General features: G+C 60.9%; 112 protein-coding genes, 3 tRNA genes, 1 pseudogene and 1 riboswitch (1 of these 117 only partly in view). Of the genes and pseudogenes, 76 read left to right on the top strand and 40 right to left on the bottom strand.

Annotation, left to right across the window (positions count from 1 at the left end):
* The 21 genes from mutS to HGP16_RS16995 form a co-directional block, all read left to right on the top strand.
* Positions 1–925, top strand: the 3' end of a protein-coding gene (gene mutS, locus HGP16_RS17095; RefSeq protein WP_205926613.1) for a DNA mismatch repair protein MutS. It extends 1,733 nt beyond the left edge of the window; only the last 925 of its 2,658 coding nucleotides appear in the window; its start codon lies off the left edge, out of view; it ends in the stop codon at positions 923–925.
* A 25-nt stretch (positions 926–950) separates the two neighbouring features.
* Entirely contained in the window at positions 951–1,247 is a 297-nt protein-coding gene (locus HGP16_RS17090; protein ID WP_246703517.1) for a hypothetical protein, read from the top strand.
* Positions 1,248–1,510: 263 nt separating this feature from the next.
* Positions 1,511–4,426 (top strand): [protein-PII] uridylyltransferase, encoded by a 2,916-nt coding sequence (locus HGP16_RS17085; protein ID WP_168841213.1) that lies wholly within the window; start codon positions 1,511–1,513, stop codon positions 4,424–4,426.
* Entirely contained in the window at positions 4,423–6,024 is a 1,602-nt protein-coding gene (gene murJ, locus HGP16_RS17080) for a murein biosynthesis integral membrane protein MurJ (RefSeq protein WP_168841212.1), read from the top strand. The genes HGP16_RS17085 and murJ overlap by 4 nt, the downstream gene beginning before the upstream one ends.
* Positions 6,025–6,157: 133 nt before the next feature.
* Positions 6,158–6,967, top strand: a complete 810-nt coding sequence (locus HGP16_RS17075) for a DUF1963 domain-containing protein (RefSeq protein ID WP_168841211.1) — start codon at positions 6,158–6,160, stop codon at positions 6,965–6,967.
* A gap of 76 nt (positions 6,968–7,043) precedes the next feature.
* On the top strand, positions 7,044–7,436 hold the full coding sequence (locus HGP16_RS17070; RefSeq protein ID WP_168841210.1) for a VOC family protein: 393 nt from the start codon (positions 7,044–7,046) through the stop codon (positions 7,434–7,436).
* Between the two features lie 111 nt (positions 7,437–7,547).
* Positions 7,548–8,612: a tryptophan--tRNA ligase gene (gene trpS / locus HGP16_RS17065; RefSeq protein WP_168841209.1), complete on the top strand. Its 1,065-nt coding sequence runs from the start codon at positions 7,548–7,550 to the stop codon at positions 8,610–8,612.
* A 74-nt stretch (positions 8,613–8,686) separates the two neighbouring features.
* Entirely contained in the window at positions 8,687–9,178 is a 492-nt protein-coding gene (locus HGP16_RS17060; RefSeq protein ID WP_168841208.1) for a universal stress protein, read from the top strand.
* A 117-nt stretch (positions 9,179–9,295) separates the two neighbouring features.
* Positions 9,296–9,862: a NifU family protein gene (locus tag HGP16_RS17055; protein ID WP_168841207.1), complete on the top strand. Its 567-nt coding sequence runs from the start codon at positions 9,296–9,298 to the stop codon at positions 9,860–9,862.
* 24 nt (positions 9,863–9,886) lie between these two features.
* Complete coding sequence (gene tsaB, locus HGP16_RS17050; RefSeq protein ID WP_168841206.1) at positions 9,887–10,543, top strand: tRNA (adenosine(37)-N6)-threonylcarbamoyltransferase complex dimerization subunit type 1 TsaB; 657 nt, start codon at positions 9,887–9,889, stop codon at positions 10,541–10,543.
* Between the two features lie 2 nt (positions 10,544–10,545).
* On the top strand, positions 10,546–11,040 hold the full coding sequence (locus HGP16_RS17045) for a GNAT family N-acetyltransferase (RefSeq protein WP_168841205.1): 495 nt from the start codon (positions 10,546–10,548) through the stop codon (positions 11,038–11,040).
* A 39-nt stretch (positions 11,041–11,079) separates the two neighbouring features.
* Positions 11,080–11,508: a Fur family transcriptional regulator gene (locus HGP16_RS17040; RefSeq protein WP_168841204.1), complete on the top strand. Its 429-nt coding sequence runs from the start codon at positions 11,080–11,082 to the stop codon at positions 11,506–11,508.
* A gap of 30 nt (positions 11,509–11,538) precedes the next feature.
* The gene (locus tag HGP16_RS17035) at positions 11,539–12,336 is read left to right on the top strand and encodes a 1-acyl-sn-glycerol-3-phosphate acyltransferase (protein WP_168841203.1); all 798 of its coding nucleotides are present in this window, start codon (positions 11,539–11,541) and stop codon (positions 12,334–12,336) included.
* A gap of 60 nt (positions 12,337–12,396) precedes the next feature.
* Complete coding sequence (gene miaB, locus HGP16_RS17030; RefSeq protein WP_168841202.1) at positions 12,397–13,809, top strand: tRNA (N6-isopentenyl adenosine(37)-C2)-methylthiotransferase MiaB; 1,413 nt, start codon at positions 12,397–12,399, stop codon at positions 13,807–13,809.
* 30 nt (positions 13,810–13,839) lie between these two features.
* The gene (locus HGP16_RS17025; RefSeq protein ID WP_168841201.1) at positions 13,840–14,892 is read left to right on the top strand and encodes a PhoH family protein; all 1,053 of its coding nucleotides are present in this window, start codon (positions 13,840–13,842) and stop codon (positions 14,890–14,892) included.
* Positions 14,893–14,910: 18 nt separating this feature from the next.
* Positions 14,911–15,417 (top strand): rRNA maturation RNase YbeY, encoded by a 507-nt coding sequence (gene ybeY, locus HGP16_RS17020; RefSeq protein ID WP_168841200.1) that lies wholly within the window; start codon positions 14,911–14,913, stop codon positions 15,415–15,417.
* Positions 15,418–15,442: 25 nt separating this feature from the next.
* Positions 15,443–16,615, top strand: coding sequence for a hemolysin family protein (locus tag HGP16_RS17015; protein WP_168841199.1), 1,173 nt, complete (start codon positions 15,443–15,445; stop codon positions 16,613–16,615).
* 282 nt (positions 16,616–16,897) lie between these two features.
* Positions 16,898–18,499, top strand: coding sequence for an apolipoprotein N-acyltransferase (gene lnt, locus HGP16_RS17010; RefSeq protein ID WP_168841198.1), 1,602 nt, complete (start codon positions 16,898–16,900; stop codon positions 18,497–18,499).
* A 151-nt stretch (positions 18,500–18,650) separates the two neighbouring features.
* Positions 18,651–19,070: a helix-turn-helix domain-containing protein gene (locus tag HGP16_RS17005; protein ID WP_168841197.1), complete on the top strand. Its 420-nt coding sequence runs from the start codon at positions 18,651–18,653 to the stop codon at positions 19,068–19,070.
* Between the two features lie 187 nt (positions 19,071–19,257).
* Entirely contained in the window at positions 19,258–20,511 is a 1,254-nt protein-coding gene (gene metK / locus HGP16_RS17000; protein ID WP_168841196.1) for a methionine adenosyltransferase, read from the top strand.
* Complete coding sequence (locus tag HGP16_RS16995; RefSeq protein WP_168841195.1) at positions 20,508–21,209, top strand: tRNA (guanine(46)-N(7))-methyltransferase TrmB; 702 nt, start codon at positions 20,508–20,510, stop codon at positions 21,207–21,209. Before metK ends, HGP16_RS16995 begins: the two co-directional genes overlap by 4 nt.
* 162 nt (positions 21,210–21,371) lie before the next feature.
* Here the strand turns inward: HGP16_RS16995 and HGP16_RS16990 are convergent, their stop codons facing one another.
* Together HGP16_RS16990 and HGP16_RS16985 are read right to left on the bottom strand one after the other, a co-directional pair.
* On the bottom strand, positions 21,372–21,629 hold the full coding sequence (locus HGP16_RS16990; RefSeq protein WP_168841194.1) for a DUF1150 family protein: 258 nt from the start codon (positions 21,627–21,629) through the stop codon (positions 21,372–21,374).
* Between the two features lie 158 nt (positions 21,630–21,787).
* On the bottom strand, positions 21,788–22,219 hold the full coding sequence (locus HGP16_RS16985) for an Hsp20 family protein (RefSeq protein WP_168841193.1): 432 nt from the start codon (positions 22,217–22,219) through the stop codon (positions 21,788–21,790).
* A gap of 231 nt (positions 22,220–22,450) precedes the next feature.
* On the opposite strand from HGP16_RS16985, the gene HGP16_RS16980 reads away from it, so the two are divergent.
* Complete coding sequence (locus tag HGP16_RS16980; RefSeq protein ID WP_168841192.1) at positions 22,451–23,395, top strand: nucleoside hydrolase; 945 nt, start codon at positions 22,451–22,453, stop codon at positions 23,393–23,395.
* A 79-nt stretch (positions 23,396–23,474) separates the two neighbouring features.
* On the opposite strand, the gene HGP16_RS16975 is transcribed toward HGP16_RS16980, so the two are convergent.
* The 3 genes from HGP16_RS16975 to HGP16_RS16965 all read right to left on the bottom strand — a co-directional run bounded on the left by HGP16_RS16975 (position 23,475) and on the right by HGP16_RS16965 (position 28,187).
* A complete protein-coding gene (locus tag HGP16_RS16975; RefSeq protein WP_168841191.1) occupies positions 23,475–25,808 on the bottom strand; it encodes a methyl-accepting chemotaxis protein in 2,334 nt (777 codons plus the stop codon).
* Between the two features lie 191 nt (positions 25,809–25,999).
* Positions 26,000–26,899: a ribokinase gene (locus HGP16_RS16970; RefSeq protein ID WP_168841190.1), complete on the bottom strand. Its 900-nt coding sequence runs from the start codon at positions 26,897–26,899 to the stop codon at positions 26,000–26,002.
* A 103-nt stretch (positions 26,900–27,002) separates the two neighbouring features.
* Complete coding sequence (locus tag HGP16_RS16965; RefSeq protein WP_168841189.1) at positions 27,003–28,187, bottom strand: DNA recombination protein RmuC; 1,185 nt, start codon at positions 28,185–28,187, stop codon at positions 27,003–27,005.
* Positions 28,188–28,373: 186 nt separating this feature from the next.
* Between HGP16_RS16965 and def the strand changes: the two genes are divergently transcribed.
* The 5 genes from def to truA all read left to right on the top strand — a co-directional run bounded on the left by def (position 28,374) and on the right by truA (position 31,482).
* Positions 28,374–28,889, top strand: a complete 516-nt coding sequence (gene def, locus HGP16_RS16960; protein ID WP_168841188.1) for a peptide deformylase — start codon at positions 28,374–28,376, stop codon at positions 28,887–28,889.
* Positions 28,890–28,954: 65 nt separating this feature from the next.
* On the top strand, positions 28,955–29,245 hold the full coding sequence (locus HGP16_RS16955) for a FitA-like ribbon-helix-helix domain-containing protein (protein WP_168841434.1): 291 nt from the start codon (positions 28,955–28,957) through the stop codon (positions 29,243–29,245).
* Positions 29,242–29,661, top strand: coding sequence for a type II toxin-antitoxin system VapC family toxin (locus HGP16_RS16950; protein ID WP_168841187.1), 420 nt, complete (start codon positions 29,242–29,244; stop codon positions 29,659–29,661). Before HGP16_RS16955 ends, HGP16_RS16950 begins: the two co-directional genes overlap by 4 nt.
* A 70-nt stretch (positions 29,662–29,731) precedes the next feature.
* On the top strand, positions 29,732–30,679 hold the full coding sequence (fmt, locus tag HGP16_RS16945; protein WP_168841186.1) for a methionyl-tRNA formyltransferase: 948 nt from the start codon (positions 29,732–29,734) through the stop codon (positions 30,677–30,679).
* Entirely contained in the window at positions 30,679–31,482 is an 804-nt protein-coding gene (gene truA, locus HGP16_RS16940) for a tRNA pseudouridine(38-40) synthase TruA (protein WP_168841185.1), read from the top strand. The genes fmt and truA overlap by 1 nt, the downstream gene beginning before the upstream one ends.
* Before the next feature lie 16 nt (positions 31,483–31,498).
* Here truA and HGP16_RS16935 read toward each other — a convergent pair whose 3' ends face one another.
* The 3 genes from HGP16_RS16935 to dapD all read right to left on the bottom strand — a co-directional run bounded on the left by HGP16_RS16935 (position 31,499) and on the right by dapD (position 34,294).
* Positions 31,499–32,098 carry a hypothetical protein gene (locus HGP16_RS16935; RefSeq protein WP_168841184.1) on the bottom strand — a complete coding sequence of 200 codons (600 nt, stop codon included), beginning with the start codon at positions 32,096–32,098 and terminating at the stop codon, positions 31,499–31,501.
* Complete coding sequence (gene dapE / locus HGP16_RS16930; RefSeq protein WP_168841183.1) at positions 32,085–33,278, bottom strand: succinyl-diaminopimelate desuccinylase; 1,194 nt, start codon at positions 33,276–33,278, stop codon at positions 32,085–32,087. The genes HGP16_RS16935 and dapE overlap by 14 nt, the downstream gene beginning before the upstream one ends.
* Before the next feature lie 158 nt (positions 33,279–33,436).
* On the bottom strand, positions 33,437–34,294 hold the full coding sequence (gene dapD, locus HGP16_RS16925; RefSeq protein WP_168841182.1) for a 2,3,4,5-tetrahydropyridine-2,6-dicarboxylate N-succinyltransferase: 858 nt from the start codon (positions 34,292–34,294) through the stop codon (positions 33,437–33,439).
* 214 nt (positions 34,295–34,508) lie between these two features.
* Between dapD and HGP16_RS16920 the strand changes: the two genes are divergently transcribed.
* Entirely contained in the window at positions 34,509–35,381 is an 873-nt protein-coding gene (locus HGP16_RS16920; RefSeq protein WP_168841181.1) for an LOG family protein, read from the top strand.
* 61 nt (positions 35,382–35,442) lie between these two features.
* On the opposite strand, the gene HGP16_RS16915 is transcribed toward HGP16_RS16920, so the two are convergent.
* Positions 35,443–36,054, bottom strand: coding sequence for an EF-hand domain-containing protein (locus HGP16_RS16915; RefSeq protein WP_168841180.1), 612 nt, complete (start codon positions 36,052–36,054; stop codon positions 35,443–35,445).
* Positions 36,055–36,181: 127 nt separating this feature from the next.
* On the bottom strand, positions 36,182–36,886 hold the full coding sequence (locus HGP16_RS16910; protein WP_168841179.1) for a pyrimidine 5'-nucleotidase: 705 nt from the start codon (positions 36,884–36,886) through the stop codon (positions 36,182–36,184).
* 217 nt (positions 36,887–37,103) lie between these two features.
* Here HGP16_RS16910 and HGP16_RS16905 point away from each other — a divergent pair, with 217 nt between their 5' ends.
* On the top strand, positions 37,104–37,874 hold the full coding sequence (locus HGP16_RS16905; protein ID WP_168841178.1) for an isocitrate lyase/phosphoenolpyruvate mutase family protein: 771 nt from the start codon (positions 37,104–37,106) through the stop codon (positions 37,872–37,874).
* Positions 37,875–37,922: 48 nt separating this feature from the next.
* Here HGP16_RS16905 and argB read toward each other — a convergent pair whose 3' ends face one another.
* Positions 37,923–38,810, bottom strand: coding sequence for an acetylglutamate kinase (gene argB / locus HGP16_RS16900; protein ID WP_120662855.1), 888 nt, complete (start codon positions 38,808–38,810; stop codon positions 37,923–37,925).
* Positions 38,811–39,208: 398 nt separating this feature from the next.
* Here argB and HGP16_RS16895 point away from each other — a divergent pair, with 398 nt between their 5' ends.
* The 3 genes from HGP16_RS16895 (at position 39,209) to HGP16_RS16885 (ending at position 41,124) form a co-directional block, all read left to right on the top strand.
* The gene (locus HGP16_RS16895) at positions 39,209–39,748 is read left to right on the top strand and encodes a sigma-70 family RNA polymerase sigma factor (RefSeq protein WP_168841433.1); all 540 of its coding nucleotides are present in this window, start codon (positions 39,209–39,211) and stop codon (positions 39,746–39,748) included.
* Positions 39,745–40,458, top strand: a complete 714-nt coding sequence (locus tag HGP16_RS16890) for an anti-sigma factor domain-containing protein (protein WP_168841177.1) — start codon at positions 39,745–39,747, stop codon at positions 40,456–40,458. The genes HGP16_RS16895 and HGP16_RS16890 overlap by 4 nt, the downstream gene beginning before the upstream one ends.
* A 108-nt stretch (positions 40,459–40,566) precedes the next feature.
* Positions 40,567–41,124: a fasciclin domain-containing protein gene (locus HGP16_RS16885; protein WP_168841176.1), complete on the top strand. Its 558-nt coding sequence runs from the start codon at positions 40,567–40,569 to the stop codon at positions 41,122–41,124.
* 73 nt (positions 41,125–41,197) lie between these two features.
* Here the strand turns inward: HGP16_RS16885 and yihA are convergent, their stop codons facing one another.
* Both yihA and HGP16_RS16875 read right to left on the bottom strand, forming a co-directional pair.
* A complete protein-coding gene (gene yihA / locus HGP16_RS16880; RefSeq protein ID WP_168841175.1) occupies positions 41,198–41,857 on the bottom strand; it encodes a ribosome biogenesis GTP-binding protein YihA/YsxC in 660 nt (219 codons plus the stop codon).
* A gap of 122 nt (positions 41,858–41,979) precedes the next feature.
* Positions 41,980–42,492, bottom strand: coding sequence for a DUF6428 family protein (locus HGP16_RS16875; protein ID WP_168841174.1), 513 nt, complete (start codon positions 42,490–42,492; stop codon positions 41,980–41,982).
* Between the two features lie 42 nt (positions 42,493–42,534).
* On the opposite strand from HGP16_RS16875, the gene HGP16_RS16870 reads away from it, so the two are divergent.
* The 4 genes from HGP16_RS16870 to arsK are packed head-to-tail and all read left to right on the top strand — an operon-like array spanning position 42,535 to position 45,208.
* Positions 42,535–42,888 (top strand): helix-turn-helix transcriptional regulator, encoded by a 354-nt coding sequence (locus HGP16_RS16870; RefSeq protein WP_168841173.1) that lies wholly within the window; start codon positions 42,535–42,537, stop codon positions 42,886–42,888.
* Positions 42,889–42,913: 25 nt separating this feature from the next.
* Positions 42,914–43,615, top strand: a complete 702-nt coding sequence (locus tag HGP16_RS16865) for an MIP/aquaporin family protein (protein ID WP_168841172.1) — start codon at positions 42,914–42,916, stop codon at positions 43,613–43,615.
* Positions 43,612–44,040, top strand: coding sequence for an arsenate reductase (glutaredoxin) (arsC, locus tag HGP16_RS16860; RefSeq protein ID WP_168841171.1), 429 nt, complete (start codon positions 43,612–43,614; stop codon positions 44,038–44,040). The genes HGP16_RS16865 and arsC overlap by 4 nt, the downstream gene beginning before the upstream one ends.
* A complete protein-coding gene (arsK, locus tag HGP16_RS16855) occupies positions 43,997–45,208 on the top strand; it encodes an arsenite efflux MFS transporter ArsK (RefSeq protein WP_168841170.1) in 1,212 nt (403 codons plus the stop codon). Before arsC ends, arsK begins: the two co-directional genes overlap by 44 nt.
* A 91-nt stretch (positions 45,209–45,299) precedes the next feature.
* Here arsK and yidC read toward each other — a convergent pair whose 3' ends face one another.
* Genes yidC through rpmH form a run of 3 tightly spaced genes read right to left on the bottom strand, consistent with a single transcriptional unit; the run spans position 45,300 to position 47,663 of the window.
* Positions 45,300–47,102 (bottom strand): membrane protein insertase YidC, encoded by a 1,803-nt coding sequence (gene yidC, locus HGP16_RS16850; RefSeq protein WP_168841432.1) that lies wholly within the window; start codon positions 47,100–47,102, stop codon positions 45,300–45,302.
* On the bottom strand, positions 47,102–47,503 hold the full coding sequence (rnpA, locus tag HGP16_RS16845; protein ID WP_168841169.1) for a ribonuclease P protein component: 402 nt from the start codon (positions 47,501–47,503) through the stop codon (positions 47,102–47,104). The genes yidC and rnpA overlap by 1 nt, the downstream gene beginning before the upstream one ends.
* A 25-nt stretch (positions 47,504–47,528) precedes the next feature.
* Positions 47,529–47,663, bottom strand: a complete 135-nt coding sequence (gene rpmH, locus HGP16_RS16840) for a 50S ribosomal protein L34 (RefSeq protein ID WP_149632926.1) — start codon at positions 47,661–47,663, stop codon at positions 47,529–47,531.
* Positions 47,664–48,082: 419 nt separating this feature from the next.
* Between rpmH and HGP16_RS16835 the strand changes: the two genes are divergently transcribed.
* From HGP16_RS16835 to HGP16_RS16825, 3 genes are all read left to right on the top strand, one after another.
* Positions 48,083–50,092: a methyl-accepting chemotaxis protein gene (locus tag HGP16_RS16835; protein ID WP_168841168.1), complete on the top strand. Its 2,010-nt coding sequence runs from the start codon at positions 48,083–48,085 to the stop codon at positions 50,090–50,092.
* A gap of 172 nt (positions 50,093–50,264) precedes the next feature.
* A complete protein-coding gene (locus tag HGP16_RS16830) occupies positions 50,265–51,785 on the top strand; it encodes a sensor histidine kinase (protein WP_168841167.1) in 1,521 nt (506 codons plus the stop codon).
* 125 nt (positions 51,786–51,910) lie between these two features.
* Positions 51,911–51,987, top strand: a tRNA-Arg gene (locus tag HGP16_RS16825).
* A gap of 155 nt (positions 51,988–52,142) precedes the next feature.
* Here HGP16_RS16825 and HGP16_RS16820 read toward each other — a convergent pair.
* Positions 52,143–52,583 carry a MarR family winged helix-turn-helix transcriptional regulator gene (locus HGP16_RS16820; protein ID WP_168841166.1) on the bottom strand — a complete coding sequence of 147 codons (441 nt, stop codon included), beginning with the start codon at positions 52,581–52,583 and terminating at the stop codon, positions 52,143–52,145.
* A gap of 61 nt (positions 52,584–52,644) precedes the next feature.
* Between HGP16_RS16820 and HGP16_RS16815 the strand changes: the two genes are divergently transcribed.
* Positions 52,645–53,088 (top strand): SgcJ/EcaC family oxidoreductase, encoded by a 444-nt coding sequence (locus HGP16_RS16815; RefSeq protein ID WP_168841165.1) that lies wholly within the window; start codon positions 52,645–52,647, stop codon positions 53,086–53,088.
* Between the two features lie 264 nt (positions 53,089–53,352).
* Here HGP16_RS16815 and HGP16_RS16810 read toward each other — a convergent pair whose 3' ends face one another.
* Positions 53,353–54,909: an MDR family MFS transporter gene (locus HGP16_RS16810; protein WP_168841164.1), complete on the bottom strand. Its 1,557-nt coding sequence runs from the start codon at positions 54,907–54,909 to the stop codon at positions 53,353–53,355.
* Positions 54,906–55,355, bottom strand: a complete 450-nt coding sequence (locus HGP16_RS16805; protein ID WP_168841163.1) for a MarR family winged helix-turn-helix transcriptional regulator — start codon at positions 55,353–55,355, stop codon at positions 54,906–54,908. Before HGP16_RS16805 ends, HGP16_RS16810 begins: the two co-directional genes overlap by 4 nt.
* A gap of 150 nt (positions 55,356–55,505) precedes the next feature.
* Here HGP16_RS16805 and HGP16_RS16800 point away from each other — a divergent pair, with 150 nt between their 5' ends.
* Positions 55,506–55,982 carry a BA14K family protein gene (locus tag HGP16_RS16800; protein ID WP_409526846.1) on the top strand — a complete coding sequence of 159 codons (477 nt, stop codon included), beginning with the start codon at positions 55,506–55,508 and terminating at the stop codon, positions 55,980–55,982.
* A 46-nt stretch (positions 55,983–56,028) separates the two neighbouring features.
* Here HGP16_RS16800 and HGP16_RS16795 read toward each other — a convergent pair whose 3' ends face one another.
* Positions 56,029–56,955: an oxidoreductase gene (locus tag HGP16_RS16795; RefSeq protein ID WP_168841162.1), complete on the bottom strand. Its 927-nt coding sequence runs from the start codon at positions 56,953–56,955 to the stop codon at positions 56,029–56,031.
* 217 nt (positions 56,956–57,172) lie between these two features.
* Here HGP16_RS16795 and HGP16_RS16790 point away from each other — a divergent pair, with 217 nt between their 5' ends.
* The 6 genes from HGP16_RS16790 to HGP16_RS16765 all read left to right on the top strand — a co-directional run bounded on the left by HGP16_RS16790 (position 57,173) and on the right by HGP16_RS16765 (position 63,511).
* Positions 57,173–57,871: a class I SAM-dependent methyltransferase gene (locus HGP16_RS16790; protein WP_168841161.1), complete on the top strand. Its 699-nt coding sequence runs from the start codon at positions 57,173–57,175 to the stop codon at positions 57,869–57,871.
* Positions 57,872–57,883: 12 nt separating this feature from the next.
* Entirely contained in the window at positions 57,884–58,537 is a 654-nt protein-coding gene (locus HGP16_RS16785) for a TetR family transcriptional regulator (RefSeq protein WP_168841160.1), read from the top strand.
* A gap of 243 nt (positions 58,538–58,780) precedes the next feature.
* Positions 58,781–59,662 (top strand): aldo/keto reductase, encoded by an 882-nt coding sequence (locus tag HGP16_RS16780; RefSeq protein ID WP_168841159.1) that lies wholly within the window; start codon positions 58,781–58,783, stop codon positions 59,660–59,662.
* Between the two features lie 547 nt (positions 59,663–60,209).
* Entirely contained in the window at positions 60,210–61,514 is a 1,305-nt protein-coding gene (locus HGP16_RS16775) for an alpha/beta hydrolase (protein WP_205926599.1), read from the top strand.
* A gap of 234 nt (positions 61,515–61,748) precedes the next feature.
* Positions 61,749–62,459, top strand: a complete 711-nt coding sequence (locus HGP16_RS16770; RefSeq protein WP_168841157.1) for an SDR family oxidoreductase — start codon at positions 61,749–61,751, stop codon at positions 62,457–62,459.
* A 14-nt stretch (positions 62,460–62,473) separates the two neighbouring features.
* The gene (locus HGP16_RS16765) at positions 62,474–63,511 is read left to right on the top strand and encodes a 4-hydroxyproline epimerase (protein ID WP_168841156.1); all 1,038 of its coding nucleotides are present in this window, start codon (positions 62,474–62,476) and stop codon (positions 63,509–63,511) included.
* 194 nt (positions 63,512–63,705) lie between these two features.
* On the opposite strand, the gene HGP16_RS16760 is transcribed toward HGP16_RS16765, so the two are convergent.
* Positions 63,706–64,140, bottom strand: coding sequence for an RbsD/FucU family protein (locus tag HGP16_RS16760; protein WP_168841155.1), 435 nt, complete (start codon positions 64,138–64,140; stop codon positions 63,706–63,708).
* Positions 64,124–65,371 carry an ROK family transcriptional regulator gene (locus tag HGP16_RS16755; RefSeq protein WP_168841154.1) on the bottom strand — a complete coding sequence of 416 codons (1,248 nt, stop codon included), beginning with the start codon at positions 65,369–65,371 and terminating at the stop codon, positions 64,124–64,126. Before HGP16_RS16755 ends, HGP16_RS16760 begins: the two co-directional genes overlap by 17 nt.
* 246 nt (positions 65,372–65,617) lie before the next feature.
* Here HGP16_RS16755 and HGP16_RS16750 point away from each other — a divergent pair, with 246 nt between their 5' ends.
* From HGP16_RS16750 to HGP16_RS16725, 6 genes are all read left to right on the top strand, one after another.
* A complete protein-coding gene (locus tag HGP16_RS16750) occupies positions 65,618–66,643 on the top strand; it encodes a sugar ABC transporter substrate-binding protein (RefSeq protein ID WP_168841153.1) in 1,026 nt (341 codons plus the stop codon).
* Between the two features lie 176 nt (positions 66,644–66,819).
* Positions 66,820–67,884, top strand: a complete 1,065-nt coding sequence (locus HGP16_RS16745) for an ABC transporter permease (protein ID WP_168841152.1) — start codon at positions 66,820–66,822, stop codon at positions 67,882–67,884.
* Positions 67,860–68,669 carry an ATP-binding cassette domain-containing protein gene (locus HGP16_RS16740; protein ID WP_205926598.1) on the top strand — a complete coding sequence of 270 codons (810 nt, stop codon included), beginning with the start codon at positions 67,860–67,862 and terminating at the stop codon, positions 68,667–68,669. The genes HGP16_RS16745 and HGP16_RS16740 overlap by 25 nt, the downstream gene beginning before the upstream one ends.
* Entirely contained in the window at positions 68,666–69,298 is a 633-nt protein-coding gene (locus tag HGP16_RS16735; protein ID WP_168841151.1) for a nucleoside triphosphate hydrolase, read from the top strand. The genes HGP16_RS16740 and HGP16_RS16735 overlap by 4 nt, the downstream gene beginning before the upstream one ends.
* 252 nt (positions 69,299–69,550) lie before the next feature.
* Positions 69,551–70,591, top strand: coding sequence for a dihydroorotase (gene pyrC, locus HGP16_RS16730; protein ID WP_168841150.1), 1,041 nt, complete (start codon positions 69,551–69,553; stop codon positions 70,589–70,591).
* 198 nt (positions 70,592–70,789) lie between these two features.
* Entirely contained in the window at positions 70,790–71,941 is a 1,152-nt protein-coding gene (locus HGP16_RS16725; RefSeq protein WP_168841429.1) for a GGDEF domain-containing protein, read from the top strand.
* A gap of 40 nt (positions 71,942–71,981) precedes the next feature.
* On the opposite strand, the gene HGP16_RS16720 is transcribed toward HGP16_RS16725, so the two are convergent.
* Together HGP16_RS16720 and HGP16_RS16715 are read right to left on the bottom strand one after the other, a co-directional pair.
* Positions 71,982–72,461, bottom strand: coding sequence for a DUF1772 domain-containing protein (locus HGP16_RS16720; protein WP_168841149.1), 480 nt, complete (start codon positions 72,459–72,461; stop codon positions 71,982–71,984).
* A 2-nt stretch (positions 72,462–72,463) separates the two neighbouring features.
* Positions 72,464–73,288 carry an SDR family oxidoreductase gene (locus HGP16_RS16715; protein WP_168841148.1) on the bottom strand — a complete coding sequence of 275 codons (825 nt, stop codon included), beginning with the start codon at positions 73,286–73,288 and terminating at the stop codon, positions 72,464–72,466.
* 99 nt (positions 73,289–73,387) lie between these two features.
* On the opposite strand from HGP16_RS16715, the gene HGP16_RS16710 reads away from it, so the two are divergent.
* The 3 genes from HGP16_RS16710 (at position 73,388) to HGP16_RS16700 (ending at position 75,866) form a co-directional block, all read left to right on the top strand.
* Positions 73,388–74,038 carry a TetR/AcrR family transcriptional regulator gene (locus tag HGP16_RS16710; protein ID WP_168841147.1) on the top strand — a complete coding sequence of 217 codons (651 nt, stop codon included), beginning with the start codon at positions 73,388–73,390 and terminating at the stop codon, positions 74,036–74,038.
* 125 nt (positions 74,039–74,163) lie between these two features.
* Positions 74,164–74,862: an orotate phosphoribosyltransferase gene (locus HGP16_RS16705; protein WP_168841146.1), complete on the top strand. Its 699-nt coding sequence runs from the start codon at positions 74,164–74,166 to the stop codon at positions 74,860–74,862.
* Positions 74,863–74,939: 77 nt separating this feature from the next.
* Positions 74,940–75,866 carry a carbohydrate kinase gene (locus HGP16_RS16700; RefSeq protein ID WP_168841145.1) on the top strand — a complete coding sequence of 309 codons (927 nt, stop codon included), beginning with the start codon at positions 74,940–74,942 and terminating at the stop codon, positions 75,864–75,866.
* 131 nt (positions 75,867–75,997) lie between these two features.
* Here HGP16_RS16700 and pgi read toward each other — a convergent pair whose 3' ends face one another.
* Both pgi and HGP16_RS16690 read right to left on the bottom strand, forming a co-directional pair.
* Positions 75,998–77,623, bottom strand: coding sequence for a glucose-6-phosphate isomerase (pgi, locus tag HGP16_RS16695; protein WP_168841144.1), 1,626 nt, complete (start codon positions 77,621–77,623; stop codon positions 75,998–76,000).
* 173 nt (positions 77,624–77,796) lie between these two features.
* Positions 77,797–79,494 (bottom strand): long-chain fatty acid--CoA ligase, encoded by a 1,698-nt coding sequence (locus tag HGP16_RS16690; protein WP_168841143.1) that lies wholly within the window; start codon positions 79,492–79,494, stop codon positions 77,797–77,799.
* Positions 79,495–79,842: 348 nt separating this feature from the next.
* Here HGP16_RS16690 and HGP16_RS16685 point away from each other — a divergent pair, with 348 nt between their 5' ends.
* Positions 79,843–80,235, top strand: coding sequence for a PRC-barrel domain-containing protein (locus HGP16_RS16685; protein WP_168841142.1), 393 nt, complete (start codon positions 79,843–79,845; stop codon positions 80,233–80,235).
* Between the two features lie 60 nt (positions 80,236–80,295).
* On the opposite strand, the gene HGP16_RS16680 is transcribed toward HGP16_RS16685, so the two are convergent.
* A complete protein-coding gene (locus HGP16_RS16680) occupies positions 80,296–80,691 on the bottom strand; it encodes a VOC family protein (RefSeq protein ID WP_168841141.1) in 396 nt (131 codons plus the stop codon).
* Positions 80,692–80,984: 293 nt separating this feature from the next.
* Here HGP16_RS16680 and HGP16_RS16675 point away from each other — a divergent pair, with 293 nt between their 5' ends.
* Positions 80,985–81,368 (top strand): YciI family protein, encoded by a 384-nt coding sequence (locus HGP16_RS16675; RefSeq protein WP_168841140.1) that lies wholly within the window; start codon positions 80,985–80,987, stop codon positions 81,366–81,368.
* Between the two features lie 49 nt (positions 81,369–81,417).
* Here HGP16_RS16675 and HGP16_RS16670 read toward each other — a convergent pair whose 3' ends face one another.
* From HGP16_RS16670 to HGP16_RS16655, 4 genes are all read right to left on the bottom strand, one after another.
* Positions 81,418–82,167, bottom strand: coding sequence for an ABC transporter permease (locus HGP16_RS16670; RefSeq protein WP_168841139.1), 750 nt, complete (start codon positions 82,165–82,167; stop codon positions 81,418–81,420).
* Entirely contained in the window at positions 82,164–83,102 is a 939-nt protein-coding gene (locus tag HGP16_RS16665; protein WP_246703520.1) for an ABC transporter ATP-binding protein, read from the bottom strand. Before HGP16_RS16665 ends, HGP16_RS16670 begins: the two co-directional genes overlap by 4 nt.
* Before the next feature lie 5 nt (positions 83,103–83,107).
* Positions 83,108–84,274, bottom strand: coding sequence for an ABC transporter permease (locus tag HGP16_RS16660; RefSeq protein ID WP_168841137.1), 1,167 nt, complete (start codon positions 84,272–84,274; stop codon positions 83,108–83,110).
* A gap of 121 nt (positions 84,275–84,395) precedes the next feature.
* Positions 84,396–85,304: an ABC transporter substrate-binding protein gene (locus tag HGP16_RS16655; protein WP_168841136.1), complete on the bottom strand. Its 909-nt coding sequence runs from the start codon at positions 85,302–85,304 to the stop codon at positions 84,396–84,398.
* A gap of 447 nt (positions 85,305–85,751) precedes the next feature.
* Between HGP16_RS16655 and HGP16_RS16650 the strand changes: the two genes are divergently transcribed.
* The 3 genes from HGP16_RS16650 (at position 85,752) to HGP16_RS33770 (ending at position 88,011) form a co-directional block, all read left to right on the top strand.
* Complete coding sequence (locus HGP16_RS16650; RefSeq protein ID WP_168841135.1) at positions 85,752–86,978, top strand: LysR family transcriptional regulator; 1,227 nt, start codon at positions 85,752–85,754, stop codon at positions 86,976–86,978.
* A gap of 93 nt (positions 86,979–87,071) precedes the next feature.
* Positions 87,072–87,305: a hypothetical protein gene (locus HGP16_RS16645; protein ID WP_168841134.1), complete on the top strand. Its 234-nt coding sequence runs from the start codon at positions 87,072–87,074 to the stop codon at positions 87,303–87,305.
* Positions 87,306–87,618: 313 nt separating this feature from the next.
* Positions 87,619–88,011 carry a hypothetical protein gene (locus tag HGP16_RS33770; RefSeq protein ID WP_205926597.1) on the top strand — a complete coding sequence of 131 codons (393 nt, stop codon included), beginning with the start codon at positions 87,619–87,621 and terminating at the stop codon, positions 88,009–88,011.
* Positions 88,012–88,072: 61 nt separating this feature from the next.
* Here HGP16_RS33770 and HGP16_RS16635 read toward each other — a convergent pair whose 3' ends face one another.
* The 5 genes from HGP16_RS16635 to HGP16_RS16615 all read right to left on the bottom strand — a co-directional run bounded on the left by HGP16_RS16635 (position 88,073) and on the right by HGP16_RS16615 (position 91,491).
* Positions 88,073–88,372, bottom strand: coding sequence for a putative quinol monooxygenase (locus HGP16_RS16635; protein WP_168841133.1), 300 nt, complete (start codon positions 88,370–88,372; stop codon positions 88,073–88,075).
* 155 nt (positions 88,373–88,527) lie between these two features.
* Positions 88,528–89,406 (bottom strand): glycosyltransferase family 2 protein, encoded by an 879-nt coding sequence (locus tag HGP16_RS16630; protein WP_168841132.1) that lies wholly within the window; start codon positions 89,404–89,406, stop codon positions 88,528–88,530.
* Between the two features lie 240 nt (positions 89,407–89,646).
* Positions 89,647–90,129, bottom strand: coding sequence for a hypothetical protein (locus HGP16_RS16625; RefSeq protein ID WP_168841131.1), 483 nt, complete (start codon positions 90,127–90,129; stop codon positions 89,647–89,649).
* Positions 90,130–90,317: 188 nt separating this feature from the next.
* Positions 90,318–90,393 (bottom strand) — tRNA-Thr (locus HGP16_RS16620).
* 138 nt (positions 90,394–90,531) lie between these two features.
* Complete coding sequence (locus tag HGP16_RS16615) at positions 90,532–91,491, bottom strand: NAD(P)H-dependent flavin oxidoreductase (protein ID WP_168841130.1); 960 nt, start codon at positions 91,489–91,491, stop codon at positions 90,532–90,534.
* A gap of 371 nt (positions 91,492–91,862) precedes the next feature.
* Here HGP16_RS16615 and HGP16_RS16610 point away from each other — a divergent pair, with 371 nt between their 5' ends.
* Positions 91,863–93,101 (top strand): hypothetical protein, encoded by a 1,239-nt coding sequence (locus tag HGP16_RS16610; RefSeq protein WP_168841129.1) that lies wholly within the window; start codon positions 91,863–91,865, stop codon positions 93,099–93,101.
* A 127-nt stretch (positions 93,102–93,228) separates the two neighbouring features.
* Here the strand turns inward: HGP16_RS16610 and ppk2 are convergent, their stop codons facing one another.
* On the bottom strand, positions 93,229–94,110 hold the full coding sequence (gene ppk2 / locus HGP16_RS16605; RefSeq protein ID WP_168841128.1) for a polyphosphate kinase 2: 882 nt from the start codon (positions 94,108–94,110) through the stop codon (positions 93,229–93,231).
* A 244-nt stretch (positions 94,111–94,354) separates the two neighbouring features.
* Here ppk2 and phoR point away from each other — a divergent pair, with 244 nt between their 5' ends.
* The 7 genes from phoR to phoB all read left to right on the top strand — a co-directional run bounded on the left by phoR (position 94,355) and on the right by phoB (position 102,011).
* Entirely contained in the window at positions 94,355–95,611 is a 1,257-nt protein-coding gene (phoR, locus tag HGP16_RS16600) for a phosphate regulon sensor histidine kinase PhoR (protein ID WP_168841127.1), read from the top strand.
* Positions 95,612–95,795: 184 nt separating this feature from the next.
* Complete coding sequence (locus tag HGP16_RS16595) at positions 95,796–96,830, top strand: substrate-binding domain-containing protein (RefSeq protein WP_168841126.1); 1,035 nt, start codon at positions 95,796–95,798, stop codon at positions 96,828–96,830.
* 63 nt (positions 96,831–96,893) lie between these two features.
* Complete coding sequence (gene pstC, locus HGP16_RS16590) at positions 96,894–98,375, top strand: phosphate ABC transporter permease subunit PstC (RefSeq protein WP_168841125.1); 1,482 nt, start codon at positions 96,894–96,896, stop codon at positions 98,373–98,375.
* A complete protein-coding gene (gene pstA / locus HGP16_RS16585; protein ID WP_168841124.1) occupies positions 98,372–99,706 on the top strand; it encodes a phosphate ABC transporter permease PstA in 1,335 nt (444 codons plus the stop codon). The genes pstC and pstA overlap by 4 nt, the downstream gene beginning before the upstream one ends.
* A gap of 13 nt (positions 99,707–99,719) precedes the next feature.
* Entirely contained in the window at positions 99,720–100,535 is an 816-nt protein-coding gene (gene pstB, locus HGP16_RS16580) for a phosphate ABC transporter ATP-binding protein PstB (RefSeq protein WP_168841123.1), read from the top strand.
* Between the two features lie 51 nt (positions 100,536–100,586).
* Positions 100,587–101,297: a phosphate signaling complex protein PhoU gene (gene phoU, locus HGP16_RS16575; protein ID WP_149632977.1), complete on the top strand. Its 711-nt coding sequence runs from the start codon at positions 100,587–100,589 to the stop codon at positions 101,295–101,297.
* Between the two features lie 30 nt (positions 101,298–101,327).
* Positions 101,328–102,011, top strand: coding sequence for a phosphate regulon transcriptional regulator PhoB (gene phoB, locus HGP16_RS16570; protein ID WP_004128368.1), 684 nt, complete (start codon positions 101,328–101,330; stop codon positions 102,009–102,011).
* Between the two features lie 91 nt (positions 102,012–102,102).
* Here phoB and HGP16_RS16565 read toward each other — a convergent pair whose 3' ends face one another.
* On the bottom strand, positions 102,103–102,636 hold the full coding sequence (locus HGP16_RS16565) for a GcrA family cell cycle regulator (RefSeq protein ID WP_168841122.1): 534 nt from the start codon (positions 102,634–102,636) through the stop codon (positions 102,103–102,105).
* A 421-nt stretch (positions 102,637–103,057) separates the two neighbouring features.
* Between HGP16_RS16565 and HGP16_RS16560 the strand changes: the two genes are divergently transcribed.
* From HGP16_RS16560 to HGP16_RS16550, 3 genes are all read left to right on the top strand, one after another.
* Positions 103,058–104,257 carry an aspartate aminotransferase family protein gene (locus HGP16_RS16560; protein WP_168841121.1) on the top strand — a complete coding sequence of 400 codons (1,200 nt, stop codon included), beginning with the start codon at positions 103,058–103,060 and terminating at the stop codon, positions 104,255–104,257.
* A gap of 161 nt (positions 104,258–104,418) precedes the next feature.
* Positions 104,419–105,336, top strand: a complete 918-nt coding sequence (gene argF / locus HGP16_RS16555) for an ornithine carbamoyltransferase (protein WP_168841120.1) — start codon at positions 104,419–104,421, stop codon at positions 105,334–105,336.
* Between the two features lie 48 nt (positions 105,337–105,384).
* Positions 105,385–106,374 (top strand): Hsp33 family molecular chaperone, encoded by a 990-nt coding sequence (locus tag HGP16_RS16550; protein ID WP_168841119.1) that lies wholly within the window; start codon positions 105,385–105,387, stop codon positions 106,372–106,374.
* A 110-nt stretch (positions 106,375–106,484) separates the two neighbouring features.
* Here the strand turns inward: HGP16_RS16550 and apaG are convergent, their stop codons facing one another.
* On the bottom strand, positions 106,485–106,877 hold the full coding sequence (apaG, locus tag HGP16_RS16545; RefSeq protein WP_120662911.1) for a Co2+/Mg2+ efflux protein ApaG: 393 nt from the start codon (positions 106,875–106,877) through the stop codon (positions 106,485–106,487).
* Between the two features lie 611 nt (positions 106,878–107,488).
* Here apaG and HGP16_RS16540 point away from each other — a divergent pair.
* A complete protein-coding gene (locus HGP16_RS16540; protein ID WP_168841118.1) occupies positions 107,489–108,202 on the top strand; it encodes a DNA helicase in 714 nt (237 codons plus the stop codon).
* Positions 108,203–108,269: 67 nt separating this feature from the next.
* On the opposite strand, the gene HGP16_RS16535 is transcribed toward HGP16_RS16540, so the two are convergent.
* On the bottom strand, positions 108,270–109,457 hold the full coding sequence (locus HGP16_RS16535) for an O-succinylhomoserine sulfhydrylase (protein WP_168841117.1): 1,188 nt from the start codon (positions 109,455–109,457) through the stop codon (positions 108,270–108,272).
* Between the two features lie 44 nt (positions 109,458–109,501).
* Positions 109,502–109,580, bottom strand: a riboswitch (SAM riboswitch).
* Positions 109,581–109,758: 178 nt separating this feature from the next.
* Here HGP16_RS16535 and HGP16_RS16530 point away from each other — a divergent pair.
* The 3 genes and pseudogenes from HGP16_RS16530 to HGP16_RS16520 form a co-directional block, all read left to right on the top strand.
* The gene (locus HGP16_RS16530; protein WP_168841116.1) at positions 109,759–110,853 is read left to right on the top strand and encodes a 2'-deoxycytidine 5'-triphosphate deaminase; all 1,095 of its coding nucleotides are present in this window, start codon (positions 109,759–109,761) and stop codon (positions 110,851–110,853) included.
* 58 nt (positions 110,854–110,911) lie between these two features.
* Positions 110,912–110,985: transfer RNA gene (locus HGP16_RS16525), tRNA-Gly, on the top strand.
* 278 nt (positions 110,986–111,263) lie between these two features.
* Positions 111,264–111,621, top strand: a pseudogene (locus tag HGP16_RS16520) (hypothetical protein); the annotation flags it as partial.

Genomic DNA, 111,621 nt, shown 5'->3' with positions numbered 1-111,621 from the left:
TTGCCGGCCTGCCGTCGATGCAAGCCGCATGTTTGCCATCGAGGGCGGCCGTCATCCTGTCGTCGAGCAGGCCTTGCGCCGTCAGGCCGGCGGCCCGTTCGTCGCCAATAATTGCGATCTTTCGCCGCAGGCCGACGGCAAGGACGGCGCCATCTGGCTCCTGACTGGCCCGAACATGGGCGGTAAGTCCACCTTCCTGCGCCAGAACGCGCTGATCGCCATTCTCGCGCAGATGGGCTCCTTCGTGCCCGCCACGTCAGCCCATATCGGCATTGTCGACCGGCTGTTCTCGCGCGTCGGCGCTTCCGACGATCTGGCACGGGGACGTTCGACCTTCATGGTCGAAATGGTCGAGACGGCGGCGATCCTCAATCAGGCGACCGAGCGTTCCCTCGTCATCCTCGACGAGATCGGTCGCGGCACCGCGACCTTCGATGGCCTTTCCATCGCCTGGGCCGCCGTCGAGCATCTGCACGAAGCCAACCGATGCCGCGGCCTATTCGCCACGCATTTCCACGAGTTGACCGTCCTGTCGGAGAAGCTCGGCCGGCTCTCCAATGCCACCATGCGCGTCAAGGAATGGGACGGCGACGTCATCTTCCTGCACGAGGTCGGGCCGGGGGCGGCCGATCGCTCCTACGGCATTCAGGTAGCGCGTCTCGCGGGCCTGCCGGCTTCGGTCGTGGCACGCGCCCGCGACGTTCTGACGCGGCTTGAAGATGCCGACCGCAAGAATCCGGCAAGCCAGCTCATCGACGATCTGCCTCTCTTCCAGGTGGCCGTCCGCCGGGAGGAGGCGAGCGGCCGGCGAGAGCCCTCCAAGGTCGAGGAACGGCTGAAGACGCTCGATCTCGACGATCTGACGCCGCGTGCCGCTCTCGACGTGCTCTACGAGCTGAAGAAAACCCTCACCAAGACCGGCTGATCATAGGCGATATTCCAAGGACAACATGATGTATCTCGAAGTTCTTCTCGCCGAAGTCCGCATTCTGGGCGAGCGCTTCTCTCCGATTGCCGCGCGCGGCAAGATCTGTGGCGAGGGTGAGCCCCCGGACTGCGAATCCGATCGCGGCCTCCTCGACATCACCCTGTCCTGCAGCCGCATTTCCGACATTTGTTCGAAGATCGCGAAAGCCGGCTATTGGGAATGTGAACGCGAAATGGTGACGCAGATCGGCGCCCAATCGCGAAACATATTGCATAGCTTGAACGAGCTCAGGCGGGTGATCGAGCCGGCAAGGCCCTAAAACCGCCGGTTTCTGCGTCGATTGCCGTCACGCTTCGTCAACTTTGGCCTAGAGCGGATTCAGATTTTAAGTCTGTTCGACCTAAAATCTGAATCCGCTCTAGAAACAAAGCAGTAGAGCATGATGTCGTCCGAAAACCGATCACACTTTTCGGCATCATGCTCTAGCAGAAATCTAGGAATCGTCGATTCCATGCAGTCTACCCTCGAGCGATCCGCGCGTAGAATGCCTGTGTTAATCGCCGGCCAAAGGGGCTATAGCGCATGCAGACGAGAAGACAGGCGCGCCGGCAACGCGTCGCCGTCAGTGAACAGAAAGCCGATCGGCAGAGCATGGAAACGCATCATATCGATTTTTCGACCATTCTCGACGTATCCGCGCTGAGGGCGGAATGCGAGGCTCTCGCCAAACGCGGTCTGGACAAGAATGAGGAGCGTTCCGCTCTACTCGCGCTGTTGAAAAGGGCGAGCCAGGACGGACGCGAGGCGGCGCGGCGATCGCTGATCGCGGAAGGCGGCGGCCTCGATTGCGCTTACCGGATTTCCTGGCTGCAGGATCAGATCATCACCATCCTCTACGACTTCACCGTCCGTCACGTCTATCCGAAGCAGGCGGGCGCCTTCTCCGTGACGGCGGTCGGCGGCTATGGCCGCGATACGCTGGCGCCGGGATCCGATATCGATCTTCTCTTCCTCTTCCAGCCGAAGCCCGAGAGCGATACGCACAAGGCGGTCGAATTCATCCTCTATATGCTTTGGGACATGGGCTTTAAGGTCGGTCACGCCACGCGCACGGTCGAGGAATGCATCCGCCAGGCCAAGTCCGACATGACGGTGCGCACGGCCATTCTCGAAACCCGCTATATCTGCGGCAACGCTCCGCTGGAGCGCGAACTGCAGGCGCGTTTCGACAAGGAAATTGTCACTAATACCGGCCCGGAATTCATCGCCGCCAAGCTCGCCGAGCGTGACGAGCGCCACCGCAAGGCCGGCGACACCCGCTATCTGGTCGAGCCCAACGTCAAGGAGGGCAAGGGGGGCCTGCGCGACCTGCACACGCTGTTCTGGATCTCGAAATATTATTACCACGTCCGCGACACAGCCGAACTGGTGAAGCTCGGCGTGCTTTCGAAACAGGAATACCGCCTCTTCCAGAAGGCCGAGGATTTTCTTTGGGCCGTGCGCTGCCACATGCATTTCCTGACAGGCAAGGCGGAAGAGCGGCTTTCCTTCGATATCCAGCGCGATATCGCCGAAGCGCTTGGCTATCACGCCCGTCCCGGCCTTTCGGCGGTCGAGCGCTTCATGAAGCACTATTTCCTCGTCGCCAAGGATGTCGGCGATCTCACGCGCATCCTTTGCGCGGCGCTTGAGGACAAGCAGGCGAAAGCCACCCCGGGGCTCACCGGCGTCATCAGCCGTTTCGCTAACCGTTCGCGCAAGATAGCCGGCACCGTCGAATTCGTCGAGGATCGCGGCCGCATCGCGCTTGCCAATCCCGATGTCTTCAAGCGCGATCCGGTCAGCCTCATCAGGCTGTTCTTCGTCGCTGACATCAATGGCCTGGAATTCCACCCGGATGCGCTGAAACGCGTGACGCGATCGCTGAACCTGATCGACAATGATCTGCGCGAGAACGAAGAGGCGAACCGCCTGTTCCTGGCGATCCTGACCTCGAAGCGCGATCCCGCGCTGATCCTGCGCCGGATGAACGAGGCCGGCGTGCTCGGCCGTTTCATCCCGGAATTCGGCAAGATCGTCTCGATGATGCAGTTCAACATGTATCACCACTATACGGTGGACGAGCATCTGATCCGTGCCGTCGAGGTGCTGTCGGAGATAGACAAGGGCAAAGCCGAGGATATTCATCCGCTCACCAACAAGCTGATGCCCAATATCGAGGATCGCGATGCTCTCTATGTCGCCGTCCTATTGCACGATATCGCCAAGGGCCGCGAGGAGGACCATTCGGAAGCCGGTGCCGCAGTTGCACGCAAGCTCTGCCCGCGCTTCGGCCTTTCACCGAAGCAGACGGAGCTGGTGGTCTGGCTGATCGCCGAGCACCTGACCATGTCGATGGTTGCCCAGACGCGCGACCTGACCGACCGCAAGACCATCATTGATTTTGCTGACCGGGTGCAGTCGCTCGACCGGCTGAAGATGCTGCTGATCCTGACCGTCTGCGATATCCGCGCCGTCGGCCCTGGTGTCTGGAACGGCTGGAAGGGGCAGTTGCTGCGCACGCTCTATTACGAGACCGAGCTGCTGCTCGCCGGCGGTTTCTCGGAAGTGTCGCGCAAGGAGCGGGCGGAAGCCGCCGCCAAGGCGCTGGAAGCGGCGCTGGACGATTGGGGTCAGAAGGCTCGCAAGGCCTATGTCAAGCTGCACTACCAGCCCTATCTTCTGTCCGTGCCGCTGGAAGACCAGATCCGCCACACGCGGTTCATCCGCCAAACCGACAAATCGGGCCAGGTCCTGGCGACGATGGTGCGTACCGACAGTTTCCACGCCATCACCGAAATCACCGTGCTGTCGCCGGACCATCCGCGCCTCCTGACCGTCATCGCCGGCGCCTGTGCCGCTGCCGGCGCCAATATCGCCGACGCGCAGATCTTCACGACGGCTGATGGCCGTGCCCTCGACACCATCCATGTCAGCCGCGAATTTCCCGACGATGCCGATGAGCTGCGCCGGGCCGGCACCATCGGCAAGATGATCGAGGATGTTCTGGCCGGCCGCAAGCGGCTGCCGGAAGTCATCGCGACCCGGACGAAGAATCGCCGCAAGAACAAGGCTTTCGTCATCCCGCCATCGGTGATCATCACTAACAGCCTCTCCAACAAGTTCACGGTCATCGAGGTCGAATGCCTCGATCGCCCCGGCCTGTTGTCGGAAATAACGGCTGTTCTCTCGGACCTCTCGCTCGATATTCAGTCGGCGCGCATCACCACATTCGGCGAAAAGGTCATCGACACCTTCTATGTTACCGATCTCGTCGGCCAGAAGATCTCCAACGAGAACAAGCGAGCCAACATCACCGCGCGCCTGAAGGCGGTCATGGCGGGCGAGGAGGATGAAATGCGCGAGCGCATGCCATCGGGCATCATCGCGCCCGCTGCCACGCGTGGCGTCGCCGTCGAAAAGTCAGACCCTGAGAAGAAAGCCGGTTCCGCCGCATGAGCCTAGTCAAGAAATTCATCACGGTCGGTGGCGCGACGCTTGGCAGTCGCATCTTCGGCTTTGCCCGCGAGACGCTGATGGCCGCCGCCCTTGGCACCGGGCCGATGGCCGACGTCTTCTACGCTGCCTTCCGCTTTCCGAACCTCTTCCGTCGCCTGTTCGCGGAAGGCGCCTTCAATGCCGCCTTCGTACCGCTCTTTGCCAAGGAAATCGAGGCGAACGGCATCGACGGCGCAAAGCGCTTCTCCGAGGAAGTGTTCGGCGTTCTCTTCTCGGTCCTGTTCCTGATCACCGTCGTCATGGAACTGGGCATGCCGCTCCTGGTGCGTTGGGTCATCGCGCCTGGTTTCGCCGACGATGCCGAGAAATTCGACCTGACGGTCCGGTTGGCCGCCGTGATGTTCCCCTATCTCATGTCGATGTCGCTGACGGCGATGATGAGCGGCATGCTGAATTCGCTGCATCATTTCTTCGCCGCCGCCGTGGCTCCGATCTTCCTAAACCTGGTGATGATCAGCGCGCTGTTCTACGCGATCTACTACGGCGCCGATCCGCTGAGCACCGCCTGGTACCTGTCCTGGTCGGTACTGGTGGCAGGCGTGCTGCAGCTGGCCGTCGTCTATATCGGCGTGCGTCGTGCCGGCATCAATATCGGCCTGCGCTTTCCGCGCTTCACGCCCAATGTCAAGCGGCTCCTGCTTCTTGCGATCCCAGCGGCCATCACCGGCGGTGTCACTCAGATCAATCTGGTGATCGGCCAGGCGATTGCCTCGGGCAAGGAAGGTGCGATCGCCGCCCTGCAATATGCAGACCGCATCTACCAGTTGCCGCTCGGCGTCGTCGGCGTCGCGGTCGGAATCGTGCTTCTGCCGGAGCTGGCGCGTTCGCTGAAGTCGGGCCATATCAAGGAAGCCGCCAATATCCAGAACCGCTCGATCGAATTCGTGCTGTTCCTGACGCTGCCAGCCGCTGTCGCCCTGTGGCTGCTCTCCGACGATATCATCCGAGTACTTTACGAGCGCGGCGCCTTTAATGCGAACAATACAACGCTGGTCGGCTCCATCCTCGCCATCTTCGGCCTGGGCCTGCCGGCTTTCGTGCTGATCAAGGCCTTGCAGCCCGGCTTTTATGCCCGCGAAGATACGAAATCGCCGATGCGCTACACGGCGGTCGCCGTCGCCGTCAATTCGGCGCTGTCCATCCTGCTTTTCCCGGTGCTGGCCGAACGCGGCATTGCGCTCGCCGAGGCGGTTGCCGGATGGCTGAACGCTGTACAGCTCTTCGTTACGCTCTATCGCCGCGGGCATCTCGTCTGGGAATGGTCGCTGGCGCGACGCACCGCCATGCTGCTCGTCTCCTCCGCCGTCATGGGTGGCGTCATCGTATATTTGTCTCATCGGTGGGAGCCGCTTCTGGGGTCCAGCTCGACGCTGCTCACCAAGACCGGCGTCCTGGGCTTGCTCATATTGATTGCGATGGCGGTTTATTTCATTGTCGCCTTCCTGATCGGCGGCGTGGACTTGGGCATGATACGCCGCAATTTGAAGCGCAAGCGCCCGGCGCCAGCGCCGGATGCGAAGGCGGTGAACGGAGAATGATAGGGCCACTTCGCGCCGCAATGTGGGGAGAAGGTGGCTTGGCGGGATCGAATGGAGTAAGTTTGCTCTGGCGACAAGCATCGCTATCCTAAGTTGTTGACCGCAAGATGGCGTGTCAATTCGGAGCGGTGAGATGGATGCACTGGGATGGCTGAGATCGATCTTCGACTTTCGTGAACGGCGAAAGGAGCAGAAGGCCCCGCCTATGGAAGGCCCATCAACTGATCTTGAGATGCAGGCAGCTCTTCAAACATTGCAGCAGATGGTTAAGCCTGCTGTCTTTGGCGAAATCGGCGGCGAGAAGCCGCAGAAGGACAATAGGGCCTCGAGCTGGTGGGGTGGAAACTTTCTCGGCCGACAAGACGAGGTAACACCTGTCTGCGAGAAGTCGGGGCGGGAGATGCACCCGCTTGTTCAAATCCGAGTGGATGAGCTTCCCGAGATCCCACCTACATTATCGAATCTGATGCTTCTGAACATGTGGGTGGATCTGGAGGACGTTCCGTTGGATGATGTGGAGAATGGCAAGGGCTTTGTCATTCGAACTTATTCCGCCATTTCGGATTTGGTTCCTATCGGTCCGGGCTACCGGGAAAGCCAGAGCCTTCCGACTTTTCCGCTTCGGTGGCGCTCAACTGCCCTGGAGCAGCCAAGCTGGGACGATATTGCGTTCAAGATTCCAAGCAACGTCGCGCGATCCAACGACTCGAAATGGTTTTTTGAAAGCCAATACGTGATTGAAACCGATAAGTATCGCGGGACATGCCCTGTCAAGCTTGGCGGCTGGCCTACCTGGATTCAAGGCGAAAACTGGCCCGATAAAGCAGAGCTATGCCTTCAGATCGATAGCACCGACAAGGGGCGCTTCTACGTTGGGGACTCCGGATCGCTATATCTGTTCCGAGTACCAGACGGCTGGGCAATCAGATCAGACTTCTACTGACAAACCCGTTTTATGGGTTTTTTCGAGCCAAGAATCGTCGTTAATGCTGCGTGCAAGGAAGTAACACGGAGTTTCCATGCCCCAATCCATTTTCCTCGTCGCCCTGGTTGTCGATGACTACGATCGCGCCAAAGCCTTCTACTGCGATGCCCTTGGCTTCGATTGCCTGCAGGACGAGGTGCAGCCGGAGGGCAAGCGCTGGGTTGTCGTCAGGCCGAAAGGCGGGGAAGGAGCAGCGTTATTGCTCGCCCAGGCCGCCAACGACAGCCAGCGCGCCGCAATCGGCAACCAGGCGGGCGGCCGGGTCGGCTTCTTCCTCAAGACTGACGATTTCGCCCGTGACCATGCCGCGATGCTGGCCAAGGGCGTCACGTTCCGGGAAGAGCCGCGTCATGAGGTTTATGGCACGGTGGCGGTCTTCGCCGATCCCTATGGCAATACTTGGGACCTGATCCAGCATTCTTCCTGAGACTCCGGCACATAGCCTCTTGATCCCCATCGATCCCGCGTGCATAAGCCGCTCGAAACCAAGGGTCGAGCCCCGCTCGCCCAGGCCCTCCACAAGCCTTTCGAGGACGACATGACCGAATTCAAGCCGCTCGTATTCTCCGGCGTTCAGCCCACGGGCAATCTCCATCTCGGCAATTATCTCGGCGCGATCCGCAAATTCGTGGCCCTGCAGGAAAACAACGACTGCATCTATTGCGTCGTCGACATGCATGCGCTGACGGCTCAGCTCGTCCATGACGACATGCCGAACCAGACGCGCTCGATCACCGCGGCCTTCCTTGCTGCCGGCATCGACCCGGAAAAGCATATCGTCTTCAATCAGTCGGCCGTGCCGGGACATGCCGAGCTTGCCTGGATCTTCAATTGCGTCGCCCGCATCGGCTGGATGAACCGCATGACGCAGTTCAAGGATAAGGCCGGCAAGGACCGCGAGCAGGCCTCGCTCGGACTTTACGCCTATCCGAGCCTGATGGCCGCCGACATCCTGCTCTATCGCGCCACGCATGTTCCTGTTGGAGACGACCAGAAGCAGCATCTGGAGCTGACCCGCGACATCGCCATGAAGTTCAATCTGGACTACATGGAGCATATCCGACGCACGGGCTACGGCATCGACATCACCGTGGGCGACGAGCCGGTGCATGCCTATTTCCCGATGGTCGAGCCGCTGATCGATGGTCCGGCGCCGCGTGTCATGTCGCTGCGTGACGGCACCAAGAAGATGTCGAAATCCGACGCTTCGGACCTGTCGCGCATCAACCTGCTCGATGACGAGGAAAATATCTCGAAGAAGATCCGTAAGGCCAAGACCGATCCGGATGGCTTGCCAAGCGAAATCGCCGGCCTCGCCGGCCGCCCCGAGGCAGACAATCTGGTCGGCATCTATGCGGCCCTTGCCGACAAGTCGAAGGCGGATGTCCTGTCCGAATTCGGCGGCCAGCAGTTCTCCGTCTTCAAGCCAGCGCTGGTCGATCTTGCCGTGCATGTGCTCTCGCCGATCACCATGGAAATGCGCCGCCTGATGGCCGATCCGGGCCACATCGACGCCGTATTGCGCGATGGCAGCGCCCATGCCCGTGCCCGCGCCGACCTGACCATGAAGCAGGTGCGCGACATTATCGGCTTTCTCTATTGATGTTGTCGTAATAGAGGGCTCCCGTTGCGAACGGGGGCTTGCAAAACATCGCCTTCGGGTGTCAGAGTCAGCTCATGGTATCCACACGACTTTCACGACTCGAAGGCCATCGCCGCAAGTTCATGGCGGTCATCGATGGCACGCCCGAATGCCAGCGCGCCGTCCATTATGCCGGCCGGCGTGCCAAGAATTCCAATGGCGGCCTCGTTTTGCTCTATGTGATCCCCGAAGGCGATTTCCAGCAATGGCTTGGCGTCGAGGAGATCATGCGGGCGGAAGCGCGCGAAGAGGCCGAGTCGGCGACCGCGAAGGCGGCGCAGGCCGTCCGCGAAAATATTGGCATCGACTCGGAGATCGTCATTCGCGAGGGGTCGGCCGTCGAGCAGATCAATGCGGTGATCGAGGACGACCGGGACATCGCGCTTCTCGTGCTTGCCGCCGGCTCGGCCAAGGAAGGCCCAGGCCCGCTCGTCTCGTCGATTGCCGGCCGTGCGGCCGCCTTTCCGATCCCGGTGACGGTGCTTCCGGATACGCTCAGCAACGAGGAAATCGACGCGCTGAGCTGATGTGCACGTGCCATTTCTTGAGAAACACTGTCTTGAATAGAATGGCCAAAAGGCCTATTTTCTTTTGAAATATTCTAAAGTCGGGACCGGGCGTCTGCCCGCCGCATGGAGATCAAGATGTTCATTCAGACCGAAGCGACGCCGAACCCCGCGACCCTCAAATTCCTGCCGGGCAAGGTTGTCATGGAAAATGGCACGGCCGAGTTTCGCAGTGTCGAGGAAGCCGAGGCTTCGCCGCTGGCCGCCCGCCTCTTCGAGATCTCGGGCGTGACCGGTGTCTATTTCGGCTATGATTTCATCTCGGTCTCCAAGGAAAGTCAGGAATGGCAGCATCTGAAGCCCGCTATCCTCGGTTCGATCATGGAGCATTTCATGTCCGGCAAGCCGGTCATGGGCTCTTCTTCGGTGTCTTCGGAAGTGCAGGATGCCGGCGGCGAATTCTTCGATGAGGGCGACGAGGCAATCGTGCTCACCATCAAGGAATTGCTCGATACGCGCGTGCGCCCGGCCGTTGCCCAGGATGGCGGCGACATCACCTTCCGCGGCTTCCGCGACGGCAAGGTTTACTTGAACATGAAGGGGTCCTGCGCCGGCTGCCCGTCTTCCACGGCGACGCTGAAGCATGGCGTGCAGAACCTTCTGCGCCATTTCGTCCCGGAAGTGCAGGAAGTCGAAGCCGTCTAATCCCGGCCTAGCGGAAAAATTGACATGATCGTACTGGCGCTCGACACGGCAGGTGTGGATTGCGCTGCCGCTGTGTATGATAGCGGCAGTGATTCTGTGATGGGGGAGGTCACGGAAACGATCGGACGAGGGCATGCCGAGCATTTGATGCACGTTGTCGACGAGGCGCTGGCGAAAGCCAATATAGCGCTTTCGGCGGTCGGGCGTGTCGTCGTGACCGTCGGCCCCGGTTCCTTCACCGGCATCCGCATCGGCGTAGCCGCCGCTCGCGGTTTTGCGCTCTCCCTCAATGTTCCTGCGGTTGGCGTCACGACCCTTGAGGTCATGGCGGCGACCACGCGAGAGCAGAATCCGGGCAAGTCGGTTCTGGCTGCCATCGACGCCAAGCGCGAGGAGATCTATCTCCAGGGCTTCGATGCCGACGGCAACCCGCTGGACGAGGCTCGGGCCGTGACGATCGACGAAGCGCGGGCGATTGCCAGCACCTTCGATGGCATCGTCACCGGAACGGCTGTCGTCCGGTTGCGCGACGCGCCGCCGGCGGAGCGGCCAGACGCATTTCCGATTGCCGTCGTCGCCCGGCTGGGCGCTGGCAAGCCTGCCGGCGAAAAGCCGAAGCCGCTTTATCTTCGCGGACCCGATGCCAGACCGCAGGCCGGATACGCAGTTGCCAGGCAATAGACATGCTCGAATCCTACCTGACCTTGAAAGCCGAATACGAAATCGTTCCGATGGAGATGAAGGATTGCGCCGAGGTGGCGCTTCTGCACGGAGAGCGGTTCCCGCGGGTCTGGGACGAGAGTGAGTTTCAGAGCCTCCTCGGGCAGGAAACGACCTTTGGCTTCGTCGCCCGCCAGACCAACGCCATCCTGAAGAAGGCGCTTCCTGGCTTCGTGCTGGCGCGGCATGTGGCGGGCGAAGGCGAGATCCTGACGATCGCCGTCAACGCCAAGCTCGGACGCTCCGGCCTCGGCTGGAGGCTGATGCAGGCTGCCCTTCGTGAGGCCCGCAGTCGCGGCGGAGAAGCCATGTTCCTGGAAGTTGACGGCGGCAACCAGCCGGCGCTTGGCCTCTACCGCAAGCTCGGCTTCGAAACCGTCGGCGAGCGCAAGGCCTACTATGTCGGCGAAAACGGCCAGAAGTCGACGGCGCTTGTCATGCGGCGTGTTCTTCGCTAGTCCGTTGTCACAGTCCAAACAGACCGAAGACCGCGATTGATGGAAGACGCCGTAAAATCCCTGGAGGAGCTTTGCGCCGAGCGCGGCATGCGCATGACGGAGCAGCGCCGGGTCATCGCGCGCATCATCGAGAATTCCGGGGATCACCCCGATGTCGAGGAGCTCCACCGGCGTTCCGTCGAGGTGGATGCGAAAATCTCGATCTCGACGGTCTATCGCACCGTCAAGCTCTTCGAAGATGCAGGCCTTCTTGCCCGCCATGATTTTCGCGATGGACGGTCCCGCTACGAAACCGTGCCGGAAGAGCACCATGATCACCTGATCGACCTGAAAAGCGGCAAGGTGATCGAATTCCACTCGCCGGAGATCGAGGCGCTGCAGGAGCGTATTGCCCGCGAACACGGCTTCAAACTCGTCGACCACCGGCTGGAGCTTTACGGCATCCGGCTGAAGAAGGACGAAGGTTGACGTGAAGGCTTTCATGCAGGAGCGAATGATTTGATGACCTGGCTGCGCATCGGCTGTGCCGCCGTGGTCATTGGCGTCGTCAGCGCCGCGATGCTGCCGCTGCAGATCCTTTGCCTGCGCTTCGACTGGAAGCTCAGACGCTATCTGCCGCGCTATTGGCATCGCATCGTCTGCTACTGGCTTGGCGTGCGCATCCATGTGGTCGGCAAGATGGAGACGAGCCGGCCGTTGATGCTGGCGTCCAACCATTCGTCCTGGCTCGATATTCTCGTCCTGTCGGCGGTGGCCGATGTCTCCTTCATCGCCAAGTCGGAGGTGCGGGATTGGCCGATCTTCGGCCTGTTCGCGCAGTGGCAGAAGAGCGTGTTCGTCGAGCGCGAGCAGAAGCGCAAGACCGGCGAGCAGGTGAACGAGATCGCCGACCGCATGGCCGATGGCGAAATCATGGTGCTGTTTCCGGAAGGAACCACCTCGGACGGCAATCGGCTGCTCGAGGTCAAGTCCTCGCTGTTCGGCGCCGCCGCCGCGGCACTGCCGAAGGCGCCGGATGCCGTCGTGCATGTCCAGCCGGTTGCCGTCGCCTACACTCGCGTCCATGGCACGGCGATGGGCCGCTATTATCGCCCGCTGACGGCATGGCCAGGTGACATCGAGCTCGTGCCGCACCTGAAGGGCATCATCCAGTGCGGCGCCATCGATGTCGACGTCTGCTTCGGCGAAGCCGTCGATTATCGTGCCGGCACCAACCGCAAGGAAGTCAGCGCCACCATTGCGCGGCGCATCCGCACGATGCTCGCCAGCCGGCTGCTCGGCCGCGAGATCGCCTGATTTCCAGGTGATTCCAACTTTTTCGTTTTCTCCGAAAGCAAAAGCCACTACATAGCGGCCATGACCAAGGACAGCCTAACTCTCGACGCCCCGGTGACCGATGCCTTGCAGCTCGGCCCCCGCGACGGCTCCAACAGCCGCAAGGTCTTCATCAAGACCTATGGCTGCCAGATGAACGTCTATGATTCCACGCGGATGAGCGATGCGCTCGCGCGCGACGGCTATGAGTCGACCGAGGACATGGAAGAGGCCGATCTCGTCCTATTGAACACCTGCCATATCCGCGAGAAGGCGGCCGAAAAGGTCTATTCCGCGCTCGGCCGCCTGCGCGAGATGAAGAAGCGCAAGGCCGCCGACGGCCGCGAAATGATGATCGGCGTCACCGGCTGCGTCGCGCAAGCCGAGGGCGAAGAGATCCTGCGCCGCGCGCCCGCCGTGGATGTGGTCATCGGCCCGCAGACCTATCATCGCCTGCCGGATGCGCTTCGCCGCGCCAAGGAAGGCCAGCGCGTCGTCGACACCGAATATGCGATCGAGGACAAGTTCGAGCATCTGCCGATCGCCGAAAAGGCGAAAATCCGCGCCCGCGGCGTCACCGCCTTCCTGACGGTGCAGGAAGGGTGCGACAAGTTCTGCACCTTCTGCGTCGTGCCATATACCCGCGGCTCCGAAGTCTCCCGCCCGGTCGCCCAGATCGTCGAAGAGGCTGAGAAACTTGTGGATGGCGGCGTGCGCGAAATCACGCTGCTCGGCCAGAACGTCAATGCTTGGCATGGCATCGGCCCGAAGGGCGAGGCCTGGAGCCTGGGCGATCTTCTCTATCGCCTGGCTGAAATCCCCGGTCTCGCGCGTCTGCGCTACACCACCAGCCACCCGCGCGACATGGACGATCGGCTGATCGGCGCGCATCGCGACCTGCGCACGCTGATGCCTTACCTGCATCTGCCCGTCCAGGCCGGCTCGGATCGCATCCTGAAGGCGATGAACCGGCGGCATACGGCTGCGGAATACCTCACGCTCGTCGAGAAGATCCGCGCTGCCCGGCCTGACATCGCCTTGTCCGGCGATTTCATCGTCGGTTTCCCGGGGGAGACAGACCAGGATTTTGAGGATACATTGAGACTGATCGAGGAGGTGAATTATGCACAGGCCTTCTCGTTCAAATATTCCACGCGGCCAGGTACGCCCGGCGCGGAGTTGAAGGATCAGGTGCCCGAAGAGTTCAAGACCGAACGACTGGAGCGTTTGCAGGCATTGTTGCTGAGGCAGCAGCATGCGTTTGCCGAGGCTTGTGTGGGCAAAACAGTGGATATCCTTCTGGAAAAGCCGGGCCGGATGCCGGGCCAGTTGATTGGACGCTCTCCCTGGCTGCAATCTGTGAATGTTGATGCAAAAGCATCGCAAATCGGTGACATTATTAACGTACGAATCACCGGAACCAGCACCAACAGCCTTTTTGCTGAATTGCTCTAGGTTCCGGACGGGCACAAGGAGCCGCACCGCTTGAACGGACAGGAATTGGTTTCTTCTTCATCGCGCCAGCCCCGCACCGCGAGCGACGCCAATCACTTCACTCTGACGTTCGAGAACAATCGGTTCGCCAGCGAACTTTTCGGGCAGTTCGACCAGAATTTGAAGTTGCTCGAGGAGCGGCTCGGCATCGATGCCCGCGCCCGCGGCAATTCCGTCGTCATAGCAGGGGACGTGCTGGCCACCAATCAGGCGCGCCGCACGCTCGATTACCTCTATGACAAGCTGCAAAAAGGCGGCAATGTGGAGCGTTCCGATGTGGAAGGGGCAATCCGCATGGCGGTTGCCGCCGACGACCAATTGACACTGCCGACCATGGAGAGAAAAGCCAAATTGACGATGGCGCAGATTTCGACGCGCAAGAAGACGATCATCGCTCGCACGCCGACCCAGGACGCCTATATGCGGGCGCTGGAGCGTTCCGAGCTCGTTCTTGGCGTCGGCCCCGCCGGTACCGGTAAGACCTATCTCGCCGTCGCGCATGCCGCCCAACTTCTGGAGCGCGGCGCCGTGGAAAAGATCATCCTGTCGCGCCCGGCCGTCGAGGCAGGCGAGCGTCTCGGCTTCCTACCCGGCGACATGAAGGAAAAGGTCGATCCCTATCTGCGTCCACTCTATGATGCGCTCTACGATATGATGCCGGGCGACAAGGTCGAGCGTGCCATCACCGCGGGCGTCATCGAAATCGCGCCGCTCGCCTTCATGCGCGGTCGTACGCTTGCCAATGCCGCAGTCATCCTCGACGAGGCGCAGAACACGACCTCCATGCAGATGAAGATGTTCCTGACCCGCCTCGGCGAAAATTCGCGGATGATCGTGACGGGCGATCCGAGCCAGATCGACCTGCCGCGCGGCGTCAAGTCCGGTCTGGTGGAAGCGCTGCAGCTGTTGGACGGCGTCGAGGGCATTTCCATCGTCCGCTTCAAGGATACGGACGTCGTCCGTCATCCGCTGGTGGCGCGCATCGTTCGGGCCTATGATTCCACCTATGCCGCAAAGGCAGAGGAAAGCGATCCGCAGATCTGATCTGCGGTGCGGAAACCGATGGCCGAACTCGATATACAGATCAGCGTGGAGGAGGGCGACTGGCCCTCCGATGAGGAGTTGCAAGTCCTGGCCGAGCAGGTGCTGGGAGCCGCGGCCGCCTATTTGAAGACGCATGAAAAGCAGCCTTTTCCGAAAACGGCGACCGAATTGTCGCTGGTGTTCACAAACGATGCTTCCATTCGCGAAATCAATGCGGAGTGGCGCTCGCAGGACAAGGCGACGAATGTCCTTTCCTTCCCGGCCTTCCCGCTTGAGCCCGGCGGCAAGCCCGGCCCGATGCTTGGCGACATCATCATCGCCAGGGAGACGGTGGAGCGCGAGGCGGTCGATCTGGAAAAGAGTTTTGACGACCATCTGGCGCATTTGATGGTGCATGGTTTCTTGCATCTCTTCGGCTACGACCATATGAATAATAGCGAAGCCGAAAGAATGGAGGGGCTGGAGACTCGCATTTTGGCTGGTCTTGGCCTATCTGATCCCTATGCGGGACAAGACCCCATTTGATCTGAACCCTGTCTGACCAGGAACAATGAGCGACTTTACGACAAGATCGGCCCCCGAGGCCAAAGACGGAGCCGAAGCGGCCTCCTCCGACGAGGCAGGCAGTAGTAGCAACGGCAAGCGATCCCATTCTTCTTTCTGGGCGCGCGCTGCGCGTATCCTGCGACCGGCACAGGACTCCGCCCGGCTGCGCGAGGATCTCGCCGACGCATTGATGACCAACGCCGCCGATGATGATGCCTTTTCGCCCGACGAGCGCGCAATGCTGCACAATATCTTGCGCTTCCGCGAGGTGCGCGTCGAGGATGTCATGGTGCCACGCGCCGATATCGAGGCGGTCGATCAGAATATCACCATAGGCGAGCTGATGATCCTCTTCGAGGAAAGCGGCCGCTCGCGCATGCCTGTCTATGCCGAGACGCTGGATGATCCGCGCGGCATGGTGCATATCCGCGACCTGCTATCCTATGTCGCCAAGCAGGCGCGCAACAAGCGCCGTGCCGGCAGCGCCAAGGCGGCAGCCGCCGCAACGGGCACGCCCGCAGCCGAAAAGCCGGCGCGCTCGACCAAGCCGAATTTCGATCTTTCCCGGGTCGATCTGCAGAAGACGCTGGCCGAGGCCGGCATCATCCGCAAGATCCTGTTCGTGCCGCCCTCCATGCTGGCTTCCGATCTCCTGCGCCGCATGCAGGTCAACCGCACGCAGATGGCGCTTGTCATCGACGAATATGGCGGCACGGATGGTCTGGCCTCGCATGAGGACATCGTCGAAATGGTCGTCGGTGACATCGACGATGAGCACGATGACGAAGAAGTGATGTTCAAGCGCGTCTCCGAGGATGTTTTCGTAGCCGATGCCCGCGTCGAGCTAGAGGAGATCGCTGCGGCGATCGGCTCGGATTTCGACATCAGCGAGCAGGTCGACGAGGTGGACACGCTTGGTGGCCTGATCTTCTCCGCTCTCGGCCGCATTCCGGTGCGCGGCGAAGTGGTGCAGGCGCTTCCGGGCTTTGAATTCCACATTCTCGATGCCGATCCGCGCCGCATCAAGCGGGTGCGCATCACGCGCAAGCGTCATGCCGCTCGCCGCCGGCCGACCGTCAAGCTGGAAGGGGAGGCAGGCGCGCCCGAGCGCGATTTGCCGGCACCGGAAACAATTGCCGAGGAAACCTCGGTCGGGTCCAACACCGCCAGCCACTAGCGCAATTCCGGGAAAAGCACGTAGCGGTTTCCGTCCGGAATTGCTGAAAACAAGAGGCTGAAGCCTTTTCACGATTCGAAGAAAAGCGGAAAGCTTCTAAAGCACGTCGCGGTCTTTCAGATTCGCTTCCCACGCTCTAGGTCTTTGATTTTGCGCATGGCGTTGTCGCGAAATCGCTGCACACTTTTACGCAACATGCTCTCGCTGCCACTTCAGCGGGACAAACCGCTGCATTTTTGAAAGACTGCGGCCAGTTGATTCGCAGTTGAACGGAGCTGGCGCATGGAATGGCTTTCGGGCCGGGTGATCCTCGTCTGGGGTTTCAAACGTGCGTTGCTTGTTGTTCTTGCCGGTGCCATCGGCGTCCTGGCGCTGCCGCCTTTCGGCTTTTTCGCCGCGATGTTCGTCTCCTTCACGCTGCTGGTCTGGCTGCTGGACGGCGTTGCCGCAGGCCCTGACAGTGGGCTGCTCGGGCGGCTGTGGCCGGCCTTCTTCACCGGCTGGCTGTTCGGCTTCGGCTATTTCGTTGCCGGTCTCTGGTGGCTCGGCCACGCACTGCTGATCGATGCCGACGAGTTCGCCTGGGCCTTGCCGCTGGCGATCCTCGGCTTGCCCGCCTTTCTCGCGGTTTTCTATGGCGTGGCGACCATGCTTGCCCGTATCCTGTGGTCCGATGGCATGGGGCGCATCACCGCGCTCGCCTTCAGTTTCGGCATCCTGGAATGGCTGCGCAGCTTTCTGTTCACCGGCTTTCCCTGGAACGCCATCGGCTATGGCGCCATGCCCATTCCGCTGATGATGCAGTCGGCGCATGTGATCGGCGTGCTGGGCGTCACCGTGCTCGCCGTCTTCGTCTTCGCGGCACCGGCATTGCTCGGCACACGCCAGGGGCGACTGCCGGGGATCGGCCTTGCCGTCGTCATCGCCGCCGCGCATTTCGGCTATGGCTATTACGCGCTGAACCTGTCGCAAGCGCCGCTGGCCGATGGCAAGACGGCGCCGGTCGTGCGCATCGTTCAGCCTTCCATCGACCAGGAAACCAAGATGGACACGGCTGCCGATCGCGCCGCCATCTTCGACAGGCATCTGGCGCTTTCGGTTCAGCCGCCGGCAAACGGCGGCAAGCGGCCCGACATCATCGTCTGGCCCGAGACTGCTGTGCCCTTCATCCTGACCGATAACCGGGATGCGCTTGCTCGCATCGCGGATCAGCTCGAGGACGATCAGGTCCTGATCACCGGCGCCGTCCGCGTCGAAGACATGGGGCCGGGTGTCGAGCCTCGCTACTACAATTCGATCTACGTCATCGACGGCCGCGGCCAGATCATCGGCGCTTCCGACAAGACCCATCTTGTGCCCTTCGGCGAATACGTGCCCTTCGAACACATCCTCAGCTATCTCGGCATCGAGAATGTCGTGGAACTGCCGGGAGGTTTTTCCGCAGCTGCCAAGCGGCAACTGCTGACCTTGCCCGATGGCCTCAAATTCTATCCGCTGATCTGCTACGAGATCATCTTTCCGAATGAGATGACACCGGGGATCCGGCAGGCCGATGCCATCCTCAATGTCACGAATGATGGCTGGTTCGGCGACACACCGGGTCCATACCAGCATTTCCTGCAGGCAAGGGTGAGGGCGGTGGAGCAGGGGCTGCCACTGATTCGAAGCGCCAATACCGGCATTTCAGCTTTTGTCGATCCATATGGGCGTGTGCTTTCTGGTATTGGTTATAATCAACAAGGCTTCATAGATACCACTTTAGGTGGCGCAACCCTGTCGCGCATAGACGACAAAGCCAGGGAAATATACTTTTGGTTGATTGTCGGGGTAGTCGGCATGATGGCTTTGATTTCACGCATGGGTTTTATTTCCAGGGTGAATTGACCAAAAAACCCTAAAATTGCATAGTGCTTAGTGTCCGCCTTTCGAACGTAAACTGGAGGCCTTGGGGGCGTCGGCTGCAACGTGGCGTTATAGGGGTGGTGAAGGGTACCGGGTGGCAGGTCCTGAATTCAACCTATGTTAGGGTATTATGATGATTGAAAACAAAAAGAAGCCGAACCCCATCGACATCCATGTCGGTAGCCGCATACGCCTCCGCCGCACGATGCTTGGCATGAGCCAGGAGAAGCTCGGCGAAAGCCTGGGAATTACGTTTCAACAGATTCAGAAATACGAAAAAGGCACCAACCGCGTTGGCGCCAGCCGCCTGCAGAACATCTCCAGCATTCTCAATGTCCCGGTTTCCTTCTTTTTCGAGGATGCGCCGGGTGAGCATTCGGCCTCCGCCGGCGGCATGGCCGAGGCATCCAGCTCCAACTACGTCGTCGACTTTCTGTCCTCTTCCGAAGGATTGCAGCTCAATCGCGCCTTCGTGAAAATTTCCGATGGCAAGGTCCGACGCAAGGTCGTCGAGCTGGTCAAGGCGCTTGCAGCCGAGGCGGACGCCGAATAGCCCTTCGAAGCAAGGCCGAACCGGTAAAATCGAGAGGCGGTCATTTTGGCCGCCTTTTCCGCATTTACGGCAAAATTTTATCACTTTGACCGAGATATAAAGATATATTTATGTCCTTGTGTGGCTTGTTTTTCGAGCTGGAGGCGAATATCAAAAGCAGAGATTTGTTCTTTGAGGGGAATCCCGCATGCGCGCGAATTATCTGTTTACGAGTGAGTCTGTTGCCGAAGGTCACCCGGATAAAGTCTGTGACCGCATCTCCGATGAAATTGTCGATCTGGTTTACCGCGAGGCCACGAAGACCGGCGTGAACCCCTGGACCGTGCGCATCGCATGCGAGACCCTCGCTACCACCAACCGTGTCGTCATCGCCGGCGAAGTTCGTCTGCCGCCGAGCCTGATGAAGAAGGACAAGGACGGCAACGACGTCATCAATCCTTCGAAGTTCAAGGCCGCAGCCCGCCGCGCCATCAAGGATATCGGCTACGAGCAGGACGGCTTCCATTGGAAGAAGGCGCGCATCGACGTGCTCCTGCACTCGCAGTCGGCCGACATCGCCCAGGGCGTTGACAATGCTGCCGACCAGCAGGGCGACGAAGGCGCCGGCGACCAGGGGATCATGTTCGGCTACGCCTGCCGCGAAACCCCGGACCTCATGCCGGCACCGATCTACTATTCGCACAGGATCCTGCAGCTGTTGGCTGCCGCCCGCAAGAAGGGCGATGGCGACGTCGCCAAGCTTGGCCCGGACGCCAAGAGCCAGGTGACGGTGCGTTACGTGGACGGCAAGCCGTCGGAAGCAACCTCCATCGTGCTTTCCACCCAGCATCTCGATGATAGCTGGGATTCGAAGAAGGTTCGCTCCGTCGTCGAGCCCTATATCGTCGAAGCGCTCGGCGATCTGAAGATTGCCTCCGATTGCAAGTGGTACATCAACCCGACCGGCAAGTTCGTCATTGGCGGCCCGGACGGCGACGCCGGCCTCACCGGCCGCAAGATCATCGTCGACACCTATGGCGGCGCAGCCCCGCACGGCGGCGGCGCCTTCTCGGGCAAGGACACCACCAAGGTCGACCGTTCCGCAGCCTATGCCGCTCGCTATCTCGCAAAGAACGTCGTTGCCGCCGGCCTCTCCGACCGCTGCACGATCCAGCTGTCCTATGCCATCGGCGTTGCCCAGCCGCTGTCGATCTATGTCGACCTGCACGGCACGGGCAAGGGCGTCAGCGAAGACCAGGTTGAAGCGGCCATCCGCAAGAACATGGACCTTTCGCCGACCGGCATCCGCCGTCACCTCGATCTCAACAAGCCGATCTATGCCAAGACCTCGGCCTACGGTCATTTCGGTCGCAAGGCCGGTCGTGACGGTTCCTTCTCCTGGGAGCGTACGGACCTGGTCAAGGCTCTCAAGGAAGCCGTAAAGCTCCGGGAAGCCGCATGATCGATACTGAGCGCCGGTCGCGGGCGACGGAAGCATTCTTCGGCCGGCGCAAGGGTAAGGCCTTGCGCGGCCAGCAGGCTGAAAAGCTGGAAGCATTGCTGCCACAATACATCGTGGATCTTTCCGCCCCGACGCCGCAGCCGCCGAATGATCTTTTCCCGGTGCCGACCGAGCGTCTGCGCCTGGAAATCGGCTTCGGTGGCGGCGAGCATCTGATTCACAGGGCGCTCGAGCAGCCGAAGACCGGCTTCATCGGCGTGGAACCCTTCGTCAATTCGATGCAGAAGCTGCTTGCGCGTGTCGATGAAGCCGGCGCGCACAATATCCGCGTCTACAATGACGACGCGACGCAGGTGCTGGATTGGCTGCCGGACAACTGCCTCGACCAGATCGACCTGCTCTATCCCGATCCCTGGCCGAAGAAGAAACACTGGAAGCGCCGCTTCGTTTCCCAGGTGAACCTTGCCCGCTTCCATCGCGTCCTGAAGCCTGGGGCTCTCTTCTGCTTCGCATCCGACATCGACACCTATGTCAACTGGACGCTGCAGCATTGCCATGCGCATGGCGGCTTCGAATGGACCGCCCGGAATGCCGCCGATTGGCTGACGCCCTATGTGGGCTGGCCCAGCACGCGCTACGAGGCGAAGGCTCGGCGCGAGGGGCGCTCGTCCGCCTATCTGACCTTCAAAAGGGTCTGATTGCTCGTTTCCCAGGGCGAAAATTTGAGATCTCAGTGACCGCATCATCCCGTACGGACAGCCACTCGAGGCGGTCTGGATCATGCGCATGCGTCGCAGGATGGGGCCGGTTCGATGCGGTCCTTGCAAGCGATGAAGTTCACCGCCGGGCGACGCTTCAGGTCAGTGCAGGCTGACCGTCTTCAGTTCGTCTTCCGCCGCACGATAGAATGTGCTGGAGCGATTGTCCGTTAAAAGGATCGGCGTGCCGTCGGCGCCGAAAAGTGCCCAGAGATCGACATCAGGGTCGATGCTCGGCGCTTCCGGGAAGCAGCGGGATACTTCGGACCAGTCCATTTTTCTGATGTAGGCGACCTCGCCGGCGCCGATATTGGCAAGCTCGGTTTGGGTCAGGCGGGCGGTAGCTTCTTTCAACAACATGCTCGTACCTCCAGTATGAGGGACCAACGGCCCCAGAGCATGATGTCGAAAACTATAATCGGCTTTCGGACGGCATCGTGCTCTAGCTATTTGATTCTAGGCCGGATTCAGATTTCAGGGCGATTCGACCTAAAATCATCCGGCTCTAGGCCGTTGTTCTACTGTGAGACCGAAATGTTAATTTTCTTTACTATACGGTCCGGTTCCGGCCGGATGAGATCGACGGAGAGCAAGCCGTTCTTTAGCGTGGCGCCGAGCACCTGCATGCCGTCGGCAAGCACGAAGACGCGCTGGAATTGCCGGGCGGCAATGCCGCGATAGAGATAGTCGCGCTCACCCTGTTCGATCTGGCGTCCGCGGATCAGAAGCTGGTTTTCCTCTGTGCTGACATCGAGTTCCTCTTCCGAAAAGCCTGCGACCGCGAGCGTGATGCGCAGCCGCTCCGGCTCGCCCGACAGGCGGTCCGCACGCATCCGTTCGATATTGTAAGGGGGGTATCCGTCACTGACCTTGGAAATCCGCTCCAGCGTCTTTTCCATGGTATCGAAGCCCAGAAGTAGCGGGCTGGCAAAGGGAGTCGTCCGGCTCATCGTCTCAAAGTCCTTGGGTGTCAAGCGACCGTTCCGGACCTGATTTTCAGCACCCGGTTGTCCCTAATATGGGAGTACGCGCCTGTGAGTGCAAGCCATCGCATCTTCGCATTTGCGAGATGGAATTCCGCCGTGAGGATTCGTTTCGTCACATGGCCTTCGAGCGCTTGACAAAGCCGGACCGGACCCGCGACAAAGCCTGTCGATCGTTACCGGAGGAAAGCCACAGATATGACCGAACCCAGAAAAATCATCATCGACACCGACCCCGGTCAGGACGATGCCGCGGCGATCTTCCTCGCCTTCGGTAGCCGCCAGGAGATCGACGTGCTTGGCATCACCACGGTCGCCGGCAATGTGCCGCTGCGGCTGACGAGCCGTAACGCCCGCATCGTTTGCGAGCTCTGCAATCGCCGCGACGTCAAGGTTTTCGCCGGCGCCGATGCACCGCTGAAGCGCAAGCTGGTCACCGCCGAGCATGTACATGGCAAGACCGGCCTCGACGGCCCGGATCTAGCCGAGCCGACGATGGAGCTGCAGCCGGGCCACGCCGTCGATTTCATCATCGACACGCTGCGCAAGGAGCCGGAAGGGGCAGTCACCCTCTGCACGCTCGGACCGCTGACCAATATCGCGATGGCCTTCCAGAAGGCACCTGACATCGTCGCGCGGGTGCGCGAACTTGTCATGATGGGCGGCGGCTTCTTCGAGGGCGGCAACATCACGCCGGCCGCCGAATTCAACATCTATGTCGACCCGGAGGCGGCAGATGTCGTGTTCCGCTCCGGCGTGCCCATCGTCATGATGCCGCTCGATGTCACGCATAAGCTGCTGACCCGAAAGGATCGCGTCGTCCGCATCGCTGCCGTCGGCACTCCGCCGGCCAAGGCCATGGTGGAGATGCTGGAATTCTTCGAGCGCTTTGACATCGAGAAATACGGCTCGGATGGCGGCCCGCTGCACGACCCGACCGTTATCGCTTATCTCCTGAAACCCGAGCTGTTCAAGGGGCGCGAGTGCAATGTCGAGATCGAGGTAACGTCGGAGCTGACGGTGGGTATGACGGTTGTCGATTGGTGGCACGTCACTGACCGCAAGCACAATGCCAAGGTTATGCGCGATGTCGATGCCGACGGCTTCTTCGCGCTTTTGACGGAGCGGTTCGCCCGTATCTGATCGAGACTATCTGATCGGGATCAACAGAAAGGCCGCCGGATCGCTCCGGCGGCCTTTTGATTCATCAAACTAAGCCGGCTTAGAATTCTTCCCAATCGTCCTGGGCAAGCGCATTGGCACCCTGGGTCTGAAGAACGGGCTTGCGCGTCGGCGCGGCTGCCCTGCGCGGAGAGACAGGCGCCCGCATCTGCTGGGCGGTGGCCCGCAACGCGCCGGCATTGTCCTGAGCGGCGCCTACGGTGCGGAACCGTGCGACGAGGGCCTTCAGCGTCTGGGCTTCCTCGGCAAGCGCCACGCTGGAGGCAGTGGTTTCCTCGACCATCGCGGCGTTTTGCTGGGTCACCTGATCCATCTGGTTCATGGCGGAGTTGATTTCCTTCAGCCCGATGGCCTGCTCGCTCGCGGAGGCGGAGATCTGGCGGATCAGGCCGTTGATCTCCATCACCTGCTGGGCGATCTTGTGCAGGGCATCGCCTGTGCGGCCGACCAGATCCACGCCTTCCTTGACCTGCCCCGCCGAAGCATTGATCAGGGTCTTGATTTCCTTGGCGGCGTTGGCCGAGCGCTGGGCGAGCTCTCTAACTTCCTGCGCAACGACGGCAAACCCCTTGCCGGCTTCACCGGCACGGGCGGCTTCGACGCCGGCGTTGAGCGCCAGCAGGTTGGTCTGGAAGGCGATCTCGTCGATGACGCCGATGATACGCGACACTTCCAGCGACGATTGCTCGATGCCATGCATGGAGGAAATGGCCCGCTGGACGATCTCGCCGGAACGCTCGGCATCCTTAGACGCGGCATTGACGCTGCTTGCGGCGGTGCGGGCGTTTTCGGCGCTCGAATTGACCTGCGCGGTGAGCTGGTTGAGGGCCGCCGCCGTCTCTTCCAAGCTTGCCGCTTGCTGCTCGGTGCGACGGGCGAGATCCGAGGCGCTGTTGCTGATTTCGCTGGTGCCGCCGCCGATATTGCCGACGCTGACATTGACGGTGTGGACGGTTTCTTCGAGGCTTGCCAGCGCGGCGTTGAAATCCTGCTTGAGCTGGGCGTATTCGCCCGGGAAGTCGTCCGTGATCCTTTGATTGAGATTGCCCTTCGAGAGTTCGGCCAGGCTTTGTCCCAGAATGCTGACGATCTGGCGCTGCAGCGCGACGCTCTCGCCGCGTTCGGCTTCCGAACGGCGACGCTCGCCCTCGGCAGCCAGACGCTGATCGTTGGCTTCGCCTTCGAGGCGCTTGGTATCGGCCAGCTTGAAGCGGAAGCCTTCCAGCGCCTTGGCGACGGAACCGACTTCGTCGGCGCGGGCCTGACCGGCAACCGGCTCGGCGTAGTTGCCGGCGCTGAGGCGTTTGACGCTGGCGACGAGACCGGCGAGCGGCGTCTGCACGAAGCCGCGCACGGCGGCATAGAGAGCCAGCATGACGGCGGCGAGCACAAGGATGCCGGCGACGATCATCATATAGGTCTGGTCACGCACCGGCGCTGCGATCGCACTGTGCGGCACGTCGATGAGGACGACCCAGGTCGCGTTGAGGCCCGGAACGGCGAAGGGGTAGACGACGCGATCGAATTCCTCGCCGCCGTTTTCCGAAAGGTTCCTGAGCAGGTTTGCGGAAGAGGAAGTCAGCGCTGCCTTGATGGTGTCCGCGCCGGAGCCGTTATAATCCTTCATCAGCAGGTCGGGGGCCGGCGCAACGAGCCACTTGTTGTCCTGGGAAACCAGCAGAACGCGACCCGTGCCGAAAGGTTGAAGTTTCTGCAGCTTGGTGGAAAGCGAGGCAAGAGAGATATCGACGCCTGCGATGCCGATCAGCTTACCGCCGGACATTACCGGATAGGCGATCGAGCTCATGGTCGTCGGGACGTCGGTGCCCTGGGCGAGGTAGGGCGGGGTAATCGCACCCTTGCCGCTATCGGCTGCAAGCTTCCACCAGGCGGCCGTGTAATCGTTGTCGAAAGTGGAGAACTGGATGCCGCCATCCTTGGTCTTGGACCAATAGGGCGCGAAGGCACCCTTGTCGTTGACACCTTCATCCTTGTTGTTGGCGAGTTCCGTCGTCTTGCCGTCCAGCGCGCCGAGCTGCTCGCAGAACCAGCTGCCGAAGGCAAAGGCATTCTGTTCGACATTCGCCTTGAGGATGTTGATCATGCCCTTGCGATCGAAGGTATGGCCTTCGTGGCCGCGGCCGATGATGGCAGCCATGGAGCGGGCGGCGCTGGCCATTTCGCCGACATTGGCGGCGATCTCGTTGGAGATGGATTTGGCCTCGGTATTGGCCTGATCCATCGTCAGTGCCTCGACGCGATCGCGAGTCTGGGAAATCAATAAAAAGTTGGAAACCAGCAACACGAGCGCAATCGCCAGCCCGGTGACCAAGATCAGCTTGGCCGCAAGCGACTTCATACGAAAGATAAACATCATTTCCTCGAAAAAGCGATGCGTCGGATACACATTATCCAGATGCAAAGTCGGCGCAGGATGGCCCTGTCATGGGACCGCCGTTAAAATCCTGCCGCAGCCGGAAGGCCATACACGCCAGGCCAAAGGAGAATGATGTGGAAGCGCAAAAATTTAATTAATTGCGCTTCGCAAGGTCACGAAATTTACTCTTAAAGTTTTTCGGCGACTTCGCTTGCAACCGGAATGGATGGCTGCGCGCCCGGCTTCAGGCAGGCCAGCGAACCGGCGACGGCGGCACGGCGCAGGCTGGCCTTGAAATCCAGACCTTGATCAAGGCTCGCGGCAAAATAGCCGCAGAAAGTGTCGCCGGCGCCGACCGTATCGACCGGCTCGATGACGAGACCCTTGGCACGCGAAACCTCGCCGTCACGGATGGCGATGACACCGTCGCCGCCAAGCGTGACGATCAGGATCTGCCCGGTTTCGCCATGCAGGCGGACGAGGGCTGCTTCTCGCTCGGCCGCCGACATATTGTCCTGGCCGGCCAGTCTTTCGAATTCCGTCTCGTTGGCGATGACGATATCGGCAAGCCGGCCGAGGCGGGCCGCCTCCGGGATCAGAGGAGCGAGATTGAGCACTGTACGCACGCCCTTGGCCTTCGCCGCATTCAGCGCCATCTCGACGGCGGCGACGGGGATTTCGAGCTGAAGCATCAGCGTATCGCCAGGGTTCAGTGCGGCGACGGCCGCGGCTACGTGTTCGGCGGTATTCGTGCCGTTGGCGCCTGGAACGACGGCAATCATGTTTTCGCCGTCGCCGCCCACCAGGATGAGGGCCGTGCCGGTCGGCTCGAATACGCGCCTGACGGCGGAAAGATCGGTGCCTGCGGCATCGAGCAAGGCAAGCGCAGGTTCCGCAAAGCCATCATTGCCGACTGCTCCGCTGAGGCGGACCGTTGCCCCGGCCCGGCGTGCCGCGAGTGCCTGGTTGGCACCCTTGCCGCCGGCGGCGGTGGAAAAGCCGTTGCCGGCGACGGTTTCGCCCGGCTTCGGCAAACGATCCGTGGTGGCGATGAGGTCCATGTTGATGGAGCCGAAAATAGTGATCATGCGGTGTCCTGCCCTGGGTGTTGATCCCGCATGATCCTGCCCGAAGGCTGCCTTATGTCTTAGTGGATCATGCATCGATTGGGCGCGACACTGCCCGAAGCGATCAGTCCTCGTCAACTACCCTGAGCTTGAGTTGGCTCGTGCGGTTGTCGACAGGCTTGGGCCTGTCCTCCACGCGCGCCTTCACCGGTTCTTTTTCTTTCGCGGTCTCGAATTCCAGCGCCTCTATTCGCTCGCCGCGCCTTGTCAGCTTGTCGGCCGAGGTGACGATCATGTCGACATCCTTCTGCGCCATGGCGAAATGGCCCTGGAGCTTGCGCACGCGTTCGTCCAGCCGCGAAAGATCGTCCATCAGATGCGCCACTTCGCTTTGGATGACATGGGCCTGCTCGCGCATGCGCTGGTCCTTCAGCACAGCCTGAATGACCTGAATCGACAGCATCAGCAGCGAAGGCGAGACGATGACGATGCGCGCGCGCTGGGCCTTCTGCACGATCGCCTCGAAATTCTCGTGGATCTCCGCGAAGATCGATTCCGAGGGCACGAAGAGAAAGGCCGTGTCCTGGGTCTCGCTCGGGATAAGATATTTCTCGGCGATATCGCGGATATGCAGCTCCAGATCCCTGCGGAATTGCTGGGCCGCAATCCTGCCGTGATCGGGATTGGCCGCAGCACGGATGGCGTTCCAGGCTTCCAGCGGAAACTTGGCATCGACAACAAGCGGGGGCGAGCCGTTCGGCATGCGAATGGTGCAGTCCGGCCGCGAGCCGTTGGAAAGGGTCGGCTGGAATGCGTAGGCGCCCATCGGCAGGCCATCGGCAACAATAGTCTCCATGCGCGCCTGGCCGAAGGCGCCGCGCGTCTGCTTGTTGGACAGGATGGCCTGCAGGCCGACGACATCCTTTGCCAGCGACTGGATATTGATCTGTGCCGCATCGATGACGGCGAGCCTTTCCTGCAGCCGGCGCAGGTTTTCGTGCGTCGAGCGCGTCTGCTCGCCGATCGTTGCCGTCACCCGTTGCGACATGCCGTCCAGACGCTGCCCGATCGCCTGATTGAGCTCGGCCTGCCTGGAGCCGAACACTTCGGCCATGGTGGCAAGCCGCCCCTGCATCTCCGCCTGCGACCGCAGCAGCGCGGTCATCGTATGTTCGGCGTCGAGCTCATCGTCCTCCGCTCGCGCTCTGCCGCGGACGAAAAGGGCGATCACTGCGATAGCAAGCATGATGACGAGGCCGGTTAGAACCTGGACCGTGGAAATGGCTTGGCCGAAGATGATAAAGGACATGAAACCTGGCGCGCTGGTGAAGTACTCATCGGCACCATAGCAAAATTGTCGCGAATATCCAGATCAAAACGTGAACAGAGTTTTCGGGTCATTTGCGTTGATCCGGATGGGCGGCGTTGAAAAAACACGTCCTCGCAGCCATCTTGACGATTCCATCGCACAACAAGATGCGTTATGGGAAACGTCATGACGATCAAGCCACTTATCATTTTGCCCGATCCGCTGCTCCGCCAGGCTTCGAAGCCCATTGAGCGCATCGATACCGAAACTCAGCGCCTTGCCGACGACATGCTGGAAACCATGTACGACGCGCCGGGCATCGGCCTTGCGGCGATCCAGATCGGCGTTCCCCGCCGCATGCTCGTCATTGACGTCGCGCGCGAAGGTGAAGAGAAGAAGCCGTTGGTCGTCATCAATCCGGAAATCGTCGCCTCGTCGGACGAGCGCTCGGTCTATGAGGAAGGCTGCCTTTCCATTCCGGATTACTATGCCGAAGTGGAGCGTCCGGCACGCGTCACCGTCAAACATCTCGACCGCAACGGCAAGGAGCAACTCACCGAGGCCGATGGCTTGCTGGCAACCTGCCTTCAGCACGAGATCGATCACCTGAACGGCGTGCTCTTCATCGACTATATTTCGCGCCTGAAGCGCGAAATGGTGATCAAGAAGTTCACCAAGGCGGCCAAGTCGAAAGCTCTCTGAGCTCCAGCCATTGAAAGATCGGCTTGAAACGCCTATGATATCATTGATATCAAATGGAGGCGCGAATGAGTGATCTTTTGATTCGCGATATTTCCGAGCCGATGAAACAGAATATCGCAGAACGGGCAAAGCAGGCGGGACGCAGCCTCTCCGAAGAAGCAAAAGAACTTTTGCAAAAGGCTCTGGTCGCAGAGAAAGCCGCAACGGAGAGCCCCCGATTGTCTGCCTGGGATCTTTTGCGGCCGATTCTCTACGACGGCGATGATAAGGCGGGGGTGGAATATGCCCGTATCATGGATGAGATCGAAGCGGAGAGAAAGAAGGATTTCGGCCGTCCGGTCGAGGACTTTGAATGATCCTCCTTGATACGAATGTCATTTCCGAATTGGAAAAACCTGCACCCGATCAAAATGTTACAATCTGGATGAAGGCTCGGTCAAGCACGGAGCTCTATCTTTGCGATGTCGTGGTGATGGAGCAGTCCTACGGCGCGGAGCGCTTTTTACTTCGCACGCGATCTGATCGCTACGTGCGAATTTTCAATGCGTTGCTTCAGTCGTTTCAAGGCAGGATACTTCGGTTCGATCAAAATTCCGCTATTGAGACAGGACGTATTCGCGCGCATCGTCAGCGCTCGGGGCATCAGATTTCCGTGCAAGACGCCATGATCGCCGCCATCTGCCTCGCGAGCGGGGCGACCTTGGCGACGCGCAACACAAAAGACTTCGAAGGGCTTGATCTCAAGCTCATAAACCCGTTTGAAGGCGGCTAGCGTTTGACCCCGCGGTGCGTGCAGCTACTGCCGGGTTGCTCGAAACCGATATCTTAGCCGGATGGATCGCATGTCGCTCAACATCATTTTCATGGGAACGCCCGAATTCTCCGTGCCGACATTGCGGTCCCTGATCGATGCCGGGCACAAGGTTGGCGCCGTTTATACGCAGCCGCCGCGTCCCGGTGGCCGGCGGGGGCTGGATCTGCAGAAATCGCCGGTGCATCAGGCGGCTGAGCTGTTGGGGCTGCCGGTGTTCACACCGGTCAACTTCAAGGATCCCGACGAGCGCCAGCGCTTCCGCGACCTGGATGCCGATGTCGCCGTCGTCGTGGCGTATGGACTGCTGCTGCCGGAGGCGATCCTGACCGGCACGCGCCTCGGCTGCTATAATGGTCATGCCTCGCTGTTGCCGCGCTGGCGCGGTGCCGCCCCCATTCAGCGGGCGATCATGGCCGGCGACGCCAAGACCGGCATGATGGTGATGAAGATGGACAAGGGGCTCGATACCGGGCCAGTTGCGCTCACATGCGAAGTCGAGATCGGCGACACCATGACCGCTGGCGAGCTGCATGACAGGCTGATGCTTGTGGGCGCGGAGGCGATGGCCGAGGCGATGAACAAGCTGGAGCATGACGAACTGCCGCTGATCGCCCAGCCGTCCGAAGGCGTTCTCTATGCCGCAAAGATCGATAAGGGCGAAACCCGCATCGATTTCGGCAAGCCGGCGGTGGATGTTCATAATCATATTCGCGGTCTGTCGCCGTTTCCCGGCGCCTGGTTCGAGGCTGAAATCGCCGGCAAGTCCGAGCGCATCAAGGTGCTCGGCTCGGAATTGGCCGAGGGCACAGGAACCTCCGGCCAGGTGCTGACGGACGATCTCGTCATTGCCTGCGCCTCTGGTGCGATCAGGCTGACGAAGCTGCAGAAAGCTGGCGGCAAGCCCTTGGCGGCAGCCGACTTCCTGCGCGGCACGCCGATCGCGCCGGGCACCGTGCTCGCCTCGGAGCAGGCCTGATGCCGCGCTACAAAATGACCGTCGAATATGACGGCATCCCCTATGTCGGCTGGCAGCGCCAGGAGAACGGCCCATCCGTCCAGGGCGCGATCGAAGGCGCCATCCTGTCGTTGACCGGCGAGACGGTTTCGATCCGCGGGGCGGGGCGCACGGATTCCGGCGTGCACGCCATGGGTCAGGTCATGCATGCCGACCTCTCCAAGGACTGGAAGACCTATACGCTGCGCAATGCGCTCAATGCCCATTTGAGGATGGCCGGAGAGAAGGTCGCCATTCTCGATATCGTTGAGGTCGATACAAGCTTCGACGCGCGCTTTTCGGCCATTCGCCGCCACTATCTCTATCGCATCATCGCCCGCCGCGCGCCCCTGGCGCTGGAGGCCGGCCGCGCATGGTGGGTGCCGAAGGACATGGATCACGAGGTCATGAATGCCGCGGCGCAGACCCTTGTGGGACTGCACGATTTCACCACCTTCCGCTCGGCGCATTGCCAGGCAAACAGTCCGGTGCGCACGCTCGACCGGCTGGATGTGACGCGCAGCGGCGAGCTCATCGAGATCCGCGCCACGGCGCAAAGCTTTCTGCACAATCAGATCCGTTCCTTCGCCGGCACGCTGAAGCTGGCGGGCGAAGGCAAATGGACGCCCGACGATGTACGCGCGGCGCTGGAAGCCAGGGATCGCAAGGCCTGCGGCCCCGTCGCCCCGCCGGACGGGCTCTATTTCATGCAGGTGGATTATCGCGACGATGCCGGTTTGCCTGGCGAGGGCGAGAATGCCGACGGTGGCGAGGATATGCCGTAGTCCCGTTGCGACTGCCTCAAATCGGCGGATAGACCCCGAGGAAGCGCTGCAGGAAATCCGTCAGCAGCAGGTTTGGAATGAGCAGCATCAGCGTCAGCGTGCCGACGAAAAGCGGATGCGTGCCGCAGATCATCCTGAGGATACGCGCCAGCGCAAAGATGGTAGCCATGGTCAGCGCCAGCGATAAAAGCGCTGCCAAGCCCTTCGAGCCGGGAACGAAGACGATCATGGCGACGAGCAGTGCGTTCAGATAATTCGCCGGCACGAAAAGCCAGTTTACGGTAACGACGATCGGCGTGAACTTGTCGCCGAAACGGAAGACCAAAAGCAACAAGCCGGCGAGAATGGGCGGTATCAGCCAGTTCGCAGCCTCGACCAGTGCCAGGCGCAGAAAGAAGGCGAGACCGGTGGATGTTTCGGGCGGCATGGCGGTCAGATAGGCCTGCTGCCACCATAACCATGAAATGCCGATCGACGGCAGGCTCCAGAGAATGGCCCAGAAGGAGCGCAGCATGCCGCGGTCCGATATGTCCAGATACTGAAAGCCGCGCGCATCCATGCGGATCAGCAGCCATAGGCCGGACAGGTAATATTGGACTTCCCTAAAGGTCGGCATTCTCGAACCAGCGCTGGATGAAGGTCTGGTAAATCTCGGTCAGCGTTTCGAGATCCGAGAGCGCCACCCGCTCGTCGACCATATGCATGGTCTGGCCGACGAGCCCGAATTCCACGACAGGGCAGTAGTCCTTGATGTAGCGGGCATCCGACGTGCCGCCGGTGGTCGAAAGTGCTGGCCTTTGGCCGGTGATGTTTTCGACGGCAGCGGAGAGCGAGGCGATCAGCGCATTGTTGCGCGTCAGGAAGACCTGGCTCGGGCGTTCGGACCATGTGATGTCGTATTTCGTCGGCGGCCGACCGGGGCGCAGCGTCTCGTCGGCGGCCGCCGCGTCCAGGCGGGCAAGGATTTCGGCCTTCAGCGTATCGGCGGTCCAGGTGTCGTTGAAGCGGATGTTGAAGGCGGCGGTTGCCTTGGCGGGGATGACGTTGGTGGCGGTATTGCCGACGTCGATGCTCGTCACTTCGAGGTTCGACGGCTGGAAACTGTCCGTGCCCGCGTCAAAGGGCGGATCGAGCAGCGCTTCCGTCAGCTTGATGATGCTGCGCACCGGATTGTCGGCGAGATGCGGATAGGCGGCATGGCCCTGCACGCCGTGAACGGTGATGAAGCCGGAGATCGAGCCGCGGCGGCCGATCTTGATCATGTCGCCGAGCCGGTCGGGATTGGTCGGCTCTCCGACGAGCGATGCATCCCACGTCTCGCCGCGCTCGGCAGCCCATTGCAGCAGCTTGACCGTGCCGTTGATTGCCGGTCCCTCTTCGTCGCCGGTGATCAGGAAGGAGAGCGAGCCGGCAGGCTTGCCGTTCTTCTCGATATGGCGCGCCACGGCCGCCACGAAACAGGCAATGCCGCCCTTCATGTCGACGGCCCCGCGGCCGAAAAGTTCGCCATCGGCGATTTCGGCGGCAAAGGGCGGGTGGCTCCAGGAGGCGGCATCGCCGACCGGAACGACATCCGTATGTCCAGCAAACATCAGATGCGGCCCATCCGTGCCGAGCCGCGCATAGAGGTTTTCGATATCGGGCGTTCCCGGCTCGCTCGCCGTCATGCGCTCGACCTTGAAGCCAAGTGGCAGCAGCATGTCGGCAAGCGCGGTCAGCGCACCGCCTTCGGCCGGGGTGACGGAGGCACAGCGAATGAGGGTCTGCAGATTGGAGACAGGATCGGTAACGGTCATCGGAGGCAACTTATCCGGCGGGAAATGGCAAAGCGATGGCAAAGGATCGGCGACGAGTCGAAATTCTTTGCCGCGATTCCAGCAATCGCACAGGCATGCTCACCCGGCAAGCATGAGGGAAGCGCGATGTGACGATCGCGCTTCCAAAATCTTACAATTCAATCGCGCAGCAGCTCGTTGATGCCGGTCTTCGAGCGGGTCTTTTCGTCGACGCGCTTCACGATGACGGCGCAATAGAGGCTGGGGGCCGGCTGGCCGTTCGCCATGGTGTTGCTGCTCGGCAGCGAGCCGGCGACGACGACCGAATAGGGCGGAACTTCGCCATAGGTGATCTCGCCGGTGGCGCGATCGACAATCTTGGTCGACTTGCCGATAAAGACGCCCATGCCGAGCACGGAGCCCTCGCGGACGATGCAGCCTTCGACGACTTCGGAGCGGGCGCCAATGAAGCAATTGTCCTCGATGATCGTCGGGCCGGCCTGCATCGGTTCCAGCACACCGCCGATGCCGACGCCGCCGGAGAGGTGCACGTGCTTGCCGATCTGCGCGCAGGAGCCGACCGTCGCCCAAGTGTCGACCATGGTGCCTTCGCCGACATAGGCGCCGAGATTGACGAAGGACGGCATCAGGATGGCGTTGGGAGCGATATAGGCGGAATGACGCACGACGGCATTCGGCACGGCGCGGAAGCCGGCGTCGCGGAAGCGGTTCTCACCCCAGCCTTCAAACTTCGAGGGAACCTTGTCCCACCAGGTGGCATTGCCGGGGCCGCCTTCGACGATCTTCATGTCGTTCAGGCGGAAGGAGAGCAGAACCGCTTTCTTGAGCCATTGGTTGACGGTCCAGTTGCCGTCCGCACCGCGCTCGGCCACGCGAACCTTGCCGCTATCGAGGAGATTGAGCGCCGTTTCGACGGCCTCGCGGACTTCGCCGCGCGTCGAGGTGTTCACATTGTCGCGATTGTCAAAGGCAGCCTCGATGGACTTTTCGAGGGAGGCGAGATCGTTAGCGCTCATGGGAATTCCTTAAAACGTCAGTGCCTATCGTGATTTCCGGCAAGGGTCCGGAAGCGGTCGATTGGTCCTATAGCATGGAGTTTGAAAATGGAATGTCTTTTCCGCGCCGATTGAGCTTGGATTCAAGGCGTTGTAGGGGCATATGCAAGAGCTTGGCTACTCTCGCCCGCACGCGGGAACGGCCCGTCATGATCGATTCGAAAGGCATGAATAGATGAGCAAGGCGAAGAACGGCAGGCTGAGGCGTAAGGACGGGGTTTGGGACCCGTTGAAGACGAGCTCGGCGGACAAGAAGCGGGCCGAGTCCGTGCCGCGCACGCCGCAGTCGATGTCGCCCTCCTACCGGCTTGCTTATGCGGACGAGGATTTTCTGTGCCGTGAGGAACTGCGGCCGATCCGCCTGCAGCTCGAATTGCTGAAGACCGAAATGTATCTGACCGAACGCGGCATCAATTCGACCGTCGTCATGTTCGGAGGCGCGCGCATTCCCGCGCCCGGCACCAATGCATGGGCCGCGCGCAACGATGTGCAGCGCGCCAATCTCGAGGCCGCATCGGTGTATTACGAGGAGGCGCGCAAGTTCGCCCGGCTCTGCTCGCGCTATTCCGCCGGCTTCGACTTCCACGAATATGTCGTTGTCACCGGCGGCGGCCCGGGCGTGATGGAAGCGGGCAATCGCGGTGCGGCCGAAGAAGGAGCGCCGTCGATCGGCCTCAACATCGTGCTGCCGCATGAGCAGGCGCCGAACGCCTATGTGACGCCGGAGCTCAGCTTCAATTTTCACTATTTCGCCATCCGCAAGATGCATTTCATGGTGCGCGCCAAGGCGATCGCGGTATTTCCGGGCGGCTTCGGCACGCTCGACGAATTGTTCGAATGCCTGACGCTGATCCAGACCGGCCGCATGGAGCGCCTGCCGCTCATTCTCTTCGGCGAGAAGTTCTGGCGCAGCATCGTCAATTTCGAAGCGCTGGCCGAATTCGGCACCATTGCGCCTGACGATGTAAACCTGATCAGCTTCGTTGATACCGCCGACGAAGCCTGGAAGATCGTCGCGGATTTCTACGAGCACGATAACGGGCACTGACGACGAAAGCCCGCCATCGCAAAGGCGAGGGCGGGCTTTCGGATCGGGTTGATCGATCGGTTTACAGCAGCGGCCGGTTCGGCATGTCGTCCAGCGAGATCGCGCCGTCATGGTTGCGATCCATGCGGTCGAAGAGCTTGTTGGCGGCGTCTTCGGCTTCCTGCTTGCTGATCTGGCCGTTTTCATCCTTGTCGATGCGATGGAAGAGCATCATGCCGCGCATCAAGCCTGCTTCGTGCATGAAGCGGCCATGCGGCCTGTGATGGCGCGGGCCGTTATTGTCGGCCTGAGCCTCGTCACCCTTGCTCTGATCGTTCTGGGCCTGGTCGCCATCTGCCTTGGCGTGCTCGGCCTTCCATTCCTTGATGCGTTCCTGACGATAGGCGCGTAGTTCGCCGGGGGTGATCTCGCCGTCGTGGTTGGTGTCGATCTGGTCGAAGATCTTGTCGACGCCGGCCTTCACCTCATCCTTGGTGACCTTCGTGTCGCCAGGCTGGCCGAATTGTTTCAACATGCGCACATAGACGATTTCCGGCGAAAAACGAGGTCCATGCCAGCGTCCGCTATGCTCGCCCCGTGCCTCGTCGCCCTGCGCTGCAAAGCTTGCCTGGGCGGCGGCACCCACCAGAAGGGCTGCGGAAAGTCCTGCAAGAAGAAATTTTTTTCCGTTCATCGTTTTTCCTTTCGTGTCGAGGAATGGTCAAACGATACGGCTGGCGGTCGAAAACGACCAATTAAACCTCTGTAAGGCGGATGAAACTTTGGTAACCCCGCCCTAATGAATGGTTAAATCCCTGATGTTAAATCAACGTCTTGAGGAAGCTCGTCAGGTCGTCGGTCACATAGTCGATGTGATCGTCCTCGCCCGTGGTGCGCTCCCACCATTCGACGACGGTCGTCTCGAGGTTTTGGGGCACCAGCAGCACGGTTTTCATGCCGAGCGCCTTGGGCACGGTCAGATTGCGCGGCAGGTCTTCGAACATGGCCGCCCTCTTCGTGTCCACGCGGTTGAGGCTCATGAACTTATCATAGGTCGAGCCTGCGGGTTTCGGCACGTAGTCGGCCGCAACGATATCGAAAATGTCATCGAAACCGTCGAGAATGCCGAGCGCGCCGGCCGTCGCTTGCGCATGTTTGACACTGCCATTGGTGAAGATGAACTTGCGTCCCGGCAGCGCCTTGATGGCGGCGGCCAGTTCCGGCTGGGGCGTCAGCGCCGAATAGTCGATCGCATGGGCCTTTTCCAGGAAATCATTGGGATCGATACCGTGATGGATCATCAATCCCTGCAGGGTCGTGCCGTGCTCGAGGTAATATTGCTTCTGCAGCTTTCGCGCTTCTTCCCTATCCATCTGCAAGAGGGCGGAGACATAGGCGGTCATGTTCCTGTCGATCTGCGCGAAGAGATCGACATGATGCGGATAGAGCGTGTTATCGAGATCGAATACCCAATCGCGGATGTGGGAGAAATCTGATGGTTCGGATAGTGTTTTTGTGTGGCTCATGGAAAGCTTATCGCACGCCCTCTCCCGGGAGGGGAAGGAAAATATGCGTGCTGCAACATACGGGTCATATCGAGGAGTTTGCCGTCCACTTCGATACCCACTATGATTTTACTATTGATTTCCGGGCTTTTACTCTATCCTTCATGTGAGGGAGGGCTTACGCTCTCTCGGGTTGTGGAGAGAGATTCGCCCGGCCGGGCTTTTCGGAGGGGATGCGATGAGTCAGGTGGAAAAGGCGCAAGAATTCGCTCAGCTGCACCGCAAAGGTGAGCCGGTGATCCTTTTCAATATATGGGATGCGGGCTCTGCCAAGGCCGTCACTGAGGCGGGCGCGAAGGCGCTGGCGACGGGAAGCTGGTCGGTCGCTGCTGCCAACGGCTTCGGCGATGGCGAGGCGATACCCTTGTCACTGCTGGCGGTGACCGCCAAGCTGATCTCGGTGACGAGCCCGTTGCCCTTGTCTGTCGATTTCGAGGGTGGCTATGCCGTCGAACCCGAAGACGTCGCCGCCAATGTCGAAAAGATCATGGATCATGGCGCCGTCGGCATCAATTTCGAAGATCAGGTCATCGGCGGCCACGGCGTTCATCCCGTCGAGACGCAGGCGGCGCGCATCCGCGCAATCCGCGAAATGGCCGATCGCCGCGAGATGCCATTGTTCATCAATGCCCGTACCGATCTGTTCCTGCAGGAAACCGATACGGCGCATCATCAGCTCCTGCTGGATGACGCCTTTCGTCGCGCCGATGCTTTTGCCGAGGCCGGTGCCAGCGGCTTCTTCGCGCCGGGGCTCGTCGATCCGGAATTGATCGGCGCGCTCTGCGAACGCTCCCCTCTGCCCGTCAACATCATGGTGCGTCCGACGACGCCTGATAACGAGACCATGGCAAGGCTGGGCGTCAGCCGCATAAGCTATGGGCCAGCGCCGTACCGATCGGTCATGGGAATGTTGAAAAGCGAGGCCGAAGCCATCTACCGGCCGTCCTGAACGGCCTGGCGGCGCCCCACAGCTCTTCCGCGGGGCGCCTGAACCCTTTCACGGAACGATCAGCGTACCGGCACCGTGCTCGGTGAAGATTTCGAGCAGCACGGAGTGAGCCGTCTTGCCGTTGAGGATGACGACACCCTGAACGCCCGCCTTGATGGCGTCGATGCAGGTCTCGACCTTCGGGATCATGCCGCCGGAAATCGTGCCGTCGGCGATCAGCGCGTGGGCCTGCGCCACGGAAAGCTCCTTGATGAGCTGACCCTGCTTGTCGAGCACGCCCGGAACGTCGGTCAAAAACAGCAGGCGCGTGGCGCTCAGCGCGCCGGCGATCGCGCCGGCAAAGGTGTCGGCATTGATGTTGTAGGTCGCGCCGTCGCGCCCGGGGGCAACCGGCGCGATGACCGGGATCATCTCGGACTTGGCGAGCAGATCGAGCAGGGTGCGGTCGACTTCGACGACTTCGCCGACGAAGCCGAGATCGAGCACGCGCTCGATGTTGGAATCCGGATCCTTGATGGTCTTGTGCGCCTTCTCGGCGAAGACCATGTTGCCGTCTTTGCCGCAAAGACCGATCGCCCATTCGCCGGTCTGGTTGATCAGCGCGACGATTTCCTTGTTGATCGAGCCGGCAAGCACCATTTCAACGATCTCAACCGTCTTCTGGTCGGTGACGCGCAGTCCGCCTTCGAATTTCGATTCGATGCCCATCTTCGTCAGCATGGCGCCGATCTGCGGGCCGCCGCCATGGACGACGATCGGATTGACGCCGGATTGCTTCAGGAGGGCGATATCGGCGGCAAAGGCCTTGCCGAGTTCGACGTTGCCCATGGCGTGGCCACCATATTTCACGACGATGGTCTTGTTTTCATAGCGCTGCATGTAGGGCAGCGCCTGTGCGAGCAGGTTGGCTTGGAGTTCGCTTTGGGCTTCGGACATGGTGCACCCTTCGGAATTGTTCGCGGGCCTTTTATCTCAAGTTTTTGACAGAGGGAATAATGATAACGGGATTAAAGCATGTCGCGCAAAAGTGTTCAGCGGTTTTGCGATAACGACATGCGCCAAATCAAATATCTAAAGCGCGAAAAGCGTATCTGAAAGATCGCGCCGTGCTTTTAGAGCGTGATGCTGAAAAGTGTAGGCGGTTTTCGGACGACATCACGCTCTACTTCTTTGATTCTAGAGCGGATTCAGATTTTAGGTCGAACAGACCTAAAATCATCCGGCTCTAGTTGACGCTATGTCACATGAGCGTCGCCGAAATTGATGGCCTTGGCACGTTTGCCGTGGGAGAGTTTTCTTCTAAAGATGGTGCAGGCGTCACCCCGGGGGGGTGGATGGCGAGCGAGGAGATGGAAGCGCTGATCGGTCGCGTTGCCATGCGCGATCAGAAAGCCTTTGTTGTGCTCTATAAACACAGCAGCTCAAAACTTCTTGGTGTTTGCCTGCGTATTGTCGGCAACAGGGCGGATGCGGAAGACGTTTTGCAGGAGGTCTATATCAGGATCTGGCAGCGCGCCGAGCAGTTTACAGCCTCGGAAGGGCCGGCGATGCCCTGGCTGACGACAATCGCGCGCAATCGGTCCATCGATTTCGTCCGCGCCCGCAAGCCCGTGGCCGACGAAATAGACGCAGCCTACGATCTTGCCGACCTGGAACCCGGCCCTGAAGAGCAAGCAATCGTGAAGGGAGAGGGAAGGCGGATTGACAGGTGCATGGAAGAGTTGGAAGCTGATCGCGCACGGGCCGTTCGCAGCGCCTATGTCGAGGGCTTGAGCTACCAAGAGCTCGCCGACCAACACGCTGTGCCATTGAATACTATGCGCACCTGGCTGCGCCGAAGCCTGATCAGACTGAGAGAGTGCATGGACCGATGAGTACGCCCGATCAAAGCAAGGGAGGCCGCTCCCGCGATGAAGTCCTGGCCGGAGAATATGTGCTTGGCGTGCTTTCCTTGGAGGACCGGCAGAAGGTCGAGCGCCGCATGCGCAGCGACCGTCAATTTGCCGCCATCGTCAGCCGCTGGGAGCAGAACCTATCGGAATTCAACGAAGAATACGACGCGGTGACGCCTGGGGCCACCGTGTTTCCGAAGATCGAAAAGAGGATTTTCGGGGAGGCGGCACTCGGCGCCCATCTTTGGAATTCGCTGATGCTTTGGCGTTCGGTCGCCTTCGGCTCGTTGTTCGTGGCAGCCGGCGTGCTCGTCTTCGCCATCACGAATGAAGGCGTCTTGCGGCCTGCCCCCGGCAAGCAGCTCACCGCATCCCTTTCCGGCCAGAACAGCCCTATCAATCTCCTGGCCAATTACGACGTCGCCAATGGGCGTCTGAAAGTGACGCCGATCGCCGCCGGTAAACCGGAAGAGAAATCGCTGGAGTTGTGGCTGATTCGCGGTAGCGATCCTGCCGAGGCCCTGGGTGTCCTGCCGCAGACTGGCGACGGCGAAATCATTCTGCCGCCGGAACTTCACGGCAGATTGACCGAAGGCGCGATCATCGCCGTCAGCGTCGAGCCCTTCGGCGGCTCGCCGACCGGCAAGCCTACGGGCGATGTCGTCGCCTCCGGTACGATCCATTTGCCTTGATGAACGGCGTATTGCGGAAACGCCGCTGCGGCTGAAACTCTTTTCAGCGCGCTCCGTATCTTCTTCCGACCCCGCTTGATCGGGGCAATAGAGGGAAGAGGAGACGTCATGACCAAGACCGTGTTTTGCGTTGCCGCCGTGGCGGCAATGCTGTCTGCCGCAACCAGCCTTGCCTATGCCAAGGATCCCATGGTGGGCGGTGCTGCGATGTTTGCCAGCAAGAACATCATCGAGAATGCCGTAAATTCGAAGGATCACACGACATTGGTCGCGGCCGTGAAGGCTGCGGGCCTGGTCGGCACATTGGAAGGCAAAGGCCCTTTCACGGTCTTTGCCCCCACCAACGAGGCTTTCGAGAAATTGCCATCCGGTACGGTGGAGACGTTGCTGAAGCCGGAGAACAAGGAAAAGCTGGTGAAGGTGCTGACCTGCCATGTCGTCGCGGGCGATGACATGGCCGCCGCCATCAGGAAATGGGCGAAGAGCAAGGGTGGTGAGTATGATCTGAAGACAGTTGGCGGCTGCACGATCAAGGCCATGGCTCAGGGCGGCAGGCTGACTTTGACCGACGAGGCCGGCGGAACCGCTCAGATAACCATCGCCGACGTCAAGCAGTCGAACGGCGTGATCCATGTCGTCGATAAGGTGTTGTTGCCGAAAATGTAATCCTTCGCGGCAACACGGCCGCCGTTCTCCAAAGCGGGGTAGGGAGCGGCGGCCTCATCCGTCGATGCGGGCGTCAGACGTCGATCCCGACCGTCAGCCCGATGGCCTCGCGCAATTCCTGAAGTCCTACGCCTTTTTCCGAGGAGGTGGCGAGGATGCCGGGATAGGCAGCGGGGCGCTTGCGGATTTTTTCGGCGGTATCGGCGAGCAGCTTCGGTATGCCCGCTTCCTTGATCTTGTCGGTTTTGGTGAGCACGATCTGGTAGGACACCGCGGCCTTGTCGAGCAGGTCCAGAACGTCCGCGTCGTTCTTCTTGATGCCGTGGCGGCTGTCGATAAGCACATAGACGCGCTTCAGCGTCGTGCGTCCCCTCAGATAGTCGAAGACGAGCTTCGTCCAGGCATCCACCTGTTCCTTCGGCGCTTCCGCATAGCCGTAGCCCGGCATGTCCACCAGCGCCATCGGCGGCAGGTCGGCGCCTTCTCCGGAAAAGCCGTCGGGCACGAAATAGTTGAGTTCCTGCGTGCGGCCCGGCGTGTTGGACGTGCGCGCAAGCCCCCTATGCCCCACAAGCGCATTGATCAGCGACGACTTGCCGACATTGGAGCGTCCGGCGAAAGCCACTTCCAGCGGCCCTTCCGGCGGCAGAAACTTCATCGACGGCACGCCGCGGATGAAAATCCACGGACGCCCGAAAAGCGGCTTGTCGTCTTTGGTCGTCTGATCTGCCATTCTCTCGATCTTTGCTTGGTTCCGCGGATTGGCTTCAAGCTTTTGTCCGCGAAAGTCAAGTTTTGATCGGCATTTGGCTTCGTGCTGCCGAGCTTCGGTATCGGCCAAGGAGTGGGTAATGACTAGCCGCAGCACTTGGCAGCATTCGCTGATCCACAGGAGGTTGCCGCTTGGGTCTGTTCTGCCAGCCACCGGTCACGTGGCTTGCAGCTGGCCGCGCGGGCAGTGAGTTCGACATACACGGCATCGTCGCCGACGACAGGAGTTGATGCGCAGTAGAGCTGCATCGGCTGCACCCCGTCGCTCACCTCAAAGGTCAACCTCGCGGAGCCGTCGAGCTGCACGTGCTCGGAAACTTTGCGGATGATAGCGGCGAATTTACCCGCCGGCATATGCGTGCGGTTGCCTTCCTCGATATCCCAAAGCTGCACGAAAATCTCAGCCCATGCTTCCGGGTTGGCCCCGCAGTCCAATGCCGAAAACTGCCCGGCCTTAACTTCTGTGACGTGATAGCCCGGCCTCACCGGCCGACCGTCATAGCGGAATACAAGGGGCAGATCGCCGGCAACGGCCAAAGTCTCAAGCAAAAGGCCGAGGTTGATATCCGAAGACGGGGTCTTGTCGATCGCATTCATTTGATGTACTCCATATTTCAACACTTCAAGGATTATTGAAATATGGATGAAGGTCAAGCCCTCGCTTCGTTCGGCGCACTCTCTCAGGAGACCCGCCTGCAGATCGTCCGCATGCTCGTCGTTGCCGGTCCTGATGGGATGGCTGCGGGCATGATTGCAGAGAAGCTGGAGGTATCGCCCTCGAATGTTTCGTTCCATCTGAAAGAACTGGATCGGGCCGGCCTCATTGGCCAGCAGCGGGAATCCCGCTCTATCGTCTACACCGCCAACTACGATGTGCTCGGAGCTCTCGTCCGCTTCCTGATGGAAGATTGCTGCGCGGGGCATCCGGAGGTCTGCGCGCCGGCGGCGCAAGTCGCTGCCTGCTGCGTACCAGCTGCGAGAAATGTTCCATGAATATGCTGATATGGGGCCTGAAGCCATGACATCTTTTCCGCTTTCGCGCCGTCTTATCTCGGAGGCCCTGGGTACGGGCCTTCTGGTCGCGACGGTCGTCGGTTCGGGCATCATGGCGGACAGACTGACGAGCGATACGGCGCTTGCGCTGCTCGCCAATACGCTGTCTACGGGCGCGATCCTCGTCGTGCTGATCGCCGTCCTGGGGCCGATATCCGGCGCCCACTTCAACCCGGTCGTATCGCTGGTCTTTGCGATACGCCGCGAGCTGGCCGCGATGTCGGCTCTGGGTTATGTCGTCGCCCAGATCCTCGGCGGCATTGCCGGAACGATCCTCGCGCATGCCATGTTCGAACTGCCACTGCTGCAGGCCTCGACAACCATCCGCAGCGGCGGCGCGCAATGGCTGGCCGAGGTGGCGGCCACCTTCGGCCTCGTCTTCGTCATCCTCTCCGGCCTGCGGTTTCGCGCCGACGCCGTATCATGGCTGGTCGGCCTCTACATCACGGCTGCATACTGGTTTACCGCTTCCACCTCTTTCGCCAATCCGGCTGTCGCAGTCGCCCGCTCGCTGACGAACACCTTCGCCGGCATCCGTCCTGTCGATCTGCCGGGTTTTATCGTGGCGGAAATCCTCGGCGCATTGCTGGCACTGACGCTTGCGAACTGGCTGCTGATGGAAGCCCGCAATCCTCAAACTCTCGCTGAAACGGAACCCGCCCCATGACCATGGATGTTACGATCTACCACAATCCCGACTGCGGCACCTCGCGCAACACCTTGGCAATGATCCGTTACGCCGGCATCGAGCCGACCGTCGTCGAATATCTGAGCAATCCGCCAAGTCGCGATGATCTCGTCAAGATGATTGCCGATGCGGGTTTGACCGTCAGGCAGGCGATCCGCGAAAAGGGCACGCCCTATGCCGAGCTCGGCCTCGACAATCCGGACTTGACCGATGCCCAATTGCTCGATGCCATGTTGAAGGATCCGATCCTGATCAACCGCCCGTTCGTCGTCACGCCCATGGGCACGCGTCTGGCCCGGCCTTCGGAGGTTGTCCTGGATATCCTGCCCGATACGTATAAAGGCCCGTTCATCAAGGAAGATGGCGAGCAGGTTCTCGACGCCGACGGCAAGCGCCTTGTCTGAACGCGTGCCGCTTCATGCCGTGTTTGCGCTCGGCGTTACACAGATCATCGGTTACGGCACCCTCTATTACAGTTTCAGCATCCTTGCGCCCGATATGGCCATGCAGTTCGCGTGGTCGAGCGAATGGGTCTTTGGCGCATTGTCGGTCGCGCTTCTCACCGGCGGCCTCACCGCGCCGTGGCTGGGCGTGCTGTTCGACAGGATCGGCGCTGCACGGGTGATGACGATCGGATCCTTCGTGGCGGCCGCAGCTCTGGCCGCTTGCGCCCTAGCGCCCAACAAGGCGGTCTATGTCGCCGCACTCATCGCGATCGAGGTTTCCGCCAATCTGGTCCAGTATGGCGCCGCCTTTGCGCTGCTCGTGCAGATCCGGCCACAGGCCGCTTCCCGCAGCATTACCCATCTGACGCTGATTGCCGGGTTCGCCTCGACAATCTTCTGGCCGATAACCACGGCACTTCATGCCCATCTCGCCTGGCAGAACGTCTATCTGGTTTTCGCCGCCCTCAACCTCTGTCTCTGCCTGCCAATCCACGCGTGGTTGTCGCGTCAGGGATCGACGCACGGGGCGAAGGCATCGACCGTCGCTGCGCGCGTCGAGGGGGTGTTGCTACCTGCTCGTCGTCGCCTCGGCTTTGCGATCATGGTCACTGGCTTTTCGCTGATGTCGCTCGTCAGTTCGGCCATCCTCGTGCATCTGGTGCCGTTGCTATCCGGCCTCGGCCTTGGCGCGACCGCCGCGCTTGTGGGGACACTCTTCGGCCCGTCGCAGGTCGGCAGCCGCCTCATCAACATGGTGTTCGGCAAGAGCCTGCCCGCACTGCATCTGGCCGTGATCGCCTCGGCGCTGATTCCGGGCGGGGTGCTCGTACTTCTGCTTTCGGCTCCCTCCGTGCCCGGCGCCATGGCCTTCGCGATGATCTTCGGCATGGGCAACGGCCTCCTCAGCATCGTCACCGGAACGCTGCCTCTGCACCTTTTCGGCAGCGACGGCTACGGGAAGCTTCAGGGAAAGATGATGGCGGCACGGCTGATCCTTTCAGCTCTTGCCCCGTTCGTCCTGGCATTCGCGATGGCGAATATCGGCATCACGCCGTCACTCGCCGTCACGGCCGCTTTGGGCGGGCTTTCCATCGCTGCTCTATCTTCCATCGCGGCATTGCGGTGACCGTTATTGGCGGCGCGTCGGTGCCCGAGTTCGCGTGCGATGGCACCCGCCGCCAAATAACGAAAAGCCCCGCGGAGCGGGGCTTTTGCCGTCATTTCGATGGGGCCGGTTTTCGTTTGAAGAGGCCCTTCAGATTGTCGAAGAGTTCCACCTTGACGCCATGGCGCTTCATGATGATCGACTGCTGGATGACCGAGAGCGTGTTGTTCCAGGCCCAGTAGATTACGAGGCCGGCCGGGAAGCTTGCCAGCATGAACATGAATACCAGCGGCATCCAGTTGAAGATCATTGCCTGGGTCGGGTCCGGCGGCGTCGGGTTCATGCGCATCTGGAAGAACATGGTGACGCCCATGATCAGCGGCCAGACGCCGAGATGCAGGAAGGTCGGAGCCACAAAGGGCAGCAGGCCGAACAGGTTGACGATCGAGGTCGGATCCGGCGCGGAAAGATCCTGGATCCAGCCGAAGAACGGCGCATGACGCATCTCGATGGTGATGTAGATCACCTTGTAGAGCGAGAAGAAGATCGGGATCTGCAAGAGCACCGGCCAGCAGCCGGCAATCGGATTGATCTTCTCTTCCTTGTAGAGCTGCATGGTCGCTTGCTGCAGGCCCATGCGATCGTCGCCGAACTTGGCCTTCAGCTCTTCCATTTTCGGCTGCATGCGCTTCATGTTCGCCATCGAGGCATACTGCCGGCTGGCGAGCGGGAAGAAGAGAGCCTTGACCACGATGGTGGTGCAGAGGATGGCGACGCCGAAATTGCCGAAGTAGCGGAAGAAGAAGTCCATCAGCTTGAACATCGGCTTGGTGATGAAATAGAACCAGCCCCAGTCGATCAGGCGGTCGAAGCGCGGGATCGAATAGCTGGTCTCGTAGCGGTCGATGACCGGAACTTCCTTGGCGCCCGCGAAGATGAGGTTCTTCAGGTCGATCGACTGACCGGGAGCAACCGTGACGGCATCTTCCTTGTAGTCAGCCTGGTAGCGCGGCGTGCCGTCGGTAAAGTGCGAGAAGCGGGCATCATATGCGGTCGACTGCGGCGGCACGATGGTTGCGGCCCAGTACTTGTCGGTCATGCCGAGCCAGCCGCCGGTCGCCTTGGCGGGCGTCGTGGCTTCCTTTTCGGTGGACGCATATTTGGTCTCGATCAGGCCATCGTCGCCGATGACGCCGATGAAGCCTTCATGCAGGACGTAGGCGGAAGGCGTCTCGGGCTTGTTGTAGCGGGTGACGCGGCCGTAGCTCGACAGTGAAACTGGTGCCTGGCCGCTGTTGGCGATCTTGTCGCTCATCGTGAACATGTAACGATCGTCGACGGAAATCGTGCGGGTGAAGGTAATGCCCTTGTCGTTGGTGTAGGACAGCGTCACCGGCGTCTTGTCGGTCAGCTTGTCGCCGCTTGCGAGCGTCCACATGGTCGACGGGCCGGGAACCGCGCCCGTCGCTTCGCCGCCGACATAGCCGAGTTCGGTGAAGTAGCCATCCTTGGTGTCGGCCGGGCTGAACAGCGTGATGATCGGGCTGCTCTTGTCGACGGTCTCGTGATAGGTCTTGAGACGGAGATCGTCGAGGCGGGCGCCTTCCAGGTTGATGGAACCGGCAAGTGCCGGCGTATCGATGACAACGCGCGAGGAAGCGGTCTTGGCGACGGACTGGTCGCGGCTTAGAACCGTCGGCGCCGTCTGGCCGTTTGCCGGCAGCGAGCCGTTCACCGCGGTGCCCGCGGCAGGCGACTGCGTCGTCTGAGCCTGCTGCGTCTGCTGATGCTGCTTGGCGGCCTGCTCGGCCTGGCGCTGCGCCTCGAGGCGCGGGTTCATGTAGAAAAACTGCCAGCCGAGGACAATCAGCACGGACAGTGCAATTGCAATGAAGTAATTGCGGTTGTTTTCCATCATACTTTCCTGGAGCGGTCCGTTTCCGACCGCCGGTGTTTCGGCCTGGTTTCGATGCGGCTTACGAGTTCGCTCGCCAGTTTTTCGAAAGGCGCGGTCAGCACCTCGCGTCGCGCGACAACCACATAGTCGTGTCCGGGCTGCATTGCAAATCCGGCTTGAAGCCGCACGGCTTCTTTCAGCCTGCGCCGCATGCGGTTGCGCTCCACCGCGTTGCCATGTTTTTTGGTAACGGTAAAACCAACGCGGGGTTCGGCGTCGGCGGTCTTGCGGTCCAGCATTTCTATGAGGAAGAAGCTGCCTCTGCGCTTCTCGCCTTCGCGGACGGCAAGAAACTGCGGCCGGCTTTTCAGCCGCCCGACAGTCTTTTTGGGTCGTTCATTCGTCAATTTGCCCGCCATACTGGATCATCGGGCACTTCGGCCCTTAGGCCGAAAGACGCTTGCGACCACGGTTACGGCGAGCGGTAAGAACCGCGCGGCCGCCCTTGGTGGCCATGCGCGCACGGAAGCCGTGGCGACGCTTGCGGACAAGCTTGGATGGTTGGTAGGTACGCTTCATTTATTTAAACACCGCGGAGTGCGGCCCTTCTTGAGCTTTGCTTCAATAGCAAGGAGCGTTATTGATTATGGCGAACGGACTTGGCCCGCAAAGGCAGGCATCATGACCGGACGTCCGCGGGCTTATACGGATCAAGGCCCCGGAAGTCAATTATATGGGCGCAGATTCCTTTGAGTCCGGCAATTTCGCGCGATCGGCAACGACTGGTTGCTATCTGGCTACTGCTCTCGGCGGACGGCGCGCACAACCTTGAATGTAAGATTTATAATTTCTAAAATATACGGCAAGTATAGTGAGGAATGTCAGGCGCTTAGATTAAAAATAACTCAATGTAACATTAATGATTTTAGTCGATATCTAGCTCTGTGTGGTGAAACCCATCGATTTATGGGGGATGGGATCTGCGCCGGAGGGATATTGTGAAAATTCGCGGCAAAATAAATCTGCTTGTATCTGTCATGGCCGGGGCGGCGCTTCTGATTGGCGCCACCGCTCTCTATGCGTTGCATCAATATGACCAGAAATTACAAAGCTACGAGCAGACCGCGAGCCGCGCCTACATGGGCGAGCGCCTGAATCGCTACGTGACCGCGGTGGTCATGGAAGCGCGCGGCATCTACGCTGCGGCCGCGGTAAAGGATTCCAAGCCCTTTGCCGACGGACTGATGGTCGATCTCGACGAAATCGACAAGGTTCTGACGAGCTGGGCGCCTCTGGTGCCGGAGGCGCAGAAGCCGGAATTCACCAAGCTGCAGGCCCGTGCCCAGGAGTTTCGCGTCTTTCGTACGGAAACGGCCAGGCTCGGCGTGACCGATGGCCCGGATGCGGCAGGCAAGCAGGGCAACAACGAGGCGAACCGCGCCAACCGCAAGGCTTTCCAGGCTGAGATCGATGCCGTCGTCCAGACCGACAAGGCGGAACTTGCAAAGGCCGAAGCCGAGATCACCACCTTCCACAGCAACGTCCTGTGGGTCGTCCTCGGCATCATGATCGCCGGTATCGTGGCTGGTGTCGGCCTCGGCGCCTACATCGGAACCGTCCACCTGAGCCGCCCGATCCGCAAGGTGACCGATGCGATAAAGAATGTCGCCGACGGCCATTTCGATATAGAGGTGCCGTTTGCCGGCCGTGGCGACGAAATCGGCGAGATGGCCGCCGCCGTCGACGTCTTCAAGGAAAACGGCAATGCCGTGCGCCGCATGAATGCTGAGGAAACGGCCATGCGCGCCAAGAGCGACGAGCTTCAGTCGAGCATGTCTCTCGCGGTCTCGGCCGCGGCGGCCGGCGATTTTAGCCGCCGCATCGAGAAGGACTACGGCGACGTCAATCTCAATCGCTTCGCCGGCAACGTCAACGAGCTGCTGATAAGCGTCGATACCGGCATCGGCGAAGTCCGCCGCGTCATCGCGAGCCTGGCTGACGGCGATCTGACCCAGGCGATGAAGGGCGAGTTCCAGGGCGCCTTTGCCGAGCTGCAGCAGAACGTCAATGCGACGCTCGCAACGCTGAAGAGCACCATGAGCGAAGTGCGCGGGACCACCGGTTCGATCAACTCCAACACCAATGAGCTGCGTCACGCCAGCGATGACCTCTCCAAGCGCACCGAACAGCAAGCGGCGGCACTTGAGGAAACCTCAGCAGCGCTCGATGAGATCACCTCCGTCGTGCAGAACTCGACGGAGCGGGCGCGCGAGGCGAGCGTCATGGTCGGCGAAGCCAAGGACGACGCTGCTCGCTCCGGCACGGTGGTTCGCAACGCCATCGACGCCATGGGCCGCATCGAGCAGGCATCGGGCGAGATCAGCCAGATTATCGGCGTGATCGACGACATCGCCTTCCAGACCAATCTTCTCGCATTGAACGCGGGCGTCGAGGCGGCGCGTGCCGGCGAGGCGGGCAAGGGCTTTGCCGTCGTCGCTCAGGAAGTGCGGGAGCTCGCTCAGCGTTCCGCCACGGCGGCCAAGGACATCAAGGCATTGATCGGCAAGTCCGGCGGCGAAGTGCAGGTCGGCGTCAAGCTCGTGCAGGCGACCGGCGAGGCGCTGTCCTCCATCGAAGCCCGCGTGCTGAAGATCAATGATCACATCCATTCGATAGCGACGGCGGCGCGCGAACAGGCAACCGGCCTGTCCGAGGTGAACATGGCCGTCAACCAGATGGATGAAGTCACCCAGCGCAATGCCGCCATGGTCGAAGAGACTTCGGCTGCGACCCATCGCCTGGCAGCCGAAGCCGATGGCCTTGTCCATCTCGTTTCGCGCTTCAAGGTCGATGCCGTCAATATCGCCGCACCCGTGGCCGCCCGCACCGAGACGCATCGTCCGACAGCGTCGCCGGCACGCCGCATGATCGATAGCGTCGCGACCGCGTTCGGCGGCGGGGCGGCGGCCGCACCGGCCACCGCGGCGCAGGGCTGGGAAGAATTCTGATCTTTCGACTATGAGGTCAAATACGAGGCCGGCCAGGGCGCCCGAGCGGCGCGGCCGGCCTTGCCTGTTTGTCCAGGCGCGGAGCCGATTGGAAAAAAGCCCACAATCACCTATTATCTAGTTTCGATGAGGTCGCCATCAAGTCGCTTTGCAGCGAAGCGGGACAATTGAAATGGACAGTGGGCAGGACAAGGACGCCGCAGCGAGCGGCAAGGTCGCCAAGGGCGGCCTGTCCCAGTTTTGCCGGCCTACGGGCATCTTCGGCGGCCTTTCCGGCAAGCTCCTCATTCTGACCGTTGTTTTCATTTCCCTGGCGGAAGTGATGATCTTCGTGCCCTCCGTCGCCAATATGCGGCTGCGCTGGCTGGAGGATCGGTTGAACACGGCCGCCGCCGCCGCCATCGTCATCGACGGCCTGCAGCCAGCCGAACTACCCCGTGCACTGCAGAAGGAAACGTTGATGGCCACGGGTACGCGGGCCATCGTTCTGCGCAAGGACGGCACCTCGCGCCTGCTGGCGACGGCCGAAATGCCGGCGTCCGTCGATGAGAAATACGATCTCAGCGACGTATCCCAGCTGACCGCAATCAAGGATGCGCTCGATACGCTGCTGTTTGGCGGTGGCCGCATCATCCGTGTTTTCGGTCCGGTCGGCGGCGATGCCAACACTGGTATCGAGGTGGTGCTGAAAGATACGCGCCTGCGCAATGCGATGCTGGCCTATTCGGTCAGTGTGTTCTTCGTCTCCATCCTGATCTCGCTGTTCACGGCGACACTGATCTTCTTTGCGATCAACCGCATGATGCTCCGCCCGATCCGCCGGCTGACGGACAGTATGCAGGCCTATTCGGACGATCCGGAGGATCCGGGCCGCGTCCTCGTTCCCGACAGGGGAGGCGACGAGCTTGCCGTGGCCGGCCGCCATCTCGCCTCCATGCAGTCGCAACTGCAGAAGACCCTGAAGCAGCAGAAGAATCTCGCTGCTCTCGGGCTGGCCGTTTCGAAGATCAATCACGACATGCGCAATATCCTCTCGGCCGCGCAGCTGATGTCGGACCGTCTTGTCGATGTCGACGATCCGATGGTCAAGCGCTTCGCGCCGAAGCTGCTGCGGACCATCGACCGTGCCGTCGGCTATACGACCGAGGTGCTGTCCTACGGCCAGACCACCGAGTCGGCGCCGCGCCGGCGTAAGATTCGTCTCCTTGAGCTCGTCGGCGAGGTCCGCGATATCCTCGCGATCGATCCCGATAGCGGCATAGAATTCGCCGAACAGCTCAGTCCTGATCTGGAGGTCGATGCCGACGGCGAGCAGCTGTTCCGCGTCATTCACAATCTCTGCCGCAATGCCCATCAGGCGCTGATCGCTTTCGGCGAGACGGATCCGGACAGCATCAGGCGAATCACGGTGTCGGCGCATCGAATCGGCAGTGTCGTCAGCATCACCGTCGATGACACCGGACCCGGCATGCCGCAGAAGGCGCGCGAAAACCTCTTCACGGCTTTCCGCGGTTCAGCCCGCTCCGGCGGCACGGGCCTTGGCCTGGCGATCGCCCGCGAGCTCGTGCTTGCCCATGGCGGCACCATTGCGCTCGTCGAAAAGCCGATGGCCGGCACGCAGTTCCGCATCGAGATTCCCGACCGCCCGGTGTCCCTCGACGACTACCGCAGCAGAAGCTTCCAAGAAAGATGATTGTTTTCAGTCGCTTACTGTCAATATGCGCGAAAATCGCGATCTTTTTCACAAATCCACTTGCATTCCCTCAAGGGACGCTTTAGAGAACCGCCCACGCCAACGGTTTCTTCCGTTTCGGCCACGCACCCGTAGCTCAGCTGGATAGAGCACCAGACTACGAATCTGGGGGTCAGGAGTTCGAATCTCTTCGGGTGCGCCATTTTTCCACTATATCGGAACAGGCTTTAAGCTACTTGGCTTAGCTTCGAACTAAGCAAGCATTCGCGATAGCTTGTGACGTTGATGCCGTTGTGCGGCCGACGCTGCCACCGCCGAATGTTATAACCCGCCAGAATATCTGCCCGTTGCTTTGCCTTAACGCATTCTGGGCTGCATGTCGTCCTTTGCCGCGATGGTCCGCAGGGCGGTGCGCAATATCTGATAGGCTTGCTCTCCCAATAGCTCACGATATCGTCGTTCGATCCCGTCGTTAAATTCGTGAACGATCTGCATCACCTGCCGCGCCTTCGGCCCAGGGGTGACGAGCTTGGCGCGCCTGTCCGTAGGGTCTGGCGCCCGCTCGACATAGCCGAGACGTTCCAGATCATCGATCAGCTCGCCCATCGCGGCCTTGCCCATGCCCGCCCTCTCGGCAAGCAGGCTGGCTCGGGTTCCCTCTTCATCAATATTGGCAAAGATTGCGCCATGCTTCGGTCGGATGACTGGATGGCCGCGCTCGTGCAGCGTCTGGGTGAGCGCGTGTGCGGAGGCTTGATAGGCGTAGAGCAGAAGTGATTGCGTGTAAGGCGTTACCATATTTCCAATTAATTCCGGTTGCCATATAGTATGGCATTCATACTAAAGGAGGGGACGCGAGATGTCACTGCATTCGGACGTTGGACAAGCCGCGCAACAAATCGTCGATGCGTTCGTCGCCGCATGGAATAGCCACGATGCCGGCGCCTTTTCCGCGATATTTGCGCAAGACGCCGATTTCACCAACGTATTTGGAATGAAGGCGACGGGCCGATCATCGATCGAGCAGTTTCACAGGCCCATATTCGAGACGATGTTCAAGGATAGTCGGCTCAAAGCCACTAAAACCCAAACGCGTCCTATCCGCCCCGATGTTATCGCGCTCGACATTCACTGGAGCATGACGGGCGCGCGTGATCCGGAAGGGAATGAATGGCCTGAACGCCACGGGCTGATCAATATGGTGATCGTGCGCGAACACGACGTCTGGTCAATTGCCGTCATGCACAACATGGACCTGCCGGAGGATGGCAAAGCGGAAGCTCAACGTAAGTTGCAGAGTTGACGCGCTCTTCACAGCCGAGATGTGACAAATTGGCTGCGTATTGAGCGAAGCGGGGCTTCCTGGAGAATAAGCACAAGGATACCGGGGTTCTGCTTCCGTAACGATATCGCGCCAGATTTTCGAGACGTGGCGATATCCCGGATAGGGATCGATAACCCGTCGATACGCGGTGGAGGTATACAGGCTCCCCCACCGCGATCTCACGGCCGAAGCCAAATATCCGGCTCGCGGAGCGCTTGCCGATGAACGGCCTCATGGCGCCGGTCAGCCAGGGCGCTTCGTTCCCTGCCCATGATCCGTCTTCAGCGGCAATTCCGGCAGAAACAGCAGCGCGATCAGCGCCAGTGCTACGATGACCGTTCCCGTTGCAAATGTCATGGCGATCGCGTGGCGATAGAGCGCTGTCGCTGCGTCATGCGCCTCGGGGGAGGCGGTGGCGAGTTGCTTCATGCCGGCTTCGGTCAATGAGGACACATGCATCCCGTCGAGGACGCCGCCGGCATTCCGCACGCGGTAGGCGAGGATCGCGCCGGAGCCCGTGACGCCGATGAGGCCGCCGAGCGAACGGAAGAAGGCAAGCGTTGCGGTTCCGACGCCGCGATGGGCAAGCGGCAGGGCATTCTGCACAGCGATCGTCATGGTAGGCATGACCAGCCCGAGACCGAGACCGAGGGCGAAGATTGTGGGCTCGATGATCCAGAAGCCCTGGCTGGTGGCCGCCGCCCAGGCGAACGTTGCGAAGGCGGCCGTTGCGAGACTGAGGCCGCAGAGCTGCGCCGGCTTGTAGCGCCCGAAACGGTGTAGGAGCACGCGCCCGTTCACCATGGAGGAGATGACGACGCCGATCATCAGCGGCCCGGTCAGCAGGCCGGAATGCGATGGGCTGACCCCCATGACCATCTGGAAGAACAGCGGAAAGAACAGGCTCGCCCCGAGCATGCCCATGAAGGTCAGGGCGAGCACGATGCAGGCGACGACGAACAGCCGGTTGCGGAAGAGATCGGGCGGCAGCACCGGCTCGGGCTCGCGCCGGATGTGACGAATGAGAAAGACGAAAAGGACGAGCGCTGCGGCGGACAGGCCGAAGATCTCCGGCGAGTTCCAGGCCCATTCGTTGCCGCCGAGTGCGAGCACCAGCAGGAAGCTCGTCGTGCAGCCGGTCAGCAGCGTCGCGCCGAGATAGTCGATGCGACGGCTGCGCGCCTGATGCGGCCACTTCAGTGCCCGGCCGATCATGACGAGGGCGACGGCGCCGATCGGCAGGTTGACATAGAAGATCCAATGCCACGACAGGAGATCGGTGATGACGCCGCCGGCGATCGGGCCGATGACGCTGCAGACGGCGAAGACGGCGGCGATCGAACCCTGATTGCGCCCGCGTCTCGCCGGCGGCACGATGTCGCCGATGATGATCTGCGCCAACGGCAGCAATCCGCCGGCGCCGATGCCCTGGATCGCCCGGAAAATGATGAGCTGCATGAGCGTCTGCGCCATGCCGCTCAGCACCGAGCCCAAAAGGAAGATGAGGATCGCCGCATAGATCATCGGCTTGCGGCCGTACTGGTCGCTGAGCTTGCCATAGAGCGGCATGGTGCTGGTGGAGGCAAGCACATAGGCGCTGACGACCCAGGAGAGATGCGTCAGCCCACCGAGATCGCTGACGATACGGGGCAGCGCGGTCGCGACGATGCTCTGGTCGATGGCGCCGAGGCCGAGAACGATCATCAGGCCGAATATGACGGCGCGGATCTCGCGGCGATCGGGCTGATCGGCCGTTGTCGGCACCGGTTGTGGGGCGGTGTTGATGCTTTCGGCGTTCATTGACCGATCTCCATCAGCGGTTCGATCGCGGCATGGATGGCTTCGCGGCCTTCGGGCGACAGTTTGACGAGCTCGGAGGCGAGCCAATCGGTTCGCCGTTGCTTCAGGCGGCGAATGAATTCCCGCCCCTTCTCGGTGGCGATCAGGCCATTGCGGCGCCGATCGTTCGGATCGGGTTCCGCGCGCGCGATGAGGCCATCCCGCTCCATGGCTTTTACATGTCCTGATATCGTCGGCCCGCGCAGCTTCTCCATCCGCGCCAATTCGGCCACGCCGATGCCCGGTTGGCGGATGATGGCGACCAGCAGCAGGCCGTGCAGCGGCGACAGCCCGGCCTCGCCGCTCTCGCGTCGCAATTGCCGGTGCAGGCGGTGGAGGGCGGGCCGCAGCGCTTCGGCGAGCGCATAGGCATCTTGGATCCCGTGACGGCGGTCGGCTTTGCTCATCGAGCCTCGCTTGCTGATAGATAGGTAGGCTTCCTATCTATAGGTTTATCGCGCGGGATGTACTTGCGCAAGCGATAATATTATGAAACATTTTCAATCATTGCGCGTCGTTCAAGCATATTGCGACCCGCGAGGAGGAGGAGAAGAGCTGTGAAACGTTTCCTGACGACCGTGACAGTGACTGCCTTGAGTGCCCTGCTTGCCGTTACCTCTTTCGATCCGGCGGCAGCCGCGCCGATCCAACCCCTGATCCAGCCGGCAATCCAGCAGACGGAAAGCCAGCCCGCCGGCGTGACCGAAGTGCAATATCGCCATCACAACCGACACTATCGCCGGCATTACCGTCCGCACTATCGGCCGTACTACCGTCCGCATCACCGTCCGGGCTATTGGCACGGCCATCGCGGCTATCGCTATGCCCGTCCGGGCTACCGACGCTATAATGATGGTTGGTGGTACCCGATGGCCGCCTTTACCGCCGGCGCAATTATCGGCGGAGCCGTCGCCCGTCCGGCCCGCGGCAGCGCCCACGTTCGCTGGTGCGCGAGCCGGTATAAGACATACCATGCTTCCGATAACACCTATCAGCCGACCAACGGTCCGCGCCGTCAGTGCGTGGGCCCCTGATCTGACAGCCGTTCAATCCCTCCCTGCCGAGCGGGAGGGGTTTGTTTCAGGTTGCTGCGGTCAATTGCTCCGAAACGTCCCATAGCCGCCGCCAGATGGCTTGGTTGCGGGCGTGCGAAGCAATCTTGGCGCGCACCGGCGCGCCCCTGATTTCGTAGAAACCATCGGGGCCATACATGGCGCCGCCTTCCGCTGCGGGAGAGGTGGCGGCAAAGAGCGTCGGCAGGGCGCCGGCTGCTGCCGTTTGCGATAGAAACGGCCCCAGCAATCTCGTCATGATTTCGAGGCTGCCCGCCCGGTCGCGGCCCATGCGTGGACCTGTGGTCTGCAGGCCTGTTGCAGCATAGCCGGGATGGGCGGCAACGCTTTTCAGCTTCCAGCCTTCGGCGCGGGCCACTCGGTCGAGCTCCAGGCTGAACAGCAGCGTTGCCAGCTTCGATTGGCAGTAGGCGGACCAGGACCGATAGCGCCTGCGCCACTGCAGATCGTCGAAATTGATCCTGCCGCCGCGATGTGCCAGGCTGCTGACGGTGACGACGCGCGGGTTGTCGGCCGCGAAAATTTTCGGCAACAGCCGCATGGTCCAGGCGAAATGTCCGATATAATTGGCGCCCATCTGCATCTCGAAACCGTCTTCCGTCTCATGCCGATCGGGAATGGCCATGACACCGGCATTGTTGATGAGCAGATCGATACGCGGAACAGTAGCGGCGATGCGGCCGGCCGTGCGGGCGACGGAATCGAGGCTGGCGAGATCCAGCGGTTCGAACGTGACGTCCGCCGCGGGTATTGCCGCGCGGATATTGGCGAGCGCTTCGTTGGCCTTGGTCTCGTTGCGCGAGGCGATGATGACCTTTGCGCCGGCGCCCGCCAGCGCCTTCGCCGCCTCGTAGCCTATGCCGCTGTTGGCGCCGGTGATGACCGCGATGCGACCTGTCTGCGGCGGGATATCCTTCACTGTCCAGTCTGGCATGCGGAAACTCCTGTAAAGAGATTGGCATTGTTCATTGTATCTGGTAATTTCTATACTAAATGCAAGTTTGCAATAGATGAAAATATGTAAGCGTGAAATCCACGGTCACGCCTGCATTATCAGCGGTTTCGACGGCCTAGTGGCGCGGCATGCCTTTGAATTGCCACGCTGCTCGGTCCTCATCGCCCCATATGTGGCCGAAGATTGGATTTGCGGAATGACGACAAAGACTTCATGCGCTGATTTTGTGCAGTTCTTCCGCTCCTGGGTCAGCGATCCCCTGCGCGTTGCGGCGGTTGCGCCCTCGGGCGAGCGGCTGGCGAGATTGATGACGCAGGAGATCGAGCCGCTCGATGGCCCGATCCTCGAGCTCGGGCCGGGCACGGGTGTGTTCACGCGCGCGTTGCTGGCGCGCGGTATTCCGGAAAGCGCGCTCACGCTCGTCGAGTTCGGCGAGGAATTTGCCGTTCGGTTGCGCGGGCGTTTTCCCGAGGCGCGCGTCGTGCAGATGGATGCGGCGCAGCTCGGCCAATGCGGCTTTTTCGACGACGCGCCCTTCGGCGCCGTCGTCAGCGGTTTGCCGCTTTTGTCCATGCCGCCTTCGAAAGTTACGGCTATCGTCGGCGGCGCCTTCGAAACCATGAAACCCGGAGGGGCCTTCTATCAGTTCACCTATGGCCCGCGCTGTCCCGTGCAAAAGTCGATCCTGGAAAGTCTCGGGCTGGAGGGAAAGCGCATCGGCGGCACGGTCCGCAACATTCCGCCCGCCGGCGTCTACAGGATATCGCGGCAAAATCCGCTGGAACTCTCGATCGGCGGTTCCAAATATCGTAGCACCAGAGAGGGCGTTGGAATCAGTGGATTGATGCCGGAAGCCGGCAATGCCGATACGGGGCGGCCGGAAGCAAATGCGTAGCGGGGGCAGTGGATGGCAGAGAAGCCGGGTGTCGGTATCGCGGTGAAGGAAGGTCGGCGCGAGCGCAAGCGCCGTCAGACCCGCGAACGCATCGAATCCGTCGCCCTGAAGCTCTTTCTCGAGCGTGGCTTCGATGCCACTACAATCGAGGACATCACCGAAGCCGCCGACGTCTCCAAGCGCAGCTTCTTCGATTATTTTCCCAGCAAGGAGGATGTGGTCACCGCTTGGCAGGATAGCTTCTCCGGCGAGCTGATCGATGCGGTGGCTGCCCAGCCGCCGGATGCCTCCCTTTTCGAGGTCGTCGAGGCGGCTATCCATTCTGCCCTTCGCGCCGCCACGGCGGATCCTCAGCGCCTCGCGCTGGTGGCCCTGATCAGCGATACCCCGACGCTCCGCGCGCGTGATCAGCTGAAATACGTCAAGCTGGAAAGAAAGCTCGCGGATGCCCTGCAGGCCCGCGGGCGTGGCAGTGAGGAAGAGCGTTTCCGCTTGAGCATTCTCGCAGCGGCGGTCGTCACCATGCTGCGTATCGGCGGTGAGCGTTGGAGCACGGCTCGGCAGCCAGTTTCGCTGGAAGAATTCGCCCAGAGCATGTTCGACGAGCTTTGGGCAGCGCTTGCCGATCTCGGCGGGCAGGCTGGGACCCGCACGCGCACGAAGTAATCTCGATCCGAGCGGGTTAGCCGGTGCCGACCCCGGGCGATCGTGAATACAGCGCGGACGCTCCGGAGTATGGGTTCATCTCGCTGCCGCACATTGCATAAGTCGTGATGCAGACCCATGTAGTATCGGTCGCGGCGCCTGTTCTCTCCCTCGCGAAAAATTCGATTTGCGCGGCAAATCTCGGCTCTTCCCCGGATGCCGAAACGCAAAGCACATTTCAGACCAGCAAAAGGGACTATAATCATGTCAGCATTCGATGCAGCCAAGTCCGGTCAGTTCAAGATCGGCGGTGACCTCCCCGTTCATCGTCTCGGTTTCGGTGCCATGCGCATCACCGGTGCCGGTATCTGGGGCGAGCCCGAAGACCATGACGAAGCCGTCCGCACGCTGAGGCGCCTGCCGGAACTCGGCATCAATTTCATCGATACGGCCGACTCCTATGGCCCGGACGTTTCCGAACGTCTGATCAAGGAGGCGCTCCACCCTTACGGCCACGGTCTCGTCGTCGCGACCAAAGGCGGGCTCACCCGAACCGGTCCGAACGTATGGGTGCCCTTGGGGCGTCCCGAATATCTGATCCAGCAGGCGCACAAAAGCCTGCGCAATCTCGGCGTCGAGCGTATCGATCTCTGGCAGTTGCATCGCATCGACCCCAAGGTGCCGGCGGCCGAGCAATTCGACGCGGTGAAGTCGCTGCTGGATGACGGCATCATCCGTCATGCCGGCCTGAGCGAGGTCTCCGTTGCCGACATCGAGGCCGCATCGAAGCATTTCAAGGTAGTGACGGTGCAGAACCGCTACAATCTGGTCGACCGCACCAGCGAGGACGTGCTCGACTATTGCGAAAACCACGGCATCGGCTTCATTCCGTGGTTCCCGCTTGCCGCCGGCGATCTTGCCAAGGAAGGCTCGCTGCTCGACACCATCGCAAAGAAGCACAATGCGGCCCCGAGCCAGATCGCACTTGCCTGGGTGTTGAAGCGCAGCCCGGTAATGCTGCCGATCCCCGGAACGGGCAAGGTCAGGCACCTCGAGGAAAACACCGCGGCGGTCGATATCGTTCTTTCCGAAGAGGAGTTTGCCGCGCTGGACGCCGAAGGCAAGAAGGCGTTCAAGGCGGCTTGAGGCGAAAGTCACCCGGCCGGTGGGAGATTGCTCACCGGCCGGATATCAGCGGGGGCTTCCAATGCAAAAACGACGATCACAATCATGTGAATCCCGGGATTTGGGTAAATAACGACTGCAAAATAGGCGCTTCTCCCCCAAAAATGCCGGCGCTATGCGGTATTTCCGGCATCTGCGAAGAAAGCAATGCATTCAGCGCATTGCTGCATTGCGAAAGCCGATCTGTTCATCCCTGCTCTCTCGTTATATCTAATCCCTCGAAGGCAGCGCATCTCCTCCTCCCAGCGCTCCTTCAATGATTGGCAACACTCCTCCTCCCAGTTGCCAATCCGGATCAAGAGCCCGATGCATCCTCCTCCCGCATCGGGCTCTTTTTTTATTTTCAGCCCGGATTATCGACTTGCGGTATCGGACGATTGCGTTGCGCCTTTGCAATGCCGTCGCGAATTAGCGTTGCGTCATGAGCCAAAGAACCACTGGAGTCGCTTGCGCCGTGGACATGCATGCGTAGAGTGGCGCAACATTCTTGAGGGTAAGGAAAGGTTGCATGATGCAGCGCGCGGCGGGTTCGCACCGATGGGGAAGGGCGTTTTTCCGAGCTGCGGCCATGGTTGTAACCTTGTCCCTGGCGGCTTGCGGCCGTCCGATTGGCGTCATGCAGCCTGTTTCCGACAACGTGCCGGGCACATCGAAGGTCGATCTCCTCGTCGCCACGACACGTCTGCCGGACCAGGATCCGTCAATTCTTTTTTCGGGCGAACGCGGGCCTGGGCTGAAGGTGGATGCCGTCAGCGTCTCAATCCCGCCCGAGGCCAATCGCAAGGTCGGCCAGGTTCAGTGGCCGAGCCGCTTGCCCGGCAATCCCTTGAAGAATTTCGTCACCATCGGCGTCAAATCGCTGGCGGGCGAAACAGAGGGGCGCGCCTGGGTGCATGCGGAGCTGCCGAAGAACAAGCGCGTGCTGATCTTCGTGCATGGTTTCAACAACCGCTATGAGGACGCGGTCTATCGCTTCGCGCAGATCGTTCACGATTCGCATGCCGAGGTCGCCCCGATCGTATTCACCTGGCCGTCACGCGCCAGCATCTTCGATTATGCCTATGACAAGGAAAGCACCAACTATTCCCGCGATTCGCTGGAGGAGCTGCTGCGCCGCATCGCGGCCGATCCCTCCGTCGGCGACATCACGGTCATGGCGCATTCCATGGGCAGTTGGCTCGCGGTCGAATCTCTCCGGCAGATGGCGATCCGCAATGGCCGCGTCGCGCCGAAGATCAAGAACGTCATCCTGGCATCGCCCGATCTCGACGTCGATGTCTTCGGCCGACAGTTTGCAGCACTCGGCAAGGACAAGCCGCATTTCACGCTGTTCGTCTCGCGGGACGACCGCGCTCTTTCCCTCTCAAGGCGCATTTCCGGCAATATCGATCGCCTCGGCCAGATCGATCCCACGACCGAACCCTATCGCAGCGAGCTGGAAAAGCAGGGCATCACCGTCCTCGATCTCACCAAGCTCAAGACCGGCGATGGACTGAACCATGGCAAGTTCGCCGAAAGCCCCGAAGTGGTGAAGCTCATCGGAGCGCGGCTGATCGAGGGTCAGACGATCACCGATTCCGATGTCGGTATCGGCGATGCGGTCGGCGCCGTCGCCATGGGGGCTGCGCAAACGGTCGGCAGTGTGGCGGGCGCTGCCGTCAGCGCCCCGATTGCCATCTTCGATCCGCGCACCCGCCAGAACTATGGAGAGCAGCTGCGCCGCGTCGGCGCTTCCGCCGGCAATACCGTCGGCTCCCTCGGCGATAGCGTCGAGGCGACCGGCAGCAATGTCGGCGAAGCATTGAAGCAATAGCGCTGCCATTACGCGATCAAAAGCGCGCCGCGATCTTCCTCGCGCCTGAAAACGCCGTAGCTACCTTGCTCGATCTGATATATCAGAGAGGCGCGTCGGCTGACGCATGGCATATTCGTGAGTGGCTTCAGACATGGGCGGCGACAGCCCGGCCGGCGGCCGATATGATGGCTGTCATGATATCCACGGTCGACATCGCGCCGTTCCGCATCAACCGCTATCAGGAGGAAACTAATGTCCGATATCGAAAAGCCTGTTGCATTGATCACCGGCGGTGGCCGCGGCATGGGTGAAGCGATCGCCCGGGAGCTTGCCGCCAATGGCTATCGTCTGGCGCTGATGTCGCCGTCGGAGAGCTGCGAGACGCTGGCGGCCGAACTCGGCGGCGTCGCCTCGCGCGGTGTGGCGGAAAAGGCCGAGGATATCCAGGCAATCTTCGATCTGACGATGAAGAGCTATGGCCGTATCGACGCCGTAGTCAACCATACCGGCCATCCGCCGAAGGGCGATCTGCTCGATATCTCGGACGAAAGCTGGACGCTTGGCTCCGATATGATGATCCTGTCGCTCGTGCGCATGGCAAGGCTGGTGACGCCGGTCATGCTGAAGCAGGGCAAGGGCGCCTTCGTCAACATCACCACCTTTGCCGCCTACGAGCCGTCGCTGGTCTTCCCGGTCTCCTGCACCTATCGCGCCGCGGCTAGCGCCTTCACCAAGCTCTATTCCGATCGCTATGCGGCCGACAATATCCGCATGAACTGCATCCTGCCCGGCTATATCGACAGCCTGAACCACAAGCCGGAAACCGCCGAGAAGGTGCCGATGAAGCGCATCGGCCTCATGAGCGAAATCGCCAAGACGGCGGCGTTCCTGCTGTCGGATGGCGCCGGCTACATTACCGGCCAGAATATCCGCGTCGATGGCGGCATTACGCGACACGTCTGATTGGAGCATATGAGATGAGATGGAAGCGCACGATCCAGCTGCTGGATGTTCACTGCGAAGGGGAAATCGGCAAGGTTGCCATTGGCGGTGTGCCGAAGATCCCGGGCAACAGCATAGCCGAACAGCTGCATTGTCTGAATACCGATCCGAAGGGCCAGGAGTTGCGCCGCTTCCTCGTGCTGGAGCCGCGCGGCGCGCCGATCGGTTCCGTCAACCTGCTGCTGCCGGCCAAGCATCCGGAGGCCGATGCCGGCTTCATCATTCTGCAGCCTGATCAGGCGCATGCGAGCTCCGGTTCGAATTCCATCTGCGTGACCACGGCACTGCTCGAATCCGGCATCGTCGAGATGAAGGAACCGGAGACGGTCGTCACGCTCGATACGGCGGCTGGTCTCGTCCGCGCCACGGCGACCTGCCGCGACGGCCGCTGCGAGAAGGTGCGGCTGACCATGGTGCCGTCCTTCGTCCACGAGCTGGATGTCGAGCTCGATACGCCGCAATGGGGCAGGATCAAGCTCGATCTCTGCTATGGCGGCATCTTCTATGGGCTTGTCGATGTCGGCCAGATCGGCTTGACGATCGAAAAGGCGAATGCCGCTGCCTTGGTTCAGGCCGGCATGATTATCAAGGATGCGATCAATCGGGCGATGACCGTGGTTCACCCGGAAATTTCTGCAATTTCGGGCGTGGCCTATGTGATGTTCCGCGACATCGATGCCGATGGCGCCATCCGCACCTGCACGACCATGTGGCCCGGCCGCGCCGACCGCTCGCCTTGCGGCACCGGCAATTCCGCCAATCTGGCGACGCTATATGCACGTGGCAAGGCCAAGGTCGGCGATGTCTTCAAGTCCCGCTCGATCATCGGTTCGGAGTTCGAAGTCGGCCTGCAGGCGGTGACCGAGGTCGCCGGCAAGCCGGCGATCATCCCGACGATCACCGGCCGCGGCTTCACCTTCGGTATGAGCCAGGTGGCGCTCGATCCCTTCGATCCCATGGCGGAAGGTTTTGCCATGACGGATGTCTGGGGGCCTTCTGCGGGGGAGATTTGAGAGAGGGCAATCGACTCCCGTCGTATGGAGAGTTTTGCCCCTCACCCTAACCCTCTCCCCGCATGCGGGGAGAGGGGATTAGTTCCGCATGCTCGTCTAAGTAAATTGCTGGAAGGGAGGCTGTAGGTGCGTCCATCCCCTTCGCCCCGCTTGCGGGGAGAAGGTGGCCGGCAGGCCGGATGAGGGGCACTTTCCTACCCCTTCGGATAAATCACACCCTTGCGCAGAATGATATTCCCATAGAGCCGCGGCTCGCTGGTCTGTATCAGCGCATGTGCCTGCTGCACCCGCTCATAGAATTCCGCCGGCAGCAGCGGCACGACCTTGATCTCGGGCACATGCCGGGCGCAGCACTCAATCATTTCGGCATGGACGGGATCGACGGCGTCGCGGTCCTGACGGACGGTCGCGCGGAAAATCGCCTGCGGTACGAAATCGTCGATCGGCAGCACGCTCAGCACGGCATCGAGCACGGGGATGACGCCGTGGCCGTCGAGACGGATGAGGCGGCGCCCATGCTCAAGGCCGGGATAGTTGCCATCGACAAGGGCGATTTCGTCGCCATGGCCCATGGCGCGCAGCGTCGCCAGCAGCTCTGGGCTCAACAGCGGGTCAATGCCCTTCAGCATGCTCAATCTCCTTGAAAAGAACGTTCTGGTCGATCAGGTAGCGCGCGAAGATCGGCAGGCTGGCGGCGCCGATGGCGCGTGCCTGCGGCCCGACGGCCCCCTCGATGATCTCCGGCATGACGACACCCTGCAGATCGAGCTCGGCCGCCGCCCTGATGGTCGCGCGCACGACGCGTTCCCGCACCCAATCGGGGAAACCGCCGTCGATGACGGCGGCGCTGAAATCGATGACCGAGGCGGCCGCGACGATCGCCTGCGCCAAGGCCTTGGCCGTATCCTGGATCCAGATTTCCAGCGGCTCGCCGAAGTCGATCCAATTGTCCGCCGAATACCAGAGGGGGCGCGGGTCGAAGCCATGATCGCGCAGAAGGTTCTCGAGCACGAAGATTGAGGCGATTTCCAGAAGCTGGCGGTTCTCGCCATTGCGGCCGCGCACGGGCAGCGGGCCGAGCGCGCCGGCCGTGCCGGTCCGGCCGACGAAGGTCGATGAATTGAGAACGATGCCGCCGCCGAGAAAGGAACCGATGAAGAAATAGACGAAATCCGGATAGCGTGGGCCGACGCCAAAGACGAGTTCGGCGCCGCAGGCGCTGGTGGCATCGTTCTGCAGCATCACGGGGTAGGGCGCGCGCGAAGCGATTTCGGCCCGCAGGTCGAAGCCGCGCCATGCGTCCATAGCCCCGGGCGGCGATCCGACCTGTTCGGCCCAGTTCCACAATTCGAACGGCGCGGCGACGCCGATCCCTGCGATTTTCCGCCGCTGGTCCTCGTTGAGGCGCCCCTCCAGCTCCCGAACGCCGGCCGTGACGAAGGCGATGATGTCCTGCGGCAGGGGGTAGGGATAGGTTTGATGAACCTGCATCCTGATGCTGCCGACGAAATCCATCAGCACGAGATCGGCGCTGCGCCGGCCGATCTTGACGCCGAAGGAGAGCACCGCGTCAGGGTTGAGGCGCATGGGAGTGGATGGCTGTCCGACGCGCCCGCGAACGGGTGCGTCGCGAGACAGCAGCCCATCCTTTTCCAGCTCCCGCATGATGACGGAAACGGTCTGTGCCGAAAGCCCGCTGCGCCTGGCGATATCGGCCTTCGAAAGCGCGCTATGACGACGCACGAGCGACAGGACGAGCCGTTCGTTATGGGCGCGCACGCCGAGCTGGTTCGCGCCCCCGCTGGGGTCGAGAATCGCCGGTGCTGTGGGTGTTTCCTCAGGGTCGTGCACGAGAGACATGAGCCTGCTCCTTCCATCATGGCCATGCCTTATTTTTTTCCAGAATGCCACATCGAATTAATAATTCAATCCGATTTATTTATTGACAGGCTGAAATCTTTAGGCTCAGATATGAGCGTTGAGGATGCGTATATGGCCTTGGAGGAGGTCCACCGAAAATAATCCGACAGGCATTGCGCATCTCCACGCCGGGCTCCGCTCCGTGATTGCCGGACAGTCCGGCCTTTCAAACATCGGGAGGATTGAATGAAGAAATCTGTTATTTCCGCCGCGCTCGCCGCTCTTGCGATCGGTGTTGCCTTCGCCGCACCCGCCAAGGCTGCCGGCGTATCCGCCTGCCTCATCACCAAGACCGATACCAATCCCTTCTTCGTCAAGATGAAGGAAGGCGCGACCGCCAAGGCCAAGGAACTCGGTGTGACGCTGAAGTCCTATGCCGGCAAGATCGACGGTGACAGCGAAAGCCAGGTTGCCGCCATCGAAAGCTGCATCGCCAGCGGCGCCAAGGGTATTCTGATCACCGCTTCCGACACGAAGGGCATCGTTTCCTCGGTCAAAAAGGCACGCGATGCCGGCCTGCTGGTCATTGCGCTCGACACGCCTCTGGAACCGGCTGACGCTGCCGACGCGACTTTCGCCACCGACAACCTCCTTGCCGGCAAGCTGATCGGCGAATGGGCCAACAAGACGCTGGGCGCCAAGGCCAAGGACGCCAAGATCGGCTTCCTCGACCTGACGCCGTCGCAGCCTTCCGTCGACGTGCTGCGCGACCAGGGCTTCATGATCGGCTTCGGCATCGACCCGAAGGATCCGAACAAGATCGGCGACGAAACCGATGCACGCATCGTCGGCCATGATGTCACCAACGGCAACGAGGAAGGTGGCCGCAAGGCCATGGAAAACCTCCTGCAGAAGGATTCCAGCATCAACGTCATCCATACGATCAACGAACCGGCCGCTGTCGGCGCCTATCAGGCCCTGAAGGCCGTCGGCTTGGAAAAGCAGGTTCTGATCGTGTCCGTTGACGGCGGTTGCCCGGGCGTCAAGTCGGTCAAGGAAGGCGTGATCGGCGCTACGTCACAGCAGTATCCGCTGATGATGGCTGCCCTCGGCGTCGAGGCGATCAAGAAGTTCGCCGATAGCGGCGAGAAGCCGAAGCCGACCGAAGGCAAGTCCTTCTTCGACACCGGCGTCTCGCTGGTGACGGACAAGCCGGTTTCCGGCCTGAAGTCGATCGACACCAAGGAAGGTACGGCAAAGTGCTGGGGCTAAGCCCCGCACGAAATGTGATATAATCCCTTTGGGAGCCGCGTCATGCGCCTGCTGGCGCGGCTCTTCTCATAAGGGAGCAGACAATAGCAACAGTCACGTCGGCCGGGGTTCATCCCCTCGGCTGGCCCCTAACAGCCGGCGGTTTCCGCGCATGAGCGCGGTGGCGGAGGAATAATATGTCCGGAGCACAGGAATTCGAACGTGTTCTCGACGGTAGCGACAAGAACGTCGCGTCGTTCGAGCAGCACGATGCCTCTTTTCTCAAGCGCGTGCAGCACTTTCTGCATTCGACGCCGGCCGCCGTGCCGTTGATCGTATTGGTGATGGCGATCGTAATCTTTGGCATCGCGATCGGCGGGCGGTTCTTTTCCGCCTATACGCTGACGCTGATCCTGCAGCAGATCGCGATCGTCGGCATTCTCGGTGCTGCCCAGACGCTGGTCATCCTGACCGCCGGCATCGATCTGTCGATCGGCGTGATCATGGTCATTTCCTCCGTCGTCATGGGCAATGTCGCCGTCACTTACGGCCTGCCAGCGCCAGTCGCCATTGTCGCCGGCATGGCCGCGGGCGGCGTCTGCGGGTTGCTCAACGGCTTCCTCGTCGCCAACATGAAGCTGCCGCCGTTCATCGTGACGCTCGGCACCTGGAATATCGTCATGGCGACGAATTTCATCTATTCCGCCAATGAAACCATCCGCGACACCGATGTCGATGAAAAGGCGCCGCTCCTGCATCTCTTCGCGGTCAGCTTCCGGCTTGGCGGCGCGGTGCTGACCCTCGGCGTCATCGCCATGGTGCTGCTGGTGTTGGGCCTATGGTATATTCTCAATCACACCGCCTGGGGCCGGCATGTCTATGCTGTCGGCGATGATCCGGAAGCGGCGAAATTGTCGGGCATCCAGACCAAGAAGGTACTGCTTGCCGTCTATGGCGTTTCGGGACTGATCGCGGCCTTTGCCGCCTGGGTTTCGATCGGCCGCAATGGCTCGGTCTCACCGTCTTCGGCCGTGACGGACTTTAATCTTCAGGCGATTACCGCGACCGTGATCGGCGGCATCTCGCTCTTCGGCGGCCGTGGCTCGATCCTCGGCACGCTCTTCGGCGCCATGATCGTTGGCGTCGTCTCCATGGGCCTCAATATGCTCGGAGCCGATCCGCAGTGGAAGGTCCTCCTGACCGGCGTGCTGATCATCGGCGCCGTCGCGATCGATCAATGGATCAGAAAGGTATCGGCATGACCACGACTGGCGAACCCCTTCTCACCGCGCGTGGCCTCGTCAAGCGCTATGGACGCGTGACCGCGCTCGACAACGCCGATTTCGATCTCTATCCCGGCGAAATCCTTGCTGTCATCGGCGACAACGGCGCCGGAAAATCCTCGCTGATCAAGGTGATTTCCGGCGCGGTGACACCCGATGAAGGCGAGATCAAGCTGGAAGGCAAACCTGTTCATTTCAGGTCGCCGATGGAAGCGCGCGACGCTGGCATCGAAACGGTTTACCAGAACCTGGCACTGTCGCCGGCGCTTTCGATCGCCGACAACATGTTCCTCGGTCGCGAGATCCGCAAGCCCGGCGTCCTCGGCTCCGTGTTCCGCATGCTCGACCGGCCGGCAATGGAAAAGCGTGCCCGCGACAAGCTCACCGAGCTTGGCCTGATGACGATCCAGAACATCAACCAGGCCGTGGAAACGCTCTCCGGCGGCCAGCGCCAGGGCGTCGCCGTGGCGCGTGCCGCCGCCTTCGGCTCCAAGGTCGTCATCATGGACGAGCCGACGGCAGCCCTCGGCGTCAAGGAAAGCCGCAAGGTTCTGGAGCTCATCCTCGATGTGCGTGCGCGCGGCTTGCCGATCGTGTTGATCTCGCACAACATGCCGCACGTCTTCGAGGTTGCCGACCGCATTCATATCCATCGCCTTGGACGACGGCTGACCGTCATCAATCCGAAGGAATACACCATGTCCGACGCCGTCGCCTTCATGACCGGCGCCAAGGCTCCGCCGGTTGAGAATGTCGCTGCATGAGCGTCTCTCTTGACGATGTTGCCGGCGAGATCATCGCGCGCGCCGGCAACGCGAAACGCTTCCTTGTGGCGATCGCCGGCCCTCCGGGCGCCGGCAAATCCACATTGGCCGACAATGTCGCCAAGGCCCTGAAAGCCAGGGGTGAAAGCGCCGAAGTCCTGCCGATGGACGGCTTCCACATGGACAATGCCGTGCTGATCGAGAAGGGACTTCTGAAGCGGAAGGGCGTGCCGGAAAGCTTTGACGTGCGCGCCTTCCTCGATATCGTCAAGGCGGTGCGCGCCGCCGATCAAGAGGTTCTCGTGCCGGTCTTCGACCGTTCGCGAGAGATTGCGATCGCCTCGGCACGCATCGTCTCGGCCGATTATCGCTTCATCGTCGTCGAAGGAAACTACCTGCTGTTCAGCCAGGGCAAATGGGCGGAGCTGGAAGGCTTGTTCGACTATTCGATCATGCTCGCCCCACCCATGGAGGTGCTGGAGGAGCGGCTGTGGGCACGTTGGAAGGGCTACGATCTCGACGAAGAGGCGGCCAGTGCCAAGGTCTACGGCAACGATCTGCCGAATGGCCGGCTGATTTTGGAAAACCGCCGCCGCGCCGACGTTACCATCGATATCGTCCAGGACTGAGCTTCTCTGTCATTTAACTGCGCTCGCGGATTGTTTTGCCATGGCGGTTGGTGCTATCGAAGCGCACTAGAGCCGGATGATTTTAGGTCTGCTCGACCTAAAATCTGAATCCGCTCTAGAATCAAAGAAGTAGAGCGTGATGCCGAAAACCGCCTACACTTTTCGGCATCACGCTCTGTCAAAAAGCACGATCCCGAAAAGGCCGAGGCAGCTTTCGGGCAAGATCGCGCTCACGTTTCCAGAGGTCGCGCCATGCAAAAGCTCACCATCCGCCGTCCTGACGACTGGCATCTGCATTTGCGTGACGGAGCCATGCTCGAAGGCGTGATCGGCGATACCTCCAGGCATTTCGCCCGCGCCATTATCATGCCCAATCTGGTGCCGCCCGTCGTGACGACGGCAGATGCGACCGCCTATCGCGAGCGCATCCTTAAAGCGCTGCCGGCCGGCGATCGCTTCCAGCCGCTGATGACGCTCTACCTCACCGAGCACACCAGCCCCGACGATGTCGAGGACGGCAAGAACACCGGCCTGATCACGGCCGTCAAGCTCTATCCGGCGGGCGCGACGACCAACTCCCACGGCGGCGTGCGCGATCTCAACAAGGCGATGCCGGTGCTGGAGCGCATGGCGAAGATCGGCCTGCCGCTCTGCGTCCATGGCGAAGTGACGACGCCCGAGGTGGATATCTTTGATCGCGAGGCGGTGTTCATCGAAACCGTGCTCGATCCGCTGCGCAAGCGTCTGCCGGAACTGAAGGTCACGATGGAGCATGTGACGACGTCGGACGGCGTCAACTACATCAAATCGGCAAAAGCAAATCTCGCCGGCTCGATCACGACGCATCACCTGATCATCAACCGCAATGCCATCCTCGTCGGCGGCATTCGCCCGCATTATTACTGCCTGCCGGTCGCCAAACGCGAGAGCCATCGTCTGGCGCTACGTGCAGCCGCAACGAGCGGCGACAGCAGGTTCTTCCTAGGCACGGATTCGGCTCCCCATGTCGATCCGCTCAAGGAATGCGCCTGTGGCTGCGCTGGCATCTATACCTCGATCAATACCATGAGCTGCCTTGCCCATGTCTTCGAGCAGGAAGGCGCGCTGGACAAGCTTGAGGCCTTCGCATCGCTGAACGGACCCGCATGGTATGGGCTGCCGGTCAACGAGGACAGCATTACCCTGGTGCGTTGCCCAGATGCCGTGACGTTCCCGGCCAAGATCGAAACGGGTGCCGGTCTGGTCACCGTTTTCGATCCTATGTTCCCTTTGCACTGGGACGTTGAGGGCTGAATTTAGATGCAGATTATATAGGTAAATTCAAATTTACACGTAATGTTGTAGTAATGCGTCCGTATTTGCCGCAATATGGAACGTATATTTTACTGATATATATATTCTTTATTATTTGCCGTAACCAATTTGATACCCCTTGAAGTCTAGCGTGTCATCGATCCCCCGCGGTAGAAACGAAACCGTTGAAAGAGCATGATGCTGGTCGATTATAACTCTCTCCTTCTCGCCCTTGGCGTTTCCGCGTCCTGTCTCGCGGTCACATTGGTGGGAAGCTGGTTTTCTCGCCGGCCCGATACCTTTCTGCTGACATGTTCTGCCGGCCTGGTGCCCATCGTGGGTGGTATTTTCATTTACGGCGCCTATGTCGACCAGCCGCGGCCGATTTTTGCCAACCTGACTTTCGTGCTGTTTTTCATCGGCTTTGCGACCATCTGGATGGCGGGCCACCAGTTCCGCACGCGCCGCCTCTCCAAAGCTCGCTTCGCTCTGGGCTGCCTGACCGGCATCGGCGCTTCGATGGGACCTATGCTCGCCGGCTACGATGGGCTGGCTTTCATCGCCGACAATATCGTCATCAGCGTGCTTTTGCTTCTGACGGCGCGTGAATATTGGTTGAGCCGGCGTGAAGCGCCCACACCTCTCTACGGCATCACCGCGCTTTACACGCTGACCGCCATTTCCTTTGCGCTCTGCGCGGCTGTGCTGATCGCCGATGGCAAGCTTGTGCTCGGCCATGCTCCGGACAATTGGGCTGAAGATGTCAGCCTTGCCGTCTGCATTGCCGGAATGACGGGGATCGGCGCATTGTCGCTTGCGCTGCACCAGTGGCGCCAGGCTGCATTCCATCGCCAGGAGGCGATCACCGATTCCCTGACAGGGCTGCTGAACCGCCGGGCCTTGTTCGATCTCTACGGTCGCCGCAGCTTCGGCCCATCCATGGCTGTCATCATCTTCGACATCGACCGCTTCAAGACGATCAACGATCAGCACGGCCACGCCACCGGCGACCTCGTGCTCAAGCTTTTCGGCCAGGAGCTTGCCTTCGGTTTGCGGCCTTCCGACACGGTAGCACGCCTTGGTGGCGAGGAATTTGCGCTCGTCCTCGACAATGCGCTGCCGGGTCGCGCGGAGCAGGTTGCCGAGCGGGTGCGTGATGCCTTTGCGGCGAGGGCGGTCAGCATCGAAGACAAGACTTTGGTCTGCACCGTCAGCGCTGGCGTTGCCACCGGCACAGTCAAGGGCTTGGGCTTTGACGATGTGCTTCGCGCCGCCGACAAGGCGCTCTACGAGGCCAAGCGAAACGGCCGCAACCGTGTCGAGGTTGCGGCCTATCTGCATGCCGTCTAACCGGTCATCTTCAGGGGCTGCAGCTGCTCTTTCGATGCGTTCAGAACAGGGCTTTGACGAAGGCGCAGGCGGCCAATAGGGAAGCCACCGTGCGTACATGGTTCCACCAGACCCAGTCGCTGAGATAGGTTGACCATAGCTGTGCGGACTCCGCGGAATGGCCGTCGACCTTGTCGAGGGCGTCGTTCAGCGGCACATTGAACACCATCGTCGAAAGAAAGCTTGCGAGGATATAGAGTGCTGCACCCGCCAGCATCAGCATGCTGATGCTGCCCCGCCAGTAGAGAATTGCCATCACCGCGATGAAGAGCGACAGAGCGGCCGTCAGCAGGAACAGCACGATGAAGGGCGAGCGCACGATCGTCGTGTTGATCGATTGCATGGCAACGATCCCCTGATCGATGGGAAGGCGAGCGAAGGCCTGCATGATGAAGGTCGAGAAGGCAAAGTAGACGCCGGCGAGAAGGCCGCTGCTGAGTGCTGCGACGATGAGGGCGATATTGGTGATCGGAAAGGTCATGACTAGACACTCCAGATGCCGGTTGCGGCGGTTTGACGAGCATAATCGGAAAAATCTTTCGGCTGCCTGCCGAGGATCCGGTTGACGCCGTCCATCACAGGCGAATTGCGGCCATCAAGGACCTGCGTGAAAAGCTCGTGCAGGAGATCGGTCGTCTCTTGCGGCAGGCCGTAAGCGGTCATCTCGGCGATGAAGGCCTCGATCGGAACGGTTTCATACCCAATGATCCCGCCGGAGGCCGCCGCGATTTCGGAAACCGCCTGACGAAAGGTCAGGGCGCGAGGTCCGGTCAGTTCGTAGGTCCGGTTGCGGTGACGAGGATCGATGAGACACGCGATGGCCGCGTCGGCGATATCGTCGGCATCGACGAAAGGCTCCGGCACATCGCCGGCCGGCAGGGCGAGCTTGCCCTGAAGAAGCCCGTCGACGAAAGCGCCTTCGCTGAAATTCTGGTTGAACCAGCTGGCGCGTAGCACGGTGTAGTCGACGCCGGCGGCCTTGAGATTTTCCTCGCTGCGAACCGCGCCATCCTCGCCGCGCCCGGAGAGCAGCACGATGTGCCGCACGCCCGCTTCGATCGCCGCTTTCGCGAAGCCGGCGATGGCCTCCGCTGCCCAGTCGACCGAAAGGTCCGGCTGGAACGTGACATAGGCGGCGGAAGCGCCTTCCAGCGCCTGATGCCACGTAGCGCGATCCTGCCAATCGAAGTTCGGTGTTGTCGAGCGGGAGGCGGCGCGGACCGTGATGCCGCGCTCCTTCAGCCGCTCAGCGACCCGGCCGCCGGTTTTTCCCAATCCGCCGATGATGGCAATTGTGGAGATCTGCATTTTAAGCTCCTCCAGTGTAAAATGTGATAAATTCTCTCATTTGCAGAATGTGATAAACTCTCTTATATTGCTTGTCAACGGTGACAGGCAGGGAAAGACATGACGCAGGAACAGATCGCGAGGCGCAGGCGCAGCAAGGACGAGGCGGGCACGCCGCGTCGCATACCCAGTCAGCAGCGCGGCCGTGAACGGGTGGAGCTGATCCTTTCGGTGGCATCCGAGCTGATTGCAAAGAACGGTAGCGATGCCCTGCGCATGGGCGAGATCGTCGAAAAGGCCGGCGTCTCCTTCGGCTCGCTCTATCAATATTTCCCGGACAAAACGGCGATCATCCGCGTGCTGGCCGAACGTTTCAACGAGCAGGGCCGGCAATGCGTCGAGGACGAGCTGCTGGCGATAAAGAGTGCGGATCAGCTCCAGGCCGCCCTTAGCCGCATCGTCGATGGCTACTACGCGATGTTTCTCGATGAACCCGTCATGCGTGACATCTGGCACGCCACCCATGCCGACAAGCTGCTGCAGCAGGTCGATGCCGAGGACATGGAATGGCATTCGCAGGCTTTTCTCACCGTGCTCGAACGTCTGTGGCCGGAGCGCGATCATTCCGAACTTGCAAGGATCGCCCGATTGACCATGCAGCTGGTCGCAGCTGCCGTCCGCTACGCGATTTCGATCGAACGGGAAGAGGGCGACAAGGTCATCGCGCTGTTCAAGGCGATGCTCCCGGCCGATCTTGGGCTCGTCCGGTAACCCGGCAGAGCCGCCTTTGTCCGCGGCAGGTCCGACGATACCTGCAAAAGCTCCTATTCGTCTGGAAACTCGGGCCGCTTGCTGCTATTGCCGCTGGAACATTAGCGCTGCGAAGGAGGCCCCGCATGACCCAGATGACTTTTACCGATCGCGCCATCATGGCTGAGTTGGTGGCCAGGATGCTTTGGGAGATCAAGGCGGTCCATTTCAGCGCCGACAAACCCTATAAGCTTGCCTCCGGCATGGCGAGCCCGGTCTATATCGACTGCCGCAAGCTGATCTCCTATCCGCGCATCCGCTCGACCGTCATGGATTTCGCCGCAAGCATCATCGTGCGCAATGCGGGCTTCGAGCAGTTCGATTGCGTTGCCGGGGGCGAGACGGCGGGCATTCCCTTCGCCGCCTTCCTGGCGGAGCGGCTGAACCTGCCGATGATCTATGTCCGCAAGCAGCCGAAGGGGCATGGCCGCAACGCCCAGATCGAAGGCGATATGCGCGACGGCGCCCGCGTGCTTGTCATCGAGGATCTGACCACGGCCGGCGGCAGCATGTTTACCTTCATCGATGCCATCCGCGCGGCTAGCGGCATCGTCGACCATGGCATGGCGCTGTTCTATTACGGCATCTTCCCCGAGGCGGAAGAACGTTTTGCCAATGGAAGGGTCCGCCTGCACCATATCGCCACCTGGCGCGATGTGCTCGCTGTCGCCAAGGAACAGAAGCTGTTTGATGACAAGACGCTCGCGGAAGTCGAGGCCTTTCTCAATGCACCGCTCGCCTGGTCCGGACGGAATGGCGGCATTTCGGAGCTGCTCACAAACTGACGCTTTGCTTTTGCCGTGAATTTATCTAATCGATTTATGAGACTGGATAAGACAGACGCGCTCTTTGGGAGGCCGGAATGATATTGTGCTGTGGCGAAGCTTTGATCGACATGCTGCCGCGGGAGACGACGCAGGGCGAAAAGGGCTTTGCCCCCTATGCCGGCGGTGCGATCTTCAACACCGCGATAGCACTCGGCCGTCTCGGCGTTCCCACGGGCTTCTTCACCGGTCTCGCCGATGACATGATGGGCGATATCCTGCGTGAGACGCTGTCGGCCTCCAAGGTCGATTTCAGCTATTGCGCGATTACGCCGCGTCCGAGCACGATCGCCTTCGTCAAGCTCGTCAACGGCCAGGCGACCTATGCTTTTTATGATGAAGGCACGGCCGGCCGCATGATCACCGAGGCCGACCTTCCGGCGCTCGGCGACGATTGCGAAGCCCTGCATTTCGGTGCGATCAGCCTGATCCCCGACCCTTGCGGCGCGACCTATGAGGCGCTGATGAAGCGCGAGCACCAGGGCCGCGTGATCTCGCTTGATCCGAACATTCGTCCGGGTTTCATCAAGAACAAGGCCGCGCATATGGCGCGTCTCAACCGCATGGTCGCCATGTCCGATATCCTGAAATTCTCCGATGAGGATCTGGAATGGTTCGGGATTCCTGGCAATCACGATGAGCTCGCTGCCCATTGGCTCGGCCAGGGCGCAAAGCTCGTCGTCGTTACCAAGGGTGCGGAAGGCGCAACCGGCTATACCAAGTCGCTGAAGGTCTCTGTTCCGAGCGAGCGCGTCACGGTCGTCGACACGGTCGGCGCCGGCGACACCTTCGACGCCGGCATTCTGGCGTCGCTGAAGATGAACAACCTGCTGACCAAGACGCAGGTAGCTTCACTCGACGAGAAGGCCTTGCGGGATGCACTGGCCTTGGGCGCCAAGGCTGCGGCCGTCACCGTCTCGCGCGCTGGCGCCAATCCGCCTTGGGCGCATGAGATTGGGCTTTAAGAGGTCCTATCGCGCACCTTGGCGGGCGAGATAACCTTTGCGTTTGCCGCACTTTCGCATATAGCCCATCACCGAAAAAAGCCCCGCCTGACGCAACAGGCGGGGCCATCTTGTTTTTGTCGAAGAGACTTTTACTTCGCGCGGCTTGCCAGGGCAGCCACCAGCCCTTGGGTCGAGGAATCGTGACCGGCGGCGCTTTCCTTGCCTTCGATCACAGGCAGCAGGCCCGTTGCCAATTCCTTGCCGAGCTCGACGCCCCACTGGTCGAAGGAGTTGATGCGGAAGAGCACGCCTTCGACGAAGACGCGGTGCTCGTAGAGGGCGATCAGGCGGCCGAGCGCATAGGGCGTCAGCTTGTCGTAGACGAAGGTGATCGACGGGCGATTGCCGGTGAAGACGCGGTGCGGCGCGATGAAATCGGCCTTTTTGTCGTCCATGCCCTTAACGGTGAGCTGAGCTTTAGCCTCTTCGAAGGTGCGGCCTTTCATTAGCGCTTCCGACTGCGCCAGGCAATTGGCCATCAGCAGCTGATGCTGGTGGCGCAGGTTCGGCTCGAAGCCGTTGGCGGCGATCATGAACTCGGCCGGGATGACGCTCGTGCCCTGGTGGATGAGCTGGTAGAAGGCGTGCTGGCCGTTGGTGCCGGGCTCGCCCCAGACGACCGGGCCGGAATTGCCTTCGACCGGCGCGCCGTCGATGGTGACGCCCTTGCCGTTCGATTCCATGTCGAGCTGCTGCAGATAGGCCGGGAAACGCGACAGGCGCTGGTCATAGGGCAGGATCGCGCGGGTCGGGTAGCCGAGCACGTTGCGATGATAAAAGCCGATGAGGCCGAGCAGCATCGGCAGGTTTTCCTTGAAGGGCGCCTGGCGGAAATGGTTGTCCATCGCATGCGCGCCATTGAGGAACTTGCCGAAGTTTTCCGGGCCGATGGCGACCATCAGCGGCAGGCCGATGGCCGACCAGATCGAGTAGCGGCCGCCGACCCAATCCCAGAAGCCGAAGACGCGCTCGCTGTCGATGCCGAAGGCGGCGACCTTGTCGAGCGCCGTCGAAACGGCGGCAAAGTGATGCTGCACGGCGGCTTCGCCGAGCGCGTCGGCGATGAACTTGCGCGCCGTCTGGGCGTTGGTCATCGTTTCGATCGTCGTGAAGGTCTTGGATGCGACGATGAAGAGCGTCGTGTCAGGCGAAACGAGCTTCAGAATATCGGCGATATGGGCGCCGTCGATGTTGGAGACGAAGTGCGAGCGCGGGCCGTCATGAAAGGGGGCCAGCGCCAGCGTCGCCATGACCGGGCCGAGGTCGGAGCCGCCGATGCCGATATTGATGACGTCGGTGATTGCCTTGCCCGTGGAGCCCTTCAGCGCGCCGGAGCGGATGCCGTCGGCAAACTTGCCCATGGCGGCCAGAACGCCGTTGACGTCGGGCATGACATCCTTGCCGTCGACGAGTACGGGTTTGTTGGAGCGGTTGCGCAGCGCGGTGTGCAGCACGGCACGGTCTTCGGTGAAGTTGATGGCGACGCCCGAGAACATTTCCTCGCGCTTGGCCGCGATGCCACCCTCGGCTGCGAGTTTCTCGAGCAGGGCGAGAATTTCGTCGTTCACCGCCGTCTTGGAATAATCCATCAGCAGGTCGTCGACCGAAGCGCTGAAGCGGGAAAAGCGCTTGGGATCGGCGGCAAAGGCGGCACGGATATCGGTGGCCTTCGTTGCCGATGCGGCGCTCTTCAGTTGATCGACGAGGGCGTTCATGGGAGACTCCTTGCGGTTCGCGCCGCTTGCCGTCCGAAGAGGGCAGGGCACTCTGAGTTGGTCGCGGAAACTATTCCCTATGTAGGGCGTAAATCAAGTTCACGTATCATCCAAAACGAAAAAAGCCGCTCGCGAAATAGGGCGAGCGGCTTCCTGAATGACACGGAATTATGTCAGCCGCGCAACTCCTTACGCAGGATCTTGCCGACGTTCGATTTCGGCAGTTCCGAGCGGAATTCGATGAAGCGCGGGCGCTTGTAATTGGTCAGGTTGGCTGCGCAATGAGCCTTAACGTCGGCCTCCGTCAGCGCCTGATCCTTCTTGACGATGAAGAGTTTCACCGCCTCGCCGGAATGCGGATCGGGCACGCCGATTGCAGCGGCCTCCAGAACGCCCGGGTGCATGGCGGCCACTTCCTCTATCTCGTTCGGATAGACGTTGAAGCCCGATACCAGGATCATGTCCTTCTTGCGGTCGACGATCTTGGTGAAGCCGCGCTCGTCCATGAAGCCCATATCGCCGCTGCGGAAAAAACCGTCCAATGTCATCACGCGTGCGGTTTCGGCCGGCTGCTTCCAGTAGCCGGCCATCACCTGCGGCCCGCGGATACAGATCTCGCCGACCTCACCGAGCGGCAGCGAATTGCCGTTCTCGTCGCGAATGTCGAAATCGGTGCCTGTTATCGGCAGGCCGATCGTGCCGCTGAATTCCGGGCTGTCGAAACGATTGGCGCTTGCGACCGGCGATGTCTCGGAAAGGCCGTAGCCTTCGGTGATCCAGGCTCCGGTCATCTTCTGCCAGCGCTCGGCGACCGGTCGCTGCACCGCCATGCCGCCGGCAAGCGTTGCGGTGTTGGACAGATCGAGCTTGGTGAACTCGGGATTGTTCATCAGCGCATTGAACAGCGTGTTCAGGCCGGGGAACATGTCGAACTTGTATTTGCCCAGCTCCTTAATGAAGGCCGGTATGTCGCGCGGATTGGCGATCAGGACGTTATGGCCGCCGAGCGACACGCCCATCAGCGAATTCACCGTCAGCGCGAAGATGTGATAGAGCGGCAGCGCGCAGACGAAGGTCAACTGCTCGGGGCGCGGCTTGTTGATGTAGGCGGATTGCAGCCAGAGCAGCAATTGCAGCTGGTTGGCGAGCAGATTGGAGTGCGTCAGGATCGCGCCCTTGGCAACGCCGGTCGTGCCACCGGTATATTGCAGGAAGGCGATGTCGCTGCCGGTGAGCGTGGCCGGCTTCAAAGGCAGGCGTGCGCCCTCGGAGATCACCCCCTTGAAGCTGCGGTGGCCGGGGATGGACCATGCAGGCACGAGCTTTTTCACCTTGCGGACGATGAAGTTGACGACGTGGCCCTTGACGCCGAGCATGTCGCCGAGCGCTGTGACGACGACATGGCGCACATCCGTATGCGCCAGCACCTGCTCCACCGTATGGGCGAAATTCTCCAGAACGAAGATCGCCTTGGCGCCGCAGTCGCGCAGCTGATGCTCAAGTTCACGCGGCGTGTAGAGCGGATTGACGTTGACGACGACGAGGCCGGCGCGAAGGATGCCGTAGGTGGTGACCGTGTTCTGCAACACGTTCGGCATCATGACGGCGACGCGGTCGCCCTTCTGAAGGCCGAGGCTCTGCAGCCATGCGGCTATCTTGCGCGTTTGCGTGTCGAGATCGCGATAGGTGATGGATTTGCCCATGCTGGTAAAGGCGAGGCGGTCGGCGTACCGCGCGCAGCTTTTCTCCAGCAGATCGACGAGTGATGCATGCTCCAACGGCGGCAACTCCGCCGGTACGTTGTCCGGATAAGACGCGAGCCATATTTTCTTGACCTGCGGTCTATCCGAAGGAGCGGAGACTGAATTCATGCGCACTTCCTCCTTTACGCATCATCACCACGCCCCGCCGTCCTGGGACGGCGGTTATGTAAAGTGTCACTGCGCGATCGAAAAGTCTCCCGCTTTTCACATCGTCGCAGCCTTTGCTCTCAACTAAATCATCGAGCATCACGAAGCTACAATAACCTTGACGTAAACGTCAACAAACGTTCTGCGCTCACGTTTTTTTATAGTTTTGAAAAAAGGACTGGAACTTTTGCAATAACGGAGCGTTAATAGGCCCGTGGGTTTAAACCCATCGGAGCATCGTGCTGCCCCAAAGAGCAGATCGGACGCTCCACGATTTTATGTGACGCGTATCCAAAAGGAGGTGCGCATATGCATAAAGAGAGTGCCGAAATCTCGGGCCGTGACCTTTACATCAAGGACATGTCGATGCTGGTCGCCTGCGATCGGGTCGAGGGATCCAGGGTATTCGGTTCGGATGGCAAGCAGATTGGTCATATTGAACGCCTGATGCTCGAGAAAAGTGATGGACGCATCGCTTTCGTCATTTTGAGCTTCGGCGGCTTCTTCGGCATCGGCCAGGAACACTACCGGCTGCCGTGGGAGAAGCTGCGCTACGATGCCCGCATCGACGGCTATCGCGTCAGCATGACCAAGAACGACATCGAAAAGGCGTGCCGTTTCGCCGCCAAGGATGATCACGACCCTAAGAATCATGGCCACAAGAGCCACGATTATTTTGGCGTGCCGCCCTATTGGATGTGAGCGTGCCGATGAAGCCAGTTCGGCAAGCCCCGCCGACGCGGGGTGTCGATATGCGTGGTTCTATTGAAACCGCCCATGCCTTTGCACCACTTCGATCTTGTAGCCGTCAGGGTCGGTAACGAAGAAAAAGAGCGCAAAGAGTTTCCCATCCCGATTGAGTTCGACGATGTTGCCGGGGTTCAACCCCAGCGCGGTCATGCGCGCATGCTCGTCTTTCAGCTCCACGACCGAGACCGCGAGATGGCCGTAAGCCTCCCCCAACGGATAGGGCGCGGTACGACCCTGGTTGATTGTCAATTCCAGCTCGAAGCCTGTTTCGTCATTGCTGAGATAGATCAGCGTGAAGGTCTCGAAGGCGATGCGGTCGGCGATCTTCAGGCCGAAAGCCTTGTCGTAGAATTCGATCGAGCGCGCTTCGTCGAGCACGCGGATCATCGAATGAATCATCTTGGCCATCGGTGCCTCCATCGATCGTCAGGGCATGTCACTACTAGAGCGTGATGCCGAAAAGTGTAGGCGGTTTTTGGACGACATCACGCTCTACTTCTTTGATCCTAGAGCGGATTCAGATTTTAGATCGATTCGACCTAAAATCATCCGGCTCTAGGAGCCAATGCCACCGGCAACCGGGGAAGGCAAGTATGCGGAAATGCACCATCGCTGCGCCTCGGTGCAGATCCGGGGTTTTCGCATGGCGATCGGTCTGCTTAACTCCCGCGCGCTGAGGCATACGATTGAGGGGGAAATCCATGTACTACGCCATTCTGGCCTATCACGAGGAAGGTATCGTCGAATCCTGGAGCAAGGAGGAGGATGCTGCATTGATGACCGAGCTGCTTGAAATCAACGATCGCATGGTTGCGCAAAAGTCGCTGGGGCCGGCTGCGCGGCTCGGCTCGACCCAGAACGCCGTCACATTGCGCGGGCCGGGCGCGGGGCTGGTCATCGACGGCCCGTTTGCTGAAACCAAGGAACAATTGCTCGGCTTCTACGTCGTCGATTTTCCGATGCTCGATGCGGCGGTCGAAGCCGCGCGCGAACTGCGCCGCGCCAATCCGACCGCCGTCTATGAAATCAGGCCGGTCGCGCTTTACCTGCCCGGCGCGCCTTTGCCTTCCGGCGAAGGCAGTTGATGAAAACATATGCGGCGCCGGTCGTAAGGGCTGGTGGCGGCCTTCGCTCTCAATGGGATTGCAATCCGATCTTGCTGGTGACTGACCGCTCGATCATTTCCATGCCGTCATAGATCAGCACCGCCATCAGGCCGACGATCAGGCCGCCCTGCAGGATGAAAGCGGTGTTGTCGTTGATCAGCCCGGCGATGATGACTTCGCCGAGCCCCTTGGCGGCGACGGTGGAGCCGATCGTGGCGGTGCCGATATTGATGACGGTCGCGATCTTCAGCCCCTCGATGATTAGTGGCAGGGCAAGCGGCAGCTCGACGCGGAACAGGCGTTGCCAGCCGCTCATGCCCATGCCGTCGGCGGCATCGATCACCGAGGCCGGCACCTGCTGCAGGCCGGCAACCGTGTTTTCGAAGATCGGCAGCAGCGCATAAAGGAAAAGCGCGATCAAGGTAGGCACCGCGCCGAAGCCGGTGGTCGAGATCGCAAGCGCCAGCACGGCAACCGGCGGGAAGGTCTGCCCGGCATTGGCGATCGCCCGCGACAGCGGCAGGAAATCGGCGCCGATCGGCCGTGTGACGAAGATGCCGCCGAGAACGGCCAGGATCCCGCTTGCCGCAATCGAGATCAGGATCAGCTCGAGATGGCTGAGCGCCAGGCTCGGCAGGCTGTTCTGCGTATAGATCGGCGACGCCCCGAATTTGGTCAGCGGCGCAAGAATGGGCGTTAGCCACTCCGGACGAAACAGCAGCACCAGCAGCAGCGCCAGCGCGAGGAAGCGAAAGAGATTGGCGGCGAGAAATTTCATGCTTTGCGGCCCAACTCGATCAGATGCCGGATCGAGATCGAACCGACAGGCATCTTGCGCTCGTCCTCGACCGTCGCTTCGTCCGCGCCCTGCCAGATCAATTCGGCCAGGGCGTCGCGGAGGTTGAGCGTCTGCGGCAGGCTGTGGCCGAGACCGGGCCGAGGCGGCTGCATGCTTTCCTTGAGCGGCAGCAGCGACATCAGCTTCAAGGCTCGGTCGGATGTGCCGGTCAGCTGCTGCACGAAAGGATCGGCCGGCTCGGTCAGGATCTTCTCCGGCTCGGAGCATTGCAGCAATTTGCCTTCACTCATGACGGCGATCCGGTCGCCGAGATGGAAGGCCTCGTCCATGTCGTGGGTCACGAGAATGACGGTCGTGCCGAACTGCTTCTGGATGGCGAGCAGATCATCCTGCGCCTTGCCGCGGATGACGGGATCGAGTGCACCGAAGGGCTCGTCCATCAAAAGCAGCTCGGGCTCGGCCGCAAGCGCGCGTGCGACGCCGACGCGCTGCTGCTGGCCGCCGGAAAGCTGGCTCGGATATTTGCCGGCAAAGGTGCCGGGGTCGAGATGGAAGAGATTGAGGAGTTCTTCGACGCGACTGTCGATGCGGGTCTTCTCCCAGCCGAGCAGCTCTGGGACGGTGGCGATATTCTGCGCGACCGTGCGATGCGGAAACAGCCCATGGCCCTGGATGGCATAGCCGATGCGGCGGCGAAGCTCGGTCGCCGGCACGTTCATGATATCCTCGCCGGCAACAGAGATGCGGCCTTCCGATATCGGCACCAGCCGGTTGATCATGCGCATCAGCGTCGACTTGCCGGAACCGGAGGTGCCGACGATGACGGTGATCGTGCCCTTTTCCATGCTCATGCTGACATTGTCGACCACGGTGGCGCTGCCATAACGCTTGGTAACGCCCTTGAGCTCGATCATGTTGGTCATGCGCGTTGTCCCCGGATGCTGTCGATGACCGCATCGAGGATGACGGCCGATGAGAAGGCTAAAAAGACCGTCGGCACGGCGCCGAGCAGCACGAGGTCATTGGCCGTCTGGCCGATGCCCTGGAAGATGAAGAGGCCGAAGCCGCCGCCGCCGATCAGCGCCGCCACGGTGACGAGGCCGATTGCCTGCACCAGCACGATGCGGATGCCGGTGAGGATGACCGGAAAGGCGAGCGGCAGGTCGATGCCGGTCAGGATCTGCCGGCGCGTCAAGCCCATGCCGGCGGCGGAATCGCGCACGGAAGGGTCGACGCCGGCAAGGCCGACGACTGTATTGGCGACGATCGGCAATAGCGAATAGATGATCAGCGCCACCAGCGCCGGCGCCACGCCGATGCCCTTTATGCCGATCGCGGCGGCGAAGGGCACATTGGCGGCGATATAGCCGAGCGGCAGCATCAGAATGCCGAACAGCGCCAGGCTCGGGATGGTCTGCACCAGGCTCAGCGCCCGCAGCACCACGGCGCGGATGCGCGGCTGCCAGTAGCAGAAGATGCCGAGCGGCAGCGCAAGCACGATGGCGATGGCGACGGAGCCGAGGGAGAGGAAGACATGGCCAAGCGCTTCGTGCCAGAACTTGTCGGCATTGTTGGCGTATTCCTTCATGATCGAGAGATTGTCGAGCAGGCCGGAGCGCAGGACGGCGGCGAGCAGGGCGGCATAGAGCGCCAGCGCCGCGACCCTCAGCCATGGCGTCAGCCGCAGCTTCACCAGGGCATCCGAGATCATCAGCCCCACGACGGCCAGCAACACCCAGAAAGAGCCGCCGGGCGTGATGCGGGCCACGGTGTTCGCCGCCGGGGTCGCGGCAGTCGAGACGAGACCGAGCGTGACGATGAGCATGGCGATCGCGAGCGTGGCGATGCCGAGGCGGATGATCTGATTCTGCAGGAAAAGTGCCGCAAGCGCCGCCGCGGCGAGAAGGACGAGCAAGATTATGGCGGACGGCTGACTTATGAGCTGGGTCAGCAGCTGAGGCTTGCCGGCGGCGATGCGGTTCGCCTTGACGATGATGAACGGCATCCAGGCCATTGCCAGCGCGCCGCCCGCCACCAGCACCACTCCGAGACGGTCTACTCGGCGGACCGCTAGCGCATCTTCCATCAGGCAAGCTCCGTCAGCGCATGAGCCCAGAATTCAAGGCTGGTTCGGACAAGACCATGCCCATTCGAATGTCCGCGGCCCCACTTTATCAAAATGGGGCCGCCGGAGCAGCGGCAAAGCTTTACTTCAGGAAACCATTGTCCTTGAGGTAGGATTCGGCAACGGCCTTGGCCGGCTCGCCATCGACCTGAATGCGGCCGTTCAGCTTGCGCAGCACGTCGGCGGTTAGGCCTTTGAAGATCGGAGCCAGAACCTCTTCGATCTTCGGATTGGCCTTCAGCACGGCTTCGCGGATGATCGGCGTCGGAGCGTAGACCGGCTGCACGCTCTTGTCGTCCTCGAGAACGGTCAGCTCGGCCGCTTCGATGGCGCCGTCGGTACCGTAGACCATGGCTGTGTTGACGCCGTTGGTCTGGTCGGCCGCGGCCTTGATCGTTGCCGCCGTATCGCCGCCCGAGAGCACGACTTCCTGATCCGGCTTCAGCTTGAAGCTGTAGGTGGTCTCGAAGGCCGGCAGGGCCGCCGGAGAATTGACGAACTCGGAGGAGGCGGCGATCTTGACCGCGCCGCCGCCGGAAATCCACTTGCCGAAATCGGACATGGTCTTCAGCTTGGCCGGGCCGGCGACATCGTTGCGCACGGCGATCGCCCAGGTGTTGTTGGCGGGCGACGGCGTCAGCCAGACGATCTTGTTGGCGTCGTAGTCCAGCTTCTTGGCGAGGTCGTAGCCCTGCTGCAGGTTCTTCCAGGCGGCATCGTCGGCCTTGTTGAAGAAGAAGCCGGCATTGCCTGTGTATTCGGCATATATATCGATCTCGCCAGCGGTGATCGCCTTGCGCACGACCGGCGTCGTGCCGAGCGCGATGCGATCCTGCGCCTTGATGCCGTTGGCGTTGAGTGCTGTGAGGATGATGTTGCCGAGCAGCGTTCCTTCGGTGTCGATCTTTGAGGAAACGACGACGTCGGCGGCGCTGGCGCCACTGGCAAGGAGGGCCGTCAGCGTGGCGGCAAGTGCAAGCTTCTTGAACATGATGTTTCCCTTTGTACCCCGTTAAATCTTTGTTCCGCTTGCCCGTGCCGCCTGGCAAGGCCGCAGTCCGGACAAGCAGGCTTCGAGCGGGCCGGCGGCCCACAGGCGAATTCGTGGCTGCTTCAGGCACGTAGCGCTCATCGCGGAAAAGTCGATGTCGCCCCGGATTCCCGTTGCAGTCGCGCGATTATGACGAGCGTACTCGACATTCGCGCGAAATTGGATTTCTTTTTTCGGGGGCAAGTGCGTTTGTTTTTGTTCCCCTTACCCGTTTGGCGCTGTTCCGATCTCATTTTTGCGGCTGGATCAGTGGGGCGACAAAGAAACGATAGCTGTCGCTTTTCGGCTTAGGGATATCTTTTTTTGAGAACACGTCATATTGTCGGGATATCGTTGATATTGCTGCGGTCGAGCCAGGATACGCGCCGCGGCTGAGAGGGATCTGATTTGTATCTCGGCGCATTGTTCGTAGCCGACATGGTGTTCTCCGTCGGCTCGGTGAGGGAGACCGCGCGGCGGCTATCTTTTTCGGCATCGACCGTCTCCGGTGCCCTGCGGCGGCTCGAAACGGAGCTCGCCATGAAGCTTGTCGAGCGTGCCTCTGGTGAGCTTGCGACCCTTCTGGCGAGTTCCAAGGTTCAGAAGGGGCTGCAGCCCATTCTCAGTGGCATGCGCCAGCTTTCGACCCTGATGAAGGAACCGCCGGCTCCAAAGAACTACGACCAATGGGCCGCACGCCTGCCGCTGAAGATCGCCACCATCGAACGCTTCCTTGAGGTTGCCGATCAGGGCAGCATCAATCGCGCCGCCCGCCGCCTTAGACTGGGTCAGCCGCAACTTTCTTTGCAGATTGCCAATCTGGAGGAACTGTTCGGCTGCCGCCTGTTCGCCCGGCAGGCGCAGGGTTCTGTGCTGACGGAGGCCGGACAGGAAGTTCATGCTATCCTCTCCGCCATTGCGCAGGCCTGGGACGAGATGAAAGCAGCAGCGGACGAGCGCTTCCAGCGAACCGCCCGCGCCGTGCGCATCGGCTCGATCATTCCCACAGGCTCGGAAAGCTGGGTGGCGCGCTCGCTGGCGAGCCTGGTATCGCGCTGGAACATCGGCGGTAACAGCAACATGCTGTCGCTGCTGCTGATGACGGCCGACGATCTGCGCGAAGCACTTCGATCCGGTCGCATCGACGTCGCCATCGTCGATTCCGTCTTCGGCCTCGATGCTTTCGAGCATATGGAGCTGGTGGCGACCGACATGGTGGCGATCGCCCCGCCCGACAGCACCGAGCAGACGTTTGCCGCGCTCTTGGAAAACCATCCGCTCTGCGTGCCGAGTCCCCGCACCGGCATCGGCAATGCCGCGACCGCTTTCGGTTATGACAGCCGCGATCGCCGCCGGTTTCGCGGCCGCGACATCACCTCGGCCGACTCACTGCCCGTCATCGTCGATCTCGTCGCCAATCACGGTTACGTCTCGTTTCTCGGCCGCGTCAGCGCCTTGCCGATTGCCGACAAGGTCCGGATCGTCGATCCGGATGAGCTCCTGCCATTGTCCTATCATCTCGCCCATAATGGCCGCAAAGCCTCGGTCGAAGCCTGCCGGCTGATCCAGCAGGCGGTTCTCGAATTGGTCGGTGATATGGCGATGCCGCGAAAGCGCTTGCCCTCCCGAAGCTAGCGGAACTATTGCGCCATTTTCGCGTTCGGGTAGGTTAGGTTAGTCCGGGCGTACGCAGCCGGGGGGCTCGTTCGGCACCCAAGGAGACCATAGATGAAAATTCTTGCAACGGCGCTTATCGCATTTGGCATTCTCGCTTTACCCGCTACCTACGCCGAGGCGCGTGATCATCATCACCGCTGGCACCATCATCGTCCGGTCGTGAGGCATCATCACCACCGCCATCATTATTATCGCCCGCATCATGGCTGGCATCACCATTACGGCTGGCGGCATCAGTCACGCCATCATCGCTGGCACAGCCAGCCGCATTTCTCGCATAACTGACGATCGCGGATAGATGCGAAAACGGCGCCTCGAGCGCCGTTTTTTGACAGCCCGCGCGATTGACCATTACCTCCCATGCCGGACCGTTAACGTCGCAATGGCCCTCACGCTAAGCTTGCGATTTCGCCGCCTGCGCCATCGCGGTCGACGAGCGGAGGCTTCGCAGGCCTATGGGCGATAGAAGGCACCGCGAAAGTGCCTGCCGGCCACCCCCAAAGTGGAACTATCGAAGGCTCAATTGCGTTTATTATCTGGTCCGGACGACGCGAATGATCCGAGTCGCGTTTGCGTCCGGCGTTCAAGGAGGCTGGAAATGAAAATTCTGGCAACAGCGCTTATAGCGCTAGGCATGCTCGCGCTGCCTGCAACCCACGCCGAAGCGCGTCGTCACCACCACCATTGGCACCATCATTATCACCGAGTGATGGTCTATAGTCACTACTATTATCCTCGCCACTACTATCGCCCGTATTACCGTCCATATCCCTATTACTACCGGCCCTATTATGGCTATGACGAACCCTACTATGGCGGCTATCAGCCATTGTACTCGTTCGGTTTGTTTGGTGGCTTCGGTGGATTTCACCACCACCATCGCCACAGCTGGGACGGCGACCGTGGATACTATCATGGCGGCTACCACGGCTGGCATGGCGGCGGCAGACATTGGCGCTATTACAGCCAGCCGCACTTCTCGCACAACTGACGAGCCGGCCGATGGCAAAACGGCGCCTTTCGGCGCCGTTTCCTGATGAGGCTGGATCGGCTCAAGCCGGGTTCAGCACATGAACGGCGCGGTCGGCCATCAGATGCTTCACCTTCTCGCCGTAAGCGGCCATATGCGCGGACGCCGAATGGGCCTTCAGCGCCTCCATGCTTGCCCATTTCTCGACCACGACGAACGTATCAGGCCCGAAGGCCGGATCTGCTCCCTCGACATCGACGACGGCGGAATATTCGATGCAGCCGTCTTCGGCATGAACGGCCGGAACATTCGCCTGGAAGACGTTAAGCACCTCGGCACGCTTGCCGGGCTTCGCGGTGAGGATGGCGAGAACATGGATCATGATGATGTCCTTGAAACGATAGGCAATAGGGATGATGAATAACACGCGCCGCAGATTGCGCGGCCGGTTTCAATCTCTATCACGGAACGGCGCCATCCAAACGCCGAACTTCGGTTTTGTTGGTTGCGCGATGAATCCGGCCGAACGGGGCGGCCTCACATTCGGTTGATATGCTTCGGATCCAGCGATCCGCTCAGCAGATGGCCGAAGGCGATGAGGTTGCCCTGCAGACGGCCGCGCCGGTCGATATAGGGCGGCGGGCTGACGGAGCCGGCGAGGTTTGAGGCGACATTGCCGCCCATCAGTTTCAGCGCCCATTTCAGCGAGACGGAGCGCTTCTTGACGAGATAGAGCGGATTGGCGACCTGGGAATATCCCAGGCGCAGGCCCGATGTGCGCCCGGCCTTGACGCCGAGATGGACGCCGCGCAGGCGATTGAACTTGACGATCTTTCCGAAGGGACGCAGCCGCCGGCACAGGTCGACATCTTCCTGCCAGGCGTAGAGCGGCAGATCCTCATCGAAATAGATACCATTTGCGAGCATCGCCTTCCGGCGGAAGATCATGTTGCAGCCATAGGCGTTATGCGTGTCCTCGATCGTCGGTGCCGGAAAGGGAGTGGCATCGGCTGCGAGCGCTTCGTCGGCTTCTCCCGCCGTCAGGCCCGGGCCAAGGATACCGTCACGGACGACCTCGCCGGTTGCCACGACGATCTCTTCATCGGCCTCGAACAGGGCTTCCGCCTCGGCGAGATAGTTCGTTGCCGGGAAGAAATCGTCATCGAAGAAGACGACCACATCGATGCCGACAGCCGCATCGATGATGGCATTGCGTTGCGGGCAGCTCCCCTGGGGCGAGGAGAGGACCGTTACCGGAAAAGGCGCAGAACTCAAGCGCGCCATGTCGATATCGTCATGCTTGGCCGGGCAGAGGAAGAGGTGATCCGGCTTGCGCTCCTGTGTCGCAAGCCTGTCGATCATTGCGGCGAGTATAGCCTTGCGACCGCATGTTGCCACGCCAACGGCAATCTTCATGTGCATCCCCCGAGTATTATCCCAAGGCGCACAAAACCATCGAAATCTGAATCTTTGGTTGTATTAATAGCCTGCATTCAACGCATCGCCATAAAGCCGTTCTATCCGCCGGCAGCGAGACGGTCAGGCATTCGGTCGGAGGGGCGTGCGGTGGTCGCCGCCGATGTCGGACTTCAGGTCCATCAATTGCGAAGAACGCTTCTGGCCGATTGCAGCCGCGCGCACTGATTTTAAATTGGCTCACTTGAAATCACTGGGTGTGTAAGGCGCGCATTTATAGGGTGTCGAGCCTTCCTTATCGCGAGCGACCGCATTCCCTTCGGGATCAAGCTTCAAAGTCCAGGACGTTTGTAAGCCGTTCGACCCCATGAAACCTCCGGTGAAGGTCATGTCGTCTCCTTGCCGGTTGAATCCGGTGACACCGCCGAGGTGGCGTTGATATTCCTGCGAGCGCATGACGACGCCGACGAGAGCCGCTGATCCGGTGGACGCTGAAAGACCGTATCCGCCATTGGGCGCACAAGGCGTCATGCCGGAGATAAACGGGCCGCTGACGCAACTGAGGACATGGCCGAACTGCTTTTTGGAATTCAGGTGAACGTATACATTGTCGTTGCCGTCACCCTTGCAGAGCAGATGCGTCGGCTTCTCTGCAGGAGCTGCCAACGCCGTTCCAGCGGCTGCCAGATAGGCGGTGGCAGCGATTGCGTTCATGAGCTTCATTGAGGTCTCCGGTTCAGCCATCTTCGGCTCGCGCTTTCGAAAAGTCGAGCGCAGCCTATTTTGTTCTTGATGACATCCGATCCCTGAATAGGCGCTTCGGAGTGCGATATTGCAGCAACGAATACAGAGCAATGCGGCACCAAGGAACGGCAGCGCGGATCATTCGATGTAAAGTGTTTGGAAACAAATGGTGCCGCTTACGTGACTCGAACACGTGACCCCATCATTACGAATGATGTGCTCTACCGACTGAGCTAAAGCGGCATTCTGCGGAGCATTCGGTTCGGCCCCGCGATTTGCATGGCGCTGATACAGTCTATGCGGTCAGATTTCAAGCGCTCAAATCGCCAATTGGCAAAAAAGCGAGACGCCTGTGAAAAAAGCACCGCATTTCGGTGGCGATCAAAGCGACAGCCGGGCGCGTGCCTGCCGGTATTCCGCCTCCAGCCGGTCGACGAGTGCTGAAACGGGCTGGATGGATTTGACGGCGCTGATGCCCTGGCCGGAGCCCCAGATATCCTTCCAGGCTTTCACGCCGGTCGTGGCGGCTTCGAAGTCCATTTTCGAAGGGTCGGCCTCGGGCAAATTGTCGGGATCTAGGCCGGCGGCGCGGATCGAGGGCTTCAGATAATTGCCGTGAACCCCGGTGAAATAGTTGGAATAGACGACATCGACGGCGGTGCCCTCGACGATCGCCTGTTTGTAGGCGTCGGCGGCGCGCGCTTCCTCCGTCGCGATGAAGGGCGAGCCGATATAGGCGAGATCAGCGCCGGCCGCCTGCGCCGCCAGAATGGCGCCGCCGGTGGCGATGGCGCCGGCAAGCAGCAGCGGTCCGTCGAACCATTCGCGGATCTCCTGTACGAGCGCGAAGGGCGAAAGCTGGCCGGCATGGCCGCCGGCACCCGCCGCCACGGCGATCAGCCCGTCCGCACCCTTGCGGATCGCCGAGTTCGCATGCCGGTTGTTGATGATGTCGTGCAGCACGATGCCGCCATAGGAATGCACGGCCGCATTGACCTCGGGCACGGCGCCGAGCGAGGAAATGACGATCGGCACCTTGTACTTCACGCAAAGCATGAGGTCGTGCTCCAGGCGCCTGTTTGACGTATGGACGATCTGATTGACCGCAAATGGAGCTGCCGGCCGCTCCGGATTTGCGGCATTGTATGCGGCAAGATCCTCGGTGATCATCGCCAGCCACTCGTCGAGCTGGCTTTCCGGGCGCGCGTTGAGCGCCGGAAAGGAGCCGACGACGCCAGCCTTGCATTGCGCCAGCGTCAGCGCCGGATGCGAGATGATGAAGAGAGGCGAAGCCACGACCGGCAGGCGCAGACGTTCGGTCAGGATGGAGGGGAGGGCCATGAACATCATCCGATATTTGACGTTTACGAAAACGTCAAAGGGATAGCAGATGTGGCGTGCGAGGGGAAGATGGGGGAAGAAGCAGGCAGAAGCAGGCAGTCGGCAGTGGGCAGTGGGCAATAGTGACTGACCGCATCCGCGATTGAGGCTCTTCCCTACTGCCTACTGCCTACTGCCTACTGCCGATGCCTCCCTCCACCCCATTTGCGTCGTCTTTGCCATTTATCCCCGCCCGAGTGCCCGCGGCTCCCGCCGGAGGCTTGCGTATTGCCGGATGGGACGTTACCGAATCCGGTTAACGAATGATAAAATATGGCTGTCTTGCTCGTGGAGTATGCGAGTATGCCGCGAGTAAGAGTAAAGGACCTGATGTGAGCGGATTAGAAACGGCTATCAGAAGCGCGTTGGAGCGGTCCGATCGCGCCAATCCGGAGATCCGGGCTCGCATCTATCAATCGGCACGGCAGGCGCTGGAAGCCGGTCTTCGCAAGCAGGACATTACCGATATCGACGTCGTCGCCGGCCAGCGTCAGCGGCTGGAAGCGACGATCCGGCAGATCGAGGCCGAAGAGCGCACCCGCCCGGCGCAGGAGGTGCCCGTTTCGCCGGAGCTCGACGCCCCGCATGTTTCCTCCGCTCCGCCTGGGTCGGAAACCGTGCAGCGGCCGGATCCGGTCATGAGCGTGCGCGGTGAAACCCGCGATCCGCCGCTTTCGGCGCGCGCACCCGCGGCGGCCGAGCCGGTGTCGGCGGAGCCCGCGGCGCATGAGAGCGATTTCGGCGACATGCGCGCCGGACCCGCCGATCATCTCGGCGCGGATAGCGATCCGCGACCGGCGGCAGATGCGCCGGCCCCGGCCCGATCGATGAACTTCAAGCCTGAGCGGGCCGCCGTGCGCCGCAAACCCCGCAAGTTCTTCTCGCGCCTGCTGATCTTCTGCATCCTGCTGGCCTTCCTTGGTGTCGGCGCCTGGTGGATCAAGACATCAGGCGTGTTCATGTCCGCCGCGCAGAGGGATACGAGCGTGCGCAACCCGCCGGCCCATGTCGATTCGCAGGATTTCAGCGGCAATAGCGGCGATGAAGATACGTCCGACGAGGACGATAACAGCGGTCCCGTCAACCCTGGACTGGCGACCATCGACCCGCAGAACAGCTTTTCCGACGAATGGGTCGAAGTCCTGAAGCCGACGGACGCGCAGAAGGTCGCAACCGGCCAGCAGTCGAAGGCGGAAAATATCTCGGAAAATGAGGGGCCGGCCGTGCGGCTGACCTCGCTCAGCAGCGGTTCGGATGGCAATGCGACGGTCGAAGTGCCCGTCAATGTGCTGCAGCAGATGGCAGGCAAGGCATCGACGGTCGCACTGACGCTGCAGTCCACCTCGGACGCAGCGACGCAGATCACCGTGGAATGCGATTTCGGTTCGCTTGGCCGCTGCGGACGCCATCGCTTCACCGTCAGCCGCCAGAAGACGGATGCGCTCTTCCAGGTTCAGTTCGATCGCTCGCTGGCGCCGACCAGTCCCGGCCGCCTCATCATCAACAGCGATGTCGACGGCAAGGCTCGCGGCGTCAATGTCTACGCCATCCGCGTTCTGCCCGGGCAATAAAGCATTTCCAGGAAAAATGCGCAGCGGTTTTCCGTCCGGAATGCATTGAGAAATAAGAAGATGGAGCGTTTTCGCGATTCGAAGAAAACCGGAATGCTCCTGACCTACGGCTCGTACAGTCTCTCGCCTATTTGAAAAAACCTGCTCCCGTGTCAAGGATCTTGTCGTCGATCTCGCCGATGGCTTTCTTGTCCTTGCCGTCATAGTCAAGCGTCAGCAGAATGTGACGGATAAGGTTCAGGCGCGCCCGCCGCTTGTCGTTGGCGCGGATGACGGTCCATGGCGCATGATCGGTATGGGTTTCCTCCAGCATGCGATCGCGCTTTTCGCTGTAATCCTTCCATTTCGGCAGGGCGGCGATATCCATCGAGGAAAGTTTCCAGACCGCGCGCGGATCGTGGCGCCGGTCGTGGAAGCGCTTCAGCTGCATCTCCCGGCCGATATCGAGATAGAATTTGAAGAAATGGATGCCGTCCTGGACGATGAGCTTTTCCATCCTGGGGGCTTGCTTCAGGAACTGCTCGTATTGCTGCGGGGTGCAGAAGCCCATGACCGGCTCGACACCCGCGCGGTTGTACCATGAGCGGTCGAACAGCACGAATTCGCCTGCAGTCGGGAACTGGGCGACATAGCGCTGGAAATACCATTGGCCGGCCTCGCGATCCGTCGGCTTGGTCAGTGCCACAACGCGCGCAAGGCGAGGGTTCATGTGGGCCGACGTTGCGGCGATCGATCCGCCCTTGCCAGCCGCGTCGCGCCCTTCGAAGAGTGCCATCACCCGCTTGCCGGTCGCCTGCAGCCAGAACTGCACCTTGATGAGCTCGATCTGCAGCACCTTCAGCTCGTCCAGATAGTCCTCCTCCTTGAGCTTCTTCTTGTAGGGATAGTCGCCTGATGTCAGCGCTTCCTCGTCGATCCAGTTCGGCAGAACGGGATCGTCGACATCGAACATGCGCTTTGTGCCACGGATATCCAGCTCCACCGCACGGCTTTCGGCTTCCTCTCCCATAGATCGGCTCCTCGTTGTTTACGCCTCGTTAATCCTGCCGCTCGGCTGCGGCAAAAAGCTCTTCGGGGAAATTGGAGCTTTTATCCAATAGTTTCAAGCCCTTTGCCCACTTCCTCTTTTGCCGGCTACATTTATTATTGTCAGTTGCCGGCTTCTGTGGATAGAGCCGAATACTTCTGTCATGAATCACGTCTAAGACGCGGAATCCAGCATTCCATGACGGTAGGCGAAGGGACGGGCGCATTTGGAAGACGAATGGTCATTTGTCAGGAAGTTGGCGGCGCGGCTGCGGCAAGAGGTTGCCATCCTCATCTTGGCGACGCTCGTCGCCATATTCGCGCTCATTGAAGGCATCAATACCAGCGCCGTATTCTGGATCTGGATCATCGTCATGATCGTCACGCTGCTGCGCCCGCCGCTGGTGGAGCGCGTGGCGGTGCCGTCGCAGGTTAAGCCGGCGCCCGTCGATCCGCAGGCACTGCTGCATACCGTTTTTTCAGGGTTGGCGGCGCTCGATATGCCGGCGCTGATCATCGACCGGGAGGCATCCGTGCTGCTCCAAAATGCCGCCGTCGAAAAAGCCTTCGGCGCGTTTCCGCTCGGCGCCCATATTTCTTCGAAGCTGCGCTCGCCGGCCCTCCTCGACATGGTTCGCGAAACCATCGCCACCAACACGCCGAACCAGATCGAGCATTCCGAGCGCCTGCCCTCGGAGCGGGTCTATATCGTCCGCATCGCGCCCATCGACGTGCCGGAGACCGATGCGCCGCAGGAAGCGTTTTTCCTGCTCTCCTTCCGCGATATATCCGAGCTGCGCCATATCGATCGCATGCGCTCCGATTTCGTCGCCAATGCCAGCCATGAATTGCGCACGCCGCTCGCGTCGCTGCGGGGCTTCATCGAGACGATCCAGGGGCCTGCCAAATCGGATCCGAAGGCTCAGCAGCGCTTCCTTGGAATCATGCTGGACCAGACGACGCGCATGAGCCGGCTGGTCGACGACCTGCTGTCGCTGTCCAGGCTGGAGCTGAAGTCGCATATCGCGCCGGATCAGAAGGTGGATCTGGTGCCGCTGCTCGGCCACGTGCGCGACTCGCTGCTTCCCCTTGCCGGAGATCTCGACGTCTCGATCAACCTGCATTTGCCGGCCGGCAAGGTCGAGGTATCGGGCGATCGCGACGAGCTGGTGCAAGTCTTCGAAAACCTGATCGAGAACGCCTGCAAATACGGTCAGGAAGGCAAGGCGGTCGATGTTTCGGTCCGGATCGACGCGGGCCAGGCCGTCGAGGTCGTCATCTCCGACAAGGGGCCGGGGATTCCCGCGGAACATGTGCCGCGTCTGACCGAGCGCTTCTATCGCGTAAACGTTGAGGACAGCCGCTCCAAGAAGGGCACTGGTCTCGGGCTTGCCATCGTCAAGCACATTCTCACCCGCCATCGCGCCAGATTGATCGTCAAGTCCGAAGTGGGGAAGGGAACCGACTTTACGGTCCGTTTCTGAAAGCTTCTGTGAATCCCCCATTTCCGGTCAGATTTATCTTAACAATATCAGGTAGATGAACTGTCATAATTGTTTCACTCGCCTGACATAAAAGGGCGGTGTTTTCGCCGGTAAGAATGGATCGCTGAAAAGGTGGATGTGGCGTCCGCCGCGGCGCTCTTCAAAGCTCATTAGGGGATTCATTATGAACGCTTTGAAATTATCCATTCTTGCGCTGGTTGCGTCGGCTCCTTTTTCAGGTGCTGCCGAGGCGCGCGATCAAATTCAGATCGCCGGCTCATCCACGGTATTTCCGTATGCCAAGATCGTCGCCGAGTCCTTTGGCGAGACCTTTACCAACTTCAAGACCCCCGTTGTGGAGTCCGGCGGCTCCGGAGCCGGCCTGAAGGAATTCTGTAAGGGTGTGGGAACGGATTCCATCGATATCGCCAATTCGTCGCGCCCGATCAAGGACGGTGAAGTCCAAGCCTGCAAGGCTGCCGGCGTCGCGGACATCCAGCAGATCAAGATCGGCTATGACGGCATCGTTTTCGCCTTCGACAAGAGCAATCCGGACATCAAGTTCGGGCCGGTCGATCTCTACGAGGCGCTGGCTGCCGAGGTGGTCGTCGATGGCAAGCTGGTTACCAACCCCTACAAGAAGTGGTCCGAGATCAATCCGTCGCTGCCGGATTTCGAAATATCAGCCTATATTCCGGGCGAGAAGCACGGCACGCGAGAAGTCTTCGAGGAAAAGGTGCTTGCAGCCGGTTGCAAGACCTCCGGCGCGGTTGATGTGATCAAGGCTGCGGTCAAGGCTGCCGACCAGCAGGCCGAAAAGTGCATTGCCGTGCGCAAGGACGGTGTTGCGGTCGATATCGACGGCGACTATCCCGAGACGCTGGCACGCATCAATGCCAACAAGCACGGTATCGGTGTTTTCGGCCTCTATTTCTTCCAGAATAATGCCGACAAGCTGAGGGTCGCCACCGTCAGCGGCATCGTGCCCTCGGGTCAGACGATTGCCGATGGCACCTATCCTGTGTCGCGTCCGCTGTTCTTCTACGTCAAGAAAGCCCATCTGGGTGTCATCCCCGGGCTCAAGGAATATGTCGATTTCTTCACGAGCGATCAGATGATCGGACCGGACAGCCCGCTGGCGGAGTATGGCCTCGTGCCGGCGCCGGATACCGAGCGCGACCGGATCCGCAAGGATTTCGCGGACGGGAAGATCATGTGAATGCGTAAGGACTGAGCGGCGGCGCGGCCCGATGGCTGCGCCGGCGTTCGCCGGGGAATGGGAATGAGTGTATCGCTACTGCTGCTGTGCCTGTCGGTCATCGGCGCCTTTGCTTTCATGCTGGGGCGGGTGAGAGCGGCTGCGCTGTCGGGCGGCAGATCTTCGTCCATGCATTCCCGGCTCGGCTATCACGGTGCCTATGCCGCCATCTGGGCGGTGCTTCCGGCGCTGGCGCTCGTTTGCGCCTGGCTCATCGTCAGTCCCATCGTCATCGATCGCCTGGTGACGAAATCCTTTCCGGAGGAGGTAAAGTCTCTGCCGCAGGCGGAGCTCAATCTCAGCTACGGCATGGTGCGCAGCATCGCCCGCGGCATGCGTCTACTGGAGAGCCAGGAGCTTGCCGAAGTCGCCGGCGGCACGGCCGACCTGCAATTGCTGCTGGCGCAGAAGGGGGTGCCGCTCGCGGTCCGCCCGACCGGCTACATGGTCGATGCTGCCAACAAATACAACGGCATGCGCGAAATCAGCCGGATGGTGATGTCCGCAGTCGCGATCCTTTTGTCGCTGCTTTGCGCGCTCTACGGCTTGCGCGTCATCGCTCCGCGTTTCCGCGCCCGCAACCGCGTCGAACAGGTGGTTCTCGGCGCGCTGATCGTCGCATCCTCCATTGCCGTGCTGACGACGGTCGGGATCGTCGTTTCGATGCTTTCGGAAGCGGCGCGTTTCTTCAGCATGGTGCCTGCCAGGGAGTTCTTTTTCGGAACGGTGTGGGATCCGCGCTTCGCCGGCGCCGGCTCGCTGACGTCGGGCACCTTCGGTCTGATCCCGCTGCTGGCGGGCACGATCTATATCGGCTTCGTCGCGATGCTCTTCGCCGTGCCCATCGGCCTGTTCGCCGCGATCTACATGGCCGAATATGCCTCGGCGCGCGTTCGGTCCATCGCCAAACCGATGCTGGAGGTTCTGGCCGGCATTCCGACGATCGTCTACGGTTTCTTCGCCCTCGTCACCGTCGGTCCCTTCCTCAGGGACATTTCGGCCGAGATCGATGGTCTGTTGACGGGACGTTACGGAAGCTTCATCGAGGCTCAGAGCGTGATGACGGCGGGCTTCGTCATGGGCGTCATGCTCATCCCTTACGTCTCCTCGCTGTCGGACGATATCATCATGGCCGTGCCGCGGTCGCTCCGAGACGGCTCGCTCGGTCTCGGCGCCACCCGCTCGGAAACGGTCAAGCGCGTTCTGCTGCCGGCAGCGCTTCCGGGCATCGTCGGCGCCCTGTTGATGACCGCCTCGCGCGCGATCGGTGAAACGATGATCGTGGTGCTGGCTGCCGGCGTTGCCGCGCGTATGCAGATCGATCCCTTCGAGCCCATGACCACCGTGACCGTGAAGATCGTCAATCAGCTGACCGGCGACCTGGAGTTCACTTCACCGCAGACGCTCGTTGCCTTTGCGCTCGGCATTACCCTGTTCTGCCTGACGCTGTGCCTCAATGTCTATGCTCTCTACATCGTCCGCCGCTACAGGGAGCAATACGAATGAGCGGCATCGTATCCTCCCCCGTGCCGAATATGCCGCGCGGGCTCACGCCGGGCGCTCCGGCACGGCGTGATATCGGCATCAAGCGGCGCTATGCCGCCGAGCGTCGCTTCCGCGCCTATGGCGTCACGGCCGTTATCTTCGGCCTCGTCTTCCTTGCCATCTTGGTGTCGACCGTGGTGCGCACCGGCTACACCGCCTTTGTTCAGACATCGATCACCCTGCCGATCGAATTCACCGAGAAGGTGATCGACCCCACGGCCAAGCGGACCACCGATCCGAAGGTGCTGATATCGGCCAATTATCCGGTTCTGGTGCGTGACGCGCTGGTCAAAGCCTTGGATATCGATCCCGCCAATCGTGCACTCGTCCGCGAGGCGACGGCGATGGTGTCTGAGGGTGCCAGGATCGCGTTGCGCGACAAGGTCGTCGCGAACCCCTCGATCGTAGGGATAACGCAGAACGTTACTTTTCTTGCCAGTGCCAATATCGATTCCGCCAACAAGGGGCAGATCGATCTGACCGTCGACGAGAAGGACCGTAAGGTGTCCGACCGGCAGGTCGCCTGGATGAAGCAGCTCAGCGAAAGCGGAGCCCTGTACAAGGCGTTCAATACCGGTCTCTTCGTGTCGGGCAATTCCAGCCGCCCGGAAGCCGCCGGTCTCGGCGTTGCGCTGATCGGCTCGCTCTATCTGATGCTGACCGTACTCGTGCTCGCTCTGCCGGTCGGCGTCGCCGCCTCGATCTATCTGGAGGAATTCGCGCCGAAGAACCGGCTGACGGATCTGATCGAAGTCAATATCAACAATCTCGCCGCCGTGCCTTCCATCGTCTACGGCTTGCTGGGCCTCTCGGTCTTCATCAACATGATGGGGCTGCCGCGCTCGGCCTCGCTCGTCGGCGGGCTGGTGCTGAGCCTGATGACGCTGCCGATGATCATTATCGCCACGCGTTCGGCGCTACGCGCCGTGCCGCCGTCGATCCGCAGCGCCGCGCTTGGCCTCGGCGCATCGCGCATGCAGGTGGTCTTCCATCATGTCCTGCCGCTCGCCATGCCAGGCATCCTGACGGGCACTATCCTCGGGCTTGCCCATGCGCTCGGGGAGACGGCGCCGCTGCTCTTGATCGGCATGGTCGCCTTCGTCGCCAATTATCCGACATCGCCTCTCGATCCTTCGACGGCGCTGCCGGTGCAGATCTACATGTGGGCGAGCGAGGCCGAGCGCGCCTTCGTCGAAAGAACGTCCGGCGCCATTATCGTCCTGCTCTTCTTCCTCGTCGCGATGAACATCGGCGCCATCCTGCTGCGTCGCCGCTTCGAGCGGCGCTGGTAGGGAGGGCCGGGGAATGAACATGATGAGCGAAGCCGCAAGCGAAAGAGCCTTGGCCAAGAAGATGACTACGATCCCTTATAAGATGATCGGCCAGGACGTTTCGGTCTTCTATGGGGACAAGCGCGCGCTCTTCGACGTCAACCTGAAGATCCGCGCCAATACGGTGACGGCGCTCATCGGCCCTTCCGGCTGCGGCAAGTCCACCTTCCTGCGCTGCCTCAATCGCATGAACGACACGATCGAGACGTGCCGGGTGACGGGCAAGATCACGCTCGACGATCAGGATGTCTACGACAACAGCATCGATGTCGTGGAATTGCGCGCGCGCGTCGGCATGGTCTTCCAGAAGCCCAACCCGTTTCCCAAGTCGATCTATGAAAACGTCGCCTACGGGCCGCGCATCCATGGCCTGCACCGTTCCAAGGCCGATCTCGACCATATCGTCGAGACCAGCCTGCAGAAGGCGGGCCTGTGGGGCGAGGTCAAGGACAGGCTCCACGATGCCGGCACGAGCCTTTCGGGCGGTCAGCAGCAGCGCCTGTGCATCGCACGCGCCGTTGCCGTCAGTCCGGAAGTCATCCTCATGGACGAGCCGTGCTCGGCGCTCGATCCGATCGCAACGGCAAAGGTCGAGGATCTCATTCACGAGCTGCGGGAAAACTTCACGATCGTCATCGTGACGCATTCCATGCAGCAGGCAGCCCGCGTTTCGCAGCGCACCGCAATGTTCCATCTCGGCCATCTGGTTGAGGAGAACGATACCGATAAAATGTTCACCAATCCCGACGATTACCGCACGCAGGATTACATCATGGGCCGTTTTGGTTGATGATATCAGGCGCTCGGACCCTTTCACACAGTTCACCTTGAGGATAGAAAAATGGTCTCCACTCACATTCTCTCTGCTTACGACGAAGACCTGAAGTTCCTGACGCGCCGCATTGCGGAAATGGGCGGCCTGGCCGAGCAGATGGTCAGCGACAGCGTCCGCGCACTGGTCCAAAGCGACACTGCTCTTGCGCAGAAGGTCATCTCCGACGACGTCATCCTCGATCATGCCGAGCGCGAAGTCGGCGACAAGGCCATCGTCACCATCGCCCGTCGCCAGCCTATGGCTGCCGACCTGCGCGAGATCATGGGCTCGATCCGCATCGCTTCCGATCTGGAGCGCGTCGGCGACCTCGGCAAGAACACCGCAAAGCGTGTCATCGCCGTTCAGGGCGGCGTTCCGCGCCGTCTCGCCCGCGGCATCGAGCATCTCTCCGAACTGGCGCTCAGCCAGCTGAAGGAAGTTCTGGACGTTTATGCCACCCGTTCGCCCGACAAGGCTGTGTCGATCCGCGAGCGCGACGAGGAAATCGACGCCATGTACACCTCGCTCTTCCGCGAGATGCTGACCTACATGATGGAAGATCCGCGCAACATCACCACCTGCACGCATCTTCTCTTCTGCGCCAAGAACATCGAGCGCATCGGCGACCATGCCACCAACATCGCCGAGACGATCTATTACATGGCGACCGGCGCCCAGCCAGAAGGCGAGCGCCCGAAGGATGATACCGCCAATACCGTCGGCGCGGTGACGGAATAATCTGGAAGCGAAAAGGGAGACCAAAGGCGCATGGTTCCGAGAGTTGCTGTTGTAGAAGACGAGGAAGCGCTAAGCGTTCTGCTGCGCTACAATCTCGAGGCCGAAGGCTTCGAGGTCGACACGATCCTCAGAGGCGATGAGGCCGAGCTGCGTCTCCAGGAGCGCATTCCCGATCTCCTGATCCTCGACTGGATGCTCCCCGGCGTGTCCGGCATCGAACTCTGCCGCCGGCTGCGTATGCGGCCGGAGACGGAGCGCCTGCCGATCATCATGCTGACGGCCCGAGGGGAGGAGAGCGAGCGCGTGCGCGGGCTTTCCACCGGCGCGGACGATTACGTCGTCAAGCCGTTCTCGACGCCGGAGCTGATGGCCCGTGTCAAGGCGATGCTGCGGCGTGCCCGTCCGGAGGTTCTCTCCACGGTGCTGCGTTGCGGGGATATCGAGCTGGACCGCGAAACCCATCGCGTTCATCGCAAAAGCCGCGAAGTGCGGTTGGGGCCGACGGAGTTCCGCCTGCTGGAATTCCTGATGTCCTCGCCGGGCCGCGTCTTCTCGCGCTCGCAGCTGCTGGACGGCGTATGGGGGCATGATATCTATGTCGACGAACGCACCGTCGACGTGCATGTCGGTCGCCTGCGCAAGGCGCTCAACTTCTCCAATATGCAGGATGTCATCCGTACCGTTCGCGGCGCGGGCTACTCCATGGAAGCCTGAGCGGCGATACCCGGTCAGGCATCGACATAGCGGCGGAAATAGAAAACGGGCCTCAATGGCCCGTTTCTTTTATCTCAGCTTTGGGGACATATCAGCCGCGCGGTTGAGCCGGCCGGCGCCGCTCATGCACCGGCTGGTAGGCCAGGCGCTGGTGGTAGCCGCAATAGGGCGATGCATCCGGGCTCTCGTTGCCGCAGAAGTGGAAATCGTCCTTCAGCGGGTCGCCGACGGGCCACTTGCAGGTGCGTTCCGTAAGCTCGGTCAGGCCGAGACGCCGGGAGATCGGAACGACGACGTTGGCAGCCGGACGATACCGGATCTCGTTGACGGCATCGATCTCGACCTCTTCCTTGAGCATGGTTGCGCCCTGCTGGCGGGTAACCGTGCGGGTTGCGACACGAGACGCGTAATTCGGCGCGCGCGGTGCCGCGCTGCTGCGCTTCGGCGTGCGTGCCGCAGCCGCCGTGCCGCCCGCCTTCGCTCGGCCAGGAAGGTTCAGGCGATGCACCTTGCCGATGACGGCATTACGGCTCACGCCGCCAAGCTGCGCCGCAATCTGGCTGGCGCTCAACCCTTCGGACCATAGCTTTTTCAGCTTCTCGACGCGTTCGTCTGTCCAATTCATGCCCTGTCTCCGCTGTCGCGTTTCCGATGGCAGAATCCCTCACCATTGCCTCGCATGGGATCGAGGCGCGAAACGCTCTAAAATTGTGGTGACTAGTTCCGCCGCATGCAGTCTAGCAATTGATTTTTAACCTAGTGTGAGGCTGACTCCGTGACAAGAGTCGCGGGAATCTTGAGGAATCGATTTCGAGGTTTTCCCCAACTTGCTGCCCCGGCGTGGCATTTCTGCAATAGGCAGTGCCGAACGCATCCCTTTTGGCCGACAGCGCTTTCTCGCACCTGCTAAACGCCAGTTTTGTTGACATCGCGGTGCAAAACATCAATAGTGGCCAGGCCGCCGCAAGGCGGCTTTTGATTTTTTCGGACCCGTTTCATCAAGTGGAAGCGATTGGTCCTTAGGGTTGTGATCGAGGAGATATGCCATGGCAGAGACCGCGCCGCTTTACGATACCTATCTGCGTGCTCCGCTGCGGTTCGAGCGAGGCGAGGGCGTCTGGCTGGTTACCGAAAACGGCGAGCGCTACCTCGATTTCGCAGCCGGCGTGGCAGTCAATTCGCTCGGTCATGCCCATCCTCATCTGGTCGCCGAGCTGAAGGCGCAGGCCGACAAGGTCTGGCACCTGTCCAACCTCTATGAAGTGCCCGGGCAGGAAAAGCTGTCGAAGCGGCTGACGGACGTTACCTTCGCCGACAAGGTCTTCTTCACCAATTCGGGTGCAGAGGCGCTGGAATGCGCCATCAAGACGGCGCGGCGCTATCAATTCGCCAAGGGGCATCCTGAAAAGTTCCACATCATCACCTTCGAAGGCGCCTTCCACGGGCGTACCATCGCGACGATCGCCGCCGGCGGCCAGGAGAAATACATCGAAGGCTTCGGCCCGAAGGCGCCGGGTTTCGATCAGGTGCCGTTCGGCGATCTCGATGCCGTTCGCGCCGCCATCACCGATGCGACGGCCGCGATCCTGATCGAGCCGGTGCAGGGCGAGGGCGGTATTCGTCCCGCGACCAACGAATTCCTGCGCGGCCTGCGCGAGATCTGCGACGAGCACGGCCTGCTGCTGGTTCTTGATGAAGTGCAATGCGGCGTCGGCCGCACGGGCAAGCTCTTCGCCCATGAATGGGCCGGGATCAAGCCTGACATCATGGCCGTTGCCAAGGGTATCGGTGGCGGCTTCCCGCTCGGTGCCTGTCTTGCGACGGCGGAAGCCGCCTCGGGCATGAAGGCGGGTACGCATGGCTCGACCTATGGCGGCAATCCGCTTGCCATGGCGGTCGGCAATGCCGTGCTCGATATCGTGCTCGCTGAAGGTTTCCTGCAGCATGTCCGCGATATCGCGCTGGTCTTCCGCCAGGGTCTCGCCTCGCTGAAGGACCGTTTTCCCGATATCATCGAGGATGTTCGCGGCGAAGGCCTGATGCTCGGCGTCAAGGCGGCCATTCCGCAGGCGGAGCTGCTGCAGGCGATCCGCGCCGAGCACCTGCTTGGCGTCCCGGCCGGCGACAACGTCATCCGTCTCCTGCCGCCGCTGGTCGTCACCGCCGACGAAGCACGCGAAGGTCTGGCTCGCCTTGAGCGCGCCGCCGAGCGCGCACGCGCAGCCCGCGTCAAGAAATCGGCTTGAGTTCAACGCCCGCAGCCGGGGCGATTACTGCGCCGCGCGTCGAGGCGACGCGCAAAGGATGCAGTAACATTTAGGGATCGCATAAGCTTTCCTTAAATCGGTGCCGATTTAAGGGCTTATGCGTGCCCCACGCGGGTTTTTTCTGGAGTACAGGTAAGGACATGGCTTCTCCGAAACACTTTCTCGACCTCTCTGCCGTTCCGGCTGCCGATTTGCGCGATATCATCGACGATGCGATCGTGCGAAAGCAGGCATTGAAGGCTGGCACGGCCGATAAGCCGCTGGACGGCAAGATGCTGGCGATGATCTTCGAGAAGCCGTCCACCCGAACCCGCGTTTCCTTCGATGTCGGTATGCGCCAGCTAGGTGGCGAGACGCTGTTCCTCTCCGGCACCGAAATGCAGCTCGGCCGCGCCGAGACGATCGGCGACACGGCGAAGGTGCTGTCGCGCTATGTCGATGCGATCATGATCCGCACGACCGATCACTCGCGCCTGCTGGAACTCGCCGAACATGCGACTGTACCGGTCATCAATGCGCTGACCGACGACACGCATCCGTGCCAGATCATGGCCGACATCATGACCTTCGAAGAGCATCGCGGCCCGATCAAGGGCAAGACGCTGGCCTGGACGGGCGACGGCAACAACGTGCTGCATTCGCTGATCGAAGGTGCCGCCCGTTTCGGCTATCGCATGAATATGGCGGTACCCCTTGGTTCCGAGCCGAAGGATCACTATCTGAACTGGGCCCGCAACCAGGGCGCCGAAATCATGCTCTCGCATGATGCCGACCGTGCGGTCGCCGGTGTCGATTGCGTGGTAACCGATACCTGGGTTTCCATGAATCAGGAACACCGGGCCCGCGGTCACAACGTCTTCCAGCCCTATCAGGTCAATAAGGCTTTGATGGCACAGGCCGGCAAAGACGCGTTGTTCATGCATTGCCTGCCCGCTCATCGCGGGGAGGAGGTGACGGACGAGGTGATCGATGGTCCGCAATCCGTTGTCTTCGATGAGGCGGAAAACCGCCTTCATGCGCAAAAGTCGATTCTTGCTTGGTGCCTGGGCGCAATCTGAGGATATGAAGCCGCGTCTCAAGGGCGCGGGCGCAGTAGGAGTAAAGCAATGGCTGAAAACGCCGCCTCGCTGGGTCAGTTTGATTTCGCCGGTGACGATCATGTCGTGCCCTTCCAGGTGGAAGGTCTTGACGTGCGCGGCCGCGCCGTGCAGCTTGGTCCGCTATTGGACACCATTCTCGCCCGGCACGACTATCCGATGCCGGTTGCGCGGCTGCTGGCCGAGGCCATCGTCCTGACCGTGCTGCTTGGCACCTCGCTGAAGTTCGAAGGCAAGTTCACCGTGCAGACGAAGAGCGACGGGCCGGTCGACCTCCTGGTCGCCGATTTCTCGACGCCGGAAAACGTTCGTGCCTATGCCCGCTTCGATGAGGAGGCATTGGCAAAGGCGGTGGCCGAAGGGCGTACCGAGCCCGAGCAGCTGCTGGGCAAGGGCGTGCTCGCCTTCACCATCGATCAGGGTCGCTTCAGCCAGCCCTATCAGGGCATCGTCGCGCTTGACGGCGCTTCGCTCGAGGAGATTGCCGGCACTTATTTCCGCCAGTCGGAACAGATTCCGACGCGGGTGCGCCTCGGTGCGGCCGAGCTCTTCGATCGCGATGGCGACGGTAAGCCGCGTCATCGTTGGCGGGCCGGCGGCCTGATTGCGCAGTTCCTGCCGGAGGCTCCGGAGCGCATGCGCCAGCCGGACCTGCATGGCGGCGACGGCGATACCGGCCTTCGCGCTCATGTCGAGGACGATGCCTGGGCGGAAGCACGCAGCCTGGTGGAAACCATCGATGCCGACGAGTTGACGGATCCGCAGGTCGGCACCGAGCGGCTTCTCTATCGCCTGTTCCACGAGCGCGGCGTGCGCGTCTACGAGCCGAAGGCGGTTTTCGATCGCTGTTCGTGCTCGCGCGACAAGCTGAAGGGCGTGTTGAAGGGCTTCACGGCCGAGGAGATCGAGGCGAGCCAGGACAATGGCGAAATCGCCGTGACCTGCGAATTCTGCTCGACCACCTACCGCTTCGAAGCGTCCGAGATTGAAGCGGCTTGATGCCACTCTGGAGCATTGCCAGGAAAAGTGCGCAGCGGTTTTCCGTCCGGAATGCGTAGCGAAACAAGAAGATAGGGTGTTTTCGCGATTCGAAGAAAAGCGGAAGGGCTTTAGTTCAGCGTGCGCAGCAGGTTCGGCGTATCCAGCGAGAAGGCGGGGATCTTGACATGGAAGAGCTCCCCGTCGTCCGTCTCCATCTGATAGTGGCCGAACATCATGCCTGACGGCGTGTCCAGCGGGCAGCCGGAAGAATATTCGTAGGTATCGCCGGGTTTCAGGTGCGGTTGTTCACCGACCACGCCGGGGCCGGTCACCTCATCCACGATGCCGTTCATATCGGTGATGTGCCAGTAGCGCGTCACCAGCTTGACGGCTGTTTTGGAATGGTTGGAAATGACGATGCGGTATCCCCAGACATAGCGATCGTCATCCGGATCGGATTGCTCCTCCAGATAGAACGGCTCCACTACTACCTCTATGTCGCGTGTCAGGGCGCGATACATGCCTGATACCTTGCCACTTCCTGAAACGTCGAGGGGCCTCTTCAAGCCTCATTGCCGCTTCTACATTTCCAAGTTCGCGGCATATTATCCGCTTTCCACCACTCCCGCAAAGTGCGGATGTCTAGCGGTATCCTATAACCGGCTCCCTCCGTCAAGGAACGGCGTGTTGAAAAGTCGCGCGAGCGGATAGAGCTTTCCGGCATTTAGCTATTACAGCTAATAACGAAGGTTAACGAAGCGTCGAGAGAAGTATCTAAAATTGCCTGTCATTTGGTCTTGTCTACTTTGAAGCCGCTCCCTTCGTCTTTGGCGAGCGGAAACGCTTGCCGCGACTAAAGGTGCACTTGCAAGTTGCCCGTCGCAACTACCGTCCCCTGATCAAAATCTCCAGCTCATATAATTCCTGATTTCATCTTATGTTCCCCGGGGAGGGTATGACCGCAATTCTCCTCTGAAAGAATTTCGGCTATCATCTGATTCTGGCATTGCCCATGCCTCCCCCCTCCATCCGGGAAAGTATATTTCATGCGGGGCCGTCGATATCCAAACCGACTGTTTGAGCGCCTGGCATAAGGAGGGGTTGCGGTCACTGCTCGCAATAGGAGGTTTATATGAGGCTTTCCGCCCCTGTTTATCATTTGAAGCGCAAGGCGAGGCTCTTGTCCCGCCAGCAGAATATCCCCTTGCATGCCGCGCTGGATCGCATCGCGGCCGGCGAAGGTTTTGGAGGCTGGAGTTTGCTTGCAAACAAAACCAACACAGCTGTACCTGTCAGTGAGTTGTATTCGCGTTTACGTCCGGGCGATCTGGTGCTGATCGGCGCTCGGCGCGGTCACGGCAAGACCCTGATGAGCCTGAGGCTCGCCGTCGAAGCTATGAAGGCTGGCAATCGCGGTGTCTTCTTCACGCTGGAAGACACGGAAAAGGTCGTTCTGGACCGCTTTCCTGTCATCGGTGCCGATCATGCGGAATTTGCTGATCTATTCGAATTCGATAATTCGGATGCCATCAGCGCCGACTATATCGTCGGGAGGTTGGCCGGGGCGCCGCGCGGCACGCTGGCAGTGGTCGATTTTCTGCAGCTGCTCGACCAGAAGCGGGAAAAGCCGGAACTGATGATCCAGGTTCAGACACTGAGGGCGTTTGCGCGCGCCAGAGGCGTGATCGTCGTCTTTGTCTCGCAGATCGATCGCTCTTATGATCCGGCGCAGAAACCCTTGCCCGATCTTTCGGACGTCCGCCTGCCGAATCCGCTGGATCTCAAGCTGTTCGACAAGATGGTCTTCCTGAACAACGGTCTGGTCGAGTTCAAGGCCGCCAGCTGACGAGCTGTCATTGCCCGACGAGGGCAGGTCGAGCCGCCCAGAGAAAATCTGGGCGGCTCGATTGATATCAGGCGGAAACCTGCGCGAGCGCGCGGGCGAAATCCTCGACCAGATCCGCGCCGTCTTCGATGCCGGCGGAGAAGCGCACCGTTCCCGGTGAAATGCCGAGTTCGGCCCGCGCTTCGTCGGTGAGGTTCTTGTGCGTCGTGGTGGCCGGATGGGTGATCAGGCTCTTGCTGTCGCCGAGATTGTTGGAGATCTTCACGATATCAAGCGCGTTTTGCAGCTTGAAGGCCGCTTCCTTGCCGCCCTTCAGCTCAAAGGCGACGAGGGTCGAGCCGCCGCTCATCTGCTTGGCGATGATATCGGCCTGCGGGTGGTCCTTGCGGCCGGGATAGATCACGCGGGCGACCTTGCTAGTCTGCTCGGCGAGGAAGTCGGCAACCTTTGAGGCATTCGCCGTCTGCTGCGCAACACGCAGCGGCAACGTCTCGATGCCTTTCAGCAGCGTCCAGGCGGTGAAAGGGGACATGGCCGGGCCGGTATGGCGGAAATAGTCCTGCAGGTTCTCGTCGATCCACTGCTTGTCGGAGAGGATGACACCGCCGAGTGAGCGGCCCTGGCCGTCGATGTGCTTGGTGGCGGAGTAGACGACGATATGGGCGCCAAGTTCCAGCGGCTTCTGGAAGAGCGGCGTCGCGAACACGTTGTCGACCACGACCTTGGCGCCGATCTGATTGGCAAGCTTGGCCACCGCAGCGATGTCAACGACTTCCAGCGTCGGATTGGTCGGGCTCTCAAGGAAGAAGACCTTGGTGTTCGGTCGAACAGCCTTTTCCCAGTTCTCGACGAAACGGCCATCGACCAGCGTGCATTCGATGCCGTATTTCGGCGCAAGCGTCTCGACGACCCAGCGGCAGGAGCCGAAGAGGGCGCGGGCTGCGACGATATGATCGCCGGCCTTCAGCTGGCAGAGAATGGCGGCGGTGACGGCAGCCATGCCCGAAGCGGTGGCGCGGGCATCTTCAGCGCCTTCCAGGGCGCACATGCGCTTCTCGAACATGTCGTTGGTGGGACTGCCGTAGCGGGCGTAGATGAAGCCATCAGTCTCGCCCTTGAAGCGGGCTTCCGCTGCTTCCGACGTGTCGTAGACGAAGCCCTGGGTCAGGTAGATTGCTTCGGAGGTCTCGCCGAATTGCGAGCGGAGCGTTCCGCCGTGGACGAGTTGGGTTGCGGGGCGCCAAGTCTTGCTCATGCCATCACCACTTTCAAAACAAAAAAACCGGCCGCAATTGCAGACCGGTTTTCAACCCGGTCTTTTTAGCCACTTGTTTAACGTGGCTGCAAGCCGACCGGCCAAATCACCACGGGATAAGTTGCAATACTGCCGTTGACCGCTTGCGTCAATTCCCTGAGTTTGGTTTTGTCTGCGACAAATTACTGCCCGCGCGTCCGTCTGGATGGGCAGCAGCATTTTGAACGGCGCCCAACCCGGCAGATCTATTCTCGACTTGCTGGCGGATGCACTGGGCCGGTTGAGGCACTGGGAAAGAGGCATGATGGCTCGCAATACTGGAATTCTGGCCGATCGCGCCATCGCGGCGCTCTTTGAAACGGGGCGGCTGACGAGCGAGAGGGAGCTGGATGTCGATCAGATCCAGCCGGCAAGCCTTGACCTTCGGCTTAGCGCCCATGCCTTCCGCGTTCGCGCCAGTTTTATGCCCGGCCCGTCGCATCTCGTCGCCGACAAGCTCGACCGGCTGAAGCTGCACGTTATCGACCTTTCCGAAGGTGCCGTGCTGGAAACCGGCTGCGTCTATATTGTGCCGCTGATGGAGCGCCTCGATCTGCCGGCCGACATGTCGGCATCGGCCAATCCGAAGAGTTCGACCGGCCGCCTCGATATCTTCACCCGCGTCATCACTGACCGGGCGCAGGAGTTCGACAAGATCCCGGCCGGCTATTCCGGCCCGCTCTATCTCGAAATCAGCCCGCGCACCTTCCCGATCGTCGTTCGCCGCGGCTCGCGCCTGTCGCAGATCCGCTTCCGTGTAGGCCAGGCCCTGCTCACCGAGCCGGAATTGCTGGCGCTGCATGAAACCGAGACGCTGGTCGCCAGCAAGAAGCCTAATATCACCGGCGGCGGCATTGCGCTGTCGATCGATCTTGCCGGCGACAAGGAAGGCCTGATCGGTTATCGCGGCAAGCACCACACGGCCGTCGTCGATGTCGACAAGAAGGCCCAGCACGATATCTTCGATTTCTGGGAGCCGCTCTATAGCCGTGGCCGCACGGAACTGATCCTCGATCCCGACGAATTCTACATCCTCGTTTCGCGTGAGGCGGTGCATGTGCCGCCGCATTTTGCCGCCGAGATGACGCCATTCGATCCGCTGGTCGGCGAATTCCGCGTCCACTATGCCGGCTTCTTCGATCCGGGCTTCGGCCATGCGCCGGCCGGCGGCCGCGGCAGTCGCGCCGTGCTGGAGGTGCGCAGCCACGAAGTGCCCTTCATTCTGGAAGACGGCCAGATCGTCGGGCGCCTGATCTACGAACACATGCTGGAACAGCCAAGCAGCCTCTACGGCTCCGGCCTCGGTTCGAACTATCAGGCACAGGGCCTGAAGCTCTCGAAGCACTTCCGGCTCTGATCAGTCGCCGATCGGCCTTGACAGAGGCCGGCAACTGTTGGACATCTCAGGGTGTCAGGCGGGTGTAGCTCAATGGTAGAGCAGCAGCTTCCCAAGCTGAATACGAGGGTTCGATTCCCTTCACCCGCTCCAATTTTTCATGTTATTCATATGCTTAGCCGATGGACCATGCTGTTTTGTGGCGCTGTGCCGCAAGCCAGGGCGGCCGGGTGATGAAAGCTGTTGTTCAATTCGCCCGCGGCGATTAGAGCAATTCCAGGAAAAGTGCGTAGCGGTTTTCCGTCCGGAATTGCGAGAAAACAAAGAGATAGAGCGGTTCAGCTTATCACTGCCCACGGTACACGACATTAATGGTGAGAACGGAATGATGTGGTTGAATTGAAGATTCTTCGCCAAAAGGATCTTCGCTTATGACACCGCTTCATGCCGCTCTCATCGAGACGTTAGGCCGCCATTTTCTTCTGGGCAAGAGCCGTCTGTTGACGCTTGCCGTGCTGATTGCCGGCCTTGTCCAGTCGCGCACCGTCAACCTTTCGCATCTGGCCGTGCATATGTCGGGACCGGCGTGCTATGCCTCGAAGTATCGCCGCCTGCAGCGCTTCTTCCAGTTCGTCCGCCTCGACCAGGCCGTGGCGGCCCGTCTGGTGGTTTCCATGCTCAATTTGGATCGCCCCAAGATGCTGGCGCTTGACCGCACCAACTGGAAGTTCGGGTCGCGCAATATCAACATTCTGCTGCTGGCGATCGTGACCCGCCGCTTTCGGGTGC

It is taken from the genome of Rhizobium sp. P40RR-XXII (assembly GCF_012641405.1).
Taxonomy (GTDB): Bacteria; Pseudomonadota; Alphaproteobacteria; order Rhizobiales; family Rhizobiaceae; genus Rhizobium.
The sequence above is the reverse complement of the archived record's forward strand: the minus strand, read 5'-3'. Positions and strand labels throughout refer to the sequence as shown.

Bases quoted from the DNA above. Each gene is read 5' to 3' on its own strand.
- HGP16_RS17090 (WP_246703517.1), top strand. From the start codon at position 951: ATGATGTATCTCGAAGTTCTTCTCGCCGAAGTCCGCATTCTGGGCGAG.
- HGP16_RS17085 (WP_168841213.1), top strand. From the start codon at position 1,511: ATGCAGACGAGAAGACAGGCGCGCCGGCAACGCGTCGCCGTCAGTGAA.
- murJ (WP_168841212.1), top strand. From the start codon at position 4,423: ATGAGCCTAGTCAAGAAATTCATCACGGTCGGTGGCGCGACGCTTGGC.
- HGP16_RS17075 (WP_168841211.1), top strand. From the start codon at position 6,158: ATGGATGCACTGGGATGGCTGAGATCGATCTTCGACTTTCGTGAACGG.
- HGP16_RS17070 (WP_168841210.1), top strand. From the start codon at position 7,044: ATGCCCCAATCCATTTTCCTCGTCGCCCTGGTTGTCGATGACTACGAT.
- trpS (WP_168841209.1), top strand. From the start codon at position 7,548: ATGACCGAATTCAAGCCGCTCGTATTCTCCGGCGTTCAGCCCACGGGC.
- HGP16_RS17060 (WP_168841208.1), top strand. From the start codon at position 8,687: ATGGTATCCACACGACTTTCACGACTCGAAGGCCATCGCCGCAAGTTC.
- HGP16_RS17055 (WP_168841207.1), top strand. From the start codon at position 9,296: ATGTTCATTCAGACCGAAGCGACGCCGAACCCCGCGACCCTCAAATTC.
- tsaB (WP_168841206.1), top strand. From the start codon at position 9,887: ATGATCGTACTGGCGCTCGACACGGCAGGTGTGGATTGCGCTGCCGCT.
- HGP16_RS17045 (WP_168841205.1), top strand. From the start codon at position 10,546: ATGCTCGAATCCTACCTGACCTTGAAAGCCGAATACGAAATCGTTCCG.
- HGP16_RS17040 (WP_168841204.1), top strand. From the start codon at position 11,080: ATGGAAGACGCCGTAAAATCCCTGGAGGAGCTTTGCGCCGAGCGCGGC.
- miaB (WP_168841202.1), top strand. From the start codon at position 12,397: ATGACCAAGGACAGCCTAACTCTCGACGCCCCGGTGACCGATGCCTTG.
- ybeY (WP_168841200.1), top strand. From the start codon at position 14,911: ATGGCCGAACTCGATATACAGATCAGCGTGGAGGAGGGCGACTGGCCC.
- HGP16_RS17015 (WP_168841199.1), top strand. From the start codon at position 15,443: ATGAGCGACTTTACGACAAGATCGGCCCCCGAGGCCAAAGACGGAGCC.
- lnt (WP_168841198.1), top strand. From the start codon at position 16,898: ATGGAATGGCTTTCGGGCCGGGTGATCCTCGTCTGGGGTTTCAAACGT.
- HGP16_RS17005 (WP_168841197.1), top strand. From the start codon at position 18,651: ATGATTGAAAACAAAAAGAAGCCGAACCCCATCGACATCCATGTCGGT.
- metK (WP_168841196.1), top strand. From the start codon at position 19,258: ATGCGCGCGAATTATCTGTTTACGAGTGAGTCTGTTGCCGAAGGTCAC.
- HGP16_RS16995 (WP_168841195.1), top strand. From the start codon at position 20,508: ATGATCGATACTGAGCGCCGGTCGCGGGCGACGGAAGCATTCTTCGGC.
- HGP16_RS16990 (WP_168841194.1), bottom strand. From the start codon at position 21,629: ATGTTGTTGAAAGAAGCTACCGCCCGCCTGACCCAAACCGAGCTTGCC.
- HGP16_RS16985 (WP_168841193.1), bottom strand. From the start codon at position 22,219: ATGAGCCGGACGACTCCCTTTGCCAGCCCGCTACTTCTGGGCTTCGAT.
- HGP16_RS16980 (WP_168841192.1), top strand. From the start codon at position 22,451: ATGACCGAACCCAGAAAAATCATCATCGACACCGACCCCGGTCAGGAC.
- HGP16_RS16975 (WP_168841191.1), bottom strand. From the start codon at position 25,808: ATGTTTATCTTTCGTATGAAGTCGCTTGCGGCCAAGCTGATCTTGGTC.
- HGP16_RS16970 (WP_168841190.1), bottom strand. From the start codon at position 26,899: ATGATCACTATTTTCGGCTCCATCAACATGGACCTCATCGCCACCACG.
- HGP16_RS16965 (WP_168841189.1), bottom strand. From the start codon at position 28,187: ATGTCCTTTATCATCTTCGGCCAAGCCATTTCCACGGTCCAGGTTCTA.
- def (WP_168841188.1), top strand. From the start codon at position 28,374: ATGACGATCAAGCCACTTATCATTTTGCCCGATCCGCTGCTCCGCCAG.
- HGP16_RS16955 (WP_168841434.1), top strand. From the start codon at position 28,955: ATGAGTGATCTTTTGATTCGCGATATTTCCGAGCCGATGAAACAGAAT.
- HGP16_RS16950 (WP_168841187.1), top strand. From the start codon at position 29,242: ATGATCCTCCTTGATACGAATGTCATTTCCGAATTGGAAAAACCTGCA.
- fmt (WP_168841186.1), top strand. From the start codon at position 29,732: ATGTCGCTCAACATCATTTTCATGGGAACGCCCGAATTCTCCGTGCCG.
- truA (WP_168841185.1), top strand. From the start codon at position 30,679: ATGCCGCGCTACAAAATGACCGTCGAATATGACGGCATCCCCTATGTC.
- HGP16_RS16935 (WP_168841184.1), bottom strand. From the start codon at position 32,098: ATGCCGACCTTTAGGGAAGTCCAATATTACCTGTCCGGCCTATGGCTG.
- dapE (WP_168841183.1), bottom strand. From the start codon at position 33,278: ATGACCGTTACCGATCCTGTCTCCAATCTGCAGACCCTCATTCGCTGT.
- dapD (WP_168841182.1), bottom strand. From the start codon at position 34,294: ATGAGCGCTAACGATCTCGCCTCCCTCGAAAAGTCCATCGAGGCTGCC.
- HGP16_RS16920 (WP_168841181.1), top strand. From the start codon at position 34,509: ATGAGCAAGGCGAAGAACGGCAGGCTGAGGCGTAAGGACGGGGTTTGG.
- HGP16_RS16915 (WP_168841180.1), bottom strand. From the start codon at position 36,054: ATGAACGGAAAAAAATTTCTTCTTGCAGGACTTTCCGCAGCCCTTCTG.
- HGP16_RS16910 (WP_168841179.1), bottom strand. From the start codon at position 36,886: ATGAGCCACACAAAAACACTATCCGAACCATCAGATTTCTCCCACATC.
- HGP16_RS16905 (WP_168841178.1), top strand. From the start codon at position 37,104: ATGAGTCAGGTGGAAAAGGCGCAAGAATTCGCTCAGCTGCACCGCAAA.
- argB (WP_120662855.1), bottom strand. From the start codon at position 38,810: ATGTCCGAAGCCCAAAGCGAACTCCAAGCCAACCTGCTCGCACAGGCG.
- HGP16_RS16895 (WP_168841433.1), top strand. From the start codon at position 39,209: ATGGCGAGCGAGGAGATGGAAGCGCTGATCGGTCGCGTTGCCATGCGC.
- HGP16_RS16890 (WP_168841177.1), top strand. From the start codon at position 39,745: ATGAGTACGCCCGATCAAAGCAAGGGAGGCCGCTCCCGCGATGAAGTC.
- HGP16_RS16885 (WP_168841176.1), top strand. From the start codon at position 40,567: ATGACCAAGACCGTGTTTTGCGTTGCCGCCGTGGCGGCAATGCTGTCT.
- yihA (WP_168841175.1), bottom strand. From the start codon at position 41,857: ATGGCAGATCAGACGACCAAAGACGACAAGCCGCTTTTCGGGCGTCCG.
- HGP16_RS16875 (WP_168841174.1), bottom strand. From the start codon at position 42,492: ATGAATGCGATCGACAAGACCCCGTCTTCGGATATCAACCTCGGCCTT.
- HGP16_RS16870 (WP_168841173.1), top strand. From the start codon at position 42,535: ATGGATGAAGGTCAAGCCCTCGCTTCGTTCGGCGCACTCTCTCAGGAG.
- HGP16_RS16865 (WP_168841172.1), top strand. From the start codon at position 42,914: ATGACATCTTTTCCGCTTTCGCGCCGTCTTATCTCGGAGGCCCTGGGT.
- arsC (WP_168841171.1), top strand. From the start codon at position 43,612: ATGACCATGGATGTTACGATCTACCACAATCCCGACTGCGGCACCTCG.
- arsK (WP_168841170.1), top strand. From the start codon at position 43,997: ATGGCGAGCAGGTTCTCGACGCCGACGGCAAGCGCCTTGTCTGAACGC.
- yidC (WP_168841432.1), bottom strand. From the start codon at position 47,102: ATGGAAAACAACCGCAATTACTTCATTGCAATTGCACTGTCCGTGCTG.
- rnpA (WP_168841169.1), bottom strand. From the start codon at position 47,503: ATGGCGGGCAAATTGACGAATGAACGACCCAAAAAGACTGTCGGGCGG.
- rpmH (WP_149632926.1), bottom strand. From the start codon at position 47,663: ATGAAGCGTACCTACCAACCATCCAAGCTTGTCCGCAAGCGTCGCCAC.
- HGP16_RS16830 (WP_168841167.1), top strand. From the start codon at position 50,265: ATGGACAGTGGGCAGGACAAGGACGCCGCAGCGAGCGGCAAGGTCGCC.
- HGP16_RS16820 (WP_168841166.1), bottom strand. From the start codon at position 52,583: ATGGTAACGCCTTACACGCAATCACTTCTGCTCTACGCCTATCAAGCC.
- HGP16_RS16815 (WP_168841165.1), top strand. From the start codon at position 52,645: ATGTCACTGCATTCGGACGTTGGACAAGCCGCGCAACAAATCGTCGAT.
- HGP16_RS16810 (WP_168841164.1), bottom strand. From the start codon at position 54,909: ATGAACGCCGAAAGCATCAACACCGCCCCACAACCGGTGCCGACAACG.
- HGP16_RS16805 (WP_168841163.1), bottom strand. From the start codon at position 55,355: ATGAGCAAAGCCGACCGCCGTCACGGGATCCAAGATGCCTATGCGCTC.
- HGP16_RS16795 (WP_168841162.1), bottom strand. From the start codon at position 56,955: ATGCCAGACTGGACAGTGAAGGATATCCCGCCGCAGACAGGTCGCATC.
- HGP16_RS16790 (WP_168841161.1), top strand. From the start codon at position 57,173: ATGACGACAAAGACTTCATGCGCTGATTTTGTGCAGTTCTTCCGCTCC.
- HGP16_RS16785 (WP_168841160.1), top strand. From the start codon at position 57,884: ATGGCAGAGAAGCCGGGTGTCGGTATCGCGGTGAAGGAAGGTCGGCGC.
- HGP16_RS16780 (WP_168841159.1), top strand. From the start codon at position 58,781: ATGTCAGCATTCGATGCAGCCAAGTCCGGTCAGTTCAAGATCGGCGGT.
- HGP16_RS16775 (WP_205926599.1), top strand. From the start codon at position 60,210: ATGATGCAGCGCGCGGCGGGTTCGCACCGATGGGGAAGGGCGTTTTTC.
- HGP16_RS16770 (WP_168841157.1), top strand. From the start codon at position 61,749: ATGTCCGATATCGAAAAGCCTGTTGCATTGATCACCGGCGGTGGCCGC.
- HGP16_RS16765 (WP_168841156.1), top strand. From the start codon at position 62,474: ATGAGATGGAAGCGCACGATCCAGCTGCTGGATGTTCACTGCGAAGGG.
- HGP16_RS16760 (WP_168841155.1), bottom strand. From the start codon at position 64,140: ATGCTGAAGGGCATTGACCCGCTGTTGAGCCCAGAGCTGCTGGCGACG.
- HGP16_RS16755 (WP_168841154.1), bottom strand. From the start codon at position 65,371: ATGTCTCTCGTGCACGACCCTGAGGAAACACCCACAGCACCGGCGATT.
- HGP16_RS16750 (WP_168841153.1), top strand. From the start codon at position 65,618: ATGAAGAAATCTGTTATTTCCGCCGCGCTCGCCGCTCTTGCGATCGGT.
- HGP16_RS16745 (WP_168841152.1), top strand. From the start codon at position 66,820: ATGTCCGGAGCACAGGAATTCGAACGTGTTCTCGACGGTAGCGACAAG.
- HGP16_RS16740 (WP_205926598.1), top strand. From the start codon at position 67,860: ATGGATCAGAAAGGTATCGGCATGACCACGACTGGCGAACCCCTTCTC.
- HGP16_RS16735 (WP_168841151.1), top strand. From the start codon at position 68,666: ATGAGCGTCTCTCTTGACGATGTTGCCGGCGAGATCATCGCGCGCGCC.
- pyrC (WP_168841150.1), top strand. From the start codon at position 69,551: ATGCAAAAGCTCACCATCCGCCGTCCTGACGACTGGCATCTGCATTTG.
- HGP16_RS16725 (WP_168841429.1), top strand. From the start codon at position 70,790: ATGCTGGTCGATTATAACTCTCTCCTTCTCGCCCTTGGCGTTTCCGCG.
- HGP16_RS16720 (WP_168841149.1), bottom strand. From the start codon at position 72,461: ATGACCTTTCCGATCACCAATATCGCCCTCATCGTCGCAGCACTCAGC.
- HGP16_RS16715 (WP_168841148.1), bottom strand. From the start codon at position 73,288: ATGCAGATCTCCACAATTGCCATCATCGGCGGATTGGGAAAAACCGGC.
- HGP16_RS16710 (WP_168841147.1), top strand. From the start codon at position 73,388: ATGACGCAGGAACAGATCGCGAGGCGCAGGCGCAGCAAGGACGAGGCG.
- HGP16_RS16705 (WP_168841146.1), top strand. From the start codon at position 74,164: ATGACCCAGATGACTTTTACCGATCGCGCCATCATGGCTGAGTTGGTG.
- HGP16_RS16700 (WP_168841145.1), top strand. From the start codon at position 74,940: ATGATATTGTGCTGTGGCGAAGCTTTGATCGACATGCTGCCGCGGGAG.
- pgi (WP_168841144.1), bottom strand. From the start codon at position 77,623: ATGAACGCCCTCGTCGATCAACTGAAGAGCGCCGCATCGGCAACGAAG.
- HGP16_RS16690 (WP_168841143.1), bottom strand. From the start codon at position 79,494: ATGAATTCAGTCTCCGCTCCTTCGGATAGACCGCAGGTCAAGAAAATA.
- HGP16_RS16685 (WP_168841142.1), top strand. From the start codon at position 79,843: ATGCATAAAGAGAGTGCCGAAATCTCGGGCCGTGACCTTTACATCAAG.
- HGP16_RS16680 (WP_168841141.1), bottom strand. From the start codon at position 80,691: ATGGCCAAGATGATTCATTCGATGATCCGCGTGCTCGACGAAGCGCGC.
- HGP16_RS16675 (WP_168841140.1), top strand. From the start codon at position 80,985: ATGTACTACGCCATTCTGGCCTATCACGAGGAAGGTATCGTCGAATCC.
- HGP16_RS16670 (WP_168841139.1), bottom strand. From the start codon at position 82,167: ATGAAATTTCTCGCCGCCAATCTCTTTCGCTTCCTCGCGCTGGCGCTG.
- HGP16_RS16665 (WP_246703520.1), bottom strand. From the start codon at position 83,102: ATGATCGAGCTCAAGGGCGTTACCAAGCGTTATGGCAGCGCCACCGTG.
- HGP16_RS16660 (WP_168841137.1), bottom strand. From the start codon at position 84,274: ATGGAAGATGCGCTAGCGGTCCGCCGAGTAGACCGTCTCGGAGTGGTG.
- HGP16_RS16655 (WP_168841136.1), bottom strand. From the start codon at position 85,304: ATGTTCAAGAAGCTTGCACTTGCCGCCACGCTGACGGCCCTCCTTGCC.
- HGP16_RS16645 (WP_168841134.1), top strand. From the start codon at position 87,072: ATGAAAATTCTTGCAACGGCGCTTATCGCATTTGGCATTCTCGCTTTA.
- HGP16_RS33770 (WP_205926597.1), top strand. From the start codon at position 87,619: ATGAAAATTCTGGCAACAGCGCTTATAGCGCTAGGCATGCTCGCGCTG.
- HGP16_RS16635 (WP_168841133.1), bottom strand. From the start codon at position 88,372: ATGATCCATGTTCTCGCCATCCTCACCGCGAAGCCCGGCAAGCGTGCC.
- HGP16_RS16630 (WP_168841132.1), bottom strand. From the start codon at position 89,406: ATGAAGATTGCCGTTGGCGTGGCAACATGCGGTCGCAAGGCTATACTC.
- HGP16_RS16625 (WP_168841131.1), bottom strand. From the start codon at position 90,129: ATGAAGCTCATGAACGCAATCGCTGCCACCGCCTATCTGGCAGCCGCT.
- HGP16_RS16615 (WP_168841130.1), bottom strand. From the start codon at position 91,491: ATGGCCCTCCCCTCCATCCTGACCGAACGTCTGCGCCTGCCGGTCGTG.
- ppk2 (WP_168841128.1), bottom strand. From the start codon at position 94,110: ATGGGAGAGGAAGCCGAAAGCCGTGCGGTGGAGCTGGATATCCGTGGC.
- HGP16_RS16595 (WP_168841126.1), top strand. From the start codon at position 95,796: ATGAACGCTTTGAAATTATCCATTCTTGCGCTGGTTGCGTCGGCTCCT.
- pstC (WP_168841125.1), top strand. From the start codon at position 96,894: ATGAGTGTATCGCTACTGCTGCTGTGCCTGTCGGTCATCGGCGCCTTT.
- pstA (WP_168841124.1), top strand. From the start codon at position 98,372: ATGAGCGGCATCGTATCCTCCCCCGTGCCGAATATGCCGCGCGGGCTC.
- pstB (WP_168841123.1), top strand. From the start codon at position 99,720: ATGAACATGATGAGCGAAGCCGCAAGCGAAAGAGCCTTGGCCAAGAAG.
- phoU (WP_149632977.1), top strand. From the start codon at position 100,587: ATGGTCTCCACTCACATTCTCTCTGCTTACGACGAAGACCTGAAGTTC.
- phoB (WP_004128368.1), top strand. From the start codon at position 101,328: ATGGTTCCGAGAGTTGCTGTTGTAGAAGACGAGGAAGCGCTAAGCGTT.
- HGP16_RS16565 (WP_168841122.1), bottom strand. From the start codon at position 102,636: ATGAATTGGACAGACGAACGCGTCGAGAAGCTGAAAAAGCTATGGTCC.
- HGP16_RS16560 (WP_168841121.1), top strand. From the start codon at position 103,058: ATGGCAGAGACCGCGCCGCTTTACGATACCTATCTGCGTGCTCCGCTG.
- argF (WP_168841120.1), top strand. From the start codon at position 104,419: ATGGCTTCTCCGAAACACTTTCTCGACCTCTCTGCCGTTCCGGCTGCC.
- HGP16_RS16550 (WP_168841119.1), top strand. From the start codon at position 105,385: ATGGCTGAAAACGCCGCCTCGCTGGGTCAGTTTGATTTCGCCGGTGAC.
- apaG (WP_120662911.1), bottom strand. From the start codon at position 106,877: ATGTATCGCGCCCTGACACGCGACATAGAGGTAGTAGTGGAGCCGTTC.
- HGP16_RS16540 (WP_168841118.1), top strand. From the start codon at position 107,489: ATGAGGCTTTCCGCCCCTGTTTATCATTTGAAGCGCAAGGCGAGGCTC.
- HGP16_RS16535 (WP_168841117.1), bottom strand. From the start codon at position 109,457: ATGAGCAAGACTTGGCGCCCCGCAACCCAACTCGTCCACGGCGGAACG.
- HGP16_RS16530 (WP_168841116.1), top strand. From the start codon at position 109,759: ATGATGGCTCGCAATACTGGAATTCTGGCCGATCGCGCCATCGCGGCG.